This window comes from Pseudomonas urmiensis, assembly GCF_014268815.2.
In the GTDB taxonomy this organism is placed as follows: Bacteria; Pseudomonadota; Gammaproteobacteria; order Pseudomonadales; family Pseudomonadaceae; genus Aquipseudomonas; species Aquipseudomonas urmiensis.
In genome coordinates this window covers 4,496,267-4,611,609 of the sequence record NZ_JABWRE020000001.1, presented here as the reverse complement: position 1 = coordinate 4,611,609, position 115,343 = coordinate 4,496,267, and the positions used below count along the sequence as shown (strand labels likewise).

Here is a 115,343-nt window from a genome sequence, read left to right as displayed (position 1 = left end):
CTACGCGGCGTACGGGGTGGAAATTCGCACCCTGGCGACCAACACTTGCACCCAAGCGACCACCTTTTGTCGTGGAGCATTCGATGCCGGACACCATCCACTTTTTGTTGCTGCCGGGCTTTTCGGCGATGGGCTTTATCAGCGCCGTGGAACCGCTGCGCGTGGCCAATCGCTTTCGTGGGCCGCTGTACCACTGGCGCGTGCTCAGCTTAGACGGCGGAGCTGTGCAGGCCAGCAATGGCATGTCGGTGAATGCCGATGCGGCGCTGGCGCAAGAGGCGCCGGGGCGGATGCTGCTGGTGGTGGCGGGCTTCGACCCTTTGGCGCATTTTGGGCCTGGGCTGCAACAAGGCTTGCGCCGCTTCGATCATGACGGGGTGATTCTGGGCGGGATCGATACCGGGGCCATGCTGCTGGCGGAGGCGGGCTTGCTCGATGGCCACCGAGCCACCTTGCATTGGGAGGCGTTGGAGGCGTTCAAGGAACGCTATCCGCGTTTGCAGGCGACGCAGGAGCTGTTCGAAATAGATAGGCGGCGGATTACCTGTGCCGGCGGCACCGCCTCGATTGACCTGATGCTCGACCTGATCGCCCAGGCCCATGGCAGTGAATTGGCGGTGCAGGTGTCCGAGCAGTTCGTGCTTGGGCGGATTCGCCCGCGCCAGGATCACCAGCGCATGCAGATCGCCTCACGCTATGGGATCAGCAACAAGAAGCTGGTCAAGGTGATTGGCGAGATGGAGCGCAATACCGAGCAGCCGCTCAATACCCAGGTGCTGGCCGAAGCGGTGCAGATTACCCGGCGCCAGTTGGAGCGGCTGTTCAAGCTGCACCTGGAAGATACCCCAAGCGGGTTTTACTTGCGCCTGCGCTTGGACAAGGCCAGGCAGTTGTTACGCCAGACCGACATGAGCGTGCTGGAGGTAAGCATTGCCTGTGGGTTTGAATCGGCGTCGTATTTCACCCGCTGTTATCGGGCCAGGTTTGCCTGCTGTCCGCGCGAGGATCGGCAGGTCAGTGCGGTGTCATGAGATACCCGTGGTCTGCACTGACGCTATCGCGGGGCAAGCCCGCTCCCACGCAGGGTCGGTAGTACGTAGGAGCGGGCTTGCCCCGCGATAGCGTCAGCGCAGCCTACTGCTGACCAATAGATTGCAGATACTCCGAGCGATCATCGCTACGCTGCGCCACACAGGTATCCCAAGCCGCCTGGAACGCCTTGGTGCCCTGTTTCTCGGCATAGGTCTCGACCTTGCAGTCGGCATCACGCACTTGCGTCCACAGGGTCTCGGCAGCCTGGAAACGGGCCGTCAACGCCTCGACCTTCTCGCCTTCATCTGGATACTGGTCGCGAATGCGCTGGATCAAATCGTCGAACGCCGCTTTCAGTTCACGCTCGGCGGTCTGCTTGTTATAGGCCGCACACGCATAACCTTGCTGGTCGCTGTCGACATTATCGCAAGGTGTGCTTTCTTCCTCGCCGGCGTGGGCGCCTAGCGCAACGGCCGTCAGAACCAGCCATGCCATTGATTTCATCGGTTTTCTCCTCACCCGACTGAGCAATCGGGGCTGATTCTCGCTCAGCCCGGCTGCGGACGATAGCTCTCTGACGAAATGTTCATCAAGTTCAGAAAATGCCCTTATCGAGAGTCGCTCTCAACACCGCAGGGTGCGGCGCAGGGCACTTGTCGCGGATTGACGCTTTCGGCAAACCCCCTGTCGTTTTTGCATCCGGCTCCCCGGTCGCGCAGGCATATGCTGGCCCCAAAGCGCCGACACAACGTTCGGCGCAGACCAAGTCAATAAAAGGGGACAGCCTGATGAGCCCAGCCGAATTACACGCCGACAGCATCGTCATCGATGGCCTGATCATCGCCAAGTGGAACCGCGAGCTGTTCGAAGACATGCGCAAAGGCGGCCTGACGGCCGCCAACTGCACGGTGTCGGTTTGGGAAGGGTTCAAGGCCACCGTCGACAACATCGCCTCCAGCCAGAAGCTGATTCGTGACAACAGCGACCTGGTGATGCCGGTGCGCACCACCGCCGACATCCGCAAGGCCAAGGAGCTGGGCAAGACCGGCATCCTCTTCGGCTTCCAGAACGCTCACGCCTTCGAAGACCAGATCGCCTACGTCGACGTGTTCAAGCAGCTGGGCGTGGGCATCGTGCAGATGTGCTACAACACCCAGAACCTGGTCGGCACCGGTTGCTACGAGCGCGATGGCGGCCTGTCGGGCTTTGGCCGCGAGATCGTCGCTGAGATGAACCGTGTCGGCATCATGTGCGACCTGTCCCACGTCGGTTCCAAGACCTCTGAAGAGGTCATCCTCGAATCGAAAAAGCCCGTCTGCTACTCGCACTGCCTGCCTTCGGGCCTCAAAGAACACCCGCGCAACAAGTCTGATGAAGAACTGAAGTTCATCGCCGACCACGGCGGCTTCGTTGGCGTGACCATGTTTGCGCCGTTCCTGGCCAAGGGCATCGATTCGACCATCGACGACTACGCCGAAGCCATCGAGTACACCATGAACATCGTCGGTGAAGACGCCATCGGCATTGGCACCGACTTCACCCAGGGTCACGGCCAGGACTTCTTCGAGTACCTGACCCACGACAAGGGCTACGCCCGTCGCCTGACCAACTTCGGCAAGATCATCAACCCGCTGGGCATTCGCACTGTGGGCGAGTTCCCCAACCTCACCGAGACCTTGCTCAAGCGCGGCCACCCCGAGCGCGTGGTGCGCAAGATCATGGGCGAGAACTGGGTCAGTGTCCTCAAGGACGTCTGGGGCGAGTGAGCACTGCTGGGGCCTACTGCGCGCGCCGATCGCTGCGACCCAACAGCACTCACAGCGGCTGTTTATAAAAGCATGAGCCAACGCGGCTTTTGATCGAATCGAACATTTTTTATGGAGTTAAGTTTCCATGGCTAAGATCGCCCCGCAATTGCCTATCGAAGTCGACAGCGAGACCGGTGTCTGGACCAGCGACGCCCTGCCGATGCTGTATGTGCCACGGCATTTCTTCGTCAACAACCATATGGGCATCGAGGAAGTGCTGGGCACCGACGCCTACGCCGAGATCCTCTACAAGGCGGGCTACAAGTCGGCCTGGCACTGGTGTGAAAAGGAAGCCGAATGCCATGGCCTGGAAGGGGTGGCGGTGTTCGAGCACTACATGAAGCGGCTGTCGCAACGCGGCTGGGGCCTGTTCGAGATCCAGGACATCGACCTGGACAAGGGCACCTGCAGCGTCAAGCTCAAGCACTCGGCGTTCGTCTACGTGTACGGCAAGGTCGGGCGCAAAGTCGACTACATGTTCACTGGCTGGTTTGCCGGCGCCATGGACCAGATTCTCGCTGCCCGCGGCAGCTCGATCCGCACTGTGGCCGAGCAGGTCTATGGCGGTTCGGAAGAGGGCCACGAAGATGGCCTGTTCGTTACAAGACCGTTGTAAGCCGGAGAGAGCGTCATGGCCTTCGAAGCAATGTTCCAGCCGATCCAGATCGGCAAACTGACCATCCGCAACCGTGTGCTGAGCACCGCGCACGCCGAGGTGTATGCCACTGATGGCGGCATGACCACCGACCGCTACGTCAAATACTACGAAGAGAAGGCCAAGGGCGGCATCGGCCTGGCCATCTGCGGCGGCTCGTCGGTGGTGGCCATCGACAGCCCGCAAGAATGGTGGTCATCGGTCAACCTGTCGACCGACCGCATTATTCCGCACTTCCAGAACCTGGCCGACGCCATGCACAAGCATGGCGCCAAGATCATGATCCAGATTACCCACATGGGCCGCCGCTCGCGCTGGGATGGCTTCAACTGGCCGACCCTGATGTCGCCGTCGGGCATCCGTGAACCGGTGCACCGCGCCACCTGCAAGACCATCGAACCGGAAGAGATCTGGCGGGTGATCGGCAACTACGCGCAAGCTGCGCGTCGTGCCAAAGAAGGCGGCCTGGATGGCGTTGAGCTGTCGGCCGTGCACCAGCACATGATCGACCAGTTCTGGAGCCCACGGGTCAACAAGCGTACCGACGAATGGGGCGGCAGCTTCGAAGGCCGGATGAAATTTGGCCTGGAAGTGCTCAAGGCGGTGCGCGCCGAGGTTGGTGACGACTTCTGCGTGGGGATGCGTATCTGCGGTGACGAGTTCCACCCCGATGGCCTCAGCCACGAGGACATGAAGCAGATCGCCGCGTATTACGACGCCACCGGCATGCTCGACTTCTTCGGCGTGATCGGTTCGGGCTGCGACACCCACAACACCCTGGCCAACGTCATCCCCAACATGAGCTATCCGCCGGAGCCGTTCCTGCACCTGGCGGCTGGCATCAAAGAGGTGGTCAAGGTCCCGGTACTGCACGCGCAGAACATCAAGGATCCGAACCAAGCCACGCGCATCCTCGAAGGCGGCTATGTCGACATGGTCGGCATGACCCGTGCGCACATCGCCGACCCGCACCTGATCGCCAAGATCAAGATGGGTCAGGTCGACCAGATCAAGCAGTGCGTCGGTGCCAACTACTGCATCGACCGTCAGTACCAAGGCCTGGATGTGCTGTGCATCCAGAACGCCGCGACCTCCCGTGAATACATGGGCGTGCCGCACATTATCGAAAAATCCACCGGGCCTAAACGCAAGGTGGTGGTGGTTGGCGCCGGTCCTGCGGGTATGGAGGCCGCCCGGGTGGCCGCCGAGCGTGGACATGACGTCACCGTGTTCGAGAAGAAAGAACAGATCGGCGGGCAGATCACCATTGCCGCCAAGGCTCCGCAGCGCGATCAGATTGCCGGTATCACCCGCTGGTATCAGCTGGAGTTCGCCCGCTTGAAGATCGACCTGCGCTTGGGCACGGCAGCAGACGTGGCGGCTATCCAGGACCTGCGTCCGGATGTGATCGTGCTGGCGGTGGGCGGTCATCCGTTCGTCGAGCAGAACGAGCACTGGGGCGCTGCCGAAGGGCTGGTGGTGAGCAGTTGGGACGTGCTCGACGGCAAGGTTGCGCCGGGCAAGAACGTGCTGGTGTACGACACCATCTGCGAATTCACCGGTATGTCGACAGCGGACTTCCTGGCAGACAAAGGTTCTCAGGTCGAGATCGTCACCGACGACATCAAGCCGGGCGTGGCCATTGGCGGCACCAGCTTCCCGACCTACTACCGCAGCATGTACCCCAAGGAAGTGATCATGACCGGCGACCTGATGCTGGACAAGGTCTACCGCGAGGGCGACAAGCTGGTGGCAGTGCTGGAGAACGAGTACACCGGCGCCAAAGAGGAGCGGGTGGTCGACCAGGTGGTGATCGAAAACGGCGTGCGGCCTGACGAGGCGCTGTACTACGCGCTCAAGGAAGACTCGCGCAACAAGGGCCAGATCGACGTGGAGGCGCTGTTTGCCATCAAGCCGCAGCCGATCCTCAGCCAGCCGGGCGAAGGCTACTTGCTGTACCGCATCGGCGACTGCGTGGCCCAACGCAACGTGCATGCGGCGATCTACGACGCCTTGCGCCTGTGCAAGGACTTTTGATCGTCCGGTGATGCGCCTCGCCTCTGGGGCGACGGCGTGGGAGCGGGCTTGCCCCGCGATAGCGTCAGCGTGATGGACATCGTTGTCTGGTCGCACGCTATCGCGGGGCAAGCCCGCTCCCACGCAGCTCCTCCCAAAGGTCGGGCGAACCCTTGCAACCGCAGTTGTGGGAGCCTCCCATGTTGAACACCCTTCTACCCATCCTGCTGTTCGCTGCCCTTGCGCTGGCAGTGCTCGGCGCCGTGCGCCGGGTGCGCATGTGGCGCCGCGGGCGACCGTCCAAGGTCAACCTGCTCGGCGGGTTGCTGGCCATGCCGCGCCGTTATCTGGTCGATTTGCACCACGTGGTCGAGCGCGACAAGTACATGTCCAAGACCCACGTGGCCACGGCCGGCGGCTTTGTCCTGTCGGCCGCTTTGGCGATCCTGGTGCACGGCTTTGGCCTGCAGAGCAAGATCCTCGGCTACGGGTTGCTGGTGGCCACGGTGATCATGTTCACTGGCGCCATCTTCGTCTTCAAACGTCGCCTCAATCCACCTGCGCGCCTGTCCAAGGGCCCGTGGATGCGCTTGCCCAAGAGCCTGCTGGTGTTCGCCGCCAGCTTCTTCATCGCCACCTTGCCGGTTGCCGGCATCCTGCCTGCCGGCACCGGTGGCTGGGTGATGGTCGGCGTGCTTGGCCTGGGTGTGCTGTGGGGTGTGTCGGAGCTGTTCTTCGGCATGACCTGGGGCGGGCCGATGAAGCACGCCTTCGCTGGCGCCCTGCACCTGGCCTGGCACCGGCGCGCCGAGCGCTTCGGCGGTGGCCGTTCCACTGGCCTGAAGCCGCTCGATCTGGAAGACCCCAACGCACCGCTGGGGGTCGAAAAGCCAGTCGATTTCACCTGGAACCAACTGCTCGGTTTCGACGCTTGCGTGCAGTGCGGTAAGTGTGAGGCCATGTGCCCGGCGTTCGCCGCAGGCCAGCCGCTGAACCCGAAAAAACTCATCCAGGACATGGTCATTGGCCTGGCCGGTGGCACCGATGCCACGTTCGCGGGCAGCCCGTATCCAGGCAAGCCCATTGGCGAGCATGGCGGCCATCCGCACCAGCCGATCGTCAATGGCCTGGTCGACGCCGAAACCCTGTGGTCGTGCACCACCTGCCGTGCCTGCGTCGAGGAGTGCCCGATGATGATCGAGCACGTCGATGCCATCGTCGACATGCGTCGTCACCTGACCCTGGAGAAGGGCGCGACCCCGAACAAAGGCGCCGAGGTGCTCGACAACCTGATCGCCACCGACAACCCTGGCGGCTTCAACCCGGGCGGGCGGATGAACTGGGCCGCCGACCTGAACATGCAATTGCTGGCGGATGTGCAGAGCACCGACGTGCTGTTCTGGGTCGGTGATGGCGCCTTCGACATGCGCAATCAACGCACCCTGCGCGCCTTCGTCAAAGTACTCAAGGCCTCCGGTGTGGACTTTGCCGTGCTCGGCCTGGAAGAGCGCGACAGTGGCGATGTGGCCCGCCGTCTGGGCGATGAAGCAACCTTCCAGCTGCTGGCCAAGCGCAATATCCAGACGCTTGCCAAGTACCGCTTCCAGCGCATCGTCACCTGCGACCCGCACAGCTTCCATGTGCTGAAAAACGAGTACGGCGCCCTTGGTGGTGACTACCAGGTGCAGCACCACAGCACCTACATCGCCGAGTTGATTGCCGCCAACAAACTCAACCTCGGTCAGCACAAAAGCGGCAGCGTGACCTATCACGACCCGTGCTACCTGGGCCGCTACAATGGCGAGTACGAAGCACCCCGCGCAGTGCTCAAGGCGCTCGGCATCGAGGTGCGCGAGATGCAACGCTCGGGCTTCCGTTCACGCTGCTGTGGCGGTGGCGGCGGCGCGCCGATCACTGACATTCCGGGCAAGCAACGGATCCCAGACATGCGCATGGACGATATCCGCGAGACCGAGGCGCAGCTGGTGGCCGTGGGTTGTCCACAGTGCACGGCAATGCTCGAAGGCGTGGTCGAGCCGCGCCCACAAATCAAGGATCTCGCCGAATTGGTGGCTGACGTGCTGATCGAAGACGACGCCCCCGCCGCAAAGCCCCCAGTAGCCAAACGTGAACCTGCGGAGGTGCACTGATGAGCGACATCATCCGCCGCGACCCACGCGCTGAGTGGATCGCCCGCAACCGCCTGCACCCGCTGCATGCGGCGATGCAGACGCAACCGACCAGCTGGATGGGGCCTAACGGCATCCTGCGCAAGAACCCGCACGCGATTGCCGCAGGGTTCATCGGCCCCAGCGGCCTCAAGCGCCTCGACCGCAGCGGTGCCCAGCAGGGCACAGGTGTCGGCGGGCGGCGCAGCGCGGCAGCCGAAGTGCAGCTGCCGCTGCATCAGGTGGCCGACCCTGCCTTCTACATCGCCGTAGTGCCGGACATGGTCGGTGGTCGCCTCGGCAGCCACGACCGCGACTTGCTGGGCCTGGCCCACAGCCTGGCGGGCAGCGAGGGGGCGGTGCTGGCCATCGTCTTTGGCGAACACAAGGAAAACAACTTTTCCACAGCCGGGGTTGATCGTCTGCTGGTCATCGACGGTGAAGCGTTCCAGGGCTATGCCCCGGAGCAACTGGTGCAAGGCCTGCGCGCTGTGGATAACCAGTTCACCCCGCGCCATTGGCTGCTGCCCGACAGCCGTACCGGTGGCGGCGAACTGGGTCGGCGCCTCGGCGCGGCCCTGGGCGAGCGCCCGGCGACGCGGGTTTGGCAAGTCAAGGATGGCCAATGCATCGGCCGCGCCGGCTCCGGCCAGCAGGACCTGCAGCGCGGCATCGCCCGCTTGATCCTGGCTGGTGCCGAATGCGCCGAACCGGTTAACGAGACCCGTCACGAAGCGTTGCCGGTCGAGTTGTCCACAAGCGTTGCGCGCAGCCTGTCGCGGATTGAAGACTTAGGCCCGGTGGCGGTCGACCCTGCTGCGATCGCCATGGCCGAATCCGAGTTCATCGTCTCTGGCGGCAACGGCGTCAAGGATTGGGCGCTTTTCCACAGGGCCACTGCCGCCCTCGGCGCCACCGAAGGCGCCTCGCGGGTGGCGGTGGACGACGGCTTCATGCCGCGTAACCGTCAGGTCGGCGCTACCGGTACCTGGGTTACTGCGCGGGTCTACGTGGCTGTGGGTATCTCTGGCGCAATCCAGCACCTGCAGGGCATCGGCGCCTGCGACAAGGTGGTGGCGATCAACATGGACCCCGGCTGTGACATGATCAAACGGGCTGACCTGTCGGTAATTGGCGACAGCGCGGCGATTCTTCAGGCACTGATCGAGGCTGTGGACAACTTCCGCAGCGCCGGCCAGCGCGACGCGGCATAAGGGCATGAGCATGAGTACGAAAGTCATCAGCCTGGTCTCCATCGGCGCCCACCCAAGCTCCGGCCGCACCCGCCGCGCCGAACAGGACGCGCGTGCCGTGGAGCTGGGTTTGCAACTGGCTGGGGATAACTTGCAGGTCGTGCATGCCGGCGACCCTCGGGAAGAGGCACTGCGTGCCTATCTGGGTATGGGATTGGACCATCTGGATGTGCTGGAGCAGCCCGCTGGGGCCGATGTGCTGGGCGTGCTCGGGGATTACCTGCGTGATGCTGGCGCCCAGTTAGTGCTCACCGGCAGCCAGGCGGAAACCGGCGAAGGTTCGGGGATGTTGCCGTTCTTGTTGGCGGAGAAGCTCGGTTGGCCGCTGATCGTGGGGCTGGCAGAAGTAGAGTCGATCGACAATGGCACCGCCCAGGTACTGCAAGCCCTGCCGCGGGGCCAGCGGCGTCGTTTGAAAGTACGCCTGCCGTTGCTGGCGACTGTGGATAACGCTGCGCCAAATCCGCGACAGAGTGCTTTTGGCCCGGCGCGGCGGGGTGTGTTGGCTGCGCGGAACGTGGCGGTGGTCGAGGATGAGCTGCTAACCGGTGCCGAGCTGCAGCCCGCTAGACCTCGGCCCAAGCGGCTCAAGGTGATCAAGGCCAAGAGCGGTGCAGACCGCATGAAGGCCGCTACAGCCAAGGCCAGTGGCGGCGGCGGCAAGGTGCTCAAGGATGTTTCTCCACAGGAAGGGGCCGAGGCTATTCTCAAGCTGCTGGTGGAGGAGGGGGTCTTACGCTGAAGGGTTGTGCACAAAGACTGTTGGCCCCTCTGTGGATAAAGTGTTTGCGCATTGCTCAAACCCTCAGATCACGGGGCCTTCAGGAGATTGAGTAAAAAATGATCAAATAAGGCCTGTCACTTACGGCCAATGGGTCCGCTGTGCGGCCCATCGCAGGCTGCAAAGCAGCCCCAGTTACCCCCCTAGTTTTTCGCGCTCAACTGCGTTCGCCTGAAATTACCCACAAACACTGTTAGCGCTCTTGTGGATAAACTGTTCGATGATCCCTACAGCCCCCGGGTGTCAACGTGCGCGCGTGATTGCTCATTAATTGATCAACCACTCTCTAATGGGCTGGATACCAATAGGAAATAGGTGCTTATCCCTGTTATCCACAGCACCGTTTGGTCGTGGCAACAGTTGTCTACAAACTCTGTTGGTTGCTCTGTGGATAAGGTGTTGGGTTAGCGCTGGAGCCATTGCCGTTCATGGGCTAGAGGCTTTTGTCTGTTTTTTAACCAGCACCTTCACTGTTGAACTGGGCGCTTTTTGATAGCACCCCCACTTCGGCCCGGTCCATCGACCTGGCATTTTTGATAGGTTCGCCAACTACATTGCACTGATAGCCTGCTGGCAAGATTCCGAACCTGGAGATTCCAGAATGGCCACCCAGCAGCTGCTAGCGACAGATCGCCTTTTAAGCCCGCTTATGGCTCTTGGTGCAAGCGGCCGTTCCAGGGCTGCTTACACCCCATACGGCTATCGACCTGCGCAAGATACCGCTCCTTCCTTGGGGTTTACCGGGCAACTGCCTGAGCGTGCATTAGGGTGGTATCTGCTTGGCAACGGTCACCGAGCCTACAATCCAGTGCTGATGCGTTTTCATTCTGCGGATCGGTTAAGTCCGTTTGGAGCAGGTGGATTTAACGCTTACGCATATTGCCATGGAGACCCTATTAATTTTCATGATCGTAGTGGAGAGAGCATTATTGATCAGATAATGTGGAGAGATGTAACTGCAGGTGTGGGCATGCTTGCAGGGGGGCGCGTAGGGGAGGATACGAAGACACTGTATCGGATGATCAGAAGCAATATGCAAATCAGCAAGGCCAGAAGCCGCGGTATAGCAGCTAAAGATTTGCCACTAAAATTTACTGCCACTCAGTTTATATCTGCAGGGGCATCTTGGTTAAGTAGCTTTACTACGCTTGCGATGGGGGCTACTGGGCTGGGAATTGACGATCAACCGGTTTCTTTAGCGGCTATCAACTCCGTCGCTGTACTTGTTTCAGAAGCCACCAGCTATCAAAGTCGAAAATTGAGTGGGGACTCCTCTGAGGCTTGGAGCATTGCACAAAATTTGACCCCCATGGGCCCGAATACGGGGTTGCCGCTTTCTGCATTTGGAAGGGATGGCAGGCCTGCCGCGCAACAGACTGTTCCTGAAGCTGTTATCCCACAGTCTAATAGTTCATCTGGTGTTGACTCGACTCATAGCGCGGCTCAGGTTAATACAGCAATCCGTGGCGACGCATCCCTTTCAAATGCGGAAACTGAAGTTTGAGCATTGTCGGGACAGGGGTCTACACGATTAGGAGGGTGGTATGTCGACACTGAACATTCTGGCAACAGACCAACTCCAAACCCCGCTCTCGCTGCTGGGTACAGGCGGCAAGTTGCGGAGTGCCTACACCCCCTACGGTTACCGAGTAACGCAAGCAGGTGCACCTGCTCTAGGTTTTACTGGTGGTCGACTGATCGAGCCTGAGATGGGTTGGTGCCTGCTTGGAAATGTTCATGAATTTGACAAGAAGCCAAGAAAATATGAGAAAGATTTAGTTGGGGCGTTTCTCGATTTCAAACACGCTGCTGCCTTGGTAGTTGTTTCTTGTCGGGCGGGCGTGCATTGGCTTCTATCAATCAGTAGAAACGATTGCTAAGTTAAGAGGTGAAATTGTCATGCTAAGGGCAGCTCAGGATCTTCGGGATGAGGAAAATACTTTGATGGGAGATACGCGTACGTAGACTGACCTTGGTTTGTAAATGCAGTGTTAATTTTGATCGTACGTTGGGAAAAGCTGGCGATATCCTCAATTCGTTGTAATTACTGTGCTGTAACCTCTTTCAAATAGGCAGCCGGCTCCGCCCCCAAATTCTCCAGTACCCGCTGGCTATACCAGTCGATAAAGTTCACCACGCCAAACTCGTAAGTCTTCGAATAAGGCCCCGGCTGATACGCGGTAGAGTTGATCCCCCGCTGATCCTCCTCCGCCAAGCGCCGATCCTGATCGTTGGTGGCATCCCACACCTGTTATCCACAGCACCGTTTAGTCGCGGCAATAGTTGCCTACAAACTCTGTTGGTTGCTCTGTGGATAAGGTGTTGGGTTACCGCTGCGTCCATTGCCGTTCAAGGGCTACAGGGTTTTGTCTGCTTTTTAACCAGTGCCTTGGCGCTGAACTTGATGGGTTTTTATAGAGCCGCGCACTCCTACCACTGCATCGACCTGGCATTTTTGTCAGGTTCGCTGAATGCGTTGCACTGATAGCCTACTGGCAAGACTCCGAACCTGGAGATTCCAGAATGGCCACCCAGCAGCTGCTAGCGACAGATCGTCTGTTAAGTCCACTTATGGCGGTCGGGGCCGGCCACTACAGGAGTGCTTACACCCCATACGGCTATCGACCTGCGCAAGATACCGCACCTTCACTGGGTTTTACCGGGCAGCTGTGTGAGCGTGAAGTCGGGTGGTATCTACTCGGCAACGGTCACCGACCTTATAATCCTGTGATCATGCGTTTTCATTCTGCGGATCGATTAAGTCCTTTTGCCGAAGGTGGGATAAATGCGTATGCCTACTGTAAGGGAGATCCAGTTAATAGGCATGACCCAAGCGGGAATTTTGATATTTTCAAGATTCTTACTGCATCATATTCATTCTCTGAGGGTACTGGGGATGCGCTTGCTTTTGCTGGTTTAGCGGGGGTAATAGATGCGGGGCGAGTAAGTCGGCAGCGTGATGCTGCGTATACTAGAATGTCCGTTCTTTCGTTAGGGGCAGTCGGATTAGGCTCCGGAACGTATTTGCTAGGTCGAGGCCTGGAGCGAGCTGGGTTGCCTATTGAAGGAAACACCTTGCAGAATCTTGGAAATAGTTTACAAATCCTGGGGGTAGGGCTAGGTGCTTGGGACTTGCGTCGCAATGTACCTGATAGACGCGTCGAAAGTGGGCTACCTTACACGAGTGTGCGGCGAAGCCCCGCGGCGAATGGGAGCCAGGTATTTCCAGGCGCTGGGGTTTCCACTTCAGGAGGTAGAGAAAGTAGAAGGGGCAGAGGAACTAGGACGGTCTCATCTTTATATTCATCTCCCTCTCCCCCTTCACCTGTACCGGACCGCATAGCGGAGGAACATGTACTGAACCGCATACCGGAGGAACAGGTAGCGAACAGCGTGGCGGAGCAACATGCTTCGATACGCACAGATAATTCATAAGTCGCTCTGTGCAGCGCTTTTGGTTGCCAATACAATGGATTGTGTAAAAGTCTATTAGTTAACCGAAAGCGCCCCTGTTTCAAAAAAGGGGCGCTGTCGTTTTAGGCCTTAAGTTCCTTGAGATAAGGCGCCGGCTCCGCCCCCAAATTCTCCAGTACCCGCTGGCTATACCAGTCGATAAAGTTCACCACGCCAAACTCGTAAGTCTTCGAATAAGGCCCCGGCTGATACGCGGTAGAGTTGATCCCCCGCTGATTCTCCTCCGCCAAGCGCCGATCCTGATCGTTGGTGGCATCCCACACCCTGCGCATGTCATCGGGGTTGTAATCCACCCCCTCCACCGCATCCTTGTGCACCAACCACTTGGTGGTGACCATGGTTTCCTGCGCGTTGATCGGCCATACGGTGAAGACGATGATGTGATCACCCATGCAGTGGTTCCACGAGTGCGGCAGGTGCAGGATGCGCATCGAGCCGAGGTCGGGGTTCTTGATCCGGCCCATCAGCTTCTGGCAGGCCTGCTTGCCGTCCATGGTCATCGACACAGTGCCCTTGAGCAGCGGCATGCGCACGATGCGGTTACGCAGGCCGTGGCTTTTGTGCAGGTAGGGAATCTTCTCGGCTTCCCAGGCAGCGGCCGAGGCGGCGACGTGGTCCTTGAAGGCCTGGTCGGCGCGGGGGTCCTCGGTGTCGTCCCACTCCAGCAGGGTTTTCAGCAACTCTGGATGCGAGCCGTTGCAGTGGTAGCACTCGCGGTTGTTTTCCAGCACCAGCTTCCAGTTGGCCTTTTCCATCAAGGTGGTTTGCACCGCCACCTTGGTGTTCTCCATGTCGTACGGTTCCATGTAGTGCTCGAGGGTTTCGAGGAACTCGTCGATAGCCGGAGGGTTCTCGGCCAGGCTGATGAAGATGTAGCCGCCTGCGGTCTTGACGTTGATCGGCTTGAGGCCGTACTGCTTCATGTCGAAATCGGCGCCCATCTCGGTGCCGGCGAACAGCAGGCGGCCGTCGAGCTCGTAGGTCCACTGGTGGTACGGGCAGACCAGCTTGGCCACCTTGCCCTTGTCGCTGGTGCACAGCCGTGAGCCGCGATGGCGGCAGACGTTGTGGAAGGCATGCACCTTGCCTTCGGCGCCGCGGATCACGATGACCGGGTTCTTGCCGATCTGCAGGGTGAGGAAGTTACCCTTGGTCGGGATCTCGCAGGTCATGCCGGCGATCAGCCACTCCTTGTGGAAGATCTCCTGCATGTCGATCTGGAACAGACGCTCGTCGGTGTAGAACGGCTGGGGCAGCGAGTAGGTACGCTCGCGGGTCTGCAGCATCTCGGCGGTGGCCTTGCGTGCTGCTTCCAGTGGATCGCCCAGGCTCAGGGTTGCGGTGACGTCCATCGTTTTATCCTCAAGGCCGATAAGGGCCGGCGAAAGGTGGCTAATCGTTATTGTGGTGCCGCAAGGCTGCTTGCAAAAACATCAGGTCTATTTGCCGTGGAGTGTGCGATCAGATACGCCTTGAGCCGTATCCATGGGCGACATGGCCGATTCGAATTCCGACGCGTAAACCCTTGTAGGTCGGGGCTGGTCGCGATAAGCACGCCGATGTCGCTGGCAGGAATGTACGCCGCCTGCGCCTTGAGCATTATCGGAGCCATAAAAGGCCGGTAGTCGGCCGCTGGAGAACACCATGTCCGATACCTTCCTCAACCCGGTCACTACCCAGACCTGGGCCAACGGCCGCCACATCGTGCGCTGCGTCAAGGTCATCCAGGAAACCTGGGATGTGCGCACCTTCTGCTTCATGGCCGACCAGCCGATCATGTTCTTCTTCAAGCCGGGTCAGTTCGTCACCTTGGAGCTTGAGATCGAAGGCAAGCAGGTGATGCGTTCGTACACCATCTCCAGTTCCCCATCGGTGCCGTACAGTTTCTCGATCACCGTCAAGCGGGTGCCGGGCGGGCATGTTTCCAACTACCTGCACGACACCATGCACGAGGGTGCCGAGCTGCCGGTGCACGGGCCGGTGGGGCTGTTCAACGCGATTGATTTTCCGGCCGGCAAGGTGCTGTACCTGAGCGGTGGCGTGGGCATCACCCCGGTGATGTCGATGGCCCGCTGGTTCTATGACACCAATGCCAATGTCGACATGGTCTTCGTGCACAGCGCCCGCTCACCGAAAGACATCATCTACCACCGCGAGCTGGAGCAGATGGCTTCGCGCATTCCCAATTTCAGCCTGCACATCATTTGCGAGAAGCATGGTTTGGGCGAGCCGTGGGCGGGTTATCGCGGTTACCTGAACCAGCGGCTGATGGAGCTGATCGCCCCCGACTACATGGAGCGCACGGTGTTCTGCTGCGGGCCGACACCGTACATGACGGCGGTCAAGCGCATGCTCGAAGCGGTTGGTTTCGACATGAAGAACTACCACGAGGAATCGTTCGGCGCGACGCCAGCAGAAGCCAAGGCCGACGCAGTCGAGCATGCCGAACAGGCCGCCGACGCCCCGGAACTGGACCTGTCGGATCTGAACCTGGTGGAGTTCGTCGGCAGCGACAAGAGCATTCGCGTAGCCCCCGGCGAAACCGTGCATGCGGCAGCGGCCAAGGTCGGGCTGATGATTCCCAAGGCTTGTGGCATGGGCATCTGCGGCACCTGCAAGGTACTCAAGCTCGGTGGCGACGTGGAGATGGAGCACAACGGCGGCATCACCGAGGAAGATGAAGCCGAGGGTTACATCCTGTCGTGCTGCAGTGTGCCCAAGGGTGATGTGCGTATCGACTACTAGGATTGGCAGAGTTTGCCGTAGAGCTGGGGGCGGCGGTCGCCGAGGATGTCGTTGTAGGGTGGAATGCGCTTGTCTGAGGCTGTGCGCAATTTGATGTCGGCCACCAGTAATTGGGGCCGATCCAGGCTGATCCCGCCGGCCAGCAGATAGCCGTCGGCACCGACCAGGGTGGAGCCTGCAACCCAGTCCATGCCGCGCTCATGGCCGCAGCGGTCGCAGGCCAGGATGAACAGATGATTGACCGCTGCATTAGCTTGCACCCGCGTTACTTCGACAGGGCGCTGCAGCGCCGGACGTGGCGATGCCGGCCAGTTGACCGGCGCGCACAGCAGTTGTGCGCCGCTGAGCGCAGCCAAGCGGACCCACTCGGGGAACTGCAAATCGTAACTTAGCATCATCGCCACCCGTCCTAAGCTCGTCTGAACCACGGGCGGGGCGCAGTCGCCCGGGGTGAAGATCAGCGTTTCTCGGTTCCACAGGTGTGCTTTGCGGTAGAAGGTGCGCTGGCCGTTTGGCTGAATCATCACCGAGGTATTGGCCACATGGCCGGCTTCGAGGCGTTCGCAGAATCCTACTATCACGATCAGATCAAGCGCTCGTGCCTGCTCTGCCAGTGCGTTTAGGCGAGTGCCGTCGCGTGACATCGAACAGACGAAGGCTTCTTCCCGGTCGCGTAACGCATTACCGCTCAAGGCCAACTCCGGCAACACCAGCAATTTCGCCTGCCGCTCGGCAGCTTCAGACATTGCCTTGAGCGATTGCTCAAGGTTGAAGCTTGGGTCGGCGATTTTGGGGGCGAACTGATAGCAGGCTACACGTTGCTTGGCGTTGGCTTGGGGCATGGGGGTTCTCCTGATTCGACGCCGCATGGGACAAAGACGCGTGAGGCCTGGACGCGTTGCGGACAGAGACTGCTCAGATGACCGGGGAGGGCAGGGTCGGCGATAGCTGGCGACCCACCATCACTTTTCCGTAGGCCTAAACGGGGACATTGATAGCTCGAATCGAGAGTTTGATATGTAGGAAAAGTCTGTTGTTGTTTTGGGGGTGCCACTTTTGATTTTTGGGGCCGCGTTGCGCCCCTTCGGGGCGCCGAACCGCCGCGAAGGGGCGCAAAGCGGCCCCAAAACAGGCGACCGCACTGCTGGCTCAAACGCGGAAACGCGCCACCAGGCCATTGAGGTCCACCGCCAGGCGAGACAACTCGGCACTGGCCGCGCTGGTCTGGTGCGCGCCCGTGGCGCTCTGCACCGACAGGTCGTTGATATTGACCAGGTTGCGATCCACTTCGCGGGCGACCTGGGCCTGCTCCTCGGCCGCGCTGGCAATCACCAGGTTGCGCTCGTTGATCTGCGACACCGCCCCGGCAATGCTGTCCAGCGCAAGCCCTGCGCCGCGAGCGATGTTCAGGGTCGACTCCGCGCGCTCGGTACTGGTGCGCATCGAGTCGACGGCCTCGCCAGTACCACTTTGGATGCTGGCGATCATGCGCTCGATTTCACTGGTCGACTGCTGGGTGCGGTGGGCCAGGGCGCGTACTTCATCGGCAACCACGGCAAAACCACGGCCCGCCTCACCGGCACGGGCGGCCTCGATGGCGGCGTTGAGTGCCAACAGGTTGGTCTGGTCCGCCAGGCCGCGGATCACGTCGAGCACCTTGCCGATGTCACGTGACTGTTCGGCCAGGTGGGTGATCAGCTTGGCGGTGGCCTGCACATCACCACTCATGCGCTCGATTGCGTTGACGGTCTCCATTACCAGGTCGCGGCCGTCTCCTGCAGAGCGGCTGGCCTCGCCGGAGGCCTCCGAGGTGCTGACGGCATTGCGCGCCACTTCTTCCACGGCGCTGGTCATTTCGGTGACAGCGGTGGCGGCCTGTTCGATTTCGTTGTTCTGCTGATGCAGGCCACGGGCGCTTTCATCGGTGACGCAGTTGAGCTCTTCGGCTGCGGAGGCCAGTTGCGTGGCGGAACCTGCGATCAGCTGCAGGGTGTCGCGCAGTTTGTCCTGCATGCGCGCCATGGCCCGCAGCAGGCGGGCGGCTTCGTCGGTGCCTTCGGCGCGGATGATCTGGGTCAGGTCACCGTCGGCAACTTGCTCGGCGGCCTTGAGCGCTTCATCGATGGGTTTGACGATGCTGCGGGTCAGCAGCAGGGCGCAGAGCAAGGTCAGCACGGTGGCGGCGATCAACAGGCCGATCACCAAGGCGAACGCGGCGGCGTATTGGCTGGCGGCAGTTTCGTTGGTTTGGCGGGTCTGCTCAGTGTTGATCCGCACCAGGCTGTCCATGACCTTGTTGATCTGCTCGGAGTTGGCCAATAGATCGCGGTTGAGCAGGTCGCGCAGCTCGTCGGTGCGGTCGGCCTGGCTCAGGCTGCGCATGCGCGACTCCAGCTGGCGGTATTGCGCCAGTAGCTGACTGTATTGATCATAGGCCGCCTGCTCGTCGGCAGCGCCGATCAGCGGCTCGTAGGCACGCTTGGCCTGGTCGATCTGGGCATTGCGCTCATCCAGCAGGCGCAGGGTTTCCTGTTGGGTAGCCGGCTCGCGGTTGAGCAGCAAGCGATAGGACAGGGTGCGCATGCGCAGATTCAGCGCGGTCAGCTCGTCGAGGGTCTTGATGCTCGGTACGCTGATGTTTTCAATGGCGACACCGGCTTGGCGGATGTTGCCCATCTGGATCAGCGAGAAGACGCCAAGGCCAAGCATCAGCAGGCCGATCAGGGCGAACCCGAGCAGCGCGCGCGGGGCGATATTCATGTTGCGTAGGGACATGGTGGGGAAAATCCAGGCAAGGAGAGGGAGCGCGCGGTCCGTGCGACGAAATAAGACCTGCCTGGCTATCGGTCGTGACTGGCCAGTCTTGAGTGCGAGCGGAGAAAAGTGTGAGCCACCTATCTAAATTCCTGACCGGCGGTTGACCCAGGTCGGAACAAGGGGGGCCAAACCCGGTCAATCTGCACAGGCTAAAGCCTTAAGAATCCGATATTTAATGGCGGGGGCTCGCGCTTTTCTTTATCGTGTGCGCCCTTTGCAACAACCGAGATATCCCCCCATGTTGGAAGCCTCCCTGAATCAAATCGAGCAGTTGGTCACTGACCTGCTGCAAAAGAACGCGCAATTGGTCGAGCAGAACACTGCGCTCAGCCAGGAACTGGCCCAGGCCAAGGAAGAAAACGACAGCCTGCAGCTGTCGCTGATGGAGCAAGAAGAGAAGCACGGCGCCACCGCCGCGCGTATCCAGGCGCTGGTCGAGCGCGCCAGTGCAGGTGTCGTTAACGCATGAGACTGCAAGCGCAGCCGATCAATGTGGTGTCGATCCTCGGCGCCGATTATTCGATCAAGGCGCCCGAAGGGCAGGAAGAAACCCTGTCGCAGGCTGTGCGGATGCTCAACACCGCCCTGGCCGAAACCAAACGTCAGTACCCGACCCTGATCGGCGACAAGCTGCTGGTACTGGCAGCCTTGAACCTGTGCTCCAAGCAGATCGAACTGCAGAAAGAGCACCAGCAGACCCTGGCACGCACCCAAGCGCAAATTGATGCGACGGTCGATGCCATTAGCCGCACCATCGGCGACCAGTAACCACTCACGAAGTACATGAGCGGGGATCGTGGCGGCGGGCTTGCCTCGCGATAGCCCCAGGGCCTGCTCCCTTGCCGTCACGGGGCACTCCGCTGCTACCATCCCCGTTTGTGCGCTGTTTGATTGTTGCTGATCTATGGCGTGACTGAATACTTAAGTGTATACACTTTCTCCGCACATGGATTCCTGGGGAGGAAGGGTATGCGCATCTGGCGGCGGAGTATTCAGTGGCAGTTGATCACCAGCATGGGCGCGGCCCTGCTGGTGAGCATTCTGGTGGTGGTGACGATCTATACCGTGGCGGTCAACCGCCTGACTGAACGCTACCTGGTCGACACGGCGCTGCCGGCCAGTATCGAAGCCATCCGCAACGACATCGAGCGCATGCTCGCCCAGCCGCTGGTGGCGGCGGCCGACATCGCAGGCAATACCTTGCTGCGCGACTGGCTGGCTGCCGGTGAAGACCCAGCCCACGCGCCACGGTTCATCGAAAACCTGCAAGCTGCCAAGCAGCGCAACCAGGCGTTTACCGCGCTGTTCGCCTCGACCGCGACCGGTCACTACTACAACGAGAACGGCCTGGACCGCACGCTCAGCCGCGAGAATCCCAAGGACAAGTGGTTCTACGGCTACATCGACAGCGGCGCCGAACGCCTGATCAATATCGACATCGATGGCGCCACGGGTGAAGTGGCGTTGTTCATCGACTATCGGGTGGAAAAGGACGGCCAACTGGTGGGCGTGGCCGGCATGGGCCTGCGCCTCACAGAGCTGTCGAAACTGATCCACGACTTCAGCTTCGGTGAGCACGGGCGGGTGATGCTGGTGCGCAACGATGGGCTTATCCAGGTCCATCCGCAAAATGAATTCAGCGCCAAGCGCCAGCTCACCGAGCAGATCGGCGCCGAAGCGGCCAAGGCGGTGATGAGCCAAGGGCAAGGTTTGCGCAGCAGCCGCTTCCAACGTGATGGTGAGGACTATTTGGCCTTGGGCCTACCGCTGCGCGACCTCAACTGGACGTTGGTGGCCGAGGTGCCGGAAGCCGAGATCTACGCGCAGATGCGCCAAGCGGTATGGCTGACCAGCCTGATTGGCGGAGCGGTGGCGTTGGTTTCGCTGCTGCTAGTGGTGTTGCTGGCGCGTGGCTTGGTGCGGCCCATCCGCCAAGTGACAGCAGCCCTGGTGCAGATCGGCAGCGGTGCGGGCGATCTCAGCCATCGTCTGGATGATTCACGCCAGGACGAACTGGGCGACCTGGCCCGGGGCTTTAACCGTTTTCTCGACAGCCAGCGTGCGCTGATCGGCGACGTGCTGCGGACCACTGAGCGTCTGCACCACTCGGTGGAGCAGGTGACCCAGGTGGTGGATGATACGGCTGAACGCTCAGGGCGCCAGCAGGAGATGACCGAGATGGTTGCCACTGCCGTGCACGAGATGGGCCTGACCGTGCAGGACATCGCGCAGAACGCCGGGCAAGCGGCGCAGGCATCGCAGTCGGCGCGTGATGAAGCGCTGCAAGCACGGGAGGTGGTACAGCGCTCGGTCAAGGGTATCGAGGGGATGTCTGGCGAGATCGGTAAAGCTGCCGAGGCGGTCGAGCAGTTGGCCAATGAAGTGGCCTCGATCGATGAAGTGCTGGGGGTGATCCGCAGTATTTCCGAGCAGACCAACCTGCTGGCGCTCAACGCCGCCATTGAAGCTGCGCGAGCGGGGGAGATGGGCCGTGGCTTTGCTGTGGTGGCCGATGAAGTGCGTACCTTGGCCCGGCGCACGCAAGTGTCTACCGATCAGGTGCAACAAATGATCCAGCGCCTCAAAGAGGGGGCGGGGACTGCCGTTGCTTCAATGCAGGCGGGGCAGGCGGCTACGGGCAGTGGGGTCGAATCCACCCAGCGCACGGGAAGCTCGCTTGGGGCGATTACCGATCAGGTGGAGCACATCAGCGACATGAACCACCAGGTAGCCACGGCGACCGAAGAGCAGTCGGCTGTCACTGAGGAAATCAACCGCACGGTGCAGGGGATTTCCGATCTGGCCCGGCAGACGGCGGCGCAGGTGCAGGGCTGTCGGGATGAGTGCCAGGCGTTGCGTGGCTTGGCGGATGATCTGGCGCGGCAGATGGGTGGTTTCAGGCTTTGACAGGCTGTGAATGCATCGCGGGGTAAGCCCGCTCCCACGCTTCCTGCATTTAGAGTTGGCAGGCGTGGGAGCGGGCGTGCCCCGCGATAGCGGTCGATCAGCCAGCGATGATCGCGCGGATATCCGCTGCCAGTTCACGCACCCGCTCTTGCTTGGTATCCCACGAACACATGAACCGCGCGCCACCGCTGCCAATGAAGGTATAGAAGCGCCAGCCCTTGTTACGCAGCGCTTCCAGCGCAGGTTCCGGCATCTGCAGGAACACGCCGTTGGCTTCCACCGGGAACATCAACTCCACGCCTGGTAGATCACTCACCAGCGACGCCAGCAACTGCGCGCAGTGGTTGGCGTGGTTGCCATGGCGCAGCCAGGCGCCATCTTCCAGCAAGCCCACCCACGGCGCTGACAAGAAGCGCATCTTCGATGCCAGTTGGCCGGCCTGTTTGCAGCGGTAATCGAAGTCTTCTGCCAGCTGGCGATTGAAGAACAGAATCGCCTCACCCACCGCCATGCCGTTCTTGGTGCCGCCAAAGCACAGCACATCGACGCCAGCCTTCCAGGTCAGCTCGGCTGGCGAGCAGCCGAGGAACGAACAGGCATTGGTGAAGCGGGCGCCGTCCATGTGCAGGTTCAGGCCCAACTCCTTGCAGGTGGCGCTGATTGCCTTGAGCTCGTCGGGGCGGTACACGGTGCCGACTTCGGTGGCCTGGGTCAGGGTCACCACGCGCGGCTTGGGGTAGTGGATGTCCTGGCGCTTGAGCGCGACTTCGCGGATCGACTCCGGGGTCAGCTTGCCATTGACGCTAGGTGCGGTGAGCAGCTTGGAGCCGTTGGAGAAGAACTCCGGCGCGCCGCATTCGTCGGTTTCGACGTGGGCGGTCTCCGAGCAGATCACGCTGTGGTAACTCTGGCACAACGAGGCCAGGGCCAGCGAGTTGGCGGCGGTGCCGTTGAAGGCGAAGAACACTTCGCAGTCGGTTTCGAACAACTTGCGAAAGTATTCCGAGGCGCGCTCGGTCCACTGGTCGTCGCCGTAGGCGCGTTCGTGGCCCTGGTTGGCCTTGGCCATGGCGGCCCAGGCTTCGGGGCAGATACCGGAATAGTTGTCGCTGGCGAATTGTTGGCTGTTATCTGACATGACACGGTCCTGTGAACGACGCAGAGCAGCACTCTAAACCAAGAGCCGAGCGGTTGCCTATACAACCGATTGACCCGAGCGCGGAGGCTACGTGGGAGCGGGCTTGCCCCGCGATAGCGCAAGCAAGACAGCCAGCGTTGGGCACGCCAACGCTATCGCGGGGCAAGCCCGCTCCCACGTTCCCACTCAACACCGTTTTCGCCAATGTCGTAAACGCGCCATTGCAAGGCGTGCGCAGGCATCTGACCGCTCCTTGCCAGTCATACCATCGCCACAAAGGGTCATCGAACCCTACTGACAAAAAATGATCGCTGCCGGGAGATACATGATGTTCAGCAAGCAAGACCAGATCCAGGGTTATGACGACGCACTGCTGGCGGCGATGAATGCCGAGGAACAGCGCCAGGAAGATCACATCGAGCTGATCGCCTCGGAGAACTACACCAGCAAGCGCGTGATGCAGGCCCAGGGCAGCGGCCTGACCAACAAATACGCCGAAGGCTATCCGGGCAAGCGCTACTACGGTGGCTGCGAGCACGTCGACAAGGTCGAGGCACTGGCTATCGAGCGCGCCAAGCAGCTGTTCGGCGCTGATTACGCCAACGTTCAGCCGCACTCCGGCTCTTCGGCCAACAGCGCGGTGTACCTGGCCCTGCTGCAGGCCGGTGACACCATCCTGGGCATGAGCCTGGCCCATGGCGGTCACCTGACCCACGGCGCCAAGGTGTCGTCCTCGGGCAAGCTGTACAACGCTGTGCAATACGGTATCGACACCACGACCGGCCTGATCGACTACGACGAAGTCGAGCGCCTGGCGGTCGAGCACAAGCCGAAGATGATCGTCGCTGGCTTCTCGGCCTACTCCAAGACCCTCGACTTCCCGCGTTTTCGCGCCATTGCCGACAAGGTCGGGGCGCTGCTGTTCGTCGACATGGCCCATGTCGCCGGCCTGGTGGCTGCTGGCCTGTACCCCAACCCGATCCCCTTCGCTGACGTGGTCACCACCACCACCCACAAGACCCTGCGCGGTCCGCGTGGCGGCCTGATCCTGGCCAAGTCCAACGAAGAGATCGAGAAAAAACTCAACGCCGCCGTGTTCCCCGGCGCCCAGGGCGGCCCGCTGATGCACGTCATCGCTGGCAAGGCGGTGTGCTTCAAGGAAGCCCAGGAGCCGGAGTTCAAGAGCTACCAGAAGCAAGTCATCGAGAACGCCCAGGCCATGGCCCAGGTGTTCATCGAGCGCGGCTACGACGTGGTCTCCGGCGGCACCGACAACCACCTGTTCCTGGTCAGCCTGATCCGCCAGGGCCTGACCGGCAAGGACGCTGACGCAGCCCTGGGCCGCGCGCACATCACCGTCAACAAGAACGCCGTGCCTAACGACCCGCAGTCGCCGTTCGTCACCTCGGGCCTGCGCATCGGCACCCCGGCTGTCACCACGCGTGGTTTCAAGGTTGCCCAGTGCGTGGCACTGGCTGGCTGGATCTGCGATGTGCTGGACAACCTGGGCGACGCCGACGTCGAAGCCGACGTTGCCAAGAATGTCGCCGCGCTGTGCGCCGACTTCCCGGTCTACCGCTGAGTGGAGTAACACACCATGCAACGCTATTCGGGCTTCGGCCTCTTCAAACACTCCCTCAGCCACCACGAAAACTGGCAGCGCATGTGGCGCACGCCGACCCCTAAGAAGGTCTATGACGTGGTCATCGTTGGCGGTGGCGGCCACGGCCTGGCCACTGCTTACTACCTGGCCAAGGTTCACGGCATCACCAACGTGGCCGTGGTCGAGAAGGGCTGGCTGGGCGGCGGCAACACCGCCCGTAACACCACCATCGTGCGTTCCAACTACCTGTGGGACGAATCGGCCAAGCTCTACGAACACGCCATGAAGTTGTGGGAAGGCCTGTCGCAGGACATCAACTACAACGTGATGTTCTCCCAGCGCGGCGTCTACAACCTGTGCCACACCTTGCAAGACATTCGTGATTCCGAGCGTCGGGTCAGCGCCAACCGCCTCAATGGCGTCGATGGCGAGCTGCTCAATACCGACCAGGTCGCGGCTGAGATTCCGTACCTGGACTGCTCGAAGAACACCCGCTACCCGATCCTCGGCGCGACCGTTCAGCGCCGTGGCGGCGTGGCCCGTCACGATGCCGTGGCCTGGGGCTTCGCCCGTGCTGCTGACGCCCTCGGCGTCGACCTGATCCAGCAGACCGAGGTCATTGGTTTTCGCAAGGAAAACGGCGCAGTCATCGGCGTCGAGACCAACAAAGGCTTTATCGGCGCCAAGCGCGTTGGCGTGGTCACTGCCGGTAACTCCGGGCACATGGCGCGCCTGGCGGGCTTCCGCCTGCCGCTCGAATCGCATCCGCTGCAAGCGCTGGTGTCCGAGCCGATCAAGCCGATCATCGACAGCGTGATCATGTCCAACGCCGTACACGGCTACATCAGCCAGTCGGACAAAGGCGACCTGGTCATCGGCGCCGGTATCGATGGCTGGGTCGGCTATGGCCAGCGCGGTTCGTACCCGGTGATCGAACACACCCTGCAAGCGATCGTCGAGATGTTCCCGATCCTCTCGCGGGTGCGCATGAACCGCCAATGGGGCGGCATCGTCGACACCTGCCCGGACGCCTGCCCGATCATCTCCAAGACCCCGGTGAAGAACCTGTTCTTCAACTGCGGCTGGGGCACCGGCGGCTTCAAGGCCACCCCAGGTTCGGGCAACGTGTTCGCCGCGAGCCTGGCCAAAGGCGAGATGCACCCGCTGGCCGCGCCTTTCTCCATCGACCGTTTCTACAACGGTGCGCTGATCGACGAACACGGCGCCGCGGCCGTCGCCCACTAATCGGAGACAATCGTCATGTTGCATATTTTCTGTCCCCACTGCGGCGAGCTGCGCTCCGAAGAAGAGTTTCACGCCTCAGGCCAGGCGCACATCGCCCGCCCGCTCGACCCGGCTGCCTGCTCCGACGAGGAGTGGGGTACCTACATGTTCTTCCGCGACAACCCACGCGGCATTCACCACGAGCTGTGGGACCACGTTGCCGGTTGCCGCCAGTACTTCAACGTCACCCGTGACACGGTGACCTACGAGATTCTGGAAACCTACAAGATCGGCGAGAAGCCGCAGATCACCGCCGCTGGCAAGCAAAACGCCGCGCCGTCGACCGTCAAAGGCCAGGGGGAAAAAGTATGAGCCAGACCTATCGCCTCGCCAGCGGCGGCCGTATCGACCGCAGCAAGGTCCTGAACTTCACCTTCAACGGCAAGACCTACCAGGGTTATGCCGGTGACAGCCTGGCCGCCGCATTGCTGGCCAACGGTGTCGATATTGTCGGGCGCAGCTTCAAGTACTCGCGTCCGCGCGGCATCGTTGCCGCTGGCACCGAAGAGCCGAACGCGATCCTGCAGATCGGTTCCAGCGAAGCCACCCAGATCCCTAACGTGCGGGCCACGCAACAGGCGCTGTACTCGGGCCTGGTCGCCACCAGCACCAACGGTTGGCCGAACGTCAACAACGACGTCATGGGCATCCTGGGCAAGGTGGGCGGCAGCATGATGCCGCCGGGCTTCTACTACAAAACCTTCATGTATCCCAAGTCGTTCTGGATGACCTACGAGAAGTACATCCGTAAAGCCGCAGGCCTGGGCCGTGCGCCGCTGCAGAACGATCCGGACAGCTACGACTACATGAACCAGCACTGCGACGTGCTGATCGTCGGTGCTGGCCCTGCCGGCCTGGCTGCTGCCTTGGCCGCTGGCCGCAGCGGCGCGCGGGTGATCCTCGCCGATGAACAGGAAGAGTTCGGCGGCAGCCTGCTCGACAGCCGCGAGACCCTCGATGGCAAGCCAGCCGCTGACTGGGTTGCCGCGACCATCGCCGAGCTCAAGGGCCTAGCGGAAGTCACCCTGCTGCCACGTGCCACGGTCAACGGTTACCACGACCACAACTTCCTGACCATTCACGAGCGCCTGACCGACCACCTCGGTGACCGCGCGCCTATCGGCCAGGTTCGCCACCGCGTGCACCGCGTGCGCGCCAAGCAGGTGGTGCTGGCGGCTGGCGCCCACGAGCGGCCGCTGGTGTATGGCAACAACGACGTGCCGGGCAACATGCTCGCTGGCGCTGTGTCCACGTACGTTCGCCGCTATGGCGTGGCGCCTGGGCGCAAGCTGGTGCTGTCGACCAACAACGACCACGCCTACCGCACCGCGCTGGACTGGCACGACGCTGGCCTGCAAGTGGTGGCCATCGCCGACGCCCGTCACAACCCACGTGGCTCGCTGGTCGAGGAAGCGCGTGCCAAGGGCATTCGCATCCTCACCTCCAGCGCTGTGGTCGAGGCCCGTGGCAGCAAGCACGTGACCGGCGCCCGCGTGGCGGCGATCGATGTGCAGGCATTCAAAGTCACCAGCCCCGGCGAAGTGCTCGACTGCGACCTGATCGCCAGCTCCGGCGGCTACAGCCCTATCGTTCACCTGGCTTCGCACCTGGGCGGTCGCCCGGTGTGGCGTGAAGACATCCTCGGCTTCGTGCCTGGCGATGCCCCGCAGAAACGCGTCTGTGTCGGGGGCGTGAATGGCGTCTACCCGCTGGGTGATGTCCTTGCCGATGGCTTCGAAGGCGGCGTGCGCGCAGCCACCGAGGCCGGCTTCAAGGCCACTACCGGCACTCTGCCGAAAACCGTCCAGCGCAAGGAAGAGGCCACCGTGGCGCTGTTCCAGGTGCCGCACGACAAAGGCACGCGTGGCCCGAAACAGTTCGTCGACCAGCAGAACGACGTCACCGCCGCCGGTATCGAGCTGGCCACCCGCGAAGGCTTCGAGTCGGTCGAGCACGTCAAGCGCTACACCGCGCTGGGCTTCGGTACTGACCAAGGCAAGCTGGGCAACATCAATGGCCTGGCCATCGCTGCTCGATCGCTAGGTATCACCATCCCGGAAATGGGCACCACCATGTTCCGCCCCAACTACACCCCGGTGACCTTCGGCGCGGTCGCCGGTCGTCACTGTGGTCACTTGTTCGAGCCGGTGCGCTTTACCGCCCTGCATGCCTGGCACGTGAAGAACGGCGCCGAGTTCGAGGATGTCGGCCAGTGGAAGCGTCCGTGGTACTTCCCCAAACCCGGTGAAGACATCCATGCCGCGGTTGAGCGTGAGTGCAAGGCCGTGCGCGACAGCGTCGGCCTGCTCGATGCCTCGACCCTGGGCAAGATCGACATCCAGGGCCCGGATGCGCGGGAGTTCCTCAACCGCGTCTACACCAACGCCTGGACCAAGCTTGACGTGGGCAAGGCCCGCTACGGCCTGATGTGCAAGGAAGACGGCATGGTCTTCGACGACGGCGTTACCGCCTGCGTCGCCGATAACCACTTCATCATGACTACAACCACTGGCGGCGCCGCGCGCGTGCTGCAATGGCTGGAGCTGTACCACCAGACCGAATGGCCGGAACTGAAGGTGTACTTCACCTCGGTCACCGACCACTGGGCGACCATGACCCTGTCCGGCCCCAACAGCCGCAAGCTGCTCGAAGAGATCAGCGACATCGACCTGGACAAAGAAAACTTCCCGTTCATGAGCTGGAAGGAAGGCAACGTTGGCGGGGTGCCGGCGCGGGTGTTCCGGATCTCGTTCACCGGCGAGCTGTCGTACGAAGTCAACGTCCAGGCCAACTACGCCATGGGTGTGCTGGAGAAGATCGTCGAGGCCGGCAAGCCATTCAACCTGACCCCGTACGGCACCGAGACCATGCACGTACTGCGTGCCGAGAAGGGCTTCATCATCGTTGGCCAGGATACCGATGGCTCGATGAACGCCGACGACTTGAACATGAGCTGGTGCGTAGGCCGCAACAAGCCGTACTCGTGGATCGGCCTGCGTGGCATGAACCGCGAAGACTGCCTGCGCGAAGACCGCAAGCAGCTGGTTGGCCTGAAACCGGTCGATCCCAAGCAGTGGCTGCCGGAAGGCGCGCAGCTGGTGTTCGACCCCAAGCAGCCGATCCCGATGGACATGGTTGGCCACGTGACCTCCAGCTACGCCTCCAACTCCCTGGGCTATTCGTTCGCCATGGGTGTGGTCAAGGGCGGCCTCAAGCGTATGGGCGAGCGGGTGTTCTCGCCGCAGGCCGATGGCAGCGTGATCGAGGCCGAGATCGTGTCTTCGGTGTTCTTCGATCCGAAGGGTGAGCGGCAGAACGTCTAAGGCCGGCGGATGTTGAATGCGTGGGAGCGGGCTTGCCCCGCGATAGCGATGGCGGACACAGCGCCGCCATCGCGGGGCAAGCCCGCTCCCACGTAGCGTGCATCGCATCGATCACAAGAATTCAAGGCAGGTAACAAATGAGCGCTATCAACGTCTTCCAGCAAAACCCCGGCGCTGAGGCCAAGGCCCAGTCGCCGTTGCACCACGCAGACCTGGCCAGCCTGGTCGGCAAGGGTCGCAAGAACGCAGGTGTGACCCTGCGAGAGAAGAAATTCCTCGGTCACCTGACCCTGCGCGGCGATGGCCACAACCCGGAATTCGCCGCAGGCGTGCACAAGGCCCTGGGCCTGGAACTGCCGGTGGCACTGACCGTGGTCGCCAACGCTGACAGCTCGCTGCAGTGGGTCGGCCCCGATGAGTGGCTGCTGATCGTGCCGGGCGGCCAGGAGTTGGCCGTCGAGCAGAAACTGCGCGAGGCCCTTGAAGGCCAGCACATCCAGGTGGTCAACGTCAGCGGTGGGCAAAGCCTGCTGGAGCTGCGCGGGCCGAACGTGCGCGACGTGCTGATGAAATCCACCAGCTATGATGTGCATCCCAACAACTTCCCGGTCGGCAAGGCCGTGGGCACGGTGTTCGCCAAGTCGCAACTGGTGATCCGCCGTACCGCCGAAGACACCTGGGAGCTGGTGATTCGCCGCAGCTTTGCCGATTACTGGTGGCTGTGGCTGCAGGACGCTTCGGCCGAATACGGCCTGAGCATCGAAGCCTAAGGAGAGCAGCATGAGTCGGGCACCGGATACCTGGATTCTCACCGCCGACTGCCCGAGCATGCTCGGCACTGTCGATGTGGTTACGCGTTTTCTCTACGAGCAGCGCTGCTATGTCACCGAGCACCACTCCTTCGATGACCGGCTGTCGGGGCGCTTCTTCATTCGCGTCGAATTCCGCCAGCCGGATGACTTCGACGAAGTCGGCTTCAGGGCCGGTCTTGCCGAACGCAGCGAAAAGTTCGGCATGACCTTCGAGCTGACCGCCCCCAATCACCGCCCCAAGGTGGTGATCATGGTGTCCAAGGCCGACCATTGCCTGAACGACCTGCTGTATCGCCAGCGCATCGGTCAACTGGGCATGGACGTGGTCGCGGTGATCTCCAACCACCCAGACCTGGAACCCTTGGCCCATTGGCACAAGATCCCCTATTACCACTTCGCCCTCGACCCCAAGGACAAGCCGGCGCAAGAGCGCAAGGTGCTGCAGGTGATCGAGGACAGTGGCGCAGAGCTGGTGATTCTTGCCCGCTACATGCAGGTGCTGTCGCCTGAGCTGTGCCGCCGACTGGATGGCTGGGCGATCAACATCCACCACTCGTTGCTACCAGGGTTCAAAGGTGCCAAGCCTTATCACCAGGCGTACAACAAGGGCGTGAAGATGGTCGGTGCCACCGCGCACTACATCAACAACGACCTCGATGAAGGGCCGATCATTGCCCAGGGCGTCGAGGTGGTCGATCATAGCCACTATCCTGAGGACCTGATTGCCAAGGGGCGCGATATCGAGTGCCTGACCTTGGCGCGGGCAGTGGGTTACCACATCGAGCGCCGGGTGTTCTTGAACGCCAATCGCACCGTAGTGCTTTGATTTACGCAATCGCGGGGCAAGCCCGCTCCCACGCACCCTGAGTACGACTCCGATAGCGTGGGAGCGGGCTTGCCCCGCGATTGCGTTGGTGGCTACAGCACAAAAATCGCTTTCTGCAACCCAGGCTGGCTGACGCCTCCTGACAAGCCACTGTCGTTTCCAGTCACGGCATCCCCCCGCCACAAGCCCACAATTCCCTCATTCCAGTAACACATGCCGCCCATGGAAGGCGGCGCTTCAACCAACGCTGCATAAGTACAATTCAAGCGAGGTAAGAGCATGTCTGGTAATCGTGGAGTGGTATATCTCGGCGCCGGCAAGGTCGAGGTGCGCAATATCGACTACCCCAAAATGCAGGACCCACGCGGCAAGAAGATCGAGCACGGGGTGATCCTCAAGGTGGTTTCCACCAACATCTGCGGCTCCGACCAGCACATGGTGCGTGGTCGTACCACCGCCCAGGTCGGCCTGGTGCTGGGCCACGAGATCACCGGCGAAGTCATCGAGAAAGGTCGTGACGTCGAGAACCTGCAAATCGGCGACTTGGTCTCCGTGCCGTTCAACGTCGCCTGCGGCCGCTGCCGCTCGTGCAAAGAGATGCACACCGGCGTCTGCCTGACCGTCAACCCAGCCCGCGCCGGTGGCGCTTATGGTTACGTCGACATGGGCGACTGGACCGGTGGCCAAGCCGAATACGTGCTGGTGCCGTACGCCGACTTCAACCTGCTGAAGCTGCCTAATCGCGACAAGGCCATGGAAAAGATCCGTGACCTGACCTGTCTCTCCGACATCCTGCCAACCGGCTACCACGGCGCTGTAACTGCGGGCGTCGGCCCAGGCAGCACCGTCTACGTCGCCGGTGCCGGCCCGGTCGGCCTGGCTGCAGCTGCGTCGGCGCGCCTGCTTGGTGCGGCGGTAGTCATTGTCGGTGACCTCAATCCCGCCCGTCTGGCCCATGCCAAGGCGCAGGGCTTCGAAGTGGTCGACCTGTCCAAGGACACCCCGCTGCATGAGCAGATCGTCGATATCCTCGGCGAGCCGGAAGTGGATTGCGCCGTTGACGCGGTAGGCTTCGAGGCCCGTGGCCATGGCCATGAAGGCGCCAAGCACGAGGCCCCGGCCACTGTGCTCAACTCGCTGATGCAAGTCACTCGCGTCGCCGGCAAGATCGGCATCCCGGGCCTGTATGTCACCGAGGACCCAGGCGCCTCGGACGCCGCCGCCAAGATCGGCGCGCTGAGCATTCGCTTCGGCCTGGGCTGGGCCAAGTCGCACAGCTTCCACACTGGCCAGACTCCAGTGATGAAGTACAACCGCGCCTTGATGCAGGCGATCATGTGGGACCGGATCAATATCGCCGAAGTGGTCGGCGTGCAGGTGATCAGCCTGGATCAAGCGCCGGAAGGCTACGGCGAGTTCGATGCCGGTGTGCCGAAGAAGTTTGTCATCGATCCGCACAAGATCTTCAGCGCTGCCTGAAAACCCTGAGCCAAGCCCCTCCCCGTGAGGGGCTTTTTCATCGGCAAGCCAGCACCGACATGCGGCCCGGAACAAACCTGCGAACCCCCAGTCGAATGCCTCGTTTCCCCGGCCATCCCGGCCGACGAGGTCCATTGCGATGAAAGCTCTCACCCTGGCAACCCTGATGACCCTGGCCGCAAGCCCGGTGTTCGCCTTCAACCTCAGCGATGCCGCCAACGCCGTGTCGTCCGTGCACACTCAAAACCAGCAGGGCAAAGTGCAGGCGCCAGCCGAGTCGGCCAATCTGCTCAACACCTTGGGCAGCCAGCTGAACATCACCCCCGAACAAGCGGTGGGCGGGGCAGGGGCCATGCTTGGGCTGGCGCGCAACAACCTGAGCACCGACGACTACGGTCAGTTGACCAAGGCTGTGCCGGGATTGGACCTGCTGGCTGGCGCCAATGCGCTGGGTGGCCTGAGCGGCCTGGGTGAGTTGCTGGGCAACAACAGCGAGAAGTCGTCTGCCCTGAGCAACGCCTTGGGCAACAACGTCGAGGATCGCAACGACCTGGACAGCGCCTTCAAGGCGCTGGGCATGGATACCGGAATGATCGGCCAGTTCGCTCCGCTGATCCTGCAGTACCTGGGTCAACAAGGTTTGGCAGGGTCGTTGCTGCAGAATCTGGGCAGCCTGTGGGGCGCTCCGGCTGCGCCCGTCACCCCATCGGTGTAACCCTTGGATTACACCGGCCCCTGTAGGAGCGGGCTTGCCCGCTCAGAGGAATCGCAGACTCAACCGGCTTCGGAGAAGTCCACCAGGCGCACCGGGCGGCGGAAGCCGGCCGTGAGCACGCCCAGGTAGGCCAGGCCCAGGGCAAACCAGCTCAGGCCGATCACCAGGGTCAGCGCCGAGAGACTGGTCCACAGCCACAAGGTCAGGCCCAGGCCGACCAGCGGTACCACGCCATAGCGCAGCAGCCCAAGCAAATTGCGTTGGCTGCTATCCATCAGCAAGTGGGTGCGCACCACAGCAAGGTTGACCGCCGAGAACGCGACCAGGGCGCCAAAGCTGATCAGCGAGGCGAGGGTGCCCAGGTTGATCACCAGTGCCAGCAGCGAGAACGCCGAGACCACCAGGGTGGCGAACACTGGGGTGCCGAAGCGTGGCGACAGCCGACCGAAGCTACGCTGCGGCAGCATCCTGTCGCGACCCATGGTGTAGAGAATCCGCGACACGGCCGCTTGGGAGGCCAGCGCCGAACCCAGGCTGCCGGCCACGTAGGCGGCCGTGAAGAAGTTGGCCAGGAACTGCCCACCGGCCTTGAGCATCACTTCATTGGCCGCCGCATCGGCATTGGCAAAGGTGCTGCCGGGCAGCACCAGCTGGCTGATGTAGGCCAGCAGGGTGAACAGCAGGCCGGCGCCGAGGGTGGTGAGGATGATCGCCCGAGGTACGTCGCGGCGTGCGTCGCGGCTTTCTTCGGCCAGGGTCGACACCGCGTCGAAGCCCAGGAACGACAGGCACAGCACCGCAGCGCCGGCCATCAGGTGGCCAAAGCCGGGTGCCGAACCATCGCCCAGCAGGGGCGAGAGGAAGTCGACCGACTGGCCGTTGCCCAAGGTCTGCCACGACAAGGCGACAAACACCCCGATGAACACGATCTGCGCGCCAACGATCAGGTTGCTGGCCTTGGCTACCGAGTGGATACCGATCACGTTCAGCACCGTCACCAGAGCGATCGACGCCAGGACAATGGTCCATGCCGGAATGGCCGGGAAGGCGATATTTAGGAACAGCCCGATCAACAGGTAGTTGATCATCGGAATGAACAGGTAATCGAGCAGCAGCGACCAGCCGGCAAGAAAGCCGATATTGGGCCCAAAGGCCATATTGGTGTAGGAATACGCCGAACCTGCGACCGGATAGCGCTTGACCATGAAGCTATAGGAGGTGGCGGTGAACAACATCGCCAGCAGGGTTACCAGGTAGGCGCCGGCCGTACGGCCACCGGTGATTTCGGTGACGATGCCGTAGGTGGTGAAGATGGTCAGCGGGACCATGTACACCAGGCCGAAGAACACCAGCGCGGGTAGGCCCAGGACGCGGCGCAGTTGAGCGGGGGCTGCCTCGGCAGCAGAGCAAGGTTGGTTTGCCATCAATCGATCCCGGCGTTTTTGTAGTTGTTTGTTGATCGATTTTTATCCATCTAGATGGATGATGACAAACAAAGAGTTCCTTATCTCAATTATAAGCGTGGGTTTTAATCGACCTTCGCTGCTGAAGGTTCCGGCCTCTTCGCGGGCAAGCCCGCTCCCACAGGTTTTTGCAGCGCTGACCAACCCTGTGGGAGCGGGCTTGCCCGCGAAGAGGCCGGAACAGCCACTGAATATCTCAGCGCATTTCAGCGCGCAGCTGCTCGATCCGCTGATCTTTCTCGACCCACAGCTGATTCACCCAAGCCTGCACAGACTGGCGGAACGCCGGATCATTCTCGTAATCCCCTTCACTCAACGCCGGGTCCAACTCACGCACGCGAATGTCGATAATCACCCGACTAATGCTGCCATTGAGCAAATCCCAGAAGCCCGGCGCTTTATCGCCTGGATAAACGATGGTGACATCCAGCAACGCATCGAGCTGCTCACCCAATGCCGCCAAAACGAACGCCACACCACCGGCCTTGGGCTTGAGCAGGTACTTGTACGGAGACTGCTGCTCCAAGCGCTTGGCCTCGCTGAAGCGGGTGCCTTCCAGGTAATTGACCACGGTCACCGGCTGGCGCTTGAACAGCTCGCAGGCAGCCTTGGTGATTTCCAGGTCCTTGCCCTTGAGCTCTGGATGTTTCTCCAAAAACGCCTTGCTGTAACGCTTCATGAACGGGTAATCCAGCCCCCACCAGGCCAAGCCCAGCAGCGGCACCCAGATCAGCTCCTTCTTGAGGAAGAACTTGAAGAACGGCACCCGCCGATTGAGGCTCTCGATCAAAGCGGGGATATCGACCCAGGTCTGGTGGTTGCTCACACACAGGTAGGAGGTGTCCTGACGCAGTTTGTCGACGCCGCGGATATCCCACTGGGTGGGGATGCACAGGGCGAAGATGAGCTTGTCGATTTCCGACCAGGATTCGGCGATCCACATCACCGCCGCAGAGGCATAGTCACGGCCCCGGCCTGGCAGGACCAGTTTGAGCAGGGCAAAGACCATCAGCGGGCAGATCATCACCACCGTATTGAGCAGCAGCAGGAAGGTGGTGAGGATGCCGGTCAGCAGGCGACGCATAAAAAGACTCTTGTTGTGGGAAATAAGCGGTTGGCAATGATAAGTGCGGCAAAGTCCTACGCCAAATGTCCAATGCCCAACGGATGGGACAAATGTTTCACATTATGTTGGATAAGCTTTGGCGACGAACCTCTCGCGATTGTGCAGTCTAAGCACTGTCTCGTCTCAAGGAAGCTAGCCTGTGAAACCATTGCTTGCCCTGTTATCGCTGCTCGCCCTGCCGGTCATGGCGGCCGAGCCGACCCTGTATGGTCGCTACGAGTACATCACCTTGCCGGAAATTGGCGGCGAAACGCTCAAGGCCAAGATGGATACCGGCGCGTTGACCGCGTCGCTGTCGGCCAAGGATATCGAGCGCTTCACCCGTGATGGCGAGGACTGGGTACGTTTTCGCCTGGCCACCAAAGATGCCGACGGCAAGGTCTATGAACACAAGATCGCGCGGATCAGCAAGATCAAGACCCGCGCCGATGAAGACGATGAAGAGGGCGAAACGGCTGAGGCGGCGCGCCGGCCGGTGGTCGACCTGGAGCTGTGCCTTGGCGATGTGAAACGCACGGTCGAGGTCAACCTGACCGACCGCAGCAGCTTCAACTACCCGCTGCTGATCGGCGCCAAGGCATTGCGTGAGTTCAAGGCAGCAGTGAACCCGGCGCGCAGGTTCACCGCAGGCAAGCCTGACTGCTGATTGATGTCCTCTGCACTGGCCTCTTCGCGGGCAAGCCCGCTCCCACAGGTACAGCGCTGCGCCTGTAGGAGCGGGCTTGCCCGCGAAGAGGCCGCTACAGACCCCAAATCAATCCCGCACTTGCTACATTCCCCCCAATCCCCTAAAAGTCCTGCATTGCCCCAGCAAGGCCGGACGCCATGCCCCACATCCTCATCGTCGAAGACGAATCCGCCATCGCCGACACCCTGATCTACGCCCTGCAAGCCGATGGCCACAGCACCGACTGGGTCAGCCTCGGTAGCGCTGCGGTCGAGCGCCAGCGCCTGCAACCGGCGGACCTGGTCATTCTCGACATTGGCCTGCCCGACATCAGTGGCTTTGAAACCTGCCGCCAGTTGCGCCGCTTCAGCGAAGTCCCGGTGATGTTTCTCAGCGCCCGCGATGCCGAGATCGATCGGGTGCTGGGCCTGGAAATCGGCGCCGACGATTACGTGGTCAAGCCGTTCAGCCCACGCGAAGTGGCCGCGCGGGTGCGGGCCATCCTCAAGCGCATCGCCCCGCGTGCTGAAGTGGCCAGTGCCGCTACCCCGTTTCAGCTCGACACCCTGCGCATGCAGATCATCTACCGCAGCGAGACGCTGGTGCTGACTCGCCACGAATTTCGCCTGCTGCAATGCCTGCTCGAACAACCGCAGCGGGTGTTCAGCCGCGAGCAACTGCTCGATGCCTTGGGTGTGGCGGGCGACTCTGGCTACGAGCGCACCATCGACAGCCATATCAAGAGCCTGCGCGCCAAGCTGCGCCTGGTCGCCGCCGATGCCGAACCGATCCAGACCCACCGTGGCCTGGGTTACAGCTACAGCCCGGAACACGCCTGATGCGCTTGGGGATCCGGATCTTCCTGGTGTATTTCCTGTTCGTGGGGCTGTCGGGTTATTTCCTGCTCAATACCGTGCGCGAACAGATCCGCCCGGTGGTGCGCCAGTCCTCCGAGGAAACCCTGGTCGACACGGCCAACCTGCTGGCCGAGATCCTGCGCGATGACGTCAAGGCCGGCACCCTTGCGCAAAGCCGCCTGCCGCAATTGCTCGAATCCTATGGCCAGCGCCGCCCAGGTGCCGAGATCTGGGGGCTGGCGAAAAATCAGGTCAGCCACCGCATCTATGTCACCGATGCCAAGGGCACGGTACTGCTCGACTCTTCCGGTAACGACCTGGGCAAGGACTATTCGCGCTGGAACGACGTCTACCTGACTTTGCAGGGCCAGTACGGTGCGCGCTCCACCCGCAGCGACCCTGATGACGAAAGCACCTCGGTGATGCACGTGGCGGCGCCGATCATGGACGCGGGCAAGATCATTGGCGTGGTCACCGTGGCCAAGCCCAACAGCTCGTTGCAGCCGTATATCGATCGCGCCGAGCGGCGCTTGCTCAACCTGGGCTTGGGCTTGATCGGCCTGGGCCTGTTGGTCGGCGCGCTGCTGTCGTGGTGGCTGGCGCGCTCGTTGCGGCGCCTGACCCACTATGCCCAGGCGGTCAGCGAGGGCCAGCGCGCGGCGCTGCCGCATTACAAAGGGGGAGAGCTGGGGCAATTGGCGACAGCGGTTGAGCGGATGCGCACAGAACTGGCGGGCAAGGCCTATGTCGAGCGTTATGTGCATACCCTGACCCATGAGCTGAAAAGCCCGCTGGCAGCGATACGCGGCGCCTCTGAGCTGCTCCAGGGCGAGATGCCGGCTGAGCAGCGCGTGCGCTTTGCCAGCAACATCGAACGCGAAAGCGGGCGCTTGCAGCAGATGATCGAGCGCCTGCTCAACCTTGCCCAGGTCGAGCAGATGCAGGCCTTGGAAGATGAGCAGGACGTGGCCTTGGCGCCGATGGTCGATGAACTGCTGCTGGCACATGCGGCGCGGATTGAAAGCGCAGGCTTGCAAGTGCGTCAGCGCGTGCCGGTGGGGGTGCGGCTACGCTGTGATCCGTTCTTGATGCGTCAGGCGCTGGCCAATCTGCTGGAGAATGCGCTGGATTTCACCCCCCAGGGCGGCGCGCTGTTGTTCGAGCTGGAACAGGCCGGGGAGCGAATGGCGTTGAGCCTGTTCAACCAGGGCGAGGCCATTCCGCACTATGCCATTGGCCGGGTCAGTGAACGCTTCTACTCCCTGCCGCGGCCGGGCAGCGGGCGCAAGAGCACCGGCTTGGGGCTCAACTTCGTGGCTGAGGTGATGCAGCTGCATGGCGGGGCATTGGCAGTGGATAACGTCGAAGGTGGCGTGCGGGTCAGGTTGTGGCTGCCGGCGCGGCGTGTCGCCTAGCGCCGCGCTACCACACAATCTTCACAGACTCTCCACACACCCTCCCTAAGGGCTCCACGGACGCAGCACACACTGCGCCCATCGCAAACGGAGCCCTTGCCCATGAACAAAACCCTGAGTTTCAAGCTCGGCATGATCGCCTTGCTGATGTTGCTGCTGTTGATCCCGCTGCTGATGATCGGCGGCCTGATCGAGGAGCGGCAGATCCTGCGTGACAGCGTGCTGGCAGATATCGCCCAGAGCTCAAGCTTCGAGCAGCAGATATCTGGCCCCTTGCTGGTGGTGCCTTACCGCAAGTACGAGCGGCGCTGGATCGACAAGGACGGCCACAGCGTGCAGGAGACCACCACCGTCAACGGTCACCTGTACTTCTTGCCGGAAACCTTCGACGCCGAGATTGGCATCGACACCGAGCTGCGCTCGCGGGGCATTTATCAGGCGCGCTTGTTCCACGCCAAAAGCCAGATCTCCGGGCGCTTCAAGCTGCCAGAGCGTTGGGGCATCGACAAAGACTACGAAGACTACCGCTTCGACAAACCCTTCCTGGCTGTTGGCATCAGCGATATCCGCGGCATCGAGAGCAACCTGGAGCTGACCCTGGATGACCAGCGCTTGCCGTTCGAGGCTGGTACAGGGCTGGACTGGATGCGCGGCGGGGTACACGTCGCCCTGCCTGGGCTGGATGGGCAGAGCGCTCGCGAGTTCAGCTACGCCTTCGACCTCGCGCTGCAGGGCACTGGCCAACTGCATGTGCTGCCGATTGGCCGTACCAGCAGTGTCGACATGCACGCCAACTGGCCGCACCCAAGCTTCGTCGGCAGCTACCTGCCGAGCCGCCGCGAGATCAACGCCGAGGGCTTCAAGGCGCACTGGCAGACCTCGTTCTTCGCCACCAACCTGGAGGATGCCCTGCGCCAGTGCGCCACGGTTGCCCAGTGCGCGGACTACAAGGAGCGGACCTTCGGCGTGAGCTTTGTCGACCCGGTTGACCAGTACCTCAAGAGCGAACGGGCGATCAAATATGCGCTGTTGTTCATTGCCCTGACCTTCGCCGGCTTCTTCCTGTTCGAAGTGCTGAAGAATCTCAGCGTGCATCCGGTGCAGTACGTGTTGGTCGGCGTGGCCTTGGCGTTCTTCTACCTGCTGCTGTTGTCGCTGTCCGAGCATCTTGGTTTTGGCCCGGCGTATGGCTTGTCTGCTTCGGCGTGTGTGCTGCTGATCGGTTTTTACCTGAGCCATGTGCTGCACAGCCTGTGGCGTGGGGTCGGCTTTGCGGCCGGGCTGGCGGTGCTGTATGCGATGTTGTTTGGGCTGCTTAGCGCCGAAGACTATGCGCTGCTGATGGGCTCGTTGCTGTGCTTTGGCTTGCTGGGTGTGTTCATGGTGCTGACCCGCCGGCTGGACTGGTCGCGGGTGGGGAGGTCGGCATGAGGGAGGATCGCGAAGTTGGGCGCTGGTTGGCCCGGAAGATTGGGCTGTTGTTCGCAGTGACAGCCAGATGAGCCAAGCCCGCTTCCACATGCTCTGAGACAGCGCGTGGGAGCGGGCTTGCCCCGCGATAGCGTCAGTCAGGCCACAGGCGCGGTGGCGACCATCGAAGGACGCAAAGCCACCTCGGCATACCAGGCAGCCAACCCCGGTTGCTGCTCGCGCCAGCCAAAATCGGGCTGGCGCAGGTCCAGATAGCCCAACGCACAAGCCACACCAATGGCAACGATATCGAAGCCTGAAACCAGCTCCGCCAGATGCTCGCGCTCAAGGTTCGTCAGGCTCCGGCGGATCTTCTGCGACTGCGCCTCGACCCAGCCGTCCCAGCGTTTTTCTGCCGGGCGCAGGAACGTCTCGTAACGCAGCGAAACAGCCGCATCCATGATCGCATCAGCCTGGGAGGCCAGCGTCAGCCGCCGCCAGCGCGCCGAGCCCTCACGGGGGATCAATGGAATGCCCACATGCTGCGTGTCGAGGTACTCGCAGATCACCCGGCTGTCATGCAGCACGCCGCCATCTTCCAGGCGCAATGCCGGGATCTTGCCAATCGGGTTGCCTTGGTTGAGCTGCTCGTCGCCGGCCACCGGGCTGACGTTGACCGCTTGCAGTTGCACCCGATCCAACTGCCCGGTTTCATGCAGCACTACCATCACCTTGCGCACGAACGGCGACAGCGGTGAGTGGAACAGGGTCATCGTCGCCATGGCTTGCCCTCAGTTGCCTTGCAGGCTAGGGGGCAGGCACACACCGGTACCGCCGATGCCGCAGTAGCCGTCGGGGTTCTTGGCGAGGTACTGCTGGTGATAGGCCTCGGCGAAGTACACGGTAGGCGCCTGGGCGATCTCGGTGGTGATCGGGCCGAAACCGGCCTTGTCCAGCTCGGCCTGGTAGGCCGCTTTGCTGGCCTGGGCCTGATCCAGCTGCTCAGGGCTGGTGCAGAAGATCGCCGAGCGGTATTGGGTGCCGATGTCGTTGCCCTGGCGCATACCTTGGGTGGGGTTGTGTAGCTCCCAGAACATCGCCAGCAGTTCGCCGTAGCTGACCTTGGCCTTGTCGAACACCACCAGCACCACTTCGGTGTGGCCGGTCAGGCCCGAGCAGACTTCTTCGTAAGTCGGGTGCGGGGTGAAGCCACCGGCATAACCGACCACGGTGCTGACCACACCTTCACGCTGCCAGAAGCGGCGCTCGGCGCCCCAGAAGCAGCCCAGGCCAAAGATGGCGAAGTCGACGTCGTCGAAGAACGGGCCCAACAGGGGCGTGTCTTCGAAGACGAAGTGCTTCTCCGGCAAGGTCATCGGCGTTTCGCGGCCAGGCAGGGCCTGTTCAGCGGTGGGCAGGACGTTTTTGTTCACCAGGATTTCCGAACGCAGGACCATGGCCGTTCCTCTGTTGATAGCTAGGCAGTTGTGGCCTCATCGCGGGGCAAGCCCGCTCCCACGCGTATTTAGAGGGAGTTCGTGGGAGCGGGCTTGCCCCGCGATGAGGCCCGAATGGTTCCTATATTGCCCGAGACTGGCCTTGCTGTCAGGCCATCGGTCCGCGCGGATAGCGCTTGAGTTTATCGACCAGCTCACGCCCTGGGATTGGCCGGTCGAACAGGTAGCCCTGACCGACGTCGCAGCGGTGGCGACGCAGGAACGCCAGCTGTTCGGCGGTCTCGATGCCCTCGGCAACCACCTTCAACTTGAGGTTGTGGGCCATGGCCACCACCGCTGAGGTGATCTCCATGTCGTCCTGGTTGTCGGGGATCTCGTTGATGAAGCTGCGGTCGATCTTGATGATGTCGATGGGAAACTTCTTCAGGTAACTCAGCGACGAGTAACCGGTGCCGAAGTCGTCCATCGCCAGGGTCAGGCCCAGCGCCTTGAGTTCGTCGAGCTGGCGGTGGGTGTCCTCGGTGGCTTCCAGCAGCAGGCCTTCGGTCAGCTCCAGCTCCAGCAGGTGCGGCGGCAGGGCCTCTTCCTTGATGATGTTGCCAATCGAGCTGACCAGCTCAGGGTCGGAAAACTGCTTGGGCGAGAGGTTGATCGCCACATGCAGGTTGCCCATGCCCGCGTCGCGCAGTTGCTGGCTCATCCGGCAGGACTGGCGCACCACCCACTTGCCGATCGGAATGATCAAGCCGGTTTCCTCAGCCACGCTGATGAACTGGTCGGGGCGAATCATGCCGCGCTCTGGGTGGTTCCAGCGCAGCAGCGCTTCCAGGCCCAGCAAACGCCCGCTGCGCAGGCACAGCTTGGGCTGGTAGAACACTTCCAGCTCATTCTGGGTCAGGGCGCGCCGCAGGTTGTTCTCGACGAACAGCTTATAGCTGGCCTCGGCGTTGAGCACCTCGGTGAACACCTGGACCTGGTGCTTGCCGTTAGCCTTGGCCTTATGCAGGGCAAGCCCGGCGTTTTTCATCAGTGTTTGCGGGTCGCTGCCATGCAGCGGCGCGCAGGCCAGGCCTACCGAGGCGGTGACGTTGATCAGCTGATTGTCGACGAACATCGGTTTATCGAGAGTACGCAACAGCTGTTGCGCCACCGCCTGGCCGTCTTCCAGGCCGATATCATCGAGCAGCACGGCGAATTCGTTACTGGCAAAGCGCGCCAGGATGCCGCCAGCGTGCAGGCTATTGCGCAAGCGTCGGGCGAGGCTGACCAGCAGCTTGTCACCGGTCTGGTGGCCGAGGCTGTCGTTGATCCGCTTGAAGTTGTCGATGTCGACCAGCAGCAGGCAGATCGAGGTTTCTTGGTCGCGCGCGAAACGTTCGTCGAGGTTGCGGATGAACGCCGGGCGGTTGCCCAGGTTGGTCAGGTTGTCGGTATAGGCCAGGCGCTCGATGCGCTGCTGGGCCAGCTTGCTCTGGGTGATGTCTTCGTAGATGCCGATGTAATGAGTCAACTCGCGGTTGTCGCCATACACCTTGGAAATCGACAGCTGGCCCCAGTAGGGCTCAAGGTTCTTGCGCCGGCTCTTGAACTCGCCTTGCCAGCTGTTGCCCATGGCCAGGCTCGAAGGCGAGTCGAACAACAGTTCACTGAGGTTTTCCAGGGCGGGCAATTCCGACAGGCGGTGGCCTTGGACCTCATCGGTGCTGTATTGGGTAATGGCGGTGAAGCTCGGGTTGACGTACTCCACCACGCCGTCACGGTTGACCAGCAAGAATGCGCTGGCGCTCTGTTCCACCGCACGCTGGAACAGGTGCAGGGCGCTGGCGGCGGTGCGCCGGTTGTGGTTGGTGATGACCTGGGCGAACTGGTCGGCCAACTCGCCGGCAAAGGCGATTTCATCGGACTGCCAGGCCCGCGGCGTGCCGGTTTGCTCCAGGCACAACACGCCGACCACCTGGCCATCGACGCGGATGCTGGCATCGAGCATGGCGTTGTTGGCGCTGGGGTAGAGGGTCTCGGCCATGTCGCGGGTGCGCGGGTCGTGGCTGGCATTGTGTGCGTCGATGGCGCGGCTGGCGTGCAGGGCGTCGAGGTAATCGGGGAAGCGGCTGGCGTCGATGGGCTCGGGCAATCGGTGCTGCTGCTCCAGGCGATACCAGGCGCTGATCGGCTCCAGGCGCTGGTCATCGAGGTACCAGATGCTGGCGCAGTCGACCTTGTAGATTTCGCAGGCGCTCTGGGTGATCAGCTCGGCAGCTTCGAGCAACGAGTTGTCGGCGCTGTAGCGCTGGCGTGCCAGGCGCAGGATCAGGTCCTGCTGTGCGCGTACCCGCTCCAGGTGTTCGAGCTGCTCCTGCTGGGCGCGCTGGTTGAGTTGCAGGGCGATTTGCAGACGGTTGTTACGCGTTTCCAGGTCGCTGGCGGCGAGGTCCGGTGCGTCTTCTGCAGCGTCGTCGAGCACAGTCAGGTAGCCGCGCAGCAGTTGCCGGCCATGCTGCTTGTAGGCTTCGCCGACTTCCAGCAGGCGCAGTGGCTCGGGGCTGGCGTGCAGGGTGTAGCGCACCCGGTAGTGGCCGCGCCGGGTCAACTGCAGCTGGATCTCGTCGTGCAACCGGTAGCGCGCTTCTGGCTCCATCAGGCTGGCATAGGGCGAGCCGATCAAGGCGCAGAGGTCGGCGGCAGGCAGGCCGAACTGACGGTCGCAGGCGGGGTCGAGGTACAGCATGGCCCAATTGGCTTCGTTGAGCCTTTCGAAACGCAGCATGCCGAGCCGCGAGGGCACGGGGAGCTGCGTGACGACCTCGGCCGCCACACGGCTGGCGGCATCGGGTTGGCTTTTCATCGAAGACTCGCTTGAAGAGGGTGGCGCAGGCCTGGTCGGTCGCGCATCTGGCAAGGTTGCATCATGTCCCGGAGGCTGGCAAGCGGCCATAAGGGATGCTGTGAACAGGTTGTCGGCAGGCTGAGTGAAGTCTGAAGGTTGCTAGGGCGGGTTGACGGCTAAAGCCGCTCTGGCCTGGGCAAAAAAAAGCCCCGCCAAGGGCGGGGTTGAGGTACGAGCGTGGCAGCTCGAAAGGGGGCCTGCCTTCGCGCATGGGAAGGCAGGTTGCAGCGCGTTACAGCAGCATGGTGCGGATGTCCGCCAGCAGGTCGCTCAGGCGCTTGGTGAAGCGCGCAGCTGCGGCGCCGTTGATCACACGGTGATCGTACGACAGCGACAGCGGCAGCATCAGCTTGGGCTGGAAGGCTTTGCCATCCCAGACCGGCTGCATGGTGGCCTTGGATACACCGAGGATCGCCACCTCAGGCGCGTTGACGATCGGCGTGAAGCCGGTGCCGCCAATGTGGCCGAGGCTGGAGATGGTGAAGCAAGCGCCTTGCATGTCGTCGGCCGACAGCTTCTTGGTGCGGGCTTTTTCGGCCAGCGCCGCGGCTTCGCCAGCCAGTTGCAGCAGGCTCTTCTGATCGACGTTCTTGATCACCGGGACCAGCAGACCATCCGGGGTGTCCACGGCAAAGCCGATGTTCACGTATTTCTTGCGGATGATCGCCTTGCCGCTTGGTGCCAGCGAGCTGTTGAAGTCCGGCAGTTCCTTGAGCAGGTGGGCACAGGCCTTGAGCAGCAGTGGCAGCACGGTCAGCTTGACGCCCGCCTTCTCGGCCACCGCTTTCTGGGCAACGCGGAAGGCTTCCAGCTCGGTGATGTCGGCGGAGTCGAACTGGGTCACGTGCGGCACGTTCAGCCAGCTGCGGTGCAGGTTGGCGGCACCGACCTGCATCAGGCGGGTCAGGGCGACTTCTTCGACTTCACCGAACTTGCTGAAGTCCACCACCGGGATCGGCGGGATGCCTGCGCCACCGGTTGCACCCGCTGCTGCCGGTGCTTCCTTGGCCTTCTGCATCATGGCCTTGACGTAGACCTGCACGTCTTCCTTGAGGATGCGACCGTGCGGACCGGTGGCTGCTACTGCACCCAGGTCGACGCCGAACTCGCGGGCCAGCTGACGCACTGCCGGGCCGGCATGGACCTTGGCGTTGCTGCCAGCCGCTGGAGCGGTGGCGGCCGGTGCTGGAGCGGCGGCAGGGGCAGCGGCAGGCGCGGCGGCCGGAGCCGCGTCAGCCTTGGCCGGCGCAGCAGCGGCTGGCGCTGGAGCCGGTGCGGCAGCAGCCGCGCCTGCGACTTTCAGCTTGAAGATCAGGTCGCCAGTGCCGACTTCGTCGTCCAGCTTGCAGATCACTTCTTCGATCACGCCAGCGGCAGGCGAAGGGATCTCCATGGAGGCCTTGTCGGACTCCAGGGTGATCAGCGACTGGTCGGCTTCGACGCTGTCGCCAACCTTGACCAGCACTTCGATGATCTTGGCCTTACCCGACGAGCCGATGTCCGGCACGTGGATGTCCTGCACGCTGGCTGCAGCTGGAGCTGCGGCCTGGGCAGGTGCTGCAGCCGGGGCGGCAGCGGGTTTTTCTTCGGCGGCGGGCGCAGCAGGGGCGGCTGCGGCCGGAGCCTCGGACGCCGCAGCGGCGCCCTCGACTTCCAGCACCAGCAGCTCGTCGCCTTCTTTCAGGCGATCGCCCAGCTTGACCTTCAGCTCTTTGATCACGCCTGCCTTGGGGGCAGGGATCTCCATGGAGGCCTTGTCGGACTCCAGGGTCAGCAGGCTCTGGTCAGCCTCGATGCGGTCGCCAACCTTGACGAACAGCTCGATGATTTCACCTTCACCGCTGCCGATGTCAGGTACGCGAATGAGTTCGCTCACTTAAAATACTCCTCAGCAGTCCAGTGGGTTGCGCTTGTCCGGGTCGATGCCGAACTTGACGATGGCGTCAGCCACCACCTTAGGTTCGATCTCGCCACGGTCAGCCAAGGCTTCCAGGGCAGCCAGCACCACGAAGTGACGGTCGACTTCAAAGAAGTGACGCAGCTTCTTGCGGCTGTCGCTGCGACCGAAGCCATCGGTACCCAGGACTTTGAACTCTTTGCTCGGCACCCACTGGCGGATCTGCTCGGCAAAGATCTTCATGTAGTCGGTCGATGCGATAACCGGACCCTTGCGACCGTTCAGGCACTGCTCGACGTAAGTCTGCTGTGGCTTCTGGCCAGGCTTGAGGCGGTTGGCGCGTTCTACGGCGAGGCCGTCGCGACGCAGTTCGTTGAAGCTGGTGACGCTCCACACGTCGGCGCCGACGTTGAACTCTTCACGCAGGATCTTCGCCGCTTCACGGACTTCACGCAGGATGGTGCCGGAGCCCATCAGCTGAACGTGGTGGGCCGCGTCCTTGGTGTCTTCCTCGAGCAGGTACATACCCTTGACGATGCCTTCCTCGACACCGGCCGGCATGGCTGGCTGCTGGTAGGATTCGTTCATCACGGTGATGTAGTAGAAGATGTCCTGTTGCTCTTCGGTCATCTTCTTCATGCCGTCTTGGATGATCACCGCCAGCTCGTAGCCGTAGGTTGGATCATAGGTGCGGCAGTTCGGGATGGTCCCGGCGAGCAGGTGGCTGTGACCGTCTTCGTGCTGCAGGCCTTCACCGTTGAGGGTGGTACGGCCGGCGGTACCGCCGATCAGGAAGCCACGGGTGCGGCTGTCGCCAGCGGCCCAGGCCAGGTCACCGATACGCTGGAAGCCGAACATCGAGTAGAAGATGTAGAACGGCAGCATCGGCTGGTTGTGGTTCGAATAGGAAGTGCCCGCAGCAATGAACGACGACATGGCGCCGGCTTCGTTGATGCCCTCTTCGAGAATCTGGCCCTTCTTGTCTTCGCGGTAGAACATCACCTGGTCTTTATCGACTGGCTCGTAGAGCTGGCCGACCGAGGAGTAGATGCCCAGCTGGCGGAACATGCCTTCCATACCGAAGGTACGGGCTTCGTCCGGGATGATCGGAACGATGCGCTGGCCGATCTCTTTGTCCTTGACCAGCTGCGCCAGAATCCGCACGAAGGCCATGGTGGTGGAGATTTCGCGGTCGCCCGAGCCGTCCAGGATCGCCTTCAGGGTTTCCAGTGGCGGGGTCGGGATGCTGATGCTCTTCTCGCGGCGCTGTGGCACGAAACCACCCAGGGCGCTGCGGCGCTCGGCCAGGTAACGGGCCTCGGCGCTGCCTTCTTCAGGCTTGAAGAACGGCAGGTTTTCCAGCTCTTCGTCCTTGACCGGGATGTCGAAACGATCGCGGAAGTGACGCAGGCTCTCGACGTCGACCTTCTTGGTGTTGTGCGCGGTGTTCTTGGCTTCGCCAGCACCGGTGCCATAACCCTTGATGGTCTTGGCCAGGATGACAGTCGGCTGCTCTTTGTGGTTGACCGCCTGGTGGTAGGCCGCATAGACCTTGTACGGGTCGTGACCGCCACGGTTGAGCTTCCAGATCTCTTCGTCGGACAGGTCTTCGACCATGGCCTTGAGTTCTGGGGTGTTGAAGAAGTGCTCACGGACGAACGCGCCGTCCTTGGCCTTGTAGTTCTGGTACTCGCCGTCGATGACTTCGTCCATGCGACGTTGCAGGATGCCGTCGACGTCCTTGGCCAGCAGTGGGTCCCAGAAACGGCCCCAGACCACTTTGTTGACGTTCCAGCCACCGCCACGGAACACGCCTTCGAGTTCCTGGATGATCTTGCCGTTGCCGCGAACCGGGCCGTCGAGGCGCTGCAGGTTGCAGTTGATGACGAAGATCAGGTTGTCCAGCTTCTCGCGGCCAGCCAGGGAGATCGCGCCCAAGGATTCCGGCTCGTCGCACTCGCCGTCGCCCATGAAGCACCAGACTTTCTGCTTGCCGGCCGGGATGTAGCCGCGCGCTTCGAGGTACTTCATGAAGCGTGCCTGGTAGATCGCCTGGATCGGACCCAGACCCATCGAAACGGTCGGGAACTGCCAGAAGTCAGGCATCAGCCATGGGTGCGGGTACGAGGACAGACCCTTGCCATCGACTTCCTGACGGAAGTTGTTCATCTGGTCTTCGCTGATCCGGCCTTCCATGAAGGCGCGGGCGTAGACGCCAGGCGAGGCGTGGCCCTGGAAGAAGATCAGGTCGCCGCCGTGTTCTTCGGTCGGGGCCTGGAAGAAGTAGTTGAAGCCGATGTCGTACAGGGTGGCACTGGAGGCGAAGCTCGAGATGTGTCCGCCCAGGTCCGAATCCTTCAGGTTGGTACGCATGACCATGGCCAGGGCGTTCCAACGCACCAACGAGCGAATGCGGCGTTCCATGAACAGGTCGCCAGGCATGCGTGCTTCGTGGGTGACAGGGATGGTGTTGCGGTATGGCGTGGTGATGGCATACGGCAGCTGCGAACCACTGCGGGTGGCCAGCTCGCCCATACGGGTCATCAGGTAATGAGCGCGGTCTTCGCCTTCTTTGTCGAGGACCGACTCCAGGGCATCCAGCCATTCCTGGGTTTCGATTGGATCGAGGTCTTGCATGGCTTGCTCCAGGGCGGAAAGGCCACCAGAATCGGGGGCCTGAGTTTGCGACTGGCCTTATGGGCAGACGTCGTGAATTCTTGGATTACCGGAGTGTGATCCGGCGCCGTGTAGTTTTACTACAAAAGCTTTCGCATTTCATGCTTTTAGACGGTCGGGGTAGTAGTAATACTACAGAAATGCGACGTTTGGTCGCACCCCGGGTTGTGAGGAAAAACGTTCATGTTGGTTGGCGGTGTGTTCGAGGCGGGTGATTCATGATGTTTCTTGCCAATGATTCGACTATTTCAGCTATTTCCAACTTTTGTATGACAGTCCAACCGTGGTCCCGCTTCGCCGCGACCGCATTTACCCCTCTGATTCACGCCGATCAAGGATAGTCCATGCGCCTGCCTTTGCCGCTCGATCTGCCTGCCGCCCTGCAACCACTGGTCGTTCGCAACCAGCAGTTGCTCACCGATGCCGTCGCTGGCCACGATCAATTGCACCTGGACGCTTTGAGCGCCACTCATCGGCAACAGTTCGATCAGGTTGCCGCCGCCAGTGATTTCGTCCTCGGCCAGGTCCAGCGTGAGCCCGGTATGTTCTTCGAGCTATTGGGCAGCGGCGAGCTGGAGCAGGCTTTCGCCCCGGGCCAGCTCTGTGCGCGGATCGCCAGCGTGGCCCAGGCGGCGCAAAGCGAAGATGAGCTGGCGCGTAATCTGCGCCGCGAGCGCAACCGCCAGCAATTGCGCATCATCTGGCGCGACATCACCCGCCAGGCCGCCTTGGGCGAGACTTGCCGCGACCTGTCGGACCTTGCCGATGCCTGTATCGACCAGGCCTATCAATGGTTGTACCCACGCCACTGCCAGCAGTTCGGCACACCGATCGGTAACCGCAGTGGCGAGCCGCAGCACATGGTGGTGCTGGGCATGGGCAAGCTCGGCGCGGTGGAGCTGAACCTGTCATCGGACATCGACCTGATCTTCGCCTTCCCCGAAGGCGGCGAGACCGAAGGGGTCAAACGCTCGCTGGATAACCAGGAGTTCTTCACCCGCCTGGGCCAGCGCCTGATCAAGGCGCTCGACCCGGTGACCGTCGATGGTTTCGTGTTCCGCGTCGACATGCGCCTGCGCCCCTATGGCTCGGCGGGTGCCTTGGTGCTGTCGTTCAATGCACTGGAGCAGTACTACCAGGACCAGGGGCGTGACTGGGAGCGCTACGCCATGATCAAGGCGCGGGTGGTGGCGGGCGACCAGACGGCCGGTGCCCAACTGCAGGAGATGCTGCGCCCGTTCGTCTACCGCCGTTACCTGGATTTCTCGGCGATCGAAGCACTGCGCACCATGAAGCAGCTGATCCAGCAGGAAGTGCGCCGCAAAGGCATGGCCGAGAACATCAAGCTCGGCGCGGGCGGCATCCGCGAGGTGGAGTTCATCGCCCAGGCGTTCCAGTTGATCCACGGCGGGCGTGACCTGAGCCTGCAGCAGCGGCCACTGCTTAAAGTCCTGGCAACCTTGGAGGGCCAGGGTTACCTGCCGCCGGCGGTGGTTGCCGAGTTGCGCGAAGGCTACCAATTCCTGCGGTATACCGAACATGCCATCCAGGCCATCGCCGACCGCCAGACGCAGATGCTCCCCGAAGACGATACCGACCGCGCGCGGGTGGCCTTCATCCTCGGTTTTGCCGACTGGCACAGCTTCCACGATCAGCTCATGTACTGGCGCGGGCGCATCGACTGGCATTTCCGCCAGGTGATCGCCGACCCGGATGAAGACGAAGGCGAGGGCGAGTTGGTGGTGGGCGGTGAGTGGTCGCCGCTGTGGGAGCAGGCCCAGGACGAAGAAGCCGCTTGCCGACAGCTGGAGGAAGCCGGTTTCCGCCAGCCTGCCGAAGCCCTGCGGCGTTTGGCTGGGTTGCGCGCCAGCCCGCAGTTGCGTTCGATGCAGCGTTTGGGGCGCGAACGCCTGGATGCCTTCATTCCGCGCCTGCTGGCCCAGGCCGTCGAGCACGACAACCCGGATCTGGTGCTGGAACGGGTGCTGCCGCTGGTCGAAGCGGTGGCGCGACGTTCGGCTTATCTGGTTCTGCTTACCGAAAACCCAGGCGCTCTACGCCGCCTGCTGACGCTTTGCGCCGCCAGCCCATGGATTGCCGAGCAGATCGCCCGCTATCCGCTGCTGCTCGACGAACTGCTCAATGAAGGCCGCCTGTTCAGCCCGCCACTGGCGCCGGAGCTGGCTTCGGAGCTGCGTGAGCGGCTGACGCGCATCCCCGAAGATGACCTGGAACAGCAGATGGAGGCGCTGCGTCACTTCAAGCTGGCGCACAGCCTGCGCGTGGCGGCTTCGGAAATCAGCGGCAACCTGCCGTTGATGAAAGTCAGCGACTACCTCACCTGGCTCGCCGAAGCCATTCTCGACCAGGTGCTGGCCCTGGCCTGGCGCCAGACCGTGGCGCGTCATGGCCAGCCCAAGCGCAGCGATGGCAGCCTGTGCGATCCGGGCTTCATCATCGTCGGCTACGGCAAGGTCGGTGGTCTGGAGCTGGGCCATGGCTCGGACCTGGACCTGGTATTCATTCACGACGGCGACCTGTATGCCGAGACCGACGGCGCCAAGCCGATCGACAGCGCGCAGTTCTTCACCCGCCTGGGCCAGCGCATCATTCACCTGCTGACCACCCAGACCAACTCCGGCCAGCTGTATGACGTCGACATGCGCCTGCGGCCATCGGGCGCTTCCGGGCTGCTGGTCAGCTCGCTCGGTGCCTTCGAGCGTTATCAACAAGGCGAAGCCTGGACCTGGGAGCATCAGGCCCTGGTCCGGGCACGGGTGCTGGTAGGCTGCAAGCAAGTGACCACAGCCTTCGAGGCGGTACGCGCCAAGGTGCTGGGCCAGGCCCGAGACCTCGACAAGCTGCGCGTCGAGGTCAGCGAGATGCGTGCCAAGATGCGTGACAACCTCGGCACCAAGCTCACCGCCGCCGGCACTGCCAGCAACGCCTTCGATGCGGGCGTGCCGTTCGATATCAAGCAGGATGCCGGCGGTATCGTGGATATCGAATTCATGGTCCAGTACGCAGCGTTGGCCTGGTCCCACGACCACCCGGCGTTGCTGCGCTGGACCGACAATATCCGCATCCTCGAAGAGCTCGAACAGGCCGGCCTGGTGCCCGCCAGCGATGCGGTGTTGCTGCGTGAGGTGTACAAGGCCTTCCGTTCGGCCTCGCATCGCCAGGCCTTGCAGAAGCAGGCCGGGGTCATCGATGCCGCCCAGTTCGCCGACGAGCGCCGCGAGGTGCGGCGAATCTGGGGTGAGCTTGGCCTGAGTTGAGCGTTCAGGGCGACGACAGGGCACCAGTGGTACACTGCACGCCATATAGCCTGAATATAAAGAGGGATGGCTCGCCTCGAAGCCCGCGCGAGCGGTTTGCGTGGGAGCGGGCTTGCCCCGCGATGGCATCGTCACACAACGATGCTATCGCAGGGCAAGCCCGTTGCCATGTCGGCCGTTGCAGCACGGTATGGGTTATCCCCGAGCGTTTCTGGACAAAGCATGAGAATACTGATCATTGGCCCCAGCTGGGTCGGCGACATGGTAATGGCGCAGACGCTGTTCCACTGCCTGAAGCAGCAGCACCCCGAATGCGTGATCGACGTGCTGGCGCCCGAGTGGAGCCGGCCGATCCTTGAGCGTATGCCTGAAGTACGCCAGGCCCTGAGCTTCCCGCTTGGCCACGGCGCACTTGAGCTGGCGACGCGCCGGCGCATCGGCAAATCCTTGGCTGGCCAGTACGACCAGGCGATCCTGTTGCCCAACTCGCTCAAGTCGGCGCTGGTGCCGTACTTCGCGGGTATCCCCAAGCGCACCGGCTGGCGCGGCGAGATGCGCTACCTGCTACTCAACGATGTGCGCAAGCTCGATAAAGAGCGTTATCCGCTGATGATCGAGCGCTTCATGGCCCTGGCCTATACGCCGGGCGCCGAGTTGCCTAAACCGTACCCGCGACCGACCTTGCAGATCGAAGCCGCCAGCCGTGAAGCCGCCCTGGCCAAATTCGGCTTGAGCCTGGATCGCCCGGTGCTGGCGCTGTGCCCAGGTGCCGAGTTTGGCGAAGCCAAGCGCTGGCCGGCCGAGCATTACGCTGAAGTTGCCGATGCGATGATTCGCCAAGGCTGGCAAGTCTGGCTGTTCGGCTCGAAGAACGACCACCCGGTGGGTGAGTCGATCCGCGACCGGTTGATTCCGGGGCTGCGTGAAGAATCGAGCAACCTGGCAGGCGAAACTTCGCTGGCCGAAGCCATCGACTTGATGTCCTGCGCCGACGCGGTGGTGTCCAACGATTCGGGCCTGATGCACGTGGCCGCTGCGTTGAACCGCCCGCTGGTGGCAGTCTACGGCTCGACCTCGCCGGGCTTCACCCCGCCGTTGGCCGAGCAGGTCGAGGTGGTGCGCCTGGGCCTGGATTGCAGCCCATGCTTCGACCGGACCTGCCGGTTCGGCCACTACAACTGCCTGCGCCTGTTGGAGCCTGGCAAGGTCATCGCTGCCTTGCAGCACCTGGCCGGGCCGAACCTGATCGATACCGTGGCTGAGGTCGACTAAGTGCGGGTGCTGATCATCAAGACATCTTCGCTGGGGGATGTCATCCATACCTTGCCAGCGCTCACCGATGCCGCCCACGCCATCCCCGGGATTCGTTTCGACTGGGTGGTGGAGGAGGGCTTCGCCGAGATCCCCAGCTGGCACCCGGCGGTCGACCAGGTCATCCCGGTAGCGATCCGTCGCTGGCGCAAGAATATCTGGCAGACCCTCAAGAGCGGCGAGTGGAAGGCCTTCAAGCAGCGCGTGCGTGAGCGCAAATACGACCTGGTGATCGATGCCCAGGGCCTGGTCAAGTCGGCCTGGTTGACCCGCTACGTCAAGGCGCCGGTGGCAGGGCTCGATCGCTTCTCTGCGCGCGAAGGCTGGGCCAGTCGTTTCTATGACCGGCCGCTGTCGGTCGCGGTTGGCCAGCACGCCGTCGAGCGTGTGCGCCAGCTGTTCGCCCTGGCCTTGGCCTATGACTTGCCGGAAGGCATCGGCAACTACGGCCTGGACCTCGATCGTCTGCAATTGCCGCCAGCAGCCCCCTACGTGGTGTTCCTGCATGGCACCACCTGGGCCACCAAGCACTGGCCGGAAGCCTATTGGCGCGAACTGGCCGAGCGCATGGGCCGGCGCAACCTCAAGGTGTGCCTGCCCTGGGGTAACCCCGCCGAGAAGGCGCGCGCCGAGCGCATCGCCCAGGGCTTGAATAACTGCCAGGTACTGCCCAAGTTGAACCTGGCGGGCGTGGCCCGCGTACTGGCGGGCGCCAAGGCCTGCGTGGCAGTGGACACCGGCCTGGGCCATCTGGCCGCGGCGCTGGATGTGCCGACCATCTCGCTGTTTGGCCCCACCAACCCTGGTTTGACCGGCGCCTATGGACGTGTCCAGGTCCACCAGGCGAGCGACTTCCCCTGCGCGCCTTGCCTGCAGAAGAAGTGCACCTACAAACCGAGCGCCGAGGATCTGCGCCGGTTCGATCTCAAACGCGAGTGGCCGCTGTGCTTCACTCGCCTGAATCCCGAGCATGTGGCGAGCCGCTTGAGCGCGTTGCTGCTGGCTGAGGATGTTCGTTGATGCAACTGGCTTTCGTGCTTTACAAATACTTCCCCTTCGGCGGGCTGCAGCGTGACTTCATGCGCATTGCCCTTGAGTGCCAGAAGCGTGGCCATCAGATCCGGGTCTACACCCTGATCTGGGAAGGGGACATTCCACCGGGCTTCGAAGTACTGGTGGCGCCGGTCAAGGCGCTGTTCAACCATCGGCGCAACGAGAAGCTCAGTGCCTGGATGCAAGCCGACCTGGCCAAGCGCCCGGTCGATCGCCTGATCGGCTTCAACAAAATGCCGGGCCTGGACGTCTACTACGCCGCCGACGGCTGCTTCGAAGACAAGGCGCAGACCCTGCGCGGCGGCCTGTACCGGCGCTGGGGCCGCTACCGGCACTTCGCCGAATACGAGCGAGCGGTGTTTGCCCGCGATGCACGCACTGAGATCCTGATGATTTCCGAGGTGCAGCAACCGCTGTTCATCAAGTATTACGACACTCCGGTGGAGCGTTTCCACCTGCTGCCGCCGGGTATCTCCCAGGATCGCCGCGCGCCAGACAACGCCGCTGAAATTCGCGCGCAGTTTCGCCAGGAGTTCAACCTGGGCGCTGATGACTTGTTGCTGGTACAGATCGGCTCGGGGTTCAAGACCAAGGGCGTCGACCGCAGCCTCAAGGCGCTGGCCTCGTTGCCTTCGGCCCTGCGCAAGCGCACCCGGCTGATGGTCATCGGCCAGGACGACCCCAAGGTGTTCCAGCTGCAAAGTGCGACCCTGGGCCTGGGCGAGCAAGTGCAGTTCCTCAAGGGGCGCAGCGATATTCCGCGCTTCCTGCTCGGCGCCGATATGCTGATCCACCCGGCCTACAACGAGAACACCGGTACGGTGCTGCTCGAAGCGCTGGTCGCCGGGTTACCGGTGCTGGTTTCGAAAGTCTGCGGTTATGCCCATTACATTGCCGAGGCCGATAGCGGCCTGGTGCTGGATGAGCCGTTCGAGCAGGAGCAGCTCAACCGCTACCTGCAGCGTATGCTCGAAGACGCCGAGGCCCGCGCCGCCTGGTCGCGCAATGGCCTGGCATTTGCCGACAGCGCCGACCTCTACAGCATGCCGCAGCACGCTGCCGATGTGATCCTCAACCAGGAGCACGCATGAAGCTGATACTGGCTGAACCGTTCAAACGCCTGTGGACCGGACGCGATGCCTTCGAGGCCGTCGAAGGCCTGCAAGGCGAAGTGTTCCGCGAGCTGGAAGGGCGCCGCACGCTGCGCACCGAAGTCGAAGGCGAGGGCTATTTCGTCAAGATCCACCGCGGCATCGGCTGGGGCGAGATCTTCAAGAACCTGTTCAGCGCCAAGCTGCCGGTGTTGGGTGCCGGCCAGGAATGGCGGGCCATCCAGCGCCTGCACGAAGTCGGCGTGCCGACCATGACCGCCGTCGCCTATGGCGAGCGCGGCAGTAATCCTGCCACCCAGCATTCGTTCATCGTCACCCAAGAGCTGGCGCCGACCATCAGCCTGGAAGATTTCAGCCTGGACTGGGTCAAGCAGCCGCCGCTGCCGCGCCTCAAGCATGCGCTGATCGCCGAAGTGGCGAAGATGACCGGCGGCATGCACCGCGCCGGGGTCAACCACCGCGACTGCTATATATGCCACTTTCTGTTGCACACCGATCGCCCGGTGACCCCGGATGATCTGAAGTTGTCGGTGATCGACCTGCACCGTGCCCAGACCCGTGCCAGCATCAGCCGCCGTTGGCGCGACAAGGACCTGGCCGCGCTGTACTTCTCGGCGCTGGACATCGGCCTGACCCGCCGCGACAAGCTGCGCTTCTTGCGCGGCTATTTCCAGCGCCCGTTACGCCAGATCCTGGCTGACGAGGCCGCGCTGCTCGCCTGGCTCGAACGCAAGGCGCAGAAACTCTACGATCGCAAACAACGCTATGGGGATGCGCTCTGATGGCGGGTTGGACACTGGCGCCGGGCTATGAATCGCTGGCGGCGGATTTTGGCAGTCTCGAGGCGGTGTTCGCGCTGCAGGGCGAACGCCTGACCAGCGACCCACTCAGTGAAGTGGTGCGCATCGAGCGTGGCGGGGTCAATTACTACGTCAAACGCTACACTGGGGCCGGCAAGCACATGCGCCGCTACCTGGGGCGGCCGCGAATCAAGGCCGAGTGGCAGAACCTCAAGCAGTTCGCCAAGTGGGGCATCCCCACTGCCGAGGTGGTGGCCTGGGGCCTGGAGCGCAAGGGCCTGGCCTTTGGCCGTGGGGCGATGATCACCCGTGAGTTGCCGCGTACCGAGGATTTGTCGGAGCTGGCCAAACACAATGATCCGCGCCTGGCCGATCGCGCCTGGGTCGATCACGTCAGCCGGCAGCTGGCGCGGCACACCCGGGTGATGCACGATCACCACTTCACCCATAACGACCTGAAGTGGCGCAATCTGTTGGTGGATGACCAGGGCACGCTATTCTTCATCGATTGTCCGACCGGTGACTTCTGGCGTGGCTTCATGCTCCGCCATCGGGTCATCAAGGACCTGGCCTGCCTGGACAAGGTTGCCAAGTACCACCTTTCGGCCACCCAGCGCCTGCGTTTCTATCTGCAGTACCGCGGGCATCAACGGCTCAATGCCCGCGACAAGCAACGGGTGCGCGAAGTGGTGCGCTTTTTCGAGGGAAGGGAATGACCGATTACCTGGCCAGCGGCGATCTTGCGCTGCTGCAGCGCCACGGCCTGAACGATTTCGAAGCGCTGTGGGCGCTGCAACTGGACGCCGTGGACGAACCCAATACCGGCCGTGGCGGCTGGAGCAGCGTGTTTCGCCTGGAGCTCGAGGGCAAGGGCTACTACCTCAAGCGCCAGTGCGATTACCTCACGCGGACCCTGCACCGGCCGTTCGGCGAGCCGACCTTCGCCCGCGAATTTCGCAATATCAGCCGCTACCAAAAGCTCAAGATCCCGGCCTTGCAGGCGGTGTTCTATGGCGAGCGCAAGAGCAAGGGCCAGCACCGCGCGATTCTCATGACCCGTGCCCTGGACGAGTGGAGCGACCTGGACAGCTTGCTCGAGCAATGGCCGCTGCTGGCTGCCGAGAAGCGCCTAGGGATTCTCCAGGCCTGCGGTCAGCTGGCGCGCACCCTGCACGCCGCAGGCCAGGTGCATGGCTGCTTCTATCCCAAGCACATCTTCCTGCGTGAGCGCCGCGAAGGCTGGCAAGCGCAGCTGATCGACCTGGAAAAGACCCGCCCACTGCTGCTGGGCATGCGTGACCGGCTCAAGGACCTGGAGCCACTGCTGCGTCGCACCCGCGCCTGGAGCGAGGGTGATGTGCGCAGCATGCTGGCGGCCTATCTTGAGCAGCCCGCCGACAGCCCGCTGGTGGCGACCTGGCTGCAGCGCCTGGTGCGCCGCCGTCGTGAAAAAGAGGCACGTTGATGCGTTTGTCTGAATTGAAAGTAGCCGGGCGCAGCCCGGCTTTGCCGCTGAGCGTGACCCTGGCCGACGCTGCAGGCAGTGCCGAGCTGCAACTGCTCAGCTTGTTGCGCGTGCTGCCCGGCCAGCGTTACGTCGGTGCAGGTATCTGGCGCGGCACTCCGGTGCTGGCCAAGCTGTTGGTCGGCAACAACGCTGCCCGGCATTTCCAGCGTGAGCTCGAAGGCGTCAAGCTGATGGCTGCACAGGGCCTGACCACCCCGCAACTGCTGGCCGACGGCCTCAAGGAAGGCGAGGGCGGCTGGTTGTTGTTCGAGTTCCTCGAAGGCGCCGAGAGCCTGGGCGATGCCTGGGCCGAAGTCGAAGCGCTGCCGCCGTTGGCCGACGAGCAGCACCTGGTGCTCGGCGAGGCACTGACTGCGGTGGCGCAGATGCATGCTAAAGGCCTCTGGCAAACGGACTTGCACCTGGACAACTTGTTGCGTCACAACGGCCGCCTGTACCTGATCGACGGCGCCGGGATCAAAGCCGAGACGCCAGGGCAAAACCTCTCGCGCCAGCGCGTGCTGGAAAACCTTGGGGTGTTCTTCGCCCAGTTGCCCAAGCGCCTGGAGCCGTTCATCGAAGAGTTGCTGGTGCACTATCTGCTGGCTAACGGCGAGCATGCGCTGCCTTTGGAAGCTCTGCAAAAGCAGGTCGACAAGGTCCGTGCCTGGCGCCTGAAGGATTACCTGGATAAGGCCGGTCGAGAGTGCACCCTGTTCAGCGTGCAGCGTACCCTGTCTGGCCTGCGGGCGATCCGCCGGCCAGAAGTCGAGGCCATGCTACCGGTGCTGGAGCAGGCCGACGCCTTGATCGACCAGGGCCATCTGTACAAAACCGGCGGCGCGGCCAGTGTCGCCCGGGTCGAGGTAGATGGGCGCAAGTTGGTGCTCAAACGCTACAACATCAAGAACACCGCGCACTGGTTCAAGCGTTTCTGGCGCCCGAGCCGGGCCTGGCATTCGTGGATCGAGGCGCATCGCCTGACATTTCTCGACATCGCCACGCCCAAGCCGCTGGCGGTGCTCGAACAACGGGTCTTGGGCCTGCGCAGTCGTGCCTACCTGGTGACCGAATATGCCGATGGGCCAGACCTGATCGAGTGCTTCAAGCCCTATATCGACAGTGGTGATGCACCCCAAGAGCAGCTGCAGGCGCTGGTTCACCTCATGCAGCAACTGATCCGCGAGCGCATCAGCCATGGCGACATGAAGGGCCACAACCTGTTCTGGCAGAACGGCCAGTGGTCGCTGATCGATCTCGACGCCATGTGCCAGCACGCCACCCAGCTCAGCTTCGCTGCGGCCTACTCCCGCGATCGGGCGCGGATGCTGCGCAACTGGCCCAGTGGCAGTGCCCTGCACCAACGTATCGATCAGCTGCTGCCAAGGCTTGCCGAGTAAGCTGCCGGAAGCGCCAGCCAGTCGCTGCTGCGGCCGGTTTGGCGCACCCGGATGCGCCACTGGTCATCTTGCCAGCGCAGTACCGCCCAAGCGGCAACGCTGCCTCGCTGGCTTTCAGGCATTACCAGGTGGTAGTGGCTTTTGAGCAGATGGCGGCGCACGGAAAACTGATTCGCTCCCAGCTGCACATAGAGCTGAGTGTTCTCTTCAAACAGGTTTTCATCGGCTGCGTCAGCAACACCTTGCAGGGTAGATTTCAGGCGGCAGTCGTCCAGTAGTTGCTGGAGATCAGGCAGCCCGTCGTGCCAGAGCAGCGGTGAATCAACCACCCAACTGCTATCCAGACAGCGCTTGATGGGCAGTTGCAGATAGGCATTGGGCAAGTTTGGATCGATGGCGCGCCAGCGCGTCCCGTCGAAGGTGACATTGAAGTAGCGGCCAAGGTTGTCCTTGACGTAGTACTGGGACAAGCCGGGGCTGACCGATCTCTGCTCGTAGACGGCCTCACCGTGGGGCGCATCGATGCGGTAGCGCAAACTGGCGACTTCGGGGGTTGCTTCGTAGTGCTTGGGTAGCGGTACTGGCGGTGGTTTCGGTAGCCCACGCATGGCTCGACGCATCAGCCCTGAACCAGACATATCGTTTAGCCCCGCGGTGGCATGCCCGAGTGCGGCGACGGCGTGATGCAGGGCACCGCTATGATCGTCGTGTTCGAATGCTTCAAAGCCATCCCAGATGGAAATACCCATGCGCCCGAACGCCAGTGCCACCGAGCCTGCCTGCGGCAGGACCAGGGTGACGATATCCAGTAGCAGCCTCAGTACATTGACCGAGTATTGACCTAGCAACTCTTGGTTGCTGCGGGTCACGTTATCGGCCTGAGCCAGTAGATGTTTCACTTCGGCCCGGTAGCTCGCCTGGTAAAAGTTGCCGGTGATCGTCTGCAGGCTGATATGCGAGCCCAGGCGGCCTTTGAGTAGCAGCTGTTCCAACGCTTTGCCGTTGCCCAGTGGCAAACGCTGCAAGACATAGCGGCGCAGCTGCGTATCGGTGCGCACGGCGCGGATCAGCGCCCTGGCATTGGTGTATTCACGCCATGGGCGACGGTCTGGCGCGTCGGGGCAGTAGGCCACGATGCGGTTCGAGTTCTCCGGGGAAACCAGCAATAGCACCCCTAGCAAGGTTTGCCCTTGGATCAGTATCTGCCGCACGATCACCTGTTGCTCGTTGTAATGAGGGCGGTTGTGGCTATCGGGCGCATGGATCGCGGTATTGGCCCAGCCATAACCCTGGTCGAACGTGTCACGCTGAAAATGGCCTGCGTAACGCGCCTTCACTGCTTCGGCATTCATGCGCGTGCGGTTGAGTTGCTCATACGCTTGCTGGCGCCAATGGCCATGTGGTGAATCGAGCAGTTGGGTGCGCAGATAAGCCTGATAACTACTGCCGGCGTTCAATCGACGAATGATCTGTTTGACCCTCAGCGGGGTAAGCGCTGGTAATGCCTGGTCGTTGTCCAGATGCACGCGTGCGGTCAGCCAGTAATCGACATCGAACCAAGCGATGTTGAGCAGTGCCAGCTCGTCCAGCCGATAGGTCTGCTTGACCAGTTCGACGCTTGTGCCTGCCTGCGGGTTGCTTACCACGGGAATATAGGCACTGCTGTCGAGCGGGTTGAGCAGCGGTCCGACCTGACGCGCCAGGGTCACGCTGATCGAGATATCTTGCGGGGCAGTATCGATGCCAGGGTCGCGCTGCAAGAACTCGCGCAGACGCTCGCGCACCCAGTTCAACAGCGAGTGGCGCTGGTTGAACTGCTCCAGGGTGAGAATGCCCGGTGCGGCAGCTGCCTGGATGGCTGCGACCTGCTCCTGCATCGCTTGCATGATGTGCGCGACGCCTTGCTGGCTGGTGGTGCGCAACCAGTTGGGCAAGTGTTTTTCCAGCAGCAGACCGTAGCGGGTGGCCAAAGGGCCGTGGCTGCTTAGCTCGTGGTGAAGATTCAATGCACTGGCCAGCTTGGCATCGAGCTGGCCGATGTCACGCTGCAGACCGCGTTCGAACGCGGTTCGCCAGGCGAGCGTCAAGCGCTTGCCATGGGCATCGCCAATGGCCAGTGCCTGCGACTGCGCGAGGTCTTCGTTGTACCAGTCATAGCGCAGGCGCTCGGCTCGGCACGCACGTCGCTGCTGCTCCGGCTCGACCAGCAGTCTGCTCAGTGGTTCGCTCTGTTGTTGATCTTCAAGGCGTTCACACAGCTCCACATGCAGCGTGGCGAGGCTTTCGAATGCCTCGATACCATGCGCGACGCTACACAAAATCACTCGCCCGACCGGCTCTTGAGCCTCGATCAAGCGACCCTCAGGGCCGTGTTCAGTGAGGATCATTACCCCAGGCAGATGACTACGCCAGTTTGGCGCCGTGCCGGACAGTAGGGGGCGATACAGCTGGGGGCGGCCAGTGGCGGGCAGGTGTCGGCGTTGCCAGGACAGCGGCAATTCAAGGCAGGTGTTGAGCAACTGGGCGTGTTCTGGCGACAGGGTCTGGTCGTTTAGGCGTAAGCGCCTCTCGGTGAACAATTGCTCTCGGCGCAATGACGCCAGGCGGACCTCACGGCTCAGCCCCTTGCTGTCGCGCTCCAGCCAATAGCTTGCCAGATCGGCATGCAGGGTCTGGCGAATGGTTGCGCAAAAGCTGCCGATCCGCGTGCTGAAGTCGGCCGGCAGGCTGAGCTGCGGATAGGCGTCATGGCGGGGGGCAGTGGCAACTGGCAGCGTGAAGGTTGCGCCATCGAACAGATGTAAACCGACCAGTTCCAGCAGCTGCCAACGGCCAAAGTACAGAGCGCGGGCGGTGATGTTTTGCCTTGGGAAGAGGTTCGCCAGACACTGGTCGAGGCGGTATTCCACACCCGGCAGTGGCGGCAGCAAGGTGTTTAATTGGGTGTCTAGTGCCTGGAGCAGCAGCAACGGCGTCACGGGTCATCTCCGAGGGGTGAGGATGTCCCATGCTGCCGCGAAGTGCCCAGGCCTTGGCGTTAACCCGATACCTCAGCGCCGCAGCAGGCCGCGCATGGCCAACCATGCCGGGATGCCCAGCCCAAGCCAGGACAGCCCATCCCACCAACCGTCGCCGAGCAACGCGGCGAACAGTCCTAGGGCGCCGAGCAGGCCAATCAAGGCCGGCCAGGCGAAGATCCGCGCGGTGGCTTGCGACTTGTGGCTCATGCCTTGGCCTCACGGGGTTTGCGCTGCTTGGCGAGCCACAGGTACAGGCCGCTGCCGAGTACGATGATGGTCAGGACATCGAGCAGCGCCCAGAGGATTTGCATCGGTCGTCCGCCATAGTCGCCAAAGTGCAGTGGCTGCGACAGACCGAGGGCGTCCATGTACCACGGTCGGTCGCCGACTGCGGTGACCTCAAGGGTCTTGGCGTCGATCAGTACTGGTGTGAACAGGTGCGAGGTCAGGTGGCTGGCACCTTTCATGAACACCGCATAGTGGTGCTCACTGGAGAAGCGCGTGCCGGGAAAGGCAATGAAGTCGGGGTGCATGCCAGGCGCTGCGTGTTCGGCGATTTCCAGCAGGCGACTGGCGGGGGCTCGTTCTGTCAGCGCTGGCGCATCGCGGTAGGGCGCGACCAGGGCCGTCAAACTTTCGTTGCGCCAGGCAGCGATCACCAGGTCGGCGCAGGCGCTGATCACGCCGGTGACGCCGACCACCAGCGCCCAGGTCAGGGTGACCACGCCGATCAGGTTATGCAGGTCGAGCCAACGCAGCCGGCGTGACTTGTCGCGGCGCACCGTGGCGAACTCCAGGCGGCGCATGAAGGGCGCGTAGAGCACGGTGCCGGAGATGATCGCCAAGACGAACAGCACGCCCATGAACGCTAGCCAGAGTTTGCCGGGCAGGCCGGCGAACATGTCCACGTGCAGGCGCAGCAGGGTCATCATCAAGCCGCCATTGGCCGCAGGCATGGCAACCGCCTCGCCGGTACGGGCGTCGAGCATGAAGGTATGCGAGTCGTTAGGGTCGCTGCCCGCGCTGGCGGCGGTGATGGCGATCACGCCGTTGGGCTCGTCCTCGTCATAGCCGAAATACTGCATGACCTCGCCGGGACGATGTTGCTCGGCTTTGAGCACCAACTGCTGTAGATCAAGGTGCGGGGTGTCGGCGGGCATTTGCCGCAGCTCAGGGGCATCGCCGAGCAGGTGTTCCAGCTCGTGGTGGAAGATCAGTGGCAGGCCGGTGAGTGCCAGCAACAGCAAGAACAGCGTACAGATCAGGCTGCTCCAGGTGTGGATCGCGGACCAGCGGCGGATGGTTTGGCTTTTCATCACGGGGGCTCTTGTGTCGCCTGCTTTGGGGCCGCAAAGCGGCCCCTGCATGGCTCAGAACTTGTAGTTAACGCTGGCCACCACATTGCGCTCGTCGCCGTAGTAGCACCAGTAGCCATCGCAGTTGGACAGGTAGTCCTTGTTGAACAGGTTCTTCGCCTCAACCGCCACGCTCAGGCCTTTCATGCTGTTGTCCAGGCGGCCGAGGTCGTAATGCACCGAGGCATCGTAGACGGTGTACGAGCTGACGTGGGCGATCTCGGTATTGGCAGTGTTGCCATAGGTATCGCCCACGTAGCGCACGCCGCCACCAATGCCGAAGCCGTCAAGCGGGCCGCTGTGCCAGGTGTAGTCGGCCCACAGGGTTGCCTGGTTGCGCGGGATCAACGCCATGCGGTTGCCCTTCTCGCTCGCCAGCCCCTTGGTGATCTCGGTGTCGGTGTAGGTGTAGGAGGCAATCGCCTTGAGGTTGTCGGTCAGCTGGGTGGAGGCTTCCAGCTCCAGGCCGCGCACCTGCAACTCGCCGACCTGGCGGGTAATGCTGCCTTCGGTAACGCGCACGTTTTCCTGGGTCAGGTCATACACCGCTGCGGTGAGCAAGGTCTGACTGCCGACAGGCTGGTACTTCACGCCCACTTCGTACTGACGGCCTTCGGTCGGGTCGAACGATTGCGCCGAATCGACGTTGGCGCCCATCGCCGGCTGGAACGACTCGGTGTAGGAGATGTACGGAGTGATGCCGTTGTCGAATACATAACTCAGCCCTACGTTACCGCTGAAGGCCTTGTCGCGTTGGGTGCTGGTGGCATCGGCCTTGTTGTGGAACACGGTGCCGGTGTGCACCCAGTCTTCACGTCCGCCGAGGGTCAGGCGCCAGTTGTCCAAGGCCATCTGGTCCTGGATGTAGACGCCGGTCTGGCGGGTTTTCTGGCTGAAGTCCTGCAGGGCGAAGTAGCTGACATTGGACATGTCGCCGCCATACACCGGGTTGCCGACGTTGATTGGCGGCACATTGTTGCCAATCACGTTGCCATTGCTGTCATACACGTACGAGCCGCCATACAGCCACTGGTAGTTGGTGTTCGAACGTTGGTGATCCAGGCCCAGCAACAGGGTGTGGCTGATGGCGCCGGTCTGGAAGTCGGCCTGGAAATTATTGTCCACGGCGAACTGGCTGATGTCTTCGTTGACGATGCCCGCCTCGCGGTTGACGTTGCCATCGGCGTCGACCGTGTTGATGGTGCCCACGTTGACGGCCTGGAACGCCAGGTCGCTCTTGGTATAGCGCAGGTTCTGGCGGAACTGCCAGGTGTCGTTCAGACGGTGCTCGAAGGCATAGCCCAGGGCGTAGTAGGTGCGGTCGTAGAAATCCCAGTCCGGTTCGCCGAGGTTCTTGTGATGGGAGATCTTGCCGGCTGGAGAGTCCAGCTTGGTGCCCTGTAGGGGCAGGAACTGGCCAGTGATGCCGGTATCGTCGCGGGTGTACTGGGAGATGAAGGTCAGCTTGGTGTCTTCATCGATGTTCCAGGTCAGGCTCGGCGCGAGGTTATAGCGCTTGTCGGGAATGTGGTCGATGGGCGAGTTGCTGTCGCGCACTACACCGCTGACGCGATACAGAAAGCGGCCTTCGTCGTCGATCTTGCCAGTGCTGTCGAAGTTGATTTGCTTGTGTTCGTTGCTGCCGACCTGGGCTTCGATCTGGTTGACGCTCTCGGCCTGCGGGCGGCGGCTGACCATGTCGAGCATGCCGCCTGGCGGGGTCTGGCCATACACCGACGAGGCTGGACCACGCAGCACAGTGATGCGTTCAAGGTTCCACGGCTCGACCTTGGGGTTGGAGAACGAACCCTTGGGCAGCGGCAGGCCGTCGAGGAACTGGGTTGGGTCGAAACCGCGCACGCGCAGCCAGTCGGCACGCGAGTCGGAGCCGTAGCCGCTGCTCTGCACGCCAGCGGTGTAGCGCAGGGCGTCGTTGAGGTTGAGTACCTGACGATCGTCCAGTTGCTGGCGGGTAATCACGCTCATCGAGCGTGGCGCCTCGACGATTGGCGTATCGGTCTTGCTGCCCGCGGCGGTGCGAGTGGCTACGTAGCCGCTGGATGCACCCCAGGCGCTTTCATAGTCGCTGTTGGCGTTGATCGCGGTTTCCGGCAGCGCCAGGCTGCCGTCTGGGGTGGCAACCAGGCTATAGCTGCCGACGCTGCTCTGTTGCAGTTGCAGGCCGCTGCCACGCAGGGCCGCTTGCAGGGCGCCGAGGGCGTCATATTGGCCGCTGACCGGGGCCGAGGTGCGGCCGCTGACGATCGCCGGATCAATGGCCAGGGCGATGCCGGCTTGGCTGGCGATCTGGTTCAGCGTGGTCGCCAGTGGCGCGCTAGGCAGATCATAGGCGCGCACGGACTGCTCGGCGGCGTAAACGGCAGGGCTGGCAAACGGCGCGGCCAGGGCGATGGCCAGAGCCATCAGGCTGGGGCGCAGGAAACAATCAACAGCACGGGACATGCAGCGGCTCCTCGACGGATAAGTGCTAACTGCTTCCTTGCCGAACGAGATTTGAAAAGTGACAGGGGGCTGTCGAAATTATTTTTTGGTCAATCTGCCAGGTGTACAAACGCGCAAGGCGCTGGCTGCGTGGGAACTGGCTGCGTGGAGTGGGCTGCATGAATGTTTGCGTGAGCTTGCCACGTGGGAGCGGGCTTGCCCCGCGATAGCGTCGGCATGAGCCCCCGCACATAGCGATCTGACGCTATCGCGGGGCAAGCCCGCTCCCACGCAGCTCGATCCACGCAGCTCGATCCGCCGCAGGCAGTTCCCACGCGGCCAGTCCCGCGCAGCCAGCTCACGCAGTTCGTGCATGCAGCCCGCTCCCACGTAGCTCGCGCACATGTCGCCCACTACCAGGCAAATCCGTTGCGGGGCGTGCCACCGTTACTTGGCAACCACCGTCACCCACCAGGGCGTATGCCGCTCGACCTTGACCGGCAGCGCCGGCAGCAACGAGGCCAGCGCCAGGTCGATGTCGGTCAAGGGGAAGCTGCCGGTCACGCGCAGGTTGGCCACTTCATCGGCTACACCCAAGTGCCCGCTGCGATAGCGGCCAAGCTCGGCGACCAGGTCGCCCAGACGCACGTTGTCCACCACCAGCATGCCGCGGGTCCAGGCATCGGCCCCAGCGGCCACTGGGCTGATCTGGCCCAGGCCATTGGCATTCATCAGCACCTGCTGACCTTCGCGCAAAACTCGCTCATCGCCACTGTTCGACGGCATCGCCGCCACCTGCGACTGCAACACCTCAAGGCGCGTGCCGTGTTGTTCACGCTTGACCAAAAAGCGCGTGCCGAGGGGCCGCAGCCGACCATCGTCGGTGCGCACCATCAATGGCCGCAGGTCCTGATGGCCGGTTTCTACGGAAATCTCGCCCTGATGCAAGACGATCAGCCGTTCGTCACCCTCAAAATCGATATCCACTGCGGTGTGGGTATTGAGGCTCAGCAGGGTGCCGTCTTCCAGGCGCAGGGTGCGCAGTTCGCCGGTAGCGGTGCGCTGGTCTGCCAGCCAGTAGCCGGGCGACAGTGACGGCGCGCCGATTTGCAACAGCAGCGCGCCGACCAGCAGCATCCCTGCCAAGCCGCCGCCCAGCTTGCCAACCCGTCGGCGCAGGCTGACCCGTGACTGCAGCAGGGCTTTACGCGCAGGCCCAGCCGCGGCGCTGACACGCTGGTCGAGCATGCCTAGCTGGCGCCAGGCGCGGGCGTGCTCTTCGCTGGCGGCATGCCAGCGGATGAATTCGCTGCGCTCATCGGGCGAACCGCAGCCTTCGTCCAGGCACAGCTTCCAAGCGATTGCGGCGTCCAGCACCTGGTTCGAAACCGGTGCGGCGCTCACGTCGGCTCCCCGTACAGGGCGATGTAGCATTGGCGCAGGCCTTGGGCCAGGTACTGGCGTACCCGCGAGACCGAAACTCCCAGGCGCTCGGCAATCTCGGCATGGCCCATGCCATCGAGGCGGTTGTGCAGGAACGCGGCGCGAGCCTTGCTCGACAGCTTGCTGAGCAGTCGGTCGATGGCCTTGAGGTCTTCAAGAATCAGGTGTTGGATTTCCGGGGAAGGGTGTTCGGCCTCGGGCATCAGCGACAGCTCGGCCAGGTAGGCCTGCTCCAACGCGGCGCGGCGAAAGTGGTCGAACAACAGGCCCTTGGCCACTGCCACCAGAAATGCACGTGGCTCACGCGGAGTGCTTAGCTGATCGCGGCCGAGCAGGCGCACGAAGGTGTCCTGGCTCAGGTCTTCGGCGCGTTGACGGCAGGCGGTGCTGCGTTGCAGCCAGGCCAGCAGCCAGCTGCGATGATCGCGATACAGCGCTCCGACCAGCTCGGCGTGTGGGCTCTGCGCAGACGACAAGAAACGTTCCCCGGAAACAATGCGTTAACTAACGATAATTATTCGCGATTGTTGCAGAGGCGGGGGGCGTGGCGCAATCGACGCTTATCGGATTGCCATTACAAACCGTGACTGTGGGCCTTGCGCCGGCGCCACTGTTGCAGGCGCAGGTTGAGCTGCAAGGGGCTGTCGAGCTGCTGACGGCGGGCCTGGCTGAGCAGGATCAGCGCGAGTTCTGCGGTGACCTGGGCATCAGCGCTGGCGTTGTGGCGCTCATCGACCTGCAAGCCGAAGCGTGCCACCCAGTCGTCCAGGCTGGCTTCGCGCAACACCGTGTCGGGGTTGAGCATTGGCGCCAGCTCAGCGACGTCGAAGAACGGATGCTGGAGGCGGTAGCCGAGGCTGTCTTTCAGCGCCCTGGCCAGCATGCGCTGGTCGAAGGGGGCGTGGAAGGCCAGCACCGGGCTGTCGCCGATGAACTCCATCAAGTCCAGCAGCGCCCCGGCCGGATCGCAGCCTGCGGCCAGGGCGTCTGGTCCCAGGCCATGGATCAGCACGCTGGGGGTGGTCTTCTGTGCAGGGCGGTGCAGGGTACGTTCGAACTGCTGGCTGAAATCGATCGCGCCATCCTCGATGGCTACAGCGCCGATCGACAACACCTGGTCGCGGTTGAGGTTCAGGCCACTGGTTTCCAGGTCGAGCACTACCCAGCGCTGTTCGCGCAGCGACAGCACACTCAGGGCGCTGGGTTTGGCCAGGTTGGCCAAACGCAGGCGCAGGTCGTCGTCCAGTGCCGGCAGGGCTGGGCGTAACCAGGCGAACAGGCTCATAGTTGATACCGCAGGGCCAGGCTGCTTTGCAGACGCTGAGCCTGGCGCAGCGACTCGCGCAGGATGCGTCGGTCCAGGTGATTGAGGCTGTCGGGGTCAACCCGGTTGGAGTAGGGCAAGTTATCTCGGCTCTGGCGCTGGTGCTGCTGCATGCGGGTCTGCTGGATGAAGTGGTAGGCCTCTTCGAACGCTGCGCCATCGAGTTCATCGATGATGCCCTTGGCCACCAGCTGGCGCAGACGCTCGAGGGTGTTGCAGGCGCCAATGCCATTGGCCAGGGCCAGCAGCCGTGCGCCGTCGACGAAGGGCGTCAGGCCCTGGACCTTGAGGTCGAGGGTGGCAGCCTTGTCGTTGCCCTGGCGCGTCAGGACGAACTCGCGCAGGCGGCCCACTGGCGGGCGTTGGCGCAGGGCGTTCTCGGCCATCATGCGCTGGAAGATGCGGTTGTCCTGAACCTGCGCAAGCATGCCCTGGCGCAACTGCTCGCAGGCCTGTTCATCGCCCCAGACCACGCGCAGGTCGAAGTAGATGGTCGAGCCCAGCAGGTTCTCCGGGCTGGCCTCCCTTACGAAGCCGGCGAAGCGCCGCGCCCATTCGCTGCGCGACAGGCACAGCTCAGGGTTGCCGGCCATGATGTTGCCCTTGCACAGGCTGAAGCCACATTGTGCCAGGCACTGATTGATGTACTGGGCCAGGGGCAGCAGCTTCTGGCGGATCGCCTCGGCTTCGGCGCTGTCGGCAGCTTCGAACAGGATGCCGTTGTCCTGGTCGGTGTGCAGGGTCTGTTCGCGGCGGCCTTCGCTGCCAAAGCACAGCCAGCTGAACGCCACCCCCGGATCGCCGCGCTCGGCCAGGGCCAGTTCGATCACCCGGCATACCGTGTGGTCGTTGAGCAGGGTGATGATCTGGGTGATCTGGGTCGAGGAGGCGCCATGGGCGAGCATGCGTTCGACCAGTTGGCCGATTTCGCCGCGCAGAGATACCAGCGTTTCCAGGCGCGGCGCGTGGCGGATCGTTCGCGCCAGATGCACCAGGTCGACGCGTTGCAGGGAGAACAGGTCGCGCTCGGAGACCACCCCACACAAGCGCTGGTTGTCCACCAGGCAGACGTGGGCGATGTGCCGCTCGGTCATGGCCATGGCCGCATCGAAGGCGCTCGCCTCGGGCGCCAGGTAGAACGGCGCTGGGGTCATGTACTGCCCGATCGGCGCGCTCAGCTCAGCGCTGGCATCGGCCACCACCTGGCGCAGGTCGCGCAGGGTGAAGATGCCGATCGGAAAGCGCTGTGGGTCGATGATGACGATGCTGCCGACTTGCTGGTCGTGCATCAGTCGCACGGCATCACGCAACGGCGTGTCGGCGGTGCAGACCACAGGGTGGCGCATGGCCAACTCACCCAGGGGCGTATTCAGCGAGTATTGGGTGCCCAGGGTTTCCACCGCGCGCTGGCGCACCTGCTGGTTGACCTGATCGAGCAGGCTGCTGACCCCGCGCAGGGCGAAGTCGCGAAACGCCTCGGACATCGAGAACAGGCGGATGAACGCGGCCTTGTTCAGTTGCAGGCAGAAGGTGTCTTCGCCGGCCACGTGTTCAGTGCGGGTGGCCCGCTCACCGAGCAGGGCAGCCAGTGGGAAGCACTCGCCGCTGGTAATTTCGAAAGTAGTCTCCACCCCAGGCTTGGTGACGTGCTGGCGCTCGCCGACCACCCGCCCTTGCTTGACGATGTAGAAGTGCTCGACCGGGCCATCGGCGGGCTTGATGATGCTCTCGCCGCTGGCGTGGAAGCGCAGCTGACACTGCTCCACCAGGTAGGCCAGATGGCTGTGTTCCATCTGGTTGAACGGTGGGAAGCGCTGCAGGAACTGCAGGGTGCCTTGGATATTCTGCAGAACCGCAGTTCTGCCAGCCTGGCTGTAGGCGTCCTTTTTACTCATGAACTGACCGCATCGCTATGCCGATCTATATATCTCTATCTATATATAGTGATATCGGACTTTGTTGTTCTCGGTCCCCATGGTCGGCTGGCGGCCAGGTTGTGCCCATTGGACGTAAGTCTATGAGGGCATTGGGCCGTTGATACGTGTCAAGAATCCGACGAAAGGCAGGCTGCATGGCGGCGGTTTTGCGGTCCTATCCGGGGCATGAGATTTTTTTGACGAGATGACCATGGCTGAGCATGACGAGATCCTGAGTGACGCCGAGAAAGAGGCGTTGGCCATGGTGACTGCACCCCCGGCTGAAGCGCAGTTGGTGCTGGTAGTGGATGACGACCCGCTGAACAGTGAGGCGTTGGCGCTTTACTTGAAAACCAAGGGGATCGAATGCGTTATCGCTGATGGCGCGCAGGCGGCGATAGAGGGACTCAAGAAAGAGCCACGTATCGGCCTGATGATTACTGATCTGCGCATGGAGCCAAAGGATGGCCTGGAGTTGATCCGGCAGATTCGTGAGTCGGAGCGGGCGGCGTTGTCGATCATCGTGGTGTCGGGCGACACCGATGTGAAGGAGGCGGTGGATGTGATGCACCTGGGAGTGGTGGATTTTTTGCTCAAGCCGGTGGATCTAGCTCGGTTGCTGGAGCTGGTACGCAAGGAGTTGCGGATCGAGTGATTGGGGGGGCTGTTTGAACGCTATCGCGGGGCAAGCCCGCTCCCACGCTGGCCTACATAGGCAGGCCTATAGAGGTAGCGTGGGAGCGGGCTTGCCCCGCGATTTTTTGGCTTACAGCCCGTTACGCGCCTTGAACTCGCGGCGACGACGGTGCAGTACCGGCTCGGTGTAGCCGTTCGGCTGCTTGGCGCCTTCGACCACCAACTCCACCGCCGCCTGGAAGGCGACGTTGTCGTCGAAGTTCGGCGCCATTGGGCGGTACTGGGCATCGCTGGCGTTCTGCTTGTCGACCACCGCCGCCATGCGCTTGAGGCTTTCTACCACCTGCTCCTGGCTGACAATGCCATGGCGCAGCCAGTTGGCCAGCAACTGGGCAGAAATACGCAGGGTGGCGCGGTCTTCCATCAGGCCGACGTTGTTGATGTCCGGCACCTTCGAGCAGCCCACGCCGTGGTCGATCCAGCGCACAACGTAGCCGAGGATGCCCTGGGCGTTGTTGTCCAGCTCGTTGCGGATCTCTTCGGCAGACCAGTTGGTGTCAGCCGCCAGCGGGATGGTCAGGATGTCGTCCACCGAAGCCGGGGTGCGCTTGGCCAGCTCTGCCTGACGCGCTTGCACGTCGACTTTGTGGTAGTGCAGCGCGTGCAGCACGGCGGCGGTCGGCGACGGTACCCAGGCGGTGTTGGCGCCGGCCAGTGGGTGGGCGATCTTCTGTTCGAGCATTGCCGCCATCAGGTCGGGCATGGCCCACATGCCTTTGCCGATCTGCGCACGGCCTTGCAGGCCAGTGGCAAGGCCGACGTCGACGTTGTTGTTCTCGTAGGCGCCGATCCACTTCTCATTCTTCATGGCGCCTTTGCGCACAACGGCGCCGGCTTCCATCGAGGTGTGGATTTCATCGCCGGTGCGGTCGAGGAAGCCGGTGTTGATGAACACCACGCGCTCGGCGGCAGCCTTGATGCAGGACTTGAGGTTGACCGTGGTGCGGCGTTCCTCGTCCATGATGCCGACCTTCATGGTATTGCGCGGCATGTTCAGCACGTCTTCGACGCGGCTGAAGATTTCTGCGGCGAACGCTACTTCTTCAGGGCCGTGCATCTTCGGCTTGACGATGTACAGACTGCCGGTGCGGCTGTTCTTGCGGCTGGTGTTGCCGTTGAGGTTGTGCAAGGCAATCAGGCCGGTGAACAGGCCGTCCTGGATACCTTCCGGGATTTCGTTGCCTTGGGCATCGAGGATCGCCGGGTTGGTCATCAGGTGACCAACGTTACGCACGAACAGCAACGAACGACCGTGCAGGGTTACGCTGCCGCCGCTAGGCGCGGCGTATTCGCGGTCTGGGTTCATGGTGCGTGTGAAGGTCTTGCCGCCCTTGCTCACGCTTTCGGCCAGATCGCCTTTCATCAGGCCCAGCCAGTTGCGGTAGACCACGACTTTGTCGTCGGCATCGACCGCGGCGACCGAGTCTTCACAGTCCATGATGGTGGTCAGCGCCGATTCCATCAGGATGTCTTTGACGCCAGCGGCGTCGGTGCTGCCGACTGGAGTGCTGGCATCGACCTGGATTTCGAAGTGCAGGCCGTTGTGCTTGAGCAGCACGGCGGTCGGCGCCTTGGCGTCGCCCTGGAAGCCGATCAGTTGCGCGTCGTCACGCAGGCCGCTGTTGCTGCCGCCCTTGAGCGCGACCACAAGCTTGCCGGCTTCGATGCGGTAGGCGGTGGAGTCGACGTGGGAGCCAGCGGCCAGTGGCGCGGCTTCGTCGAGGAAGGCACGGGCGAAGGCAATGACCTTGTCGCCGCGGACCTTGTTGTAGCCCTGGCCTTTCTCGGCGCCGCCTTCCTCGCTGATGGCGTCGGTGCCATACAGCGCGTCATACAGCGAGCCCCAGCGGGCATTGGCGGCGTTCAGGGCGAAGCGGGCGTTCATCACCGGCACCACCAGCTGCGGGCCGGCCATGCGGGCGATCTCTTCGTCCACGCTCTGCGTGGTGGCCTGGAAATCGTCGGCTTGTGGCAGCAGGTAACCGATTTCCTGGAGGAATGCTTTGTAGGCTGCGGCGTCGTGGGCCTGGCCTTGGCGCGCCTGGTGCCAGGCGTCGATCTTGGCTTGCAACTCGTCGCGCTTGGCGAGCAGGTTTTTGTTCTTTGGAGCGAGGTCGTTGATGATCTTCTCTGCACCGGCCCAGAACTGCTCGGCGACGATGCCGGTCCCCGGAATGGCTTCGTTGTTGACGAAGTCGTACAGGACCTTGGCGACCTGAAGGCCACCGACTTGAACGTGTTCAGTCATTGCTTGCCTCACTCTGCTCAGCTATTTCGCTCATCGTATTAAGCCTGTAGCGCTTCTCTAAACACGCACCAGTTCATGCCCGAGGGCGGCTGGGTGCGGCCTGCCAGACCAGCCGGCGGGCAATTTGCGTATTTTCACAGGCGCCATGGCAGACATCCAAACGACGTTTTGTAGTCCGCGTCGGGGCATACTACATGAAGCAGCAGGCGAGTGAACATCAGACCAAAAGCGTCGCTGCGCGACCAATTGGTCGCATAGGGTCACGCTGGGAGCCTGTATGTTCGCAAATTATCAGTGGATTGTTCCAGATAAATCTTGAAACAGTACACGATTGGTCGTGCGGATTGCCCTGCGGCAGGTTGCCGCGCCTTGCCTATACTGATTCGATCTCCAGGTTTCACGCCGCGCGCGGCGTGGCATTCAGCAGAGGAACGCGCAGTGGACCACCTCGTATTGACAGTGATCGCCCCCGACAAGGCTGGGCAGGTCGAGCGCATCGCCCAGTGCATCGCCGAACATAATGGCAACTGGTTGGAGAGTCGCATGTCGCGCATGGCAGGGCAATTCGCCGGAATTCTGCGCGTGGCTGTGCCGGCAGAATCCTACGACGAGTTAGTCGAGTCGCTGCAAGCGCTGGGCAAGTACGACATTCGCGTGCTGATTGCCGAGAGCGGCATCGAGCCATCGTGCACCTGGAAGCCGATTGCCATGGAGTTGGTGGGTAATGACCGGCCTGGGATCGTGCGTGACATTACTCGATTGCTGGCCGAGCTTGGGGTGAACCTGGAGCGTTTCACCACTGAAGTACGACCAGCGCCGATGAGTAGCGAGCCGTTGTTTCATGCCGATGCGTTGCTGGCGTTGCCGTTGACGTTGTCCCTGGATGACTTGCAAGGTCGCTTGGAGGCACTGGCGGATGATTTGATGGTCGAGCTCAAACTGCGGCCGGAAGATTAGTGCTCATTAGGGCCTCTTGGTGCCTGCGACGATAAGAGGTTATCCCTGATTTAAGGGGACGGCCCTGTGGATAACCTGGGGGTTCACCCCGCCAGCCCACGAGCGTCGCAGCCTCCAGCCATCTGCACAAAAAACATCCAGAAATCAGACGCTTGTGCACAAACCACGGGGACGAGGGTGTGGATAACCTCTGGAGATGTCGCTGTAGGCCACGCCAAACGTGGCCTACAGCGATTCGATCAATAATTGATCAGCTACGTTTGCGCAGCGACAGCCAGGCATCAACGCTGTACAGCGCCAACCCTGCCCAAATGAACACGAACGCCAACAAGCTGCTCGACGACAAATGCTCATCGAACAGCAGTACCGCCTGCAGCAACACCAGGGTCGGCGCCAGGTACTGCAGGAAGCCCAAGGTGGTGTACGGCAGATGGCGGGCCGCAGCGTTGAAGCACACCAGCGGCACCAGCGTCACCGGCCCTGCGGCAATCAACCAGAGCGCTTGGCTGGTGCTGAAGAAGTCGCCTTGCACACTGCTCGCAGCCGGGTGCAGGAGCAGCCAGCCAATCGCCAGCGGCACCAGCATCCAGGTTTCCACCACCAGCCCAGGCAGCGCCGCTACCGGCGCCTGCTTGCGGATCAGGCCATAGAAGCCAAACGACAGCGCCAGAACCAGCGACACCCACGGCAGGCTACCGACCTGCCATACCTGCTGCGCCACCCCCACCGCCGCCAGCCCAACCGCCAGCCATTGCAGGCGGCGCAGGCGCTCGCCCAGGAGCAGCATGCCGAGCAATACGTTGACCAGCGGGTTGATGTAATAACCCAGGCTGGCTTCGAGCATGCGGCCGTTGTTCACCGACCAGACATAGGTCAGCCAGTTACCGGCGATCAACGCGCCGCTGAGCGCCAGAATCGCCAGCCGGCGGGGGTTGTCGCGCAGCTCGCGCCACCAGCCTGGATGTTTCCACACCAGTAGCAACAGCGAGCCGAACAGCGCTGACCAGAGCACGCGGTGGACGATGATCTCGACCGCCGGCACGCTCTGGATAGCTTTGAAGTACAGGGGGAACAGCCCCCAGATGATGTAGGCGGTAAGGCCCAGGATGTACCCGCGGCGCGGGTTGGCGGCGTGCATGCAGAATCCTTGCTTAGGTAGCTAAATAAAGCGACGCCTATTGTAGACAGACCCTCGCAGGGTTCTAGAACAATTTCAGTGGTTGTTCATCCAGGGCGGCGATCTGCTCACGCAAGGCCAGAATCTGATCGCCCCAATAACGCGGCTGGCCAAACCAAGGGAAGCTGCGCGGGAACGCCGGGTCGTCCCAGCGCCGCGCCAGCCACGCACTGTGGTGCAGTTGGCGCAGGGCGCGCAGCGGTTCGATCAGCGGCAGTTCGCGGGGGTCGAAGTCGTGGAATTCGTTGTAGCCGTCGATCAGCTCGGCCAACTGCCCCAGGCGCTCCTCGCGGCTGCCGGCGAGCATCATCCACAGATCTTGCACGGCGGGGCCCATGCGGCAGTCGTCCAGATCGACCACATGGTAGGCCTCGTCGCGGTGCATCAGGTTGCCTGGGTGGCAGTCTCCATGCAGGCGGATCAGCTGATGGGGAGTGCGCGCGTAGATCGCTTCGACGCGCTTGAGCAGGTCGCGGGCGACCGATTCGAAGGCGGGCAGCAGTTCCTTGGGGACGAAATTGCCTTCGAGCAGGGTGTTCAGCGAGGCATGGCCAAAGTTGTCCACAGCCAGGGTTTCGCGGTGCTCGAAGGGCCGGGTGGCGCCAACCTTGTGCAAGCGGCCGAGCAACTGCCCGAGGCGATAGAGTTGGTCGAGATTGCCCGGCTCCGGGGCATGGCCGCCACGCCGCGGGAACAGTGCAAAGCGAAAACCACCATGCTCGAACAGGCTACGGCCATCGTGCTCGATGGGGGCGACCACAGGCACTTCGCAATCGGCCAGTTCCGCGGTGAAGCTGTGCTCCTCATGAATCTGCGCATCGCTCCAGCGCCCTGGGCGGTAGAACTTGGCGATCAGCGGCTGCTGGTCTTCGATACCCACCTGATAGACACGGTTCTCGTAGCTGTTGAGCGCCAGTACCCGCGCGTCGCTGAGAAAACCGAGGCTCTCTACGGCATCCAGGACCAGGTCGGGGGTGAGGGTGTCGAAAGGGTGGGACATTGGAGCTCCAGAGGGGCGGCGTCGTGGCGACCATGGTATCGCATTCACCTGCGACACATGGGTAATCAGCGCCGGCCCCATCGCGGGGCAAACCCGCTCCCACGCTGCTGTGTAGAGTGTAGGAGCGGGCTTGCCCCGCGAACCGGGCGCGCAGCGCCCGGCCAGGCTACACCGGCACTCCGAGCAAAACGAAGGAGGGATGAAACTGCACCTGCAGCTCACTGCCCGGCCCAGCCTTGCGCTGCTGCAGCCAATCAGCCTCAACAAACGCACACAGTGTCTGCCCATTGCCCAATGCCAAGCGCACTTCACTGCTGCCGCCCTCGTCGACCAGCACTTCCTCAATCCTGGCGCGCAGGCAATTACTCCCTGGCTCCGGCGGTTCTTCATCGCCAAGCAGCTGCACCCAACCGGCCTTGAGCAACGCCACCACCATGCTGCCCAAGGCCAATTCCAGGCGCTCAGTGCTGTCGCGGGTAATCAATGCCTCGATCTCCAGCCCGCCGCCCAAGGCCAGGCTGACGCGATCGTGCCGGCCTTCTCGGCGTAACCCGCTGACTTCGCCTTGCAACTGATTGCGCGCACTGGTGCGCAGCATCAGCCGGCCAAGCAAGTCGAGGTCGCTGGTTTGTTCGGCCGCTTCCAGGATTTGCGCCTGCAAGCCTTGCAGGCGTTGGTACAAGCGCAGCACCCGCTCGCCTTCCTCGGACAACCGAGCGCCGCCACCGCCGCGTCCGCCCGTGCTGCGTTCGACCAGTGGCCGACTGGCGAGGTTATTGAGCTCGTCGATGGCATCCCAGGCCGCCTTGTAGCTGATCCCAGCGGCCTTGGCAGCGCGAGTGATCGAGCCCTGTTCGGCGACATGCTGCAACAGCGCGATACGCTGCGGCCGACGGGCGATGTGTTGGGTGAGCACGGTGGGTAAAGACATGGGGGCTGCCAGAGGTACACAAAGTTGCTGCGACGTTGCCGTCCACGCCTTGCCGAGTCAAGCCTGGCCAGGTTTGGGGGTACGCGCCAAGCAGTAGATATCCACCTGCCGCGCTCCGGCCTGGCGCAATAGCTGGGCCAGCGCTTGGGCGGTGGCGCCGGTGGTCAACACATCATCGATCAGCGCCAGGTGTTGGCCTTCGACGTCTGCCTTCGCTGCCAGGCAGAACGCCTGGCGCAGATTGCGCCGGCGCACGCGCGCGCTGAGTAGCTGTTGCGCTGGAGTATCCCGCGTTCGTTGCAGGAGTCGTTCATCGCAAGGGATACCCAACTGCTTCGACAGCCAGCGCGCCAACATCCCCGCCTGATTGAACCCCCGCTGGCGCAGTCGACGTGCGGCAAGTGGTACGGGCAACAATTGGTCAGGCTTCGCCAACCCTTCGGCGTAGCGATGCTGTAGCTCATGCCCCAGCAGTTGCGCCATTAGTCGCCCCAGTGGCCATTGGCTGCGGTGCTTGAATCGGCTGATCAGCGTGTCGATCGGAAAGCCGAAGTGCCAAGGCGCCACGACTTGGCTAAAGGCGGGCGCGCGCCGGCTGCACTGGGCGCAGGTCAAGTCCGCCATCGCTAGCGGCAAGGCGCAGCGCAGACACTGTTCCTCCAACCAAGGCAGCTCGCGCTCGCAGCTGGTGCACAGCGGATAGGCTTGATGCGCCGGTTCATCGCACAGCAAACAGCTATGATCAATATTTGTACACTTGTAAACCAGCTGTCTTATGAGTGGTTGACAGTCCATAGACCTTCCGTAACTATTGCCGCTATCCGTGATGCGCTGGCGGCTTTGCTGTCCCTGCGCCAGTCAGAGCCTAGATAAGGAAACGCCGATGAGCGCCAGCACAACTGCAACAACACGTCACGACTGGGCCTTGGCCGAAGTGAAGGCACTGTTCCAGCAACCGTTCAATGACCTGCTGTTCCAGGCGCAGACCGTACACCGCGCGCACTTCGACCCAAACCGCGTGCAAGTCTCGACGCTGCTGTCGATCAAAACCGGCGCCTGCCCGGAAGATTGCAAATATTGTCCGCAGTCCGGTCACTACAACACCGGCCTGGAAAAACAGAAGCTGATGGAAGTGCAGAAGGTGCTGGAAGAGGCCGCCCGCGCCAAAGCCATCGGCTCGACCCGCTTCTGCATGGGCGCGGCCTGGAAGCACCCGTCGGCCAAGGACATGCCGTATGTGCTGGAGATGGTCAAAGGGGTCAAGGCCATGGGCCTGGAAACCTGCATGACCCTCGGTCGCCTCGATCAGGAGCAGACCGCAGCGCTGGCCCAGGCGGGCCTGGACTACTACAACCACAACCTCGACACTTCGCCTGAGTTCTACACCAGCATCATCACCACCCGTACCTACAGCGAGCGCTTGCAGACCCTGGCCTACGTGCGTGACGCCGGGATGAAGATCTGCTCGGGCGGTATCCTCGGCATGGGCGAGTCGCTCGACGATCGCGCCGGCCTGCTGATCCAGCTGGCCAACCTGCCAGAGCACCCGGAGTCGGTGCCGATCAACATGCTGGTCAAAGTCGCCGGGACCCCGCTGGCCGAAGAAGAAGATGTCGACCCGTTCGACTTCATCCGCATGCTGGCGGTGGCGCGCATCCTCATGCCTAAATCCCATGTGCGTCTGTCGGCTGGCCGCGAGCAGATGAACGAGCAGATGCAGGCCCTGGCCTTCATGGCGGGAGCCAACTCGATTTTCTATGGCGAGAAGCTGTTGACCACTGCCAACCCGCAGGCCGACAAAGACATGCAACTGTTCGCCCGCCTGGGAATCAAGCCCGAAGCGCGCGAAGAGCACGCCGACGAAGTGCACCAGGCGGCCATCGAACAGGCACTGGTCGAGCAGCGCAGCAGCGAGATGTTCTACGACGCAGCGTCTGCCTGAACATGGCCTTCGACTTGACGGCGCGCCTGGCCGAACGGCGCGCCGCCGACCTGTATCGGCAACGCCCGCTGCTGCAAAGCCCGCAGGGGCCGGAGGTGGTGGTCGATGGCCAACCGCTGCTGGCCTTCTGTAACAATGACTACCTGGGCCTGGCCAATCACCCGGAGGTGATCGCCGCCTGGCGCGCCGGTGCCGAGCGCTGGGGTGTCGGCGGTGGTGCTTCGCACTTGGTCATCGGCCACAGTACCCCGCACCACCAGCTCGAAGAAGCCTTGGCCGAACTCACCGGGCGCCCGCGCGCGCTGCTGTTTTCCACCGGCTACATGGCCAACCTCGGTGCGATTACCGCGCTGGTAGGGCAGGGCGATACCATTTTGCAAGACCGCCTCAACCACGCCTCGCTGCTCGATGGCGGGCTGCTCAGTGGGGCGCGCTTCAATCGCTATCTGCACAACGACCCTGACAGCCTGGCCAAGCGCCTGGACAAAGCGACCGGCAACACCCTGGTGGTCACCGATGGCGTGTTCAGCATGGATGGCGACCTCGCCGACCTGCCTGCACTGGCCGAGACCGCTCGGGCCCGCGGCGCCTGGTTGATGGTCGATGATGCCCATGGCCTGGGCACGCTGGGCGCCACCGGTGCTGGCATCGTCGAGCACTTCGGTCTGGGCCTGGACGACGTGCCGGTGCTGATCGGAACCCTGGGCAAGGCCTGCGGCACGGCTGGGGCTTTTGTCGCTGGCAGTGAAGAACTGATCGAGGCGCTGGTGCAGTTCGCCCGGCCCTACATCTATACCACCAGCCAGCCACCAGCCCTGGCCTGCGCCACGCTCAAGAGCCTGGAGTTGCTGCGCCGCGAAAGCTGGCGCCGTGAGCATCTGGCTGCGCTGATCCGCCAGTTCCGTCAAGGCGCCGAGCAGATCGGCCTGCAGCTGATGGACAGCCCAACCCCGATCCAGCCGATCCTGATTGGCGACAGCGCGCGGGCCTTGCGCCTGTCGCGCATGTTGCGTGAGCGCGGGCTGCTGGTGACGGCCATTCGTCCGCCGACCGTGCCGGCCGGCAGCGCGCGTCTGCGCGTTACCTTGAGCGCCGCGCACAGTGAGGCCCAGGTCCAGCTATTGTTGAATGCATTGGCCGAGTGTTATCCACAGCTGGAGTCCGCCGATGCGTAACCGACTGATCCTCTTGCCCGGCTGGGGCCTGGGCACTGCTGCACTGGAGCCGCTGACTGCCAGCCTGCGCGCCCAAGACTCACGCCTACAGGTCGAGTTGATGCCGTTGCCGGAGTTGCCCGAGGGCGATGTGCAGGCGTGGATCGACTACCTGGACCGCAAACTGCCCACTGACACCTGGCTGGGCGGCTGGTCGCTCGGCGGCATGCTCGCCAGCGAGCTGGCGCACAAGCGCGGCGACCACTGCTGCGGGTTACTCACCCTGGCCAGCAACCCCAGCTTCATCAGCCGAGCTGACTGGCCCCACGGCATGGCGCCAGACACTTTCGGCACTTTTCTCGATGGCTGCCGCAGCCATCACCAGGTGACCCTGAAACGCTTTCGCAGCCTGTGTAGCGAAGGCGCGCAGATGCCGCGCACTCTGTTGCGCCAACTCGGCGTCGGAGTGCCGGACACCGACCCGCTGTACCTGGCCAGCGGCCTTGAGGTGTTGGCCAAGCTCGATACCCGTACAGCCCTGGAACAGTACGCCGGGCCACAGCTGCACCTGTTCGCCGGGAGCGATGCGCTGGTGCCGGCTGAGGCGGCCAAAGCCTTGAGCGAGTTGTTGCCCGATGTCGAGGTGGGTTTGGTCGAAGAAAGCTCCCACGCCTTCCTGCTGGAATACCCACAGGAGCTTGCGGCGGGCATCAAGAGTTTTTTGCATGAGAGTGGTGATGACTGATCTTTCCCAGCCAAGCCTGCCCGGCAGCTTGCCCGACAAGCGCCAGGTAGCGGCATCGTTTTCCAAGGCGGCAGCCAGTTATGACAGTGTCGCGGCGTTGCAGCGGGCGGTCGGCGAGGCGTTGCTCGAACTGCTGCCCGCTGATCTGACGCCGTCGAGCTGGCTCGACCTGGGCAGCGGCACCGGCTACTTCAGCCGCGCCCTGGCCGAGCGTTTTGCCGCAGCACTGGGGGTGGCGGTGGACATCGCCGAAGGCATGCTTGGCCACGCGCGCGGCCACGGTGGTGCTCACTTTCATGTAGCCGGCGATGCCGAGCGCCTGCCCTTGCAGGCAGAAAGCGTCGACCTGGTGTTCACCAGCCTGGCGGTGCAGTGGTGCAGCCAGTTCTCCAGTGTGCTCAGCGAAGCGCAGCGGGTATTGCGCCCAGGCGGTGTGCTGGCGTTCAGCAGTCTATGCGTGGGCACCCTGGAGGAGCTGCGCGCCAGCTGGCAGGCCGTCGATGGCATGGTCCACGTCAACCGCTTCCGCCGTTTCGAGGATTACCAGCGCCTGTGCGGCGAGAGTGGCCTGCACCTGCTTGGCCTTGAGCGCCGCGCCCATGTCCTGCATTACCCGGATGTACGAAGCCTGACCCATGAGCTCAAAGCCCTCGGCGCGCACAACCTCAACCCCGGACGCCCCTCGGGGTTGACCGGGCGGGCGCGGATGCAGGGTTTGTTGCAGGCCTACGAGCAGTTCCGCCAGGCCCAGGGCCTGCCTGCCACCTATCAAGTGGTTTATGGTGTGCTGCGCAAGCCATTGCAGCCTGGGGAGTGACATGAGCAAGGCCTATTTCATCGCCGGAACCGACACCGACGTCGGCAAGACCACCATCGCCGCCGGCCTTTTGCATGCGGCCAGGCTGCAAGGGCTGAGCACCCTCGGCGCCAAGCCGGTAGCGTCCGGGTGTGCGGTGACTGCCAAGGGGTTGCGCAATGCCGATGCGCAGGCGCTGATCGACGAAAGCACGTTCAAGCTGGCCTATGAGCAGGTCAACCCGTTTGCTTTCGAGCCGGCCATCGCCCCTCATCTGGCGGCGCGGGAAGCTGGAATCGCGCTCGGCGTACCTGCGCTGCTGGCAGCTATGCAGGCTGTGCTCAAGCAGGACGCGGACTTCACCCTGATCGAAGGCGCCGGTGGCTGGCGGGTGCCGCTGTCTGATCACGCCAATCTGTCCGATCTGGCGATTGCCCTGAAGCTGCCGGTGATTTTGGTGGTGGGGGTGCGTTTGGGCTGCATCAACCATGCGCTGCTCAGTGCCGAGGCGATTGCTCGGGATGGGCTGCAATTGGCCGGGTGGGTGGCGAACATCATCGAGCCGCGGACTTCGCGCTTGGAAGAGAACCTTGCCAGCCTGGCTGAGCGGCTCCCGGCGCCTTGTCTGGGGCGGGTGCCCAAGCTTAAGCAGGCCAGTGGTGCTGCGGTGGCTGAATACCTGCAGTTGGATTTGCTGGATTAGTTTGGGCAAGGCTAGGCCGCGGAGTTTGACGGATATGCCTCGGGTCTATCAGCTGGCACTAGGCTATTAGGGATTTAAACGGGCCTTTTCGCCCTAGGGCTGCTTTAATGAAGCCTGTTCGTTATCCAGCGTCATTGGAGTTTTGACATGGAAATCACCGGTAGCTCCGCCTACTACGCGGGTCTCGGCGCCATCCAGGCCGGGCAGAACCGCGTCGATCAGGCCGCCAGCCAAATCGCCAACCAAAGCGTTGAGCGCAACGCCACCAGCCAGTCCAGCGACTATCAGGCCGAGCGCCTGCGCGCTGTCGATCGCAGTCAGCAAATGGATCTGGCCACCAGCACCGTGCAACTGGCGCTGGGCAAAAATGAAGTCGAACTGGGCGTGAAAGTCGCCAAGGCTTCCGATGAAATGCTCGGCAGGTTCATCGACACCTACGCCTGATTGCAGGTACCACAACTTTCTCGTGGGAAACGTTCTCGTGGAAGCGGGCTTGCCCCGCGATTGCGCCAGCCCTGATCACGTGGTCGAAGGCTCGGATGTCATCGCGAGCCAAGCCCGCTCCCATGTTTGTTTGGCCGTGGCATAAATGCCCTGTTTCGCGACGTAAATGGCACCATAGTCCCTCCTTGACATTACCGGCCCCTAAACGTAAGTTTCAAACAACTGTTTGACCGAAAGCCACCAAGAGCTGGTCGGTATCAGCGGTCACCCCACCGGACTCCTCAAGAGGTTCATCGCAATGCCTGAATACAAAGCCCCCTTGCGTGATATTCGCTTCGTTCGCGACGAGCTGCTCGGCTATGAAGCGCACTATCAAAGCCTGCCGGGTTGCGAGGACGCCACGCCCGATATGGTCAACGCGATTCTTGAGGAAGGCGCGAAATTCTGTGAGCAGGTGCTGGCCCCGCTGAACCGCGTTGGTGACCTGGAAGGCTGCACCTGGAGCGAGTCGGGCGTTAAAACCCCCACCGGCTTCAAGGAGGCCTACAAGCAGTTCGTCGAAGGTGGCTGGCCGAGCCTGGCCCATGACGTCGACCACGGCGGCCAAGGCTTGCCTGAGTCGCTGGGCCTGGCGGTGAGCGAGATGGTCGGTGAGTCGAACTGGTCGTGGGGCATGTACCCAGGCCTGTCGCACGGCGCCATGAACACCATCTCCGAGCACGGCACCGCCGAGCAGCAAGAGACCTACCTGACCAAGCTGGTGACTGGCGAATGGACCGGCACCATGTGCCTGACCGAGCCGCACTGCGGCACCGACCTGGGCATGCTGCGGACCAAGGCCGAACCACAGGCTGATGGCTCCTACAAAGTGTCCGGCACCAAGATCTTCATTTCCGCTGGCGAGCACGACATGGCCGATAACATCGTCCACATCGTCCTGGCTCGCCTGCCTGATGCCCCAGCGGGCACCAAAGGTATCTCGCTGTTCATCGTGCCCAAGTTCCTGCCGACCGCCGATGGCGGCGTGGGCGAGCGCAATGGCGTCAGCTGTGGTTCGCTCGAGCACAAGATGGGCATCCACGGTAACGCCACCTGCGTAATGAACTTCGACAGCGCCACCGGCTACCTGATCGGCCCCGCCAACAAGGGCCTCAATTGCATGTTCACCTTCATGAACACCGCTCGCCTGGGTACCGCGCTGCAAGGCCTGGCCCACGCTGAAGTGGCGTTCCAGGGGGGCTTGAAGTACGCCCGTGATCGCCTGCAAATGCGCTCGCTGACTGGCCCCAAGGCTCCGGACAAGGCCGCTGACCCGATCATCGTCCACCCCGACGTGCGGCGTATGCTGCTGACCATGAAGGCCTTCGCCGAAGGCAACCGCGCGATGGTCTACTTCACCGCCCAGCAGGTCGATATCGTCAAGTACAGCCAGGATGAAGAGGCCAAGAAAAAGGCCGACGCCCTGCTGGCGTTCCTGACTCCGATCGCCAAGGCGTTCATGACCGAAGTCGGTTTCGAAGCCGCCAACCACGGTGTGCAGATCTACGGTGGCCATGGCTTCATCGCCGAGTGGGGCATGGAGCAGAACGTGCGCGACAGCCGTATCTCGATGCTGTACGAAGGCACCACCGGCATCCAGGCCCTGGACCTGCTCGGGCGTAAGGTGCTGATGACCCAAGGCGAAGCGCTCAAGGGCTTCACCAAGATCGTCCACAAGTTCTGCCAGGCTCAAGAAGGCAATGAGTCGGTCAAGGAGTTCGTCGAGCCACTGGCGGCGATCAACAAGGAATGGGGCGAGCTGACCATGAAGATCGGCATGGCCGCCATGAAGGACCGTGAGGAAGTCGGCGCCGCTTCGGTCGACTACCTGATGTACTCCGGCTACGCTTGCCTTGCGTACTTCTGGGCCGACATCGCCCGCCTGGCGGCTGAGAAACTGGCTGCTGGCACCAGCGAAGAGGCGTTCTACACCGCCAAGCTGCAGACTGCGCGCTTCTACTTCCAGCGCATCCTGCCACGTACCCGCACCCACGTCGCAGCCATGCTGTCCGGCGCTGGCAACCTGATGGCGATGGACGAAGAGCATTTCGGCCTGTCGATCTAAGCCCAGCGGCTGTACGAAAAACCGCCTGCCCTCACCGGCAGGCGGTTTTTTGCTTTTAGCACTACAAAAATCCTGTGGGAGCGGGCTCGTCCCGCGATGGCGCTTGCCCAGACAGCATCGTTGAACCTGCTGACGCCATCGCGGGCAAGCCTGCTCCTACAGGCGCTGTTGTATCTGGTAACGAGAAAACCTCAAGGAGCAGGGCCAATCTGCCGTTAAACACCCGGTGTATTCATCTATTCATGTGCGCTGCCGATGAACTAAAGGCACAATGCCATTATTGATCTGCCGGGTCGGAGATTACCCTTGTTTCAACTATCCGCTGTACGCGTGAGCCATTTCCTACCGTCGCTGGTGTTGCTGGTGTCGGGGCTCGCGGCGGCTTACGTGCGAGACCTCAGCGTCTTCTTCACGTCGCTGTTCAATGTCCTGCCCACCTTGGTCCTGTTGCTGGGCGGTGCCTACTGCGCGGTATACCGCCGCCAGCGGGAACTGTTCCTGATGGTCACGGTGTACATCGCCTACTTCTTGCTCGATACCCAGACCGACTTCTACCGCGATAACGGTCGGGTACGTGAAGACGCCGCCGTCATCTTCCATCTTGTGTGCCTACTGTTGCCGGCATTGTTCGGCTTATTCGCGGCTTGGCAGGAACGCACCCATCTGGCCCAGGACATGCTGGCCCGGTTTGCCGTGCTGTTCGCGGTCGGCAGCGTAGCGGTGGCCCTTGAGCAGAGCTTTCCGGACGCCCTGCTGGCCTGGCTGGCAGAGATTCGCTGGCCCTCGCTGCATGGTCAGTGGATGAGTCTGATCCAGTTGGCCTACCCACTGTTCTTCGGCGTGTTCATCTTGTTGGTGGTGCAGTACCTGCGCCAGCCACGGCCACTGCATGCGGCGCAGATCATTGGTCTGATCGGTATTTTCTGGATGCTGCCCAAAACCTTCATCCTGCCGTTCACCCTGAACATCATGTGCAGTCAGGTGATGCTGATGATCGCGGCGGCGGTTTCCCACGAGGCCTACCAGATGGCCTTCCGTGACGAGCTGACCGGCCTGCCGGGTCGTCGCGCCCTGAACGAGCGGATGCAGCGCCTTGGCCGCAACTATGTGATCGCCATGACCGACGTCGATCACTTCAAGAAATTCAACGACACCCATGGCCACGATGTCGGTGACCAGGTGCTGCGCCTGGTCGCCAGCCGCCTGTCCAAAGTCACCGGTGGCGGTAGGGCTTATCGCTACGGGGGCGAGGAGTTTGCCTTGGTGTTCGCTGGCAAGACCGCTGAGGAGTGCATGCCGCATCTGGAAGCGGTGCGCGAGATGATCGCCAACTATGCTATCCAGCTGCGTGACCAGAACAATCGTCCGCAGGATGATTCGGCAGGGCGCCAGCGCCGTGCTGGTGGGGCCAACAGCACGGTGTCGGTGACCATCAGTATTGGTGTCGCCGAACGCCTGGGAGATCACCGCAACCCAGAAGCGGTGCTCAAATCGGCGGATGAAGCGCTCTACAGCGCTAAAGGTGCAGGGCGCAATTGCGTGATGATGTTCGGTCAGCAATCGCGGCGCGGGGCGGTGCGAATGGCGTGACCGTTGGTGACTTATTGGTCATGTGATGACCCTATGTCTCGCAAAAGTTGTTCGGTTACACTGCCCTCATCCCAGTGCCGCGGTCCTGCGTGACCGCCCCGACCCTACTAGCGAGAGGTTGTCATGGCTGACTATAAAGCGCCCCTGCGCGATATGCGCTTCGTTCTCAATGAAGTCTTCGACGTGGCCACGCTCTGGTCGCAGCTGCCCGAACTTGCCGAGGCGGTCGACCAAGACACGGCCATGGCCGTGTTGGAAGAAGCGGGCAAGGTCACCAGCAAGTCCATCGCGCCCTTGAGCCGCTCTGGCGATGAAGAGGGCTGCCATTGGGACAACGGCGCAGTGCGCACCCCAGCCGGTTTCATCGATGCCTACAAGACCTACGCCGAAGGCGGTTGGGTCGGCGTTGGCGGCGACCCGCAGTTCGGCGGCATGGGCATGCCCAAGGCGATCTCGGCCCAGGTCGAGGAAATGGTCAACGCCTCCAGCCTGGCCTTCGGCTTGTACCCGATGCTGACGGCTGGCGCTTGCCTGTCGATCAATGCTCACGCCAGTGAAGCGCTGAAAGAGCAGTACCTGCCGAACATGTATGCCGGCGTTTGGGCCGGCTCCATGTGCCTGACCGAGCCCCATGCGGGCACCGATCTGGGGATTATCCGCACCAAGGCCGAGCCCCAGGCCGACGGCAGCTACAAGGTCAGCGGCACCAAGATCTTCATCACCGGCGGTGAGCACGACCTGACCGAGAACATCATTCACCTGGTGCTGGCCAAGTTGCCAGATGCCCCGGCTGGGCCCAAGGGCATCTCGCTGTTCCTGGTGCCGAAGTTCCTGGTCAATGCGGATGGCAGCCTGGGCGCGCGCAACCCGGCCACCTGCGGCTCGATCGAGCACAAGATGGGTATCCAGGGCTCGGCTACCTGCGTGATGAACTTCGACGAGGCGGTCGGTTACCTGGTGGGTGAGCCCAACAAAGGCCTGGCGGCGATGTTCACCATGATGAACTACGAGCGCCTGGGTGTGGGCATTCAGGGCCTGGCTTCGGCCGAGCGCTCTTACCAGAACGCCGTCGAGTACGCCCGCGACCGCCTGCAAAGCCGCTCGCCCACTGGCCCGCAGGCCAAGGACAAGGTGGCCGATCCGATCATCGTCCATCCGGATGTGCGGCGCATGCTGCTGACCATGAAGGCACAGATCGAAGGTGGCCGAGCGTTCTCCACCTATGTCGCGATGCAGTTGGACAGCGCCAAATACAGTGAAGACCCCGTCACCCGCAAACGCAGTGAGGAGCTGGTTGCGCTGCTGACCCCGGTGGCCAAGGCCTTCCTCACCGACCTGGGCCTGGAGTGCACCGTGCACGGCCAGCAGGTGTTCGGCGGCCACGGCTACATCCGTGAATGGGGCCAGGAGCAGCTGGTGCGCGATGTGCGCATCACGCAGATCTACGAAGGTACCAATGGCATTCAGGCCCTCGACCTGATGGGGCGCAAGGTGGTGGGCAGCGGCGGCGCGTTCTATCGCCTGTTCGCTGACGAGATTCGTCAATTCATCGGTACTGCCGGGGCAGATCTGGGCGAGTTCACTCAGCCGTTGGGCGCTGCCTTGGAACAGCTCGATGGGCTGACTGAGTGGGTACTGGAGCAGGCCAAGGCTAATCCGAACGAGATTGGTGCGGCGTCGGTGGAGTACCTGCACGCCTTTGGTTATGTCGCTTACGCCTATATGTGGGCGTTGATGGCGCGGGCTGCCAAGGCGGGTGAGGGGGATGAAGCGTTCTATGGCGCCAAGCTTGGCACTGCGCGGTTCTACTTTGCCCGATTGCTGCCGCGGGTGGATTCGCTTGTGGCTTCGGTGAAGGCCGGGAGTGAGTCGCTGTACCTGCTGGATGCTGCGCAGTTTTGATAATTCTGGGTCCGCTGCGCGGCCCTTCGCGGGACAAGCCCGCTCCCACAGGTACGGCGGCGCCCGTCAGAGCGGCGCTATCCCTGTGGGAGCGGGCTTGTCCCGCGAAGGGCCGCAAAAGCGGACCCAAGATTAGGGCTGACAAAAAATGACTTACATTTGTAAGCATTCTCTTACGCAACGTGGTGACTTTTCGCCTCTTTCATAAGATTGGATCCACGGTTAATCTTTCTTACATGGACGGAGCGTAGGAAGCGCAAAGGACAGAACAGGGACACGTAGGAGTTCCTGCCAGGGTGGCGGGACGATAGGGATGTCAGGGAAACAGTCTGGAAAACCCCGCTTCGGCGGGGTTTTCTTTGTGCGCGTGTTTTTATCCCAACACGTCCAATGGCGAAACGCCCAGCGCACGGGCGTCGGTTTCTTGTTCCAGCAGCGTGCGCAGCAGCTCCACAGACGCCTGCTGGCGCTGGGCATCGCGAAACACCAAACCCACCTTGAGCGGTACTCGTGGCTCGCTCAGCGGCTTCCACAGCAGCTCCTGATCGTCTTCGGCAGCATCCTTGGCCCGCCCCGGCAGAATGGTCGCCAGCGAAGTGTGCGCCAGGCTGTCGAGAATCCCGCCCATGTTGTTCATCTCGGCCTGCACCTGCGGCCGCCGCCCCTGGTTGGCCAACTGTTCTTTCCAGATCTGCCGGATCTGAAACTCCTCGCCCAGCATCAGCATGGGCAATTCGGCGGCTTGTCTGATCGAGACCTTCTTGAAGTCTTTCAAGGGATGGGTATTGGGGATGACCAGCTGCAGCTCATCTTCGTACAGCATCAAACCATGCAAGCCGGGCTGTCGTGGCGGCAGGTAGCTGATGCCGATGTCCAGGTTGCCATTGAGCAGCCGCCGTTCGATCTCCAGCCCCGACAGTTCATAGATCTGCACGACCAAATGCGGCTGGGCCTTGCGTACCCGCTCCAGCAACTGCGGCACCAGGCTTGGCCGCACGGTCTGCAGCACGCCGATGGCCAGGGTGCGCAGCGACTGGCCCTTGAAGTTGCGCATGGCCTCATGCGCCCGCTGCAAGCCATCGAGCAGCGGCTGCGCATGGTTGTACAGGGTGTGCGCGGCAAGGGTCGGCAACAGGCGCTTGTTACTGCGCTCGAACAGGCTCAGGTCGAGGCTATGTTCCAGCTGCCGGATCTGTTGCGACAGGGCGGGTTGCGACAGCGACAGGCGCTCGGCGGCACGGCCCACGTGGCCTTCCTCGTACACCGCGACGAAATAGCGCAGTTGGCGAAAATCCATAAGTAACACTTATCGAAAAAGCTGGAAAAACGAAATGGCCGCGTGGCCGCTAAGCCCCTAGTCTATCGCCGTATTCAAGCGCTACACAGCGATCATTTGACCGATTGTTACCGCTGATGAAAAACACTTTTGATAGGCAAGGCTAAAAGATCGGTTTTAGGCCTGATCAATACTTTCCGGCATATGACCGGACCTTGACCGCCATCTTGCGTGATGAGTTGGAGCCCTGATGAACCTGTTCAACCTGCGCCGCTCGGCCGCTGTCGTTGCCGAGCCCAAGCGTGCAGCGGCAATCGAGCCGCAGGCGGCAACGTTGTCTCGCGAGCGGTTGATGCCGAGCGCCGAGCGCGCGCCGCAGGTGTTCGTGCGTGGCCAGGGTTCCTGGCTGTGGGACGACGACGGCCATGCTTATCTGGATTTCACCCAGGGCTGCGCGGTCAACAGCCTCGGCCATAGCCCCAGCGTGTTGGTCAAGGCACTGGGTAACCAGGCCCAGGCGTTGATCAACCCCGGTGCGGGCTTTCACAGCCGAGGGTTGCTGGAACTGGTCAATCGCCTGTGCCAGAGCACCGGCAGTGATCAGGCGTACTTGCTCAACAGTGGCGCCGAGGCCTGCGAGGGTGCGATCAAGCTGGCGCGCAAGTGGGGCCAGCTCCATCGTAACGGCGCCTACCACATCATCACTGCCAGCCAGGGCTGCCATGGTCGCAGTCTGGGCGCGCTGTCGGCGTCCGACCCGCTGCCTTGCAACCGCTGCGAACCCGGTCTGCCGGGCTTTAGCAAGGTGCCGTTCAACGACCTGGCAGCGCTGCATGCTGCGGTCGACTCGCGCACTGTGGCGATCATGTTGGAGCCTATCCAGGGCGAGGCCGGGGTCATCCCGGCCACTCGTGAGTACCTCAAGGGGGTCGAGCAGCTGTGCCGCGAGCTGGGCATCCTGCTGATCCTCGACGAAGTGCAGACCGGCATTGGTCGCTGCGGCGCCTTGTTGGCCGAGCAAACCTACGACGTGCGTGCCGACATCATCACCCTCGGCAAAGGCCTGGGTGGCGGCGTGCCGCTGGCGGCCTTGCTGGCCCGGGGCACTGCCTGCTGCGCCGAACCTGGCGAGCTGGAAGGCAGTCATCATGGCAATGCGCTGATGAGCGCCGCGGGCCTGGCGGTATTGCGCACGGTGCTCGAACCGGGGTTCTTCGAGCACGTCCAGGACAGTGGCCGGCACTTGCGCGAGGGCTTGAGCCGCCTGGCCGGTCGCTATGGCCAGGGCGAGGTACGCGGGCAAGGCTTGCTGTGGGCGTTGCAGTTGCAAGAAGACCTGGCTCAGGAGCTGGTCGAGGCGGCGCTGCACGAAGGCTTGTTGCTCAATGCGCCGCAGGCGGATGTGGTGCGCTTCTCTCCGGCGCTAACCGTGAGCAAAGGCAATATTGACGAGATGCTGCTGCGCCTGGCTCGGGCTTTCGCCCGCCTGCATGCACAGCAGCATAACCGCCGCGAGGTGCCGGCCTGACCGGCCACCCGGGCATACAGAATTTCAACGAACCGTCTCGCGTTCCTGCGCATCGCCCTTGGCCTGCTTCATTTGGCCCGGGGCGTTTTTTTGCCTGTCGATTGTGTGTGGAACCTCTGGGCAGGGCGGCTAGTCTCTGTTTAAACCCTTTCACGGAGAGACCTGCATGGACTTCATTCGCATCATCATCGCGATTCTTCTGCCGCCGCTGGGGGTATTCCTTCAGGTTGGGTTTGCCGGGGCGTTCTGGCTGAATATCTTGCTGACCCTGTTGGGCTACATTCCCGGCATCGTGCACGCGGTGTACATCATCGCCAAGCGCTGAGTCAGCACGCGTGACTTCGCAGGCACAGCGCGGTTCCCGTAGGGGCTGGCTTGCCTGCGAGCAGCTGCGCAGCAGCCGCAATACCTACCAGCCCAACACCCGGCAATAAAACCTCCACTCCTCTTCCAAGGCATGCGCCAGGTTCTCGGCCTTACGGAACCCATGCCGCTCCCCAGCATAAAAATGCCCTTCAGCCTCAACCCCATTGGCCTTGAGCGCCGTCAACATATCCCGGGTTTGGGCGGGCACCACGACCGCATCCAGCTCGCCCTGGAAGAAGATCACCGGCGCTTTGATCTGATCGGCATGCAACAAAGGCGTGCGTTGCCGGTAGCGCTCGGCATCGACCTCAGGGTTACCAATCAGCCAGTCCAGATAATCTCCTTCGAACTTGTGTGTCGCCCGCCCCAATGCCAGCGGATCGCTGACCCCGTACAGGCTGGCACCGGCGCGGAATACATCGTGGAAGGCCAGGGCGCACAAGGTCGTGTAGCCCCCGGCGCTGCCGCCACGAATGAACGCCTTGTGCGGATCGATCAGGCCCAGCCCTGCAAGGTGCGCCACCGCAGCACAGGCATCCTCCACATCGATCTCGCCCCAGCGCAGGTGCAGTGCCTGGCGATACGCCCGCCCATAGCCACTGCTACCGCGATAGTTGAGGTCGGCCACGGCAAAGCCGCGCTGGGTCCAGTACTGGATGCGCGCATCCAGCACGGGGTAGCACGCTGAGGTCGGGCCGCCGTGGATGAACAGCACCAGCGGCGCGGCGCCTTGGCCACGCATGGCGGGATAGAAAAATCCATGGGCCTGGCCATCGCCACTGGGATAGCGGATTGGCTGAGGACGGCTGACCCGCTCGGCGGGCAGGGGTAGGCCGCCACCGGCCAGAACGCGAATCTGTTGGCTAGCCCGCTCGATCGCGATGACCGCAGGCGGGCTGATTGGCGATGCCGCGATGGCATAAAGATAATTCTCATCCATCGCCAGGCTGCGAAAGCGTGTGTAGTCGCTGGCGTAGCGCTGTACCTGATGGCCCTCTGTGCGCAACCCAAGGTGACCGAAGCCTTCCTCGAACCAGGTAGCCAGGTAGGCCTCAGGGCTGAGCGCTATCCAGGTGCTGGCGCCCAGTTGCCAGGGCGCGGCGGCGTGGTCGGCAGCCTTGGCGGGCAAGGCTTGCCATTGGCCGTCGAGCTCAGCCCAGGGTTGCCAGAAACCATTACGATCGCACAGGCAATAGAGCCGGCCTTGCCCATCGAAGCGCGGTTGCTGCAGTGACTGGTCCTGGTCGCCATCACCGGCTACGCAACGCGACGGACCCCAGCCGCCCAGGCTCTCGCGCTCACGGCACATAAGCCGGGTGCGGGTCCAGGGCTGCGCGGGGCGATCCCATTCAATCCAGGCCAGGCGCTGGCCGTCGTCGCTCAAGGTCGGCGAGGCGTAGAAGTCGGCGCCTTCTGCCAACACTTCGCGGTCTTCGCCTTCGAGGCTGACCAGGCGATGCTCGACGCTTGCGGCGTGCAACTCCTCGACTGCCAGCAGGCGATCATCGCGCCACAGCACATCACCATAGCGACGGTCAGCCGCTTGAGTGAGTGCTCTGGGCGCCGAGCCATCGAGCGCCTGGGTATAGACCTGTTGATCGGCCTCGTTGACGAACACCAGCCCATCGCCACCCAGGCAGAAGCTGCCGCCGCCATACTCATAGACCCGGCTGCGCACGCTGAAACCCTCTGGAGTCAGGCAGTGGGCCTGTTGATTGCGCCAGTGCCATAGCCGGCACGCGCCATCGGCGGGGCGAAACTCGTTCCAGAGCAAACCAGCGGCGCCGACCTTGAGGTCAGCGAAATCGGTACCGGCCGCTACGGCCTGGGCGGCGCTGAAGTCAGCCGCGGACGATGACACGTGAGTTGCGCTCATTGCGGAAAGTCAGCTCTTCAATGGCCAATTGGGCGTGCTCGGCGTCTTCGCGTGCCTTGAGGATGATGCCGTGATCAGGCGACTTGGCGCACACCGGGTCGGCGTTGCTGGCATCCCCTGTGAGCATGAAGGCTTGGCAGCGGCAGCCGCCGAAGTCCTTTTCCTTTTCATCGCACGAGCGGCACGGTTCGGGCATCCAGTCGTAGCCGCGAAAGCGGTTGAAACCGAACGAGTCGTACCAGATGTGCCTGAGGTCATGATCGCGCACGTTGGGGAACTGCACCGGCAATTGGCGCGCGCCGTGACAGGGCAGGGCGGTGCCGTCCGGGGTGACGGTGAGGAAGATGCTCCCCCAGCCGTTCATGCAGCCCTTGGGGCGTTCTTCGTAGTAATCGGGGGTAACGAAGATCAGCTTGCACGGGTTGCCGGCAGCCTTGAGCTGGTCGCGGTATTGATTGGTGATGCGCTCGGCCCGCTCCAGCTGCGCGCGCGTTGGCAGCAGGCCAACCCGGTTGAGGTGGGCCCAGCCGTAGAACTGGCAGGTGGCGAGCTCGACGAAGTCGGCCTCCAGGGCGATGCACAGCTCGATGATGCGGTCGATCTTGTCGATGTTATGCCGATGGGTGACGAAGTTGAGCACCATGGGGTAGCCGTGGGCTTTGACTGCCCGGGCCATCTCCAGCTTTTGCGCGAAGGCCTTCTTCGAGCCGGCCAGCAGGTTGTTCACCTGTTCGTCGCTGGCCTGGAAACTGATCTGGATATGGTCCAGCCCGGCTTTCTTGAAGTCAGCGATGCGCTGCTCGGTCAGGCCGATGCCGGAGGTGATCAGGTTGGTGTAGTAGCCCAGGCGCCGCGCCTCGCCGATCAGTTCGGCCAGATCCTGGCGCACCAGCGGCTCACCGCCGGAAAAGCCCAGCTGAGCGGCGCCCATTTCGCGCGCCTCGGCCATCACCTTGAACCACTGCTCGGTGCTCAGCTCCTGGCCTTGGGCAGCGAAGTCCAGGGGGTTGGAGCAGTACGGGCATTGCAGCGGGCAGCGGTAGGTCAGCTCGGCCAGCAGCCACAGCGGCAAGCCGACGGGCGGTTTCGCCGGCACCTCAGGCGAGGACGATCCAGTGTTCGGCACGGGCCACCTCCATGAACTGCTCGATGTCATCGGCGACTTCGGGCACGTCGGGGAACTGCTGCGAAAGCTCGGCGATGATCGCCGCCACATCCCGCTGGCCATCGATCAGCCCGCCGATCAGCGCGGCGCTTTCGTTGAGCTTGATCATGCCCTCGGGGTATAGCAGGACATGGCCTTTTTGCGCCGGCTCGTACTGATAACGATAGCCAGGGCGCCAGTTGGGAACCAGTTGGCGATTGAAGCTCATAGGGCAATCCCCTTGTGCCAGACCCGCTCGCGGGTGACGGAGTGATAAGGCGGACGGTGCAGTTCGTAGGCCATGCTCATGGCATCGAGCATGCTCCAGAGGATATCCAGCTTGAACTGCAGGATCTCCAGCATGCGCTCCTGACCCTCGCGGGTGGTGTAGTGCTGCAAGGTGATCGCCAAGCCGTGCTCGACATCGCGGCGCGCCTGGCCCAGGCGCGTGCGGAAGTACTCGTAGCCGGCAGGATCGATCCACGGGTAGTGCTGTGGCCAGCTGTCCAGCCGTGACTGGTGGATCTGCGGGGCGAACAGCTCGGTCAGCGAGCTGCTGGCCGCTTCCTGCCAGCTGGCGCGGCGGGCAAAGTTGACATAGGCGTCGACGGCGAAGCGCACGCCCGGCAGCACCAGCTCCTGGGAGCGCAACTGATCTGGGTCGAGCCCGACTGCCTGGCCTAGTCGCAGCCAGGCCTCGATGCCACCGTCTTCACCCGGGGCGCCGTCGTGGTCGAGCAGGCGCTGGATCCACTCGCGGCGTACTTCGCGGTCTGGGCAGTTGGCCAGGATCGCCGCATCCTTCATCGGGATGTTGACCTGGTAGTAGAAGCGATTGGCCACCCAGCCCTGGATCTGCTCGCGGCTGGCGCGGCCTTCATACATCGCCACGTGGTAGGGGTGATGAATGTGGTAGAAGGCGCCCTTGGCGCGCAGGGCCTGCTCGAACTCGGCAGGGGACATCGGCGTTGCGTCGCTCATCAGGGCCTCCTACAGCTCGATGCTCATGCCGTCGAAGGCGACTTCCACGCCCCGGCGGACCACCTCGGCCCGCTCGGGCGAGTCTTCATCGAGAATCGGGTTGGTGTTGTTGATGTGGATAAGTACCTTGCGCTGGCGGGCGAAGTCATCGAGCACCTCGAGCATGCCGCCGGGGCCGTTTTGCGCCAGGTGGCCCATCTCGCGACCGGTGCGCGTGCCGACACCGCGGCGCTGCATTTCATCATCCTCCCACAGCGTGCCGTCGACCAGCAGGCAGTCGGCGCCGTGCATCATCTCCAGCAGCTTGGCGTCGACCTGGCCCAGCCCCGGGGCGTAGAACAGCTTGCCGCCGGTGCGCAGGTCTTCGACCAGCAGGCCGAGGTTGTCGCCTGGGTGCGGGTCGAAGCGGTGCGGCGAGTAGGGCGGGGCGGCGCTGCGCAGCGGGAACGGGGTGAACTTGAGGTTGGGGCAGGCGTCGATGACGAAGCTGCCTTCGAGCTCGATGCGGTTCCACACCAGGCCGCCGTTCCAGTGGCTGAGCATGTTGAACAGCGGGAAGCCGGTGGTCAGGTCCTGGTGGACCATGTCGGTGCACCAGACCTGATGCGGGCAACCTTCGCGCAGGCTGAGCAGGCCGGTGGTGTGGTCGATCTGGCTGTCGAGCAGGACGATCGCGTTTATCCCGGTGTCGCGCAGGGCGCGCGCCGGTTGCATCGGGGCGAAGGCTTGCAACTGGGCACGGATGTCCGGCGAGGCGTTGCACAGGATCCAGTGCTCGCCGTCATCGGACAGGGCAATCGATGACTGGGTGCGCGCCGTGGCACGCAACGAGCCGTCACGAAAACCCTTGCAGTTGACGCAGTTGCAGTTCCACTGGGGGAATCCGCCACCGGCGGCGGAGCCGAGAATCTGGATGTACATGGCTGCTCTCTATCCGAACTAGCGGAAAAACCTGTAGTGAAAAAACGCGAACGCCCCGGCGGACCGAGGCGTCGAACCGCAAGCAGGGCTTAGCGGTTGGCGAAGTACATGGTCACTTCGAAGCCGATACGCAGGTCAGTGTAAGCAGGTTTGGTCCACATGGGATTACTCCTTCCGGATGGGTCTGGGGGTTGTCAGCTACTTATTTGGTGCCGCCTTGCGCAGGAGGTTCCATTGGCTGGGATTGCGCTATCTTACAAGAAAAATTTGTACCGAAAGGTTAATTCTTTGAAAAGCGCCCTTGCACCTCAGGTAACAATCGACCTGCACTTAGTGCCACTGCGAGCTCGGCGCCGCAGCGTTGGCCAGGCACAACCAGCCGTGATCGGCCGCAAGTAGCGCTTGGCGCAACTCATCCAGTTGCGCTTGAGTGGTGCAGAGAATAGACCTGCGGATTGCACAAAGCTCGTGCGCTTCTGTCGCCAGATAGGTCTGCCATGCCCAGTGCGCGACATCGGCGTTGGGCATGGCAGTTTCTGCGAAACTGTCGGCCAGGGCCTGCTGCGCAGGGCCATCGAGCTTCACCTCTTGATTCAGCAGCGCTAGCAGGTGCTCGAGTATCTGCGTTGGCTTGGCGTGGGGCGATTGCACGCCGAACAGCAGCCCGCCGACCCCATCGATCTGACGAAAGGCACTGAATACGGCATAACCCAGCTGCAACTCGACGCGCAGACGCTGGTACACCGGGCCTTGCAGCAATTGCCCAAGCAGTCGCCCAACACCTTGCAAGGCAGCGGGCAACGGGCAGAACAGCAGCAATGCGTGTTCAGTCCCGGCAACCTCGACCGGCACCCAACGCCGGCCACGCACGCCTCCTGTAGGCGCGGACGCAGGGCGGCCCCAGGATGTGTGCTGCAACACCGCGCCCAAGGCCGCCTGCTCAACAACGCCAAACCCTACTGCCAAACCTTGCCACTGCGCCGAATACCAAATCTGGTCGAGCATGGCCTGATTCGGTTCACAGGCGGGTATCGGCTCCGGCTGCGCTAGCGTCAAGGCATCAGGCAGTCGCTTGAGCAGGGCCCTGATCGGTATCAAGGCGGGCTCATCCGGGCCTGGCGCTTGCCAGCTGCTTTGAGGTGGGCGATGCAACACCTGCAACGCCTCGCCAACGGTTCGAATCACCGCCGCTGGCAGCCCGGCGCAGCGCAGTTGCCAGTAGCGTTGACTGACGCTGAAATCCAGCTGCACAGATGCGCGCTCGGCGCGTTCCGTCAAAGGCCGCAAGGCGTGTTCGAGTACTGCATGCAAGCGTGTTCGCAACGGCGAGACGATCTGCCAGCGCAGGTACAGCGCTGCGAATTGGCGATCGCTTGGCAGACTGTCACTGACGCTCAGGCCTTCAGGCAGAGGCGCGCTGGCGGCGGGAAGTTCGTCTTGCAGGAGTGGATCGGCGCCCGGCAGTTGCCAGTCTGCGTGGCTGTGCAAGGGCAGGCTATCGAGTAGAGCGGCGAAGGCTTTCAGGCCTTGCCCATCGAGTGCCTGGAAAGCGCGGCCGGTACTGTCTCGGCGTGCCAGTTCCAGGGCACCGGCGGCTTGTTCTCGGCTGCGTTGCAAGTCAGCGAACGCTTCATTCAATGGCTGCGTGTCTGCTTCGCGGATGAACTTCAACCAGCCATTGAGTAAGGCTCGCACCTCATCCTGATCCGCGTCCTCGCTTAGGTGCAGACGCACATGCCAGAGCAATTGACCGGCGAAGGCGTGCAGGGTGTCGACTTTGCATGCCTGTAACCAGCCGCGCTTACGCAGCTGCGCTAGCCAGCCGCCCTCCCGACTATCGCTCAGGCAGGCGAGTAATAGCTCAAGTGCGGGTTCCGCGCCTACAGGCAGATGCTGGTGAGCAAACAGCAGGTCCATTTGGCCTGAGCTGGCACGCGGCTGTCGCAGAGGCCCATTGAGCAAGGGTGGCGGCAGGGCTTGGGCGACCCGCTGGCCGCTGGCAAATATGCTGCCGAACTGCCGGCCGAGCGCTTCCAGCTCATCCAGCGGCTGCGGGCCGCTCAGGCTCAAGACAATCTGGCCAGCCTGATAGAAGGTCGCGTGAAAATCGCTGAGCGCCTGCTGAAAGGCCGGATCCTGCAAGGCCAGGCTATGCCGGTTGCCTGCGTGGAAACCACTAAGGGGATGCTGCGCAGACACTGCCTGGAGCAGGGCGAATTGCTGCTGAGCTTCAGGGTTGCGTGACCAGGCAATGAACTCGGCATGGATCACTTCGCGCTCACGGCGCTGGCGCTCGATGCTCAGGTCGGGCTCGGCCAGCATCTGGCACAGACGCTCCAGGCCGCCAGACAGTGCAGCGGGCGGCACCTCGAAGAAGAAGTCGGTGGTGCGCTCGCGGGTACTGGCGTTGACCTGGCCGCTGACACGCTGGACGTAGCGCATCAGGCCGTCTTGCAGCGCAAAGCGGGCGGTGCCGAGGAAGAACAAGTGTTCGAGAAAGTGCGCCAAACCAGGCCATCGTGAAGGCGCGTCATGGCTGCCCGCATGCACCCGCACCGCAGCGGCCGCGCGCTTGAGGCGCGGGGCGTGGCGCAGGGTCAGCTGCAGGCCGTTGGTGAGGGTCAGGTGGCGGATGGCGTCAGGCATGAGGGCTCCGGTGGCGAAGCATCATGCTAGCGCATATCCACGTCATTGATCAGCAGAGGGCCGGGAGCTAGGCCCTGTGGGAGCTGGCGCAGCCTGCGATGGGCAGGGTGATTTCCCTTCAGCCCTGTCGCGGCAGATGCAACTCCCGACGCAGATCGGTCAGGTAGGGAAACGCCTCGCGCCCCTGCACCACTCGCTCGCGCTCCAGATCCGCCAGCAGCTGGCACTCATCGCGCCCGGCCATCGCCAGCAAGCTGCCATCGGGGCCAATGATGCTGCTCTGTCCACAGTAGTGGATTTCATCCTCGGCACCGCAGTAGTTGGCGTACACCAGATAGCACTGGTTCTCCTGCGCACGCGAACGCACGGTCACCTGGCAGACGAAATCGTAAGGCGTCATGTTGGCTGTCGGCACCAGGATCAATTCGGCGCCATCAAGCGCCAAGCGCCGGGCATTCTCCGGAAACTCGATGTCGTAGCAGATCAGCATGCCGACCTTCCAGCCGTCGAGCTCGACCACCGGAAAATGATCCGCACCGGGGCTGAACATGGTCCGATCCAGCTCACCGAACAGGTGAGTCTTGCGGTAGTTGCACAGGCTGCTGCCATGGGCGTTGATCAACTGCACGCTGTTGTAGATCGCGCCGTCTTCGCCGCGCTCTGGGTAGCCATAGGCGATGGCGATGCGATGGGCCTGGGCGATCTCGACCACGGCCATGGCCGATGGGCCGTCATCGGCCTCAGCCAGGCGTTCGACGTGCTCGCTGCCGATGTTGTAGCCGGTCAGGTACATCTCCGGACACACCAGCAACTGCGCGCCGCGGGCTGCTGCCAGTTGCGCCTGGTGTTGCAGGCGCTGTAGGTTGCCGGGCACGTCCAGTGGTCTGGGAGGCCCCTGGAACAGAGCGATGCGCATGCTGCCTCCTTGTCTCAGTCGGCCAGGGCGATCGGCCCGATTTCATCGAACACGTCGCCAGGGCCGGGGTTGTCCGCGTGGGTCTTGCCACCAAAGTGATTCATGATACCCCACACGGCATTGAGCGAGGTCTGCACCGCGCCTTCCACCCAGGCCGGGGTCCACGACACGTCGTCGCCGGCAATGAAAATGCCACGCTGCTCGACTGGCATCTGCGCCTGCATGAAGTGCGCGTACATCCGCTGGTTGTAGCGATAGTGGCCCGGCAGCGCGCCTTTGAATGCACCGAGGAAGTGCGGGTCGGCTTCCCAGGAAATGGTGATAGGGTCGCCGATGATATGCCCGGCGATATCGGTTTTCGGGTAGATCTTTTTCAATGCATCGAGTGCCAGTTGCACGCGTTTTTCCACCGGGTGCGGGAGCATCTTCAGCGCATCGCTCATCCACGCATAGGACAGGCAGATCACCCCTGGTTTATCGTCGCCGTTATCGAACAGGTAGGTACCACGGGTCAGCCGGTCGGTGAGGGTCATGCTCATCAGGTCGCGACCGGTTTCTGGGTCTTTGTCTTTCCAGAACGGCCGGTCGACCATGACGAAGGTTTTCGACGACTGCATGTAGCGGGTGCGGTCCAGGGCCATCCACATCTTCTGCGAGAACAACGACTCTTCACAGTCGATCTGGGTGGTCAGCAGCCAACTCTGGCAGGTCGTCAGCACCGCCGCGTAATGGCGGCAGTCGCCCCAGTTGTCGGTGACTGCCAGGCGGCCGTCGCTGGCGCGGGCAATGCGCTTGACGCCGGTGCGCGGTGCACCGCCGTGCAGCGAGCTCAGGCTGGTACCTTCAGGCCAGTGCGCACAACGCTCCGGCACATGGCGCCAGATGCCCTGCGGCACTTGCTCGACGCCGCCGACCACCAGGTGTTGGTGGTCGTCGCAATTGGTCATCACCACACGGAAGATTTCCAGCATTGAGTTGGGGAAGTCCGAGTCCCAACCACCGGTGCCGAAGCCCACCTGGCCGAACACTTCGCGGTGCTGGAAACTCAGTTTGGCGAAGGCTTTGGAGGTGGCGACGAAGTCGTAGAAAGTGCGGTCGTCCCACAGCGGCACCAGGGTGTTCCACAGTTCTTTCAAGCGAGGCACGTCGCGGTCACGGATAGCCTGCTGGATGTCACCAAAGCGCGCACCGCTTTCCAGGGCGTCGGCCCAGGCATCGGCAACTTCCTGGAACAGGGCCGGCAAGTCGGCGGCTTTTTCCGCGTAGTAGGTCTGGCCTTCCAGATCGATTACCGTGCTGCGTGAGGCAGGGGTGAGCGGGTTGGGGAAGGGTTTGGTTTCCAGGCCCAGCTTGTCGACGTAGTGGTAGAACGCCGTGGACGATACCGGAAAGCGCATTCCGCCCAGCTCGGCGATGATCCCGTCGGTGCCGTTGAAGGCCTGCGAGCGCAGCCGCCCACCCATCTTCGACGCCTCGTAGACCACCGGTTTGAGGCCCAGCTTCATCAGCTCGTAGGCCGCCACCAGCCCGGCGATGCCGGCGCCCACGATCGCCACTTCTTCACCATGACGCGCGGCCGGGATGCTACCCAGGCCAGCCGGGTGTTCCAGCCAATCATCGAAGGCAAAAGGGAAGTCCGGGCCGAAGATGGTGATCGGTTTTTTACCGTCGGCGGGGTGGCGATTGTTGTTGTTCATGTGATGACCTTGCCAGGGGCTGCGCGAGGGGCGGAGCCTGAGTATAGGAAATGCCTGGAGGTGATTTTAGAGGGGAGGTAGTTCGTAATTAAGACTCAACATGATGTCGATATGATCGATAGGTCGTCATTTAGACGCCGATTTGGTTTTAATGACGAATGTGGGTGATGGTCTTTGGTTGGAGGGTTTACCTCTGGGGGGCAGCTTGCTCTTTGCGATTCGCATTTCTGCTAAAGCTGCGATTCCTTCGTGCAGTTCAGTGAAAATATCTCGTTTCATTGCTACAACCTCGTGTGCAGAGGTCGGCAATGTTAATCACCTGTGCCAATGACGCGTAACGTCAAAATGGCTTCGAAAAATTTCCTGGGGCAGCCGTGCCTATGTGGAGAACCGCACTTAGCTAGGAAGCCTCCTACAGACCACAAAAATGTCAGGACGTATCCTACGCGCGCTATCGCCTCGGTCTGGCTGTGCGGGAAATAGTTCATCGCTACCTTCACGGGATCGCCGTATATCGGTGATCGGGCGTGAGAACCCGTCGGTTATTCGTAGAGGCATGCTGTTATGGCAGCTGTGCATGGGCAGGCTTTGCCTGGCCGGAGTCATTGGCCTCTACGAACGCCGGTTCTCACCCCGTGTACGGCTGCCACCCATTTCCGTGAGAAGGGATGGGTAGTGGTCTCCTTGAATCGGCTATGGAGGCTAACCCTGTGAAAAAGATCGTTCCCGATCCACCCCTCAAACTCAACCCGACCACCGAACAACCTTTCAGCACCTGCGAATCCAGCCATCCGCCAGTGTTCCACGTAAGCTCGGGTATCGACGCCGCTGACGCCTTGGTCCACGCCAGTCTGTTGGCCAACGGTATCCGCCAGATCGCAGATGATTACGCCCAACACCATGCTTCGGAATCACACAGCGGCCTGATCTGGACGATCCATCATTCAGCCGAGGCGATCAAAGCCCTGACTGACGCGGTGCTCGACGCGATGGAGCGTTGATGCCCAGGCGCAATTAGTCAGCCCGGCTGCCCGCGGTCCACTTTGCTGCTGAGGATGATCGAGGTGGTGGTTTTCTCCACGCCCTCAAGGCTGCCGATCTGATCGAGCAGTTGGTCCAGTTGCTCGGGAGAATCGCTGTGCAGCCACGCCACATAGTCGAACTCGCCGCTCACCGCGCAAAGTTGCTGCACCTGGCCCATGGCGCTCATGCGCCGCACCACATCCTTGCCCGAACGCGGCTGCACCTTGATCCCGACATAGGCCTGCAGACCACCGCCTATCAGGCGCTGGCCCAAGCGCACGCCATAACCGGTTATAACCTTGCTCTTCTCCAGTCGCGCCAGGCGCGAATTGACCGTGGTGCGGGCAATGCCCAGGTGGCGAGCGAGGGTGGCGACGCTTTCACGGGCGTTGATTTGTAGTAGCGCGATGAGCTGGCGGTCGATTTCATCGAGGGCGATTTGACGGGAGTCTGGCATGACGGCTCTCTGTTCAGAAGGCCATAGACTAGTCAGCCCTTTGCACCTAGAGCAAGGCGGTTGAACAGCGCTTATTGCGCATGGGTTGGCCTATCCAACGAGCAAAGATGGTTTCAGGTCTAAGCTCAGGGAGTAGGCCTGTTTGCCACGCAGGTCTTTGCCAGGGAAATCGTCGCAATGTTGCAGGCGTCACAGATGGAGTAGAACGACAACGGCAGGCCTGAAGTTAAGCAATAAAGTGAGCAGGTCGGCTGGAGCAAACCGTGGCCCGAGGCGCCTTAGCGTCGGTGAAGATTCACCTGTTCGAGAGATGGAAGGGATGACCAAACACAAGGACCTGAGCCGTCTGCAGATCGACGGCGTTTTCTGCATCAGCCTCAAGGAACGCAGCGACCGTCGCGAGTTATTGCAACGAGAGTTTGCTGCAAGTGGGCTGGATATCGAGTTCATGCTGGTGGATCGCGACCAATACAGCCCCGAGCGCGGCTGTTTCGACTCTCACATGAAATGCGCCAGAGCGGCGCTCGAACGCGGCTACCGGCGCATCCTGATTCTTGAAGATGACGCCACCCTGCTTACCTTCGACCCGATCCAGGTCGAGCAGATCAACAGGTTTTTCCAGCGCCGCGACCCTGAGCTGTTCTACCTCGGCGCCAACCTGGGCAAGGTCTGGCTAACGTGGACCCGCGGCATCGCCCGCGTACGCGCCAGGGGCACCCACGCCTACATCCTCTCTGCCCGTGGCTGCCAGCGTCTGCTTGAAGAGGCGCCGTTCAATAACGTCGCTATCGACCGGGTGCTGTCCAAACGCTTCAAAGCCTATATGGCCTTCCCCATGCTCAGCCAGCAGCAGCCTGAAGAAATCGCCTCCAGCGACATCATTGCGGTGCGCTGTCTGGATGGCAAATACCCCGATGCGGCGTACTGGCGGGATAACTGGCGCCGGCAGTACAGCCAAGCACTGCGCAACTTTGGCAAGACGCTGTTGTTGCGCGATCTTTAACGTAGGCGCTGGTGCCGTGAGCCGATTAGATGCGTTATTCGGCTCACGCGAGGCTCTTGAACAGCAAATACGACAAGCCGCGCAAATGCGCGGCTTTGTCGTTTGTTTGGTGGGCCCACACGGACTCGAACCGTGGACCAAAGGATTATGAGTCCTCTGCTCTAACCAACTGAGCTATAGGCCCCAGAAGGTGCCGGGATTATAGCGAGGGATTTGAATGGGTGCCATCCGAAAGATCCGATAGTGCTATACGAAGAAAGGTCTCGGCGAACTTCTCTGGCGGTAGCGGCAGGCTGACGATGTAGCCCTGGATTTGCTCGCAACCTTCGGCTGCAAGGAAGTACTGCTGGGCTTGGTTCTCCACGCCTTCGGCAATGATGGTCAACTGCATGCTGCGGCCCAGGGCAATGATGGCGCGGGCGATTGCGGCGTCGTGGGGGTCTTCCGGCAGGCCGCGGATGAAGGACTGGTCGATCTTGAGGATATCCAGGGGCAAGCGCTTGAGGTAACTGAGCGAGGAGTAGCCGGTACCGAAGTCGTCGATTGCCAATTGCACACCCAGTTGCTTGAGCTGATGCAGCACGCTCAGGGCTTCTTCGGCCTGGCTCATGATGAAGTTTTCGGTGATTTCCAGTTGCAAGTCTCCCGCTTGCAGCTGATAGGTCTTGAGCAGGCTTTCAATGCGCTTGGCCAGGTTTGGCTGACGCAACTGCGCACCGGCCAGGTTGATCGACAGGGGGCCGAAGGGCTGGTAGGTGGTCTTCCAATCGTGCATCTGCCGGCAGGCTTGTTCCAGCACCCAGTCGCCAAGCTGGAGGATGGTGCCATTCTCTTCGGCCAGGTGAATGAAGTGCTCGGGCGGGACTTCGCCCAGGGTCGGGTGGCTCCAGCGGATCAACGCTTCGGCACCCACCAGGTTCTGGGTCTTGAGGCTGAACTTGGGTTGGTAATACAGGCTGAGCTCGTTGCGTTCGATGGCCCGGCGCAGTTCGTGCTCCAGGGCAATGCGTTCACTGGCCTGGGCGGTGAGATCGCGGGTGTAGGCTTCGACCCGGTTGCGGCCTTTGGCTTTTGAGCGGTACATGGCGGCATCGGCATTGCGGATCAGGCTGGCGACGTCGCTGCCATCTTGCGGATAGAGGCTGATGCCGATGCTGGCGCTGGTGAAAAACTCATGTTCGCCGGCCTGGAAGGGGGCGTGGAAGCAGGCCAGCAACTTGTTGGCAATGCTGCTGGCGTCACTGGGTTTGTGCAGGCCAGGTAGAAGAATGATGAACTCGTCGCCGCCCAGGCGGGCCACGGTGTCGACATCGCGTACTTGTTCCTTGAGGCGCTGGGCAATGCCTTTGAGCAGCAGATCGCCAACCGGGTGACCGAGGCTGTCGTTGATGTGCTTGAAGCGGTCCAGGTCGAGGAACAGCACCGCCCCCTGGCGGTTGGAGATCTGCGCGCAGGTGAGGGCGGCCTGCAAGCGGTTTTCGAACAAGGCGCGGTTGGGCAGGCCGGTCAGTGGGTCGTGGTGGGCTTGGTAGTCGAGCTTGGCTTGAGCGTGCTTGAGGCTGGAGATATCGGCAAAGACGGCAACGAAATGGGTTATTTCCCTGTCGCTATTGCGTACCGCGCTGATGGTCAGCCAGCTGGGGTAGAGCTCGCTGTTCTTGCGCTTGTTCTGGATCTCGCCTTGCCAGTGGCCTTCAGCTGTCAGCTGGTGCCACATCGCCGCGTAGAACGCGCTGTCGTGCTGGCCTGAGGCAAGCAGGCGGGGTGTCTGGCCCAGGGCTTCGATCTCGCTGTAGCCGGTAATCTCGCTGAAGGCGCGGTTGACCGCGCTGATGCGCTGGTCGGTATCGGTGATCAACACGCCTTCGGCGGTGTTCTCGAACACCGTGGCTGCCAACTGCAGTTTCTCCTGCATCAGGTGGCGTTCGGTGATGTCGCGGGCGATAGTCAGCATGCAGTCGATGCCGCCAATCGGCAGGGGCCGCGCAGACAGCTCGCACAGGCGGATCTGTCCGTCGCTGCGGCGGATATGGCAGCTGAAGTCGCGCACGAAGCCATCGCGCTGCAGCTGGTCGACCATGCGCTTGCGCTCGTTGAGGTCGACCCAGATGCCCAGGTCCAGCGAGGTTTGGTCGATGGTTGGGTTGAGGTCGTAGCCGGTCAGGCGGCAGAAGCCTTCGTTGACCTCGATCAGCAGGCCATCGCTCTGGCGCGACAGCAAAAGACCGTCCGGCGAGGCGTGGAAGGCTTTGGCAAATTTTTCTTCGGAGGTTTGCAGCTGTTGCTGGGTCTCTTTCAACTGGCTGATGTCGCGCACTGCCACCACCAGGGCGGGAATGCCGTCCAAATCAAAGGTCTCGGCCGAGGTCAGGCCGGTGAACAATTGGCCGTTGCTACGGCGGAAACTCATTTCCAGGTTGCGAATGCCGCCGCGATGCAGGCGTTCAAGCAAGGCCGGACCGCTGCCACTAACGCCCCACAAGCCAAGCTCGGTCGCCGTGCGGCCGACGACTTCGCTGGGGCTCAAGCCGATTTGCTCCTCGAAGGCCTCATTGACCTCAAGCAGGCAGCCATCGCTGTGCCTGGCGATCAGCAGGATGTCAGGGCATTGCTGGAATACCGAAGCGAACTTCTGCTCCGACAGGCGCAGGGCATCTTCGGTGTGTTTGGCCTCGCTGATGTCGATCATCAAGCCGCGCATCAGCGGTCGGTGGCCGTGTTCGATCATGCTGACGATGTTGCGCACCCACAGGGTATGGCCATCGGCGCGGATCACCCGGTAATCGAGGCTGTGATCACGTCCTGCTGCGGTCTCGCTTTCGCAGTAGGCCTGCGCCCATAGCGCGTCCTCAGGGTGCAGGATGCTGCGCCAAAAGCCAGGCTTGAGCCACTCGTTGGTGGCAAAACCGAGTAGGTCTTCGGCATGCGGAGACACATAGCTGTACGTGAAGTCGTTGGCATCTGCTTCCCAGGCGATCGCTGACAGGCTCTCTACCAGGCTGCGGTAGTGATATTCGCTGCTGCGCAGTTCTTGCTCCAGGGCGATGCGCCGCGAGATTTCCGAACTCAGGCGGCGGTTGACGCGGATCATCGCAGCGAGGATCGCTACCAGCAGCAGTACGCCCGGCAGGCCATACAGGAGCATGTCGTGCCAGAAGCTTCTCTGGTCGACCACGTTACCTACCCAGCGCTGCTGGATGTGGCTGATTTCCGCACTGCTCATGTCGGCCAGGACCTTGTCCAGAATGCCGACCAATTGCTTGTTCTCGCGAGGCACAGCCATGGCCAGTTGATAGCGATAGGGCGTTTCACCGCTGACGTACAGACCATCGAGCTTGAGCTGGCGCAAGCTCCAGATGCTTGAAGCGAGATCCCCGACCACCGCGTCGACTTCATCGGTGGCTAGCGCTTGCAGGGCCGAGCTGACATTGGGCAGGGCCACCAGGTTGAGGTCGGGGTGGTGAGTGCGCAGTAGTTCGTGGGGGGCGTAGTCTTGCACCACGGCGATTTTCAGGCCGTACAGGTCCTTGAGGGTGCGCGGTTGCGGGCCGCCTTCATGGGCGAGGATGACAATCGGGAAGTCCAGGTACGGGCGGGTGAACGACAGGTAATTCTGCCGCTCCGGAGTCGACATGATGCCGGGCAGCAGGTCGAGCTGGTTATGCCGCGCCTGTTCCAGGACCCGGCTCCAATTGGTGGGCTCGATCGGCTTGAGCGTCACACCCAGGCGCTCCTGGATCAGGGCGATGTAATCGGCGGCCAATCCCTGGTAGTGGCCTTCCTGATCGCGGAATTCGAACGGGGGCCAGGAAGCGTCGACACCCAGCCGCAGCTGTGGGTGTCCGCTGAGCCAGGCTTTCTCTTCGTCGGTCAGGGTAAGGGCGCCGGCCGTTGCGCTCCAAATGGACAGGATCAGCAACAGAATGGCCGGCATTATCGGCATGGCTGCCTCTCGGTCAGATGGTCTGAATTCGAGTGTAGACGGGCATCGTGCGGGCAGTGGCGGGGGAGGTGATTTAAGTTTGATCGCGCTTGCAGTGTTGCACCCAAGAAAAACCCCGGCCTGGGCCGGGGTTCGTCATCACTCGTCGAGGAAGGAGCGCAGATGCTCGCTTCGGGTCGGATGGCGCAGCTTGCGCAGCGCCTTGGCTTCAATCTGACGGATCCGCTCACGGGTCACGTCGAACTGTTTGCCGACCTCTTCAAGGGTGTGGTCGGTGTTCATGTCGATACCGAAACGCATGCGCAGCACTTTGGCTTCGCGTGCGGTCAGGCCGCCGAGCACGTCACGGGTGGCTTCCTTGAGGCTTTCGACCGTGGCTACATCGATCGGGGACTGCATGGTCGAGTCCTCGATGAAGTCGCCCAGGTGCGAATCTTCATCATCACCAATCGGCGTCTCCATGGAGATTGGCTCTTTGGCGATTTTGAGCACCTTGCGGATCTTGTCTTCAGGCATCTCCATGCGCTCACCGAGCTCTTCCGGGGTCGGTTCGCGACCCATTTCCTGCAACATCTGGCGGGAAATACGGTTGAGCTTGTTGATCGTCTCGATCATGTGCACCGGGATACGGATGGTGCGCGCCTGGTCGGCGATCGAGCGGGTGATCGCCTGGCGAATCCACCAGGTGGCATAGGTCGAGAACTTGTAGCCGCGACGGTATTCGAACTTGTCCACCGCCTTCATCAGGCCGATGTTGCCTTCCTGGATCAGATCGAGGAACTGCAGGCCGCGGTTGGTGTACTTCTTGGCGATCGAGATCACCAGACGCAGGTTGGCCTCGACCATTTCCTTTTTCGCGCGACGGGCCTTGGCCTCGCCGATCGACATGCGACGGTTGATTTCCTTGATCTCGGCGACGGTCAGGCCAGTCTCGGTTTCAAGGTCGACCAGCTTCTGCTGGCAGGCAACGATCGCGTCGTTCTTCTCGCCCAGCGCGGCGGCCCACTTGGTGCTGCGCTTGGAGAGGTCACCGCTCCAGGTCTGGTCGACTTCGTTGCCTGGGAACAGGCGCAGGAAGTCGGCACGCGGCATGCGAGCGTCACGAACACACAGTTGCATGATCGCGCGCTCTTGCTGACGCAGGCGATCCAGGGCACCACGAACGCGCTCGACGAGCACTTCGAACTGCTTGGGCACCAGCTTGATCGGCATGAACAGATCAGCCAGGGCCTGCATGGCACCGATGCTTTCGGCATGGGTACGGCCGTGCTTTTTCAGCGCCTTGAGGGTGATGACGAGCTGGTCGGAAACCGCGCCGAAACGCTGGGCAGCAATGACCGGATCGGGACCGCTTTCGGCCTCTTCCTCTTCGTCATCGCCGTCCTTTTCCTCTTCCTCGTCGTCGGCCTCTTCCTTCGCAGCAGCGGCCTTGGCGCCAGGAATCGGCACTTCTTCGGTCGGTGCGGCGATATTGTCATCAGGGTCGATGTAACCACTGAGAACGTCGGACAGGCGGCCACCTTCGGTGGTGACGCGGTCGTATTCGCTAAGGATGTAGTCGACAGTACCCGGGAAGTGAGCGATAGCGCCCATGACTTCACGGATGCCTTCCTCGATACGCTTGGCGATTTCGATCTCGCCTTCGCGGGTCAGCAGCTCGACAGTACCCATTTCACGCATGTACATGCGCACCGGGTCGGTCGTGCGGCCGATATCGGTCTCAACGGCGGCCAACGCTGCGGCGGCCTCTTCGGCTGCGGCTTCGTCAGTGTCGGCTTCCGCCAACAACAGGGCATCCGCATCCGGAGCAGTCTCGAATACGTTGATCCCCATGTCGTTGATCATGCGGATGATGTCTTCCACCTGTTCAGGATCTGAAATATCCTCAGGCAGGTGGTCGTTGACCTCCGCGTAAGTCAGGTAACCCTGCTCACGACCGCGGGTGATCAACTCTTTGATACGAGATTGCTGTTGCGCTTTTCCGGACATAACACCCTATCCACTGAAGGTCTTGGCGGGCAAAAAACAAGCCGAGGATTATACCCGAGCTAGGACCTCACGCGCCAGATGAGGTCGGGTTTTGTGCGGGAACATTGCGGCTCAGCAGGGCTAAAAGCTGAGATTTTTCCTCTGTGCTCAACTCACTTTGACGTGCTTTGCGCATCAGATGTTCCAGGCTGCGCTCGCGTTGGCGGGCGGATAAACTAGTAATGGTGTCGAAAAACTGTTGTTCAAGGTTGTCGGCATCGATCAACCATTCCTTTTCTGCCAAGGCGCGCAGCAGGCGGCCTTGGTCAGTGCCGTGCCAGCGTGCAATCAGCTGCATTGAGCTTAGCTTAGGATTCTTCTGCGCGGCTTCGATCAGGGCCACCAGCAACTGGTTGTAAACATGTTCCTCGTCGGCGAAATGGCTGGCGTCTTCCACTTTGCCGGCCAGCAGCGGGTAGTGCAGTAGCGTGCGCAGGGCCGATAACATCGGCGGTTCGACCGGTGCCGGCACCCGTGGCGGCGCGTCGCGTTGGCCGTCGCGTTGCCAGGGTTTGCCACCCTTCTTGTCCCAGGGTTTGTTGTCCCACTGTTTCTTGCCGGTGCCCTGTTTGGGCGTCCATGGCCGCTGTTCCTGATGGCTTTGATGAGCTACGCCATAGTCGGGCTGATGCTGATCGCCGTAGTCCGGGGTGTAGCTGGCCATGGCGTCGTAGTCGTAGCCAGGGTCGTAGTCCGGCACGCTGGGCGCTGGTGCGCTTTGTGCCAATTGCTCCATCTGCTGCGGATCGAGCCCGGTGATTTCCCGCAGGCGATTGCGCATCAGCTGGCGCAGGTTGGCGCCGGGGATTTTTTCGATCAACGGCGCGGCCAGAGTGGCCATGTGCGCCTTGCCTTCGAGCGAACGCGGGTCGGCTTCGTTGCTCAATTGCTCGAAGAAGTAGTCGGCCAGCGGTTGCGCGTGCTGGTTGATGCGGGCCTGGAAGGCGTCAGTGCCTTCGGCGCGTACCAGGGTGTCTGGGTCTTCCCCCTCGGGCAGGAACAGGAAGCGTGCACGGCGCCCGTCCTGGAGGCTCGACAGGGTCGACTCCAGGGCGCGCCAGGCCGCCTTGCGCCCAGCCTGGTCGCCGTCAAAACAGAACAGCACGCTCGGCACCACCCGGAACAGTCGCTTGAGGTGTTCTTCGCTGGTCGCCGTGCCTAGTGTCGCCACCGCGTTGCGCAAGCCTTGCTGGGCCAGGGCGATGACGTCCATATAGCCTTCGACGACGATGATCTCATCGAGGCTGCGGTTGTGCTTGCGTGCCTCGAACAGGCCGTACAGCTCCTGGCCCTTGTGGAACACCGGGGTTTCCGGCGAGTTCAGGTACTTGGGCTTGTCGTCGCCCAGCACCCGACCGCCGAAGGCGATCACGCGGCCGCGGCTGTCGCGGATCGGGAACATCACCCGGTCGCGGAAGCGGTCGTAGCGCTTGCCGCTCTCGGCGTTCTCGATCAGCAAGCCGGCGTCGATCATCACCTTTTGCTGCAAGCTGTCGGCGCCCAGGTGCTTCATCAGGTTGTCCCAACCTGGCGGGGCGAAACCCAGGCCGAAGTCGCGGGCAATCTCACCTGAAAGGCCGCGGCCTTTGAGGTAATCCACCGCTGCCTTGCGGGTCTGATGGCTGCGCAGTGCCTGACGGTAGAACTCGGCAGCGGCTTCCAGCAGCGGATAAAGGGGCGAATCGGTCGGCTGGCGTGGCTTGTGCCCACGCCGGCCTTCTTCGCGCGGCACTTCCATGCCCGCGCCGCGGGCCAGTTCCTCGACTGCCTGGGGGAAATCCAGGTTGTCGTGGTCCATGACGAAGCCCAACGCGTTGCCGCCGGCGCCGCAGCCAAAGCAGTAGTAGAACTGCTTGTCGGGGCTGACGGTGAAGGAGGGCGTCTTTTCCTTATGGAACGGGCAGCAGGCGGAGTAGTTCTTGCCGGTCTTTTTCAGTTGGACGCGCGAACTCACCACGTCGACGATGTCGGTGCGGTTGAGAAGGTCGTCAATGAAAGTCTGGGGAATCAGCCCGGCCATAACAGTCTCGTCATCTGGCAACTGGCAAGTCTAATCGCTAACGCAAGTATGCGGGAGAGAGTGCAGCGGTACGGGAAAAGCGAGGGAGGTGTGCTCGTCGCCAGCCACAAGGGCTCGCCAGACAGGGACGGCACGACTGGTCTAGGACCAGCTCTGACGTGTTAAAGCAGCTTGCTCTACTGCAAGTCGCAGAGAGCGCCTCAAGCTGACGCCTAAGGTTTGAAACAACCGCTGCCATCGGCCCGGCGGTTAGCCGGGCAGGGCAGAAGCTTTGCGTTGAACGTCTGTATTAGTACAGACGAACGGCGCGGCGCTGTTCGCGCTGGACTTTCTTAGCGTGACGCTTAACTGCGGCTGCAGCCTTGCGCTTACGCTCGGAAGTCGGCTTCTCGTAAAACTCGCGGCTACGCACTTCAGCCAGTACACCGGCTTTTTCGCAGGAGCGCTTGAAACGACGCAGAGCTACGTCGAAGGGTTCGTTCTCTTTTACTTTGACGGCTGGCATCCAGGGCTACCTTCATTCGTTACCGGGGTAGACGTACTCCTGACAAAACAAAGATGCGCTGGAGAACGTCGGTTTTCAAGGGTTGCGGATGTTAACGCTTAGCTAGCCGGAATGCAAAGCCTCTGATCGAAAACCGCTGGTCGGCACTGGGCACGGGGACTATCATGCGCGCCTTCGAATTCAGCCTCCACAAGGCACGGACCCATGCTAGTACTGGGATTGGAAACATCCTGCGACGAAACTGGCGTCGCATTATACGACAGTGAACGCGGCCTGCTGGCCGATGCGCTGTTCAGCCAGATCGACCTGCACCGCGCCTATGGCGGCGTTGTGCCCGAGCTCGCCTCGCGTGATCACGTCAAGCGTATGTTGCCGTTGATCCGCCAGGTGCTGGACGAAGCCGGGGCAGTCGCCACCGAGATCGATGCCATCGCCTACACCGCAGGCCCTGGGCTGGTCGGCGCCTTGCTGGTGGGCGCTTCCTGCGCCCAGGCCATGGCGTTTGCCTGGGATATCCCGGCGATCGGCGTGCACCATATGGAAGGCCATCTGCTGGCGCCGATGCTCGAAGAGCAGCCACCGGAGTTTCCGTTCGTCGCTTTGTTGGTGTCCGGTGGTCACACCCAGCTGGTGCGGGTCGATGGCATCGGCCAGTACCAACTGCTGGGGGAGAGCCTGGACGACGCGGCAGGCGAGGCGTTCGACAAGACCGCCAAGCTGATTGGCCTGAATTATCCAGGCGGCCCGGAAATCGCTCGGCTGGCCGAGCAGGGCGTGCCTGGACGCTTTGTCTTCCCACGGCCGATGACTGATCGCCCTGGCCTTGAATTCAGCTTCAGTGGCCTGAAGACCTTCGCCCTCAATACCTGGCAGAAGTGCCGCGATGCTGGAGACGACAACGAGCAAACCCGTTGCGACGTATCCCTGGCGTTCCAGCAGGCGGTGGTTGAGACTCTGACCATCAAGTGCAAGCGTGCGCTCAAGCAGACTGGCCTCAAGCGCCTGGTCATCGCCGGTGGCGTGAGTGCCAACAAGGCGCTGCGCGAATCGCTGGAAAGCATGCTTGCCGGCATCAAGGGCAACGTCTACTACGCGCGCCCCAGGTTCTGCACCGATAACGGTGCGATGATCGCCTACGCGGGTTGCCAGCGGCTGTTGGCCGGACAGAAACAGGATCTGGCCATCAGTGTTCAGGCACGCTGGCCGATGGAGCAGTTGCCGCCGGTTTGAAGCTCGATGCCGCTCACGCGCATGGCTCAGAAATGTCGTTCGCGTCCGGCGAACAGGTCGCGTAGATTGCTGCGATGACGCCAGACGATCAGTATCGTGAGTACGGTCATGGGCAGCAGTGCTTCCGGCTCGCGCCAGGCCAGCAGTGGCAGGGTCAGCGGGGTGGCGATCAACGCGGCGAGCGAGCTGGTGCGGGTCAGGTAGAAGGTCAGACCCCAGGCGACGATGGCCAGCAGGGCGGCAGGAAAGTACAGCGCCATGAGCATGCCGGCCGCCGTTGCTACGCCTTTACCGCCCTTGAAGCGGAAGTACACCGGAAACAGGTGGCCGATCACCGCGCATAGGCCAATCCAGGCTTGCTGTTGCAAGCCCAAACCGGCCAGGTCGGCCAGCAGTACTGGCAACATGCCCTTGCACAGGTCGCCCAGGAGGGTCAGGATCGCCATTTTGCGACCTGCCAAACGCAGCATGTTGGTCGCCCCGGCATTGCCCGAACCGCTTGAGCGAGGGTCGGGGCTGCCGCTGAGGCGGCTCAGGACGATGGCGAAGGACAGAGAGCCGAGCAGGTAGGCGAGCAGCGCCAATAACCAAAACATGCTAACTATTCCGGGCGAGGACGCCCTGATTCTAACGGCGCCAGTCGCCCTTGTCGTGCTGTGGAGAGAAGTGCTTGGACAGAGTGTTCATCGAAGGCCTGGAAGTCGATACCGTAATCGGTGCTTATGACTGGGAACGGGATATTCGC

At 62.3% G+C, this 115,343-nt stretch carries 92 protein-coding genes, 1 tRNA gene and 3 pseudogenes (1 of these 96 cut by a window edge); 52 read left to right on the top strand and 44 right to left on the bottom strand.

Translation table 11 applies throughout. From position 1 onward, the window contains the following. Nucleotides 1-83: 83 nt before the first annotated feature. Nucleotides 84-1,031: a GlxA family transcriptional regulator gene (locus HU737_RS20870; RefSeq protein ID WP_186552778.1), complete on the top strand. Its 948-nt coding sequence runs from the start codon at nucleotides 84-86 to the stop codon at nucleotides 1,029-1,031. Between the two features lie 103 nt (nucleotides 1,032-1,134). Here HU737_RS20870 and HU737_RS20865 read toward each other — a convergent pair whose 3' ends face one another. Next, complete coding sequence (locus tag HU737_RS20865) at nucleotides 1,135-1,536, bottom strand: lysozyme inhibitor LprI family protein (RefSeq protein WP_186552777.1); 402 nt, start codon at nucleotides 1,534-1,536, stop codon at nucleotides 1,135-1,137. A gap of 284 nt (nucleotides 1,537-1,820) precedes the next feature. Between HU737_RS20865 and HU737_RS20860 the strand changes: the two genes are divergently transcribed. The 8 genes from HU737_RS20860 to HU737_RS20825 all read left to right on the top strand — a co-directional run bounded on the left by HU737_RS20860 (nucleotide 1,821) and on the right by HU737_RS20825 (nucleotide 11,593). Next, a complete protein-coding gene (locus tag HU737_RS20860) occupies nucleotides 1,821-2,798 on the top strand; it encodes a dipeptidase (RefSeq protein ID WP_186552776.1) in 978 nt (325 codons plus the stop codon). 127 nt (nucleotides 2,799-2,925) lie between these two features. Next, entirely contained in the window at nucleotides 2,926-3,456 is a 531-nt protein-coding gene (locus HU737_RS20855) for a DUF5943 domain-containing protein (protein ID WP_186552775.1), read from the top strand. A gap of 15 nt (nucleotides 3,457-3,471) precedes the next feature. After that, nucleotides 3,472-5,532, top strand: coding sequence for a dimethylglycine demethylation protein DgcA (gene dgcA, locus HU737_RS20850; protein ID WP_186552774.1), 2,061 nt, complete (start codon nucleotides 3,472-3,474; stop codon nucleotides 5,530-5,532). Between the two features lie 179 nt (nucleotides 5,533-5,711). Further along, nucleotides 5,712-7,661 carry a dimethylglycine demethylation protein DgcB gene (gene dgcB / locus HU737_RS20845; RefSeq protein WP_186552773.1) on the top strand — a complete coding sequence of 650 codons (1,950 nt, stop codon included), beginning with the start codon at nucleotides 5,712-5,714 and terminating at the stop codon, nucleotides 7,659-7,661. Continuing rightward, a complete protein-coding gene (gene etfA / locus HU737_RS20840; RefSeq protein ID WP_186552772.1) occupies nucleotides 7,661-8,893 on the top strand; it encodes an electron transfer flavoprotein subunit alpha in 1,233 nt (410 codons plus the stop codon). The genes dgcB and etfA overlap by 1 nt, the downstream gene beginning before the upstream one ends. 10 nt (nucleotides 8,894-8,903) lie before the next feature. Further along, nucleotides 8,904-9,674 carry an electron transfer flavoprotein subunit beta gene (gene etfB / locus HU737_RS20835; RefSeq protein ID WP_186552771.1) on the top strand — a complete coding sequence of 257 codons (771 nt, stop codon included), beginning with the start codon at nucleotides 8,904-8,906 and terminating at the stop codon, nucleotides 9,672-9,674. Between the two features lie 640 nt (nucleotides 9,675-10,314). Beyond that, complete coding sequence (locus HU737_RS20830) at nucleotides 10,315-11,217, top strand: RHS repeat-associated core domain-containing protein (protein WP_186552770.1); 903 nt, start codon at nucleotides 10,315-10,317, stop codon at nucleotides 11,215-11,217. 40 nt (nucleotides 11,218-11,257) lie between these two features. After that, nucleotides 11,258-11,593 carry a hypothetical protein gene (locus tag HU737_RS20825; protein ID WP_186552769.1) on the top strand — a complete coding sequence of 112 codons (336 nt, stop codon included), beginning with the start codon at nucleotides 11,258-11,260 and terminating at the stop codon, nucleotides 11,591-11,593. A 164-nt stretch (nucleotides 11,594-11,757) separates the two neighbouring features. On the opposite strand, the pseudogene HU737_RS20820 reads toward HU737_RS20825, so the two are convergent. Then, a pseudogene (locus HU737_RS20820) lies at nucleotides 11,758-11,964 on the bottom strand (SRPBCC family protein); the annotation flags it as partial. A 272-nt stretch (nucleotides 11,965-12,236) separates the two neighbouring features. Between HU737_RS20820 and HU737_RS20815 the strand changes: the two are divergent. Then, a complete protein-coding gene (locus HU737_RS20815) occupies nucleotides 12,237-13,148 on the top strand; it encodes an RHS repeat-associated core domain-containing protein (RefSeq protein WP_186552768.1) in 912 nt (303 codons plus the stop codon). Between the two features lie 101 nt (nucleotides 13,149-13,249). Here the strand turns inward: HU737_RS20815 and gbca are convergent, their stop codons facing one another. Then, nucleotides 13,250-14,539 (bottom strand): glycine betaine monooxygenase oxygenase subunit, encoded by a 1,290-nt coding sequence (gene gbca, locus HU737_RS20810; protein ID WP_186552767.1) that lies wholly within the window; start codon nucleotides 14,537-14,539, stop codon nucleotides 13,250-13,252. 292 nt (nucleotides 14,540-14,831) lie between these two features. Between gbca and gbcB the strand changes: the two genes are divergently transcribed. Then, nucleotides 14,832-15,932 (top strand): glycine betaine monooxygenase reductase subunit, encoded by a 1,101-nt coding sequence (gene gbcB / locus HU737_RS20805; protein ID WP_186552766.1) that lies wholly within the window; start codon nucleotides 14,832-14,834, stop codon nucleotides 15,930-15,932. Here gbcB and HU737_RS20800 read toward each other — a convergent pair. The 3 genes and pseudogenes from HU737_RS20800 to HU737_RS26675 all read right to left on the bottom strand — a co-directional run. Beyond that, entirely contained in the window at nucleotides 15,929-16,774 is an 846-nt protein-coding gene (locus HU737_RS20800) for a nitrilase-related carbon-nitrogen hydrolase (protein ID WP_186552765.1), read from the bottom strand. The genes gbcB and HU737_RS20800 overlap by 4 nt on opposite strands. 307 nt (nucleotides 16,775-17,081) lie before the next feature. Continuing rightward, nucleotides 17,082-17,945, bottom strand: coding sequence for a methyl-accepting chemotaxis protein (locus HU737_RS26680; RefSeq protein ID WP_437182259.1), 864 nt, complete (start codon nucleotides 17,943-17,945; stop codon nucleotides 17,082-17,084). After that, a pseudogene (locus HU737_RS26675) lies at nucleotides 17,937-18,692 on the bottom strand (MCP four helix bundle domain-containing protein); the annotation flags it as partial. The pseudogene HU737_RS26675 and the gene HU737_RS26680, both read right to left, overlap by 9 nt. A gap of 295 nt (nucleotides 18,693-18,987) precedes the next feature. Here HU737_RS26675 and HU737_RS20790 point away from each other — a divergent pair. The 4 genes and pseudogenes from HU737_RS20790 (at nucleotide 18,988) to HU737_RS26665 (ending at nucleotide 21,656) form a co-directional block, all read left to right on the top strand. Further along, on the top strand, nucleotides 18,988-19,218 hold the full coding sequence (locus tag HU737_RS20790) for a hypothetical protein (RefSeq protein WP_186552763.1): 231 nt from the start codon (nucleotides 18,988-18,990) through the stop codon (nucleotides 19,216-19,218). Beyond that, nucleotides 19,215-19,517 (top strand): cell division protein ZapA, encoded by a 303-nt coding sequence (locus HU737_RS20785; protein ID WP_186552762.1) that lies wholly within the window; start codon nucleotides 19,215-19,217, stop codon nucleotides 19,515-19,517. Before HU737_RS20790 ends, HU737_RS20785 begins: the two co-directional genes overlap by 4 nt. A gap of 201 nt (nucleotides 19,518-19,718) precedes the next feature. Further along, nucleotides 19,719-20,792 (top strand): annotated as a pseudogene (locus HU737_RS26670) (HAMP domain-containing protein); the annotation flags it as partial. Nucleotides 20,793-20,918: 126 nt separating this feature from the next. Next, on the top strand, nucleotides 20,919-21,656 hold the full coding sequence (locus tag HU737_RS26665; RefSeq protein WP_437182258.1) for a methyl-accepting chemotaxis protein: 738 nt from the start codon (nucleotides 20,919-20,921) through the stop codon (nucleotides 21,654-21,656). Between the two features lie 97 nt (nucleotides 21,657-21,753). Here HU737_RS26665 and HU737_RS20775 read toward each other — a convergent pair whose 3' ends face one another. Then, the gene (locus tag HU737_RS20775) at nucleotides 21,754-22,794 is read right to left on the bottom strand and encodes a threonine aldolase family protein (RefSeq protein WP_186552760.1); all 1,041 of its coding nucleotides are present in this window, start codon (nucleotides 22,792-22,794) and stop codon (nucleotides 21,754-21,756) included. A gap of 328 nt (nucleotides 22,795-23,122) precedes the next feature. On the opposite strand from HU737_RS20775, the gene HU737_RS20770 reads away from it, so the two are divergent. The 8 genes from HU737_RS20770 (at nucleotide 23,123) to HU737_RS20735 (ending at nucleotide 32,836) form a co-directional block, all read left to right on the top strand. Further along, the gene (locus tag HU737_RS20770; protein ID WP_186552759.1) at nucleotides 23,123-24,376 is read left to right on the top strand and encodes a serine hydroxymethyltransferase; all 1,254 of its coding nucleotides are present in this window, start codon (nucleotides 23,123-23,125) and stop codon (nucleotides 24,374-24,376) included. Nucleotides 24,377-24,391: 15 nt separating this feature from the next. Further along, nucleotides 24,392-25,642 carry a sarcosine oxidase subunit beta family protein gene (locus HU737_RS20765; protein WP_186552758.1) on the top strand — a complete coding sequence of 417 codons (1,251 nt, stop codon included), beginning with the start codon at nucleotides 24,392-24,394 and terminating at the stop codon, nucleotides 25,640-25,642. 15 nt (nucleotides 25,643-25,657) lie between these two features. After that, the gene (locus tag HU737_RS20760; protein ID WP_186552757.1) at nucleotides 25,658-25,993 is read left to right on the top strand and encodes a sarcosine oxidase subunit delta; all 336 of its coding nucleotides are present in this window, start codon (nucleotides 25,658-25,660) and stop codon (nucleotides 25,991-25,993) included. Further along, nucleotides 25,990-29,004, top strand: coding sequence for a sarcosine oxidase subunit alpha (locus HU737_RS20755; protein ID WP_186552756.1), 3,015 nt, complete (start codon nucleotides 25,990-25,992; stop codon nucleotides 29,002-29,004). Before HU737_RS20760 ends, HU737_RS20755 begins: the two co-directional genes overlap by 4 nt. Nucleotides 29,005-29,141: 137 nt before the next feature. Beyond that, entirely contained in the window at nucleotides 29,142-29,774 is a 633-nt protein-coding gene (locus HU737_RS20750) for a sarcosine oxidase subunit gamma (protein ID WP_186552755.1), read from the top strand. 10 nt (nucleotides 29,775-29,784) lie between these two features. Beyond that, a complete protein-coding gene (purU, locus tag HU737_RS20745; protein ID WP_186552754.1) occupies nucleotides 29,785-30,642 on the top strand; it encodes a formyltetrahydrofolate deformylase in 858 nt (285 codons plus the stop codon). Nucleotides 30,643-30,921: 279 nt separating this feature from the next. Next, nucleotides 30,922-32,121, top strand: a complete 1,200-nt coding sequence (fdhA, locus tag HU737_RS20740; protein WP_186552753.1) for a formaldehyde dehydrogenase, glutathione-independent — start codon at nucleotides 30,922-30,924, stop codon at nucleotides 32,119-32,121. A 139-nt stretch (nucleotides 32,122-32,260) separates the two neighbouring features. Beyond that, entirely contained in the window at nucleotides 32,261-32,836 is a 576-nt protein-coding gene (locus HU737_RS20735; protein ID WP_186552752.1) for a DUF2780 domain-containing protein, read from the top strand. 59 nt (nucleotides 32,837-32,895) lie between these two features. On the opposite strand, the gene HU737_RS20730 is transcribed toward HU737_RS20735, so the two are convergent. Then, nucleotides 32,896-34,260 carry an APC family permease gene (locus tag HU737_RS20730; protein WP_186552751.1) on the bottom strand — a complete coding sequence of 455 codons (1,365 nt, stop codon included), beginning with the start codon at nucleotides 34,258-34,260 and terminating at the stop codon, nucleotides 32,896-32,898. A gap of 235 nt (nucleotides 34,261-34,495) precedes the next feature. Then, the gene (gene yihG / locus HU737_RS20725; protein ID WP_186552750.1) at nucleotides 34,496-35,383 is read right to left on the bottom strand and encodes a 1-acylglycerol-3-phosphate O-acyltransferase, YihG family; all 888 of its coding nucleotides are present in this window, start codon (nucleotides 35,381-35,383) and stop codon (nucleotides 34,496-34,498) included. A gap of 181 nt (nucleotides 35,384-35,564) precedes the next feature. On the opposite strand from yihG, the gene rloA2 reads away from it, so the two are divergent. From rloA2 to creD, 4 genes are all read left to right on the top strand, one after another. After that, complete coding sequence (gene rloA2, locus HU737_RS20720; RefSeq protein WP_186552749.1) at nucleotides 35,565-36,071, top strand: retropepsin-like aspartic peptidase RloA2; 507 nt, start codon at nucleotides 35,565-35,567, stop codon at nucleotides 36,069-36,071. 179 nt (nucleotides 36,072-36,250) lie between these two features. After that, the gene (gene creB, locus HU737_RS20715; protein ID WP_186552748.1) at nucleotides 36,251-36,931 is read left to right on the top strand and encodes a two-component system response regulator CreB; all 681 of its coding nucleotides are present in this window, start codon (nucleotides 36,251-36,253) and stop codon (nucleotides 36,929-36,931) included. Then, nucleotides 36,931-38,364, top strand: coding sequence for a two-component system sensor histidine kinase CreC (gene creC, locus HU737_RS20710; RefSeq protein ID WP_186552747.1), 1,434 nt, complete (start codon nucleotides 36,931-36,933; stop codon nucleotides 38,362-38,364). The genes creB and creC overlap by 1 nt, the downstream gene beginning before the upstream one ends. A 102-nt stretch (nucleotides 38,365-38,466) precedes the next feature. Beyond that, nucleotides 38,467-39,795 (top strand): cell envelope integrity protein CreD, encoded by a 1,329-nt coding sequence (gene creD / locus HU737_RS20705; protein ID WP_186552746.1) that lies wholly within the window; start codon nucleotides 38,467-38,469, stop codon nucleotides 39,793-39,795. Between the two features lie 137 nt (nucleotides 39,796-39,932). Here creD and HU737_RS20700 read toward each other — a convergent pair whose 3' ends face one another. From HU737_RS20700 to aceE, 5 genes are all read right to left on the bottom strand, one after another. Then, nucleotides 39,933-40,556 (bottom strand): glutathione S-transferase, encoded by a 624-nt coding sequence (locus HU737_RS20700; protein WP_186552745.1) that lies wholly within the window; start codon nucleotides 40,554-40,556, stop codon nucleotides 39,933-39,935. A gap of 9 nt (nucleotides 40,557-40,565) precedes the next feature. After that, nucleotides 40,566-41,231: a peptide-methionine (S)-S-oxide reductase MsrA gene (msrA, locus tag HU737_RS20695; RefSeq protein WP_186552744.1), complete on the bottom strand. Its 666-nt coding sequence runs from the start codon at nucleotides 41,229-41,231 to the stop codon at nucleotides 40,566-40,568. Between the two features lie 148 nt (nucleotides 41,232-41,379). Further along, on the bottom strand, nucleotides 41,380-44,073 hold the full coding sequence (locus HU737_RS20690) for a putative bifunctional diguanylate cyclase/phosphodiesterase (RefSeq protein WP_186552743.1): 2,694 nt from the start codon (nucleotides 44,071-44,073) through the stop codon (nucleotides 41,380-41,382). A gap of 274 nt (nucleotides 44,074-44,347) precedes the next feature. Then, complete coding sequence (gene aceF, locus HU737_RS20685) at nucleotides 44,348-45,991, bottom strand: dihydrolipoyllysine-residue acetyltransferase (RefSeq protein WP_186552742.1); 1,644 nt, start codon at nucleotides 45,989-45,991, stop codon at nucleotides 44,348-44,350. Nucleotides 45,992-46,003: 12 nt separating this feature from the next. Next, nucleotides 46,004-48,649, bottom strand: coding sequence for a pyruvate dehydrogenase (acetyl-transferring), homodimeric type (gene aceE, locus HU737_RS20680; RefSeq protein WP_186552741.1), 2,646 nt, complete (start codon nucleotides 48,647-48,649; stop codon nucleotides 46,004-46,006). Nucleotides 48,650-49,032: 383 nt separating this feature from the next. Between aceE and glnE the strand changes: the two genes are divergently transcribed. The 8 genes from glnE (at nucleotide 49,033) to HU737_RS20640 (ending at nucleotide 59,149) form a co-directional block, all read left to right on the top strand. Further along, nucleotides 49,033-51,966 (top strand): bifunctional [glutamate--ammonia ligase]-adenylyl-L-tyrosine phosphorylase/[glutamate--ammonia-ligase] adenylyltransferase, encoded by a 2,934-nt coding sequence (gene glnE / locus HU737_RS20675; RefSeq protein ID WP_186552740.1) that lies wholly within the window; start codon nucleotides 49,033-49,035, stop codon nucleotides 51,964-51,966. A gap of 222 nt (nucleotides 51,967-52,188) precedes the next feature. Continuing rightward, nucleotides 52,189-53,238, top strand: coding sequence for a lipopolysaccharide heptosyltransferase II (gene waaF, locus HU737_RS20670; protein WP_186552739.1), 1,050 nt, complete (start codon nucleotides 52,189-52,191; stop codon nucleotides 53,236-53,238). Further along, a complete protein-coding gene (waaC, locus tag HU737_RS20665; RefSeq protein WP_186552738.1) occupies nucleotides 53,239-54,297 on the top strand; it encodes a lipopolysaccharide heptosyltransferase I in 1,059 nt (352 codons plus the stop codon). It abuts the gene before it with no gap. Further along, complete coding sequence (locus HU737_RS20660) at nucleotides 54,297-55,421, top strand: glycosyltransferase family 4 protein (RefSeq protein WP_186552737.1); 1,125 nt, start codon at nucleotides 54,297-54,299, stop codon at nucleotides 55,419-55,421. Before waaC ends, HU737_RS20660 begins: the two co-directional genes overlap by 1 nt. Next, complete coding sequence (rfaP, locus tag HU737_RS20655; RefSeq protein ID WP_186552736.1) at nucleotides 55,418-56,224, top strand: lipopolysaccharide core heptose(I) kinase RfaP; 807 nt, start codon at nucleotides 55,418-55,420, stop codon at nucleotides 56,222-56,224. The genes HU737_RS20660 and rfaP overlap by 4 nt, the downstream gene beginning before the upstream one ends. Then, nucleotides 56,224-56,958 carry a lipopolysaccharide kinase InaA family protein gene (locus tag HU737_RS20650; RefSeq protein ID WP_186552735.1) on the top strand — a complete coding sequence of 245 codons (735 nt, stop codon included), beginning with the start codon at nucleotides 56,224-56,226 and terminating at the stop codon, nucleotides 56,956-56,958. The genes rfaP and HU737_RS20650 overlap by 1 nt, the downstream gene beginning before the upstream one ends. After that, nucleotides 56,955-57,707 (top strand): lipopolysaccharide kinase InaA family protein, encoded by a 753-nt coding sequence (locus HU737_RS20645; RefSeq protein WP_186552734.1) that lies wholly within the window; start codon nucleotides 56,955-56,957, stop codon nucleotides 57,705-57,707. Before HU737_RS20650 ends, HU737_RS20645 begins: the two co-directional genes overlap by 4 nt. Continuing rightward, nucleotides 57,707-59,149: a lipopolysaccharide kinase InaA family protein gene (locus tag HU737_RS20640; RefSeq protein WP_186552733.1), complete on the top strand. Its 1,443-nt coding sequence runs from the start codon at nucleotides 57,707-57,709 to the stop codon at nucleotides 59,147-59,149. Before HU737_RS20645 ends, HU737_RS20640 begins: the two co-directional genes overlap by 1 nt. Here the strand turns inward: HU737_RS20640 and HU737_RS20635 are convergent. The 8 genes from HU737_RS20635 to HU737_RS20600 form a co-directional block, all read right to left on the bottom strand. After that, the gene (locus tag HU737_RS20635) at nucleotides 59,122-62,127 is read right to left on the bottom strand and encodes a dermonecrotic toxin domain-containing protein (RefSeq protein ID WP_186552732.1); all 3,006 of its coding nucleotides are present in this window, start codon (nucleotides 62,125-62,127) and stop codon (nucleotides 59,122-59,124) included. The genes HU737_RS20640 and HU737_RS20635 overlap by 28 nt on opposite strands. Nucleotides 62,128-62,199: 72 nt before the next feature. Then, nucleotides 62,200-62,376 (bottom strand): hypothetical protein, encoded by a 177-nt coding sequence (locus tag HU737_RS20630; protein ID WP_186552731.1) that lies wholly within the window; start codon nucleotides 62,374-62,376, stop codon nucleotides 62,200-62,202. Continuing rightward, nucleotides 62,373-63,485, bottom strand: a complete 1,113-nt coding sequence (locus HU737_RS20625) for a PepSY-associated TM helix domain-containing protein (RefSeq protein WP_186552730.1) — start codon at nucleotides 63,483-63,485, stop codon at nucleotides 62,373-62,375. Before HU737_RS20625 ends, HU737_RS20630 begins: the two co-directional genes overlap by 4 nt. A gap of 54 nt (nucleotides 63,486-63,539) precedes the next feature. After that, entirely contained in the window at nucleotides 63,540-65,987 is a 2,448-nt protein-coding gene (locus tag HU737_RS20620) for a TonB-dependent siderophore receptor (RefSeq protein WP_186552729.1), read from the bottom strand. 426 nt (nucleotides 65,988-66,413) lie between these two features. Then, nucleotides 66,414-67,370 carry a FecR domain-containing protein gene (locus tag HU737_RS20615; RefSeq protein WP_186552728.1) on the bottom strand — a complete coding sequence of 319 codons (957 nt, stop codon included), beginning with the start codon at nucleotides 67,368-67,370 and terminating at the stop codon, nucleotides 66,414-66,416. Beyond that, nucleotides 67,367-67,885 (bottom strand): RNA polymerase sigma factor, encoded by a 519-nt coding sequence (locus HU737_RS20610; RefSeq protein WP_186552727.1) that lies wholly within the window; start codon nucleotides 67,883-67,885, stop codon nucleotides 67,367-67,369. Before HU737_RS20610 ends, HU737_RS20615 begins: the two co-directional genes overlap by 4 nt. Nucleotides 67,886-67,983: 98 nt before the next feature. Beyond that, entirely contained in the window at nucleotides 67,984-68,694 is a 711-nt protein-coding gene (locus tag HU737_RS20605) for a 3'-5' exonuclease (RefSeq protein WP_186552726.1), read from the bottom strand. Next, nucleotides 68,691-70,628 carry a putative nucleotidyltransferase substrate binding domain-containing protein gene (locus HU737_RS20600; protein ID WP_186552725.1) on the bottom strand — a complete coding sequence of 646 codons (1,938 nt, stop codon included), beginning with the start codon at nucleotides 70,626-70,628 and terminating at the stop codon, nucleotides 68,691-68,693. Before HU737_RS20600 ends, HU737_RS20605 begins: the two co-directional genes overlap by 4 nt. Before the next feature lie 232 nt (nucleotides 70,629-70,860). Between HU737_RS20600 and HU737_RS20595 the strand changes: the two genes are divergently transcribed. Continuing rightward, nucleotides 70,861-71,304, top strand: coding sequence for a response regulator (locus HU737_RS20595; protein WP_186552724.1), 444 nt, complete (start codon nucleotides 70,861-70,863; stop codon nucleotides 71,302-71,304). Between the two features lie 111 nt (nucleotides 71,305-71,415). Here the strand turns inward: HU737_RS20595 and HU737_RS20590 are convergent, their stop codons facing one another. Beyond that, nucleotides 71,416-73,593: a malate synthase G gene (locus HU737_RS20590; RefSeq protein WP_186552723.1), complete on the bottom strand. Its 2,178-nt coding sequence runs from the start codon at nucleotides 73,591-73,593 to the stop codon at nucleotides 71,416-71,418. A gap of 438 nt (nucleotides 73,594-74,031) precedes the next feature. Between HU737_RS20590 and HU737_RS20585 the strand changes: the two genes are divergently transcribed. Beyond that, nucleotides 74,032-74,550 (top strand): glycine cleavage system transcriptional repressor, encoded by a 519-nt coding sequence (locus tag HU737_RS20585; protein WP_186552722.1) that lies wholly within the window; start codon nucleotides 74,032-74,034, stop codon nucleotides 74,548-74,550. Between the two features lie 250 nt (nucleotides 74,551-74,800). Here HU737_RS20585 and rarD read toward each other — a convergent pair whose 3' ends face one another. From rarD to HU737_RS20565, 4 genes are all read right to left on the bottom strand, one after another. After that, a complete protein-coding gene (gene rarD, locus HU737_RS20580) occupies nucleotides 74,801-75,688 on the bottom strand; it encodes an EamA family transporter RarD (protein WP_186552721.1) in 888 nt (295 codons plus the stop codon). A 64-nt stretch (nucleotides 75,689-75,752) separates the two neighbouring features. Next, nucleotides 75,753-76,727, bottom strand: coding sequence for a serine/threonine protein kinase (locus tag HU737_RS20575; RefSeq protein ID WP_186552720.1), 975 nt, complete (start codon nucleotides 76,725-76,727; stop codon nucleotides 75,753-75,755). A 166-nt stretch (nucleotides 76,728-76,893) separates the two neighbouring features. Further along, the gene (locus HU737_RS20570) at nucleotides 76,894-77,658 is read right to left on the bottom strand and encodes a TOBE domain-containing protein (RefSeq protein ID WP_186552719.1); all 765 of its coding nucleotides are present in this window, start codon (nucleotides 77,656-77,658) and stop codon (nucleotides 76,894-76,896) included. A 57-nt stretch (nucleotides 77,659-77,715) separates the two neighbouring features. Continuing rightward, on the bottom strand, nucleotides 77,716-78,453 hold the full coding sequence (locus HU737_RS20565) for a ComF family protein (protein ID WP_186552718.1): 738 nt from the start codon (nucleotides 78,451-78,453) through the stop codon (nucleotides 77,716-77,718). An 88-nt stretch (nucleotides 78,454-78,541) separates the two neighbouring features. On the opposite strand from HU737_RS20565, the gene bioB reads away from it, so the two are divergent. The 9 genes from bioB to HU737_RS20520 all read left to right on the top strand — a co-directional run bounded on the left by bioB (nucleotide 78,542) and on the right by HU737_RS20520 (nucleotide 89,038). Next, nucleotides 78,542-79,600 (top strand): biotin synthase BioB, encoded by a 1,059-nt coding sequence (gene bioB / locus HU737_RS20560; RefSeq protein ID WP_186552717.1) that lies wholly within the window; start codon nucleotides 78,542-78,544, stop codon nucleotides 79,598-79,600. Nucleotides 79,601-79,602: 2 nt separating this feature from the next. Continuing rightward, nucleotides 79,603-80,775, top strand: a complete 1,173-nt coding sequence (gene bioF / locus HU737_RS20555) for an 8-amino-7-oxononanoate synthase (RefSeq protein WP_186552716.1) — start codon at nucleotides 79,603-79,605, stop codon at nucleotides 80,773-80,775. Further along, nucleotides 80,768-81,499: an alpha/beta fold hydrolase gene (locus HU737_RS20550; RefSeq protein WP_186552715.1), complete on the top strand. Its 732-nt coding sequence runs from the start codon at nucleotides 80,768-80,770 to the stop codon at nucleotides 81,497-81,499. Before bioF ends, HU737_RS20550 begins: the two co-directional genes overlap by 8 nt. Then, nucleotides 81,492-82,316, top strand: coding sequence for a malonyl-ACP O-methyltransferase BioC (gene bioC, locus HU737_RS20545; protein ID WP_186552714.1), 825 nt, complete (start codon nucleotides 81,492-81,494; stop codon nucleotides 82,314-82,316). The genes HU737_RS20550 and bioC overlap by 8 nt, the downstream gene beginning before the upstream one ends. A gap of 1 nt (nucleotide 82,317) precedes the next feature. Then, nucleotides 82,318-82,998: a dethiobiotin synthase gene (gene bioD / locus HU737_RS20540; RefSeq protein ID WP_186552713.1), complete on the top strand. Its 681-nt coding sequence runs from the start codon at nucleotides 82,318-82,320 to the stop codon at nucleotides 82,996-82,998. Nucleotides 82,999-83,145: 147 nt separating this feature from the next. Further along, nucleotides 83,146-83,442, top strand: a complete 297-nt coding sequence (locus HU737_RS20535; RefSeq protein WP_186552712.1) for a pyrroloquinoline quinone biosynthesis protein PqqE — start codon at nucleotides 83,146-83,148, stop codon at nucleotides 83,440-83,442. 298 nt (nucleotides 83,443-83,740) lie between these two features. Beyond that, the gene (locus HU737_RS20530) at nucleotides 83,741-85,546 is read left to right on the top strand and encodes a phenylacyl-CoA dehydrogenase (RefSeq protein ID WP_186552711.1); all 1,806 of its coding nucleotides are present in this window, start codon (nucleotides 83,741-83,743) and stop codon (nucleotides 85,544-85,546) included. 306 nt (nucleotides 85,547-85,852) lie between these two features. Next, nucleotides 85,853-87,136 carry a GGDEF domain-containing protein gene (locus HU737_RS20525; protein ID WP_186552710.1) on the top strand — a complete coding sequence of 428 codons (1,284 nt, stop codon included), beginning with the start codon at nucleotides 85,853-85,855 and terminating at the stop codon, nucleotides 87,134-87,136. A gap of 123 nt (nucleotides 87,137-87,259) precedes the next feature. Beyond that, nucleotides 87,260-89,038, top strand: coding sequence for an acyl-CoA dehydrogenase C-terminal domain-containing protein (locus tag HU737_RS20520; RefSeq protein ID WP_186552709.1), 1,779 nt, complete (start codon nucleotides 87,260-87,262; stop codon nucleotides 89,036-89,038). Nucleotides 89,039-89,411: 373 nt separating this feature from the next. Here HU737_RS20520 and HU737_RS20515 read toward each other — a convergent pair whose 3' ends face one another. Beyond that, complete coding sequence (locus HU737_RS20515) at nucleotides 89,412-90,335, bottom strand: LysR family transcriptional regulator (protein ID WP_186552708.1); 924 nt, start codon at nucleotides 90,333-90,335, stop codon at nucleotides 89,412-89,414. 229 nt (nucleotides 90,336-90,564) lie between these two features. On the opposite strand from HU737_RS20515, the gene HU737_RS20510 reads away from it, so the two are divergent. Beyond that, nucleotides 90,565-91,842, top strand: a complete 1,278-nt coding sequence (locus tag HU737_RS20510) for an aspartate aminotransferase family protein (protein WP_186552707.1) — start codon at nucleotides 90,565-90,567, stop codon at nucleotides 91,840-91,842. Nucleotides 91,843-92,008: 166 nt separating this feature from the next. Next, entirely contained in the window at nucleotides 92,009-92,167 is a 159-nt protein-coding gene (locus HU737_RS20505; RefSeq protein ID WP_033727371.1) for a YqaE/Pmp3 family membrane protein, read from the top strand. Nucleotides 92,168-92,251: 84 nt separating this feature from the next. On the opposite strand, the gene HU737_RS20500 is transcribed toward HU737_RS20505, so the two are convergent. From HU737_RS20500 to HU737_RS20460, 9 genes are all read right to left on the bottom strand, one after another. Next, complete coding sequence (locus HU737_RS20500) at nucleotides 92,252-94,084, bottom strand: S9 family peptidase (protein WP_186552706.1); 1,833 nt, start codon at nucleotides 94,082-94,084, stop codon at nucleotides 92,252-92,254. Next, nucleotides 94,050-95,210 (bottom strand): pyrroloquinoline quinone biosynthesis protein PqqE, encoded by a 1,161-nt coding sequence (gene pqqE / locus HU737_RS20495; RefSeq protein WP_186552705.1) that lies wholly within the window; start codon nucleotides 95,208-95,210, stop codon nucleotides 94,050-94,052. Before pqqE ends, HU737_RS20500 begins: the two co-directional genes overlap by 35 nt. Next, nucleotides 95,182-95,457, bottom strand: coding sequence for a pyrroloquinoline quinone biosynthesis peptide chaperone PqqD (pqqD, locus tag HU737_RS20490; protein WP_186552704.1), 276 nt, complete (start codon nucleotides 95,455-95,457; stop codon nucleotides 95,182-95,184). Before pqqD ends, pqqE begins: the two co-directional genes overlap by 29 nt. Continuing rightward, nucleotides 95,454-96,209: a pyrroloquinoline-quinone synthase PqqC gene (pqqC, locus tag HU737_RS20485; protein ID WP_186552703.1), complete on the bottom strand. Its 756-nt coding sequence runs from the start codon at nucleotides 96,207-96,209 to the stop codon at nucleotides 95,454-95,456. The genes pqqD and pqqC overlap by 4 nt, the downstream gene beginning before the upstream one ends. Nucleotides 96,210-96,218: 9 nt before the next feature. Continuing rightward, the gene (gene pqqB / locus HU737_RS20480) at nucleotides 96,219-97,130 is read right to left on the bottom strand and encodes a pyrroloquinoline quinone biosynthesis protein PqqB (RefSeq protein WP_186552702.1); all 912 of its coding nucleotides are present in this window, start codon (nucleotides 97,128-97,130) and stop codon (nucleotides 96,219-96,221) included. A gap of 89 nt (nucleotides 97,131-97,219) precedes the next feature. Next, nucleotides 97,220-97,291: a pyrroloquinoline quinone precursor peptide PqqA gene (pqqA, locus tag HU737_RS20475; RefSeq protein WP_003243383.1), complete on the bottom strand. Its 72-nt coding sequence runs from the start codon at nucleotides 97,289-97,291 to the stop codon at nucleotides 97,220-97,222. 169 nt (nucleotides 97,292-97,460) lie between these two features. Next, entirely contained in the window at nucleotides 97,461-99,776 is a 2,316-nt protein-coding gene (pqqF, locus tag HU737_RS20470; RefSeq protein ID WP_186552701.1) for a pyrroloquinoline quinone biosynthesis protein PqqF, read from the bottom strand. Between the two features lie 118 nt (nucleotides 99,777-99,894). Beyond that, on the bottom strand, nucleotides 99,895-100,692 hold the full coding sequence (locus HU737_RS20465) for a carbon-nitrogen hydrolase family protein (protein WP_186552700.1): 798 nt from the start codon (nucleotides 100,690-100,692) through the stop codon (nucleotides 99,895-99,897). Nucleotides 100,693-100,706: 14 nt separating this feature from the next. Further along, nucleotides 100,707-102,389, bottom strand: a complete 1,683-nt coding sequence (locus HU737_RS20460; protein ID WP_186552699.1) for a flavin monoamine oxidase family protein — start codon at nucleotides 102,387-102,389, stop codon at nucleotides 100,707-100,709. Nucleotides 102,390-103,099: 710 nt separating this feature from the next. Here HU737_RS20460 and HU737_RS20455 point away from each other — a divergent pair. Further along, entirely contained in the window at nucleotides 103,100-103,390 is a 291-nt protein-coding gene (locus tag HU737_RS20455) for a DUF3077 domain-containing protein (RefSeq protein WP_186552698.1), read from the top strand. Nucleotides 103,391-103,407: 17 nt separating this feature from the next. Here the strand turns inward: HU737_RS20455 and HU737_RS20450 are convergent, their stop codons facing one another. Next, the gene (locus tag HU737_RS20450) at nucleotides 103,408-103,869 is read right to left on the bottom strand and encodes an Lrp/AsnC family transcriptional regulator (RefSeq protein WP_186552697.1); all 462 of its coding nucleotides are present in this window, start codon (nucleotides 103,867-103,869) and stop codon (nucleotides 103,408-103,410) included. Nucleotides 103,870-104,188: 319 nt separating this feature from the next. On the opposite strand from HU737_RS20450, the gene HU737_RS20445 reads away from it, so the two are divergent. Continuing rightward, on the top strand, nucleotides 104,189-104,872 hold the full coding sequence (locus HU737_RS20445; RefSeq protein WP_186552696.1) for a glycosyltransferase family 25 protein: 684 nt from the start codon (nucleotides 104,189-104,191) through the stop codon (nucleotides 104,870-104,872). Nucleotides 104,873-104,979: 107 nt separating this feature from the next. Here the strand turns inward: HU737_RS20445 and HU737_RS20440 are convergent. From HU737_RS20440 to rpsU, 5 genes are all read right to left on the bottom strand, one after another. Beyond that, nucleotides 104,980-105,056: transfer RNA gene (locus HU737_RS20440), tRNA-Ile, on the bottom strand. Nucleotides 105,057-105,071: 15 nt separating this feature from the next. Then, entirely contained in the window at nucleotides 105,072-108,815 is a 3,744-nt protein-coding gene (locus tag HU737_RS20435) for a bifunctional diguanylate cyclase/phosphodiesterase (RefSeq protein ID WP_186552695.1), read from the bottom strand. A 138-nt stretch (nucleotides 108,816-108,953) separates the two neighbouring features. Beyond that, entirely contained in the window at nucleotides 108,954-110,804 is a 1,851-nt protein-coding gene (gene rpoD, locus HU737_RS20430; protein ID WP_186552694.1) for an RNA polymerase sigma factor RpoD, read from the bottom strand. A gap of 67 nt (nucleotides 110,805-110,871) precedes the next feature. Next, nucleotides 110,872-112,863, bottom strand: a complete 1,992-nt coding sequence (dnaG, locus tag HU737_RS20425) for a DNA primase (protein WP_186552693.1) — start codon at nucleotides 112,861-112,863, stop codon at nucleotides 110,872-110,874. 289 nt (nucleotides 112,864-113,152) lie between these two features. Then, nucleotides 113,153-113,368, bottom strand: a complete 216-nt coding sequence (rpsU, locus tag HU737_RS20420) for a 30S ribosomal protein S21 (protein WP_002551877.1) — start codon at nucleotides 113,366-113,368, stop codon at nucleotides 113,153-113,155. 204 nt (nucleotides 113,369-113,572) lie between these two features. Between rpsU and tsaD the strand changes: the two genes are divergently transcribed. Further along, nucleotides 113,573-114,598, top strand: a complete 1,026-nt coding sequence (tsaD, locus tag HU737_RS20415; protein ID WP_186552692.1) for a tRNA (adenosine(37)-N6)-threonylcarbamoyltransferase complex transferase subunit TsaD — start codon at nucleotides 113,573-113,575, stop codon at nucleotides 114,596-114,598. 26 nt (nucleotides 114,599-114,624) lie between these two features. On the opposite strand, the gene plsY is transcribed toward tsaD, so the two are convergent. Next, nucleotides 114,625-115,194 (bottom strand): glycerol-3-phosphate 1-O-acyltransferase PlsY, encoded by a 570-nt coding sequence (gene plsY, locus HU737_RS20410; RefSeq protein ID WP_186552691.1) that lies wholly within the window; start codon nucleotides 115,192-115,194, stop codon nucleotides 114,625-114,627. 74 nt (nucleotides 115,195-115,268) lie between these two features. Here plsY and folB point away from each other — a divergent pair, with 74 nt between their 5' ends. After that, nucleotides 115,269-115,343: the beginning of a dihydroneopterin aldolase gene (folB, locus tag HU737_RS20405; protein ID WP_186552690.1), read on the top strand. It continues 282 nt past the right edge of the window; the window shows 75 of its 357 coding nt (coding positions 1-75); the start codon lies at nucleotides 115,269-115,271; its stop codon lies beyond the right edge, outside the window.

Bases quoted from the DNA above. Each gene is read 5' to 3' on its own strand.
- rarD (WP_186552721.1), bottom strand. From the start codon at position 75,688: ATGCACGCCGCCAACCCGCGCCGCGGGTACATCCTGGGCCTTACCGCC.
- HU737_RS26665 (WP_437182258.1), top strand. From the start codon at position 20,919: ATGACCGAGATGGTTGCCACTGCCGTGCACGAGATGGGCCTGACCGTG.
- HU737_RS20530 (WP_186552711.1), top strand. From the start codon at position 83,741: ATGCCTGAATACAAAGCCCCCTTGCGTGATATTCGCTTCGTTCGCGAC.
- glnE (WP_186552740.1), top strand. From the start codon at position 49,033: ATGCGCCTGCCTTTGCCGCTCGATCTGCCTGCCGCCCTGCAACCACTG.
- msrA (WP_186552744.1), bottom strand. From the start codon at position 41,231: ATGGTCCTGCGTTCGGAAATCCTGGTGAACAAAAACGTCCTGCCCACC.
- bioC (WP_186552714.1), top strand. From the start codon at position 81,492: ATGACTGATCTTTCCCAGCCAAGCCTGCCCGGCAGCTTGCCCGACAAG.
- creC (WP_186552747.1), top strand. From the start codon at position 36,931: ATGCGCTTGGGGATCCGGATCTTCCTGGTGTATTTCCTGTTCGTGGGG.
- HU737_RS20630 (WP_186552731.1), bottom strand. From the start codon at position 62,376: ATGAGCCACAAGTCGCAAGCCACCGCGCGGATCTTCGCCTGGCCGGCC.
- fdhA (WP_186552753.1), top strand. From the start codon at position 30,922: ATGTCTGGTAATCGTGGAGTGGTATATCTCGGCGCCGGCAAGGTCGAG.
- HU737_RS20600 (WP_186552725.1), bottom strand. From the start codon at position 70,628: ATGAGTAAAAAGGACGCCTACAGCCAGGCTGGCAGAACTGCGGTTCTG.
- HU737_RS20865 (WP_186552777.1), bottom strand. From the start codon at position 1,536: ATGAAATCAATGGCATGGCTGGTTCTGACGGCCGTTGCGCTAGGCGCC.
- HU737_RS20595 (WP_186552724.1), top strand. From the start codon at position 70,861: ATGGCTGAGCATGACGAGATCCTGAGTGACGCCGAGAAAGAGGCGTTG.
- HU737_RS20460 (WP_186552699.1), bottom strand. From the start codon at position 102,389: ATGAACAACAACAATCGCCACCCCGCCGACGGTAAAAAACCGATCACC.
- dnaG (WP_186552693.1), bottom strand. From the start codon at position 112,863: ATGGCCGGGCTGATTCCCCAGACTTTCATTGACGACCTTCTCAACCGC.
- HU737_RS20825 (WP_186552769.1), top strand. From the start codon at position 11,258: ATGTCGACACTGAACATTCTGGCAACAGACCAACTCCAAACCCCGCTC.
- HU737_RS20570 (WP_186552719.1), bottom strand. From the start codon at position 77,658: ATGTCTTTACCCACCGTGCTCACCCAACACATCGCCCGTCGGCCGCAG.
- bioD (WP_186552713.1), top strand. From the start codon at position 82,318: ATGAGCAAGGCCTATTTCATCGCCGGAACCGACACCGACGTCGGCAAG.
- HU737_RS20625 (WP_186552730.1), bottom strand. From the start codon at position 63,485: ATGAAAAGCCAAACCATCCGCCGCTGGTCCGCGATCCACACCTGGAGC.
- HU737_RS20445 (WP_186552696.1), top strand. From the start codon at position 104,189: ATGACCAAACACAAGGACCTGAGCCGTCTGCAGATCGACGGCGTTTTC.
- HU737_RS20550 (WP_186552715.1), top strand. From the start codon at position 80,768: ATGCGTAACCGACTGATCCTCTTGCCCGGCTGGGGCCTGGGCACTGCT.
- etfB (WP_186552771.1), top strand. From the start codon at position 8,904: ATGAGTACGAAAGTCATCAGCCTGGTCTCCATCGGCGCCCACCCAAGC.
- rpsU (WP_002551877.1), bottom strand. From the start codon at position 113,368: ATGCCAGCCGTCAAAGTAAAAGAGAACGAACCCTTCGACGTAGCTCTG.
- HU737_RS20590 (WP_186552723.1), bottom strand. From the start codon at position 73,593: ATGACTGAACACGTTCAAGTCGGTGGCCTTCAGGTCGCCAAGGTCCTG.
- HU737_RS20760 (WP_186552757.1), top strand. From the start codon at position 25,658: ATGTTGCATATTTTCTGTCCCCACTGCGGCGAGCTGCGCTCCGAAGAA.
- HU737_RS20815 (WP_186552768.1), top strand. From the start codon at position 12,237: ATGGCCACCCAGCAGCTGCTAGCGACAGATCGTCTGTTAAGTCCACTT.
- HU737_RS20620 (WP_186552729.1), bottom strand. From the start codon at position 65,987: ATGTCCCGTGCTGTTGATTGTTTCCTGCGCCCCAGCCTGATGGCTCTG.
- waaF (WP_186552739.1), top strand. From the start codon at position 52,189: ATGAGAATACTGATCATTGGCCCCAGCTGGGTCGGCGACATGGTAATG.
- plsY (WP_186552691.1), bottom strand. From the start codon at position 115,194: ATGTTTTGGTTATTGGCGCTGCTCGCCTACCTGCTCGGCTCTCTGTCC.
- HU737_RS20855 (WP_186552775.1), top strand. From the start codon at position 2,926: ATGGCTAAGATCGCCCCGCAATTGCCTATCGAAGTCGACAGCGAGACC.
- HU737_RS20520 (WP_186552709.1), top strand. From the start codon at position 87,260: ATGGCTGACTATAAAGCGCCCCTGCGCGATATGCGCTTCGTTCTCAAT.
- HU737_RS20515 (WP_186552708.1), bottom strand. From the start codon at position 90,335: ATGGATTTTCGCCAACTGCGCTATTTCGTCGCGGTGTACGAGGAAGGC.
- aceE (WP_186552741.1), bottom strand. From the start codon at position 48,649: ATGCAAGACCTCGATCCAATCGAAACCCAGGAATGGCTGGATGCCCTG.
- HU737_RS20860 (WP_186552776.1), top strand. From the start codon at position 1,821: ATGAGCCCAGCCGAATTACACGCCGACAGCATCGTCATCGATGGCCTG.
- HU737_RS26680 (WP_437182259.1), bottom strand. From the start codon at position 17,945: ATGCAGGACAAACTGCGCGACACCCTGCAGCTGATCGCAGGTTCCGCC.
- HU737_RS20650 (WP_186552735.1), top strand. From the start codon at position 56,224: ATGGCGGGTTGGACACTGGCGCCGGGCTATGAATCGCTGGCGGCGGAT.
- etfA (WP_186552772.1), top strand. From the start codon at position 7,661: ATGAGCGACATCATCCGCCGCGACCCACGCGCTGAGTGGATCGCCCGC.
- HU737_RS20730 (WP_186552751.1), bottom strand. From the start codon at position 34,260: ATGGCAAACCAACCTTGCTCTGCTGCCGAGGCAGCCCCCGCTCAACTG.
- tsaD (WP_186552692.1), top strand. From the start codon at position 113,573: ATGCTAGTACTGGGATTGGAAACATCCTGCGACGAAACTGGCGTCGCA.
- rpoD (WP_186552694.1), bottom strand. From the start codon at position 110,804: ATGTCCGGAAAAGCGCAACAGCAATCTCGTATCAAAGAGTTGATCACC.
- HU737_RS20800 (WP_186552765.1), bottom strand. From the start codon at position 16,774: ATGCCCCAAGCCAACGCCAAGCAACGTGTAGCCTGCTATCAGTTCGCC.
- HU737_RS20640 (WP_186552733.1), top strand. From the start codon at position 57,707: ATGCGTTTGTCTGAATTGAAAGTAGCCGGGCGCAGCCCGGCTTTGCCG.
- purU (WP_186552754.1), top strand. From the start codon at position 29,785: ATGAGTCGGGCACCGGATACCTGGATTCTCACCGCCGACTGCCCGAGC.
- HU737_RS20830 (WP_186552770.1), top strand. From the start codon at position 10,315: ATGGCCACCCAGCAGCTGCTAGCGACAGATCGCCTTTTAAGCCCGCTT.
- creB (WP_186552748.1), top strand. From the start codon at position 36,251: ATGCCCCACATCCTCATCGTCGAAGACGAATCCGCCATCGCCGACACC.
- gbca (WP_186552767.1), bottom strand. From the start codon at position 14,539: ATGGACGTCACCGCAACCCTGAGCCTGGGCGATCCACTGGAAGCAGCA.
- HU737_RS20605 (WP_186552726.1), bottom strand. From the start codon at position 68,694: ATGAGCCTGTTCGCCTGGTTACGCCCAGCCCTGCCGGCACTGGACGAC.
- gbcB (WP_186552766.1), top strand. From the start codon at position 14,832: ATGTCCGATACCTTCCTCAACCCGGTCACTACCCAGACCTGGGCCAAC.
- HU737_RS20645 (WP_186552734.1), top strand. From the start codon at position 56,955: ATGACCGATTACCTGGCCAGCGGCGATCTTGCGCTGCTGCAGCGCCAC.
- yihG (WP_186552750.1), bottom strand. From the start codon at position 35,383: ATGCGTCGCCTGCTGACCGGCATCCTCACCACCTTCCTGCTGCTGCTC.
- creD (WP_186552746.1), top strand. From the start codon at position 38,467: ATGAACAAAACCCTGAGTTTCAAGCTCGGCATGATCGCCTTGCTGATG.
- HU737_RS20755 (WP_186552756.1), top strand. From the start codon at position 25,990: ATGAGCCAGACCTATCGCCTCGCCAGCGGCGGCCGTATCGACCGCAGC.
- HU737_RS20775 (WP_186552760.1), bottom strand. From the start codon at position 22,794: ATGTCAGATAACAGCCAACAATTCGCCAGCGACAACTATTCCGGTATC.
- HU737_RS20565 (WP_186552718.1), bottom strand. From the start codon at position 78,453: ATGGACTGTCAACCACTCATAAGACAGCTGGTTTACAAGTGTACAAAT.
- bioF (WP_186552716.1), top strand. From the start codon at position 79,603: ATGGCCTTCGACTTGACGGCGCGCCTGGCCGAACGGCGCGCCGCCGAC.
- HU737_RS20750 (WP_186552755.1), top strand. From the start codon at position 29,142: ATGAGCGCTATCAACGTCTTCCAGCAAAACCCCGGCGCTGAGGCCAAG.
- HU737_RS20450 (WP_186552697.1), bottom strand. From the start codon at position 103,869: ATGCCAGACTCCCGTCAAATCGCCCTCGATGAAATCGACCGCCAGCTC.
- pqqC (WP_186552703.1), bottom strand. From the start codon at position 96,209: ATGAGCGACGCAACGCCGATGTCCCCTGCCGAGTTCGAGCAGGCCCTG.
- HU737_RS20465 (WP_186552700.1), bottom strand. From the start codon at position 100,692: ATGCGCATCGCTCTGTTCCAGGGGCCTCCCAGACCACTGGACGTGCCC.
- HU737_RS20435 (WP_186552695.1), bottom strand. From the start codon at position 108,815: ATGCCGATAATGCCGGCCATTCTGTTGCTGATCCTGTCCATTTGGAGC.
- HU737_RS20500 (WP_186552706.1), bottom strand. From the start codon at position 94,084: ATGAGCGCAACTCACGTGTCATCGTCCGCGGCTGACTTCAGCGCCGCC.
- HU737_RS20790 (WP_186552763.1), top strand. From the start codon at position 18,988: ATGTTGGAAGCCTCCCTGAATCAAATCGAGCAGTTGGTCACTGACCTG.
- HU737_RS20700 (WP_186552745.1), bottom strand. From the start codon at position 40,556: ATGGCGACGATGACCCTGTTCCACTCACCGCTGTCGCCGTTCGTGCGC.
- HU737_RS20505 (WP_033727371.1), top strand. From the start codon at position 92,009: ATGGACTTCATTCGCATCATCATCGCGATTCTTCTGCCGCCGCTGGGG.
- HU737_RS20660 (WP_186552737.1), top strand. From the start codon at position 54,297: ATGCAACTGGCTTTCGTGCTTTACAAATACTTCCCCTTCGGCGGGCTG.
- HU737_RS20770 (WP_186552759.1), top strand. From the start codon at position 23,123: ATGTTCAGCAAGCAAGACCAGATCCAGGGTTATGACGACGCACTGCTG.
- HU737_RS20690 (WP_186552743.1), bottom strand. From the start codon at position 44,073: ATGAAAAGCCAACCCGATGCCGCCAGCCGTGTGGCGGCCGAGGTCGTC.
- HU737_RS20575 (WP_186552720.1), bottom strand. From the start codon at position 76,727: ATGTCCCACCCTTTCGACACCCTCACCCCCGACCTGGTCCTGGATGCC.
- pqqD (WP_186552704.1), bottom strand. From the start codon at position 95,457: ATGAGCTTCAATCGCCAACTGGTTCCCAACTGGCGCCCTGGCTATCGT.
- pqqF (WP_186552701.1), bottom strand. From the start codon at position 99,776: ATGCCTGACGCCATCCGCCACCTGACCCTCACCAACGGCCTGCAGCTG.
- HU737_RS20765 (WP_186552758.1), top strand. From the start codon at position 24,392: ATGCAACGCTATTCGGGCTTCGGCCTCTTCAAACACTCCCTCAGCCAC.
- bioB (WP_186552717.1), top strand. From the start codon at position 78,542: ATGAGCGCCAGCACAACTGCAACAACACGTCACGACTGGGCCTTGGCC.
- dgcB (WP_186552773.1), top strand. From the start codon at position 5,712: ATGTTGAACACCCTTCTACCCATCCTGCTGTTCGCTGCCCTTGCGCTG.
- rfaP (WP_186552736.1), top strand. From the start codon at position 55,418: ATGAAGCTGATACTGGCTGAACCGTTCAAACGCCTGTGGACCGGACGC.
- HU737_RS20870 (WP_186552778.1), top strand. From the start codon at position 84: ATGCCGGACACCATCCACTTTTTGTTGCTGCCGGGCTTTTCGGCGATG.
- HU737_RS20735 (WP_186552752.1), top strand. From the start codon at position 32,261: ATGAAAGCTCTCACCCTGGCAACCCTGATGACCCTGGCCGCAAGCCCG.
- HU737_RS20535 (WP_186552712.1), top strand. From the start codon at position 83,146: ATGGAAATCACCGGTAGCTCCGCCTACTACGCGGGTCTCGGCGCCATC.
- HU737_RS20785 (WP_186552762.1), top strand. From the start codon at position 19,215: ATGAGACTGCAAGCGCAGCCGATCAATGTGGTGTCGATCCTCGGCGCC.
- dgcA (WP_186552774.1), top strand. From the start codon at position 3,472: ATGGCCTTCGAAGCAATGTTCCAGCCGATCCAGATCGGCAAACTGACC.
- HU737_RS20510 (WP_186552707.1), top strand. From the start codon at position 90,565: ATGAACCTGTTCAACCTGCGCCGCTCGGCCGCTGTCGTTGCCGAGCCC.
- pqqB (WP_186552702.1), bottom strand. From the start codon at position 97,130: ATGTACATCCAGATTCTCGGCTCCGCCGCCGGTGGCGGATTCCCCCAG.